The 94710-nt window shown below is 64.3% G+C and carries 94 protein-coding genes and 2 pseudogenes (1 of these 96 running past the window's edge); 45 read left to right on the top strand and 51 right to left on the bottom strand.

Annotation, left to right across the window (positions count from 1 at the left end):
- Positions 1 to 428: 428 nt before the first annotated feature.
- Positions 429 to 686, bottom strand: a complete 258-nt coding sequence (locus GGD61_RS06480) for a hypothetical protein (protein ID WP_018321542.1) — start codon at positions 684 to 686, stop codon at positions 429 to 431.
- A 148-nt stretch (positions 687 to 834) separates the two neighbouring features.
- Between GGD61_RS06480 and GGD61_RS06475 the strand changes: the two genes are divergently transcribed.
- Positions 835 to 1821 carry a tripartite tricarboxylate transporter substrate binding protein gene (locus GGD61_RS06475; RefSeq protein WP_183230439.1) on the top strand — a complete coding sequence of 329 codons (987 nt, stop codon included), beginning with the start codon at positions 835 to 837 and terminating at the stop codon, positions 1819 to 1821.
- A gap of 95 nt (positions 1822 to 1916) precedes the next feature.
- Entirely contained in the window at positions 1917 to 2258 is a 342-nt protein-coding gene (locus tag GGD61_RS06470; protein ID WP_049815046.1) for a hypothetical protein, read from the top strand.
- A gap of 171 nt (positions 2259 to 2429) precedes the next feature.
- Here GGD61_RS06470 and GGD61_RS06465 read toward each other — a convergent pair whose 3' ends face one another.
- Genes GGD61_RS06465 through GGD61_RS06455 form a run of 3 tightly spaced genes read right to left on the bottom strand, consistent with a single transcriptional unit; the run spans position 2430 to position 4557 of the window.
- Positions 2430 to 3260 (bottom strand): adenylate/guanylate cyclase domain-containing protein, encoded by an 831-nt coding sequence (locus tag GGD61_RS06465; RefSeq protein WP_092255922.1) that lies wholly within the window; start codon positions 3258 to 3260, stop codon positions 2430 to 2432.
- Between the two features lie 59 nt (positions 3261 to 3319).
- Positions 3320 to 3787: a YbaK/EbsC family protein gene (locus tag GGD61_RS06460; protein ID WP_018321547.1), complete on the bottom strand. Its 468-nt coding sequence runs from the start codon at positions 3785 to 3787 to the stop codon at positions 3320 to 3322.
- 38 nt (positions 3788 to 3825) lie between these two features.
- Positions 3826 to 4557, bottom strand: coding sequence for a haloacid dehalogenase type II (locus tag GGD61_RS06455; protein ID WP_183230438.1), 732 nt, complete (start codon positions 4555 to 4557; stop codon positions 3826 to 3828).
- Between the two features lie 193 nt (positions 4558 to 4750).
- On the opposite strand from GGD61_RS06455, the gene GGD61_RS06450 reads away from it, so the two are divergent.
- The gene (locus GGD61_RS06450; RefSeq protein WP_183230437.1) at positions 4751 to 6514 is read left to right on the top strand and encodes a caspase family protein; all 1764 of its coding nucleotides are present in this window, start codon (positions 4751 to 4753) and stop codon (positions 6512 to 6514) included.
- A gap of 460 nt (positions 6515 to 6974) precedes the next feature.
- Here the strand turns inward: GGD61_RS06450 and GGD61_RS06445 are convergent, their stop codons facing one another.
- Positions 6975 to 7304: a helix-turn-helix domain-containing protein gene (locus GGD61_RS06445; protein ID WP_244550649.1), complete on the bottom strand. Its 330-nt coding sequence runs from the start codon at positions 7302 to 7304 to the stop codon at positions 6975 to 6977.
- Between the two features lie 24 nt (positions 7305 to 7328).
- Between GGD61_RS06445 and GGD61_RS40205 the strand changes: the two are divergent.
- Positions 7329 to 7415: pseudogene (locus GGD61_RS40205) on the top strand (oxidoreductase); the annotation flags it as partial.
- A gap of 302 nt (positions 7416 to 7717) precedes the next feature.
- Here the strand turns inward: GGD61_RS40205 and GGD61_RS06440 are convergent.
- Positions 7718 to 8602 (bottom strand): 4-hydroxyphenyl-beta-ketoacyl-CoA hydrolase, encoded by an 885-nt coding sequence (locus GGD61_RS06440; RefSeq protein ID WP_018321552.1) that lies wholly within the window; start codon positions 8600 to 8602, stop codon positions 7718 to 7720.
- Positions 8603 to 8911: 309 nt separating this feature from the next.
- Here GGD61_RS06440 and ykgO point away from each other — a divergent pair, with 309 nt between their 5' ends.
- The 3 genes from ykgO (at position 8912) to GGD61_RS06425 (ending at position 10176) form a co-directional block, all read left to right on the top strand.
- Positions 8912 to 9037 (top strand): type B 50S ribosomal protein L36, encoded by a 126-nt coding sequence (gene ykgO / locus GGD61_RS06435; RefSeq protein WP_006611362.1) that lies wholly within the window; start codon positions 8912 to 8914, stop codon positions 9035 to 9037.
- Positions 9038 to 9142: 105 nt separating this feature from the next.
- Positions 9143 to 9775 carry a tetratricopeptide repeat protein gene (locus tag GGD61_RS06430; RefSeq protein WP_026202572.1) on the top strand — a complete coding sequence of 211 codons (633 nt, stop codon included), beginning with the start codon at positions 9143 to 9145 and terminating at the stop codon, positions 9773 to 9775.
- A gap of 140 nt (positions 9776 to 9915) precedes the next feature.
- Positions 9916 to 10176 carry a hypothetical protein gene (locus GGD61_RS06425; protein ID WP_026202573.1) on the top strand — a complete coding sequence of 87 codons (261 nt, stop codon included), beginning with the start codon at positions 9916 to 9918 and terminating at the stop codon, positions 10174 to 10176.
- A gap of 7 nt (positions 10177 to 10183) precedes the next feature.
- On the opposite strand, the gene GGD61_RS06420 is transcribed toward GGD61_RS06425, so the two are convergent.
- Complete coding sequence (locus tag GGD61_RS06420; protein WP_038972834.1) at positions 10184 to 10366, bottom strand: hypothetical protein; 183 nt, start codon at positions 10364 to 10366, stop codon at positions 10184 to 10186.
- 343 nt (positions 10367 to 10709) lie between these two features.
- On the opposite strand from GGD61_RS06420, the gene GGD61_RS06415 reads away from it, so the two are divergent.
- Positions 10710 to 11666, top strand: coding sequence for an alpha/beta fold hydrolase (locus GGD61_RS06415; RefSeq protein WP_183230436.1), 957 nt, complete (start codon positions 10710 to 10712; stop codon positions 11664 to 11666).
- Positions 11667 to 12832: 1166 nt separating this feature from the next.
- Here the strand turns inward: GGD61_RS06415 and cycA are convergent.
- A complete protein-coding gene (cycA, locus tag GGD61_RS06410; protein WP_018321894.1) occupies positions 12833 to 13228 on the bottom strand; it encodes a cytochrome c-550 CycA in 396 nt (131 codons plus the stop codon).
- A 229-nt stretch (positions 13229 to 13457) separates the two neighbouring features.
- Between cycA and GGD61_RS06405 the strand changes: the two genes are divergently transcribed.
- The 5 genes from GGD61_RS06405 (at position 13458) to GGD61_RS06385 (ending at position 19459) form a co-directional block, all read left to right on the top strand.
- Positions 13458 to 14951: an FAD-linked oxidase C-terminal domain-containing protein gene (locus tag GGD61_RS06405; protein WP_092255315.1), complete on the top strand. Its 1494-nt coding sequence runs from the start codon at positions 13458 to 13460 to the stop codon at positions 14949 to 14951.
- A gap of 71 nt (positions 14952 to 15022) precedes the next feature.
- On the top strand, positions 15023 to 16261 hold the full coding sequence (locus tag GGD61_RS06400) for an FAD-binding protein (RefSeq protein WP_183230435.1): 1239 nt from the start codon (positions 15023 to 15025) through the stop codon (positions 16259 to 16261).
- Complete coding sequence (glcF, locus tag GGD61_RS06395) at positions 16258 to 17580, top strand: glycolate oxidase subunit GlcF (RefSeq protein ID WP_092255312.1); 1323 nt, start codon at positions 16258 to 16260, stop codon at positions 17578 to 17580. The genes GGD61_RS06400 and glcF overlap by 4 nt, the downstream gene beginning before the upstream one ends.
- Positions 17581 to 17664: 84 nt before the next feature.
- Complete coding sequence (locus GGD61_RS06390; RefSeq protein ID WP_092255309.1) at positions 17665 to 18051, top strand: histone; 387 nt, start codon at positions 17665 to 17667, stop codon at positions 18049 to 18051.
- 391 nt (positions 18052 to 18442) lie between these two features.
- Complete coding sequence (locus GGD61_RS06385) at positions 18443 to 19459, top strand: TorF family putative porin (RefSeq protein WP_026202635.1); 1017 nt, start codon at positions 18443 to 18445, stop codon at positions 19457 to 19459.
- Positions 19460 to 19561: 102 nt separating this feature from the next.
- Here the strand turns inward: GGD61_RS06385 and GGD61_RS06380 are convergent, their stop codons facing one another.
- Complete coding sequence (locus tag GGD61_RS06380; protein ID WP_092255306.1) at positions 19562 to 21322, bottom strand: ABC transporter ATP-binding protein/permease; 1761 nt, start codon at positions 21320 to 21322, stop codon at positions 19562 to 19564.
- A gap of 315 nt (positions 21323 to 21637) precedes the next feature.
- On the opposite strand from GGD61_RS06380, the gene GGD61_RS06375 reads away from it, so the two are divergent.
- Both GGD61_RS06375 and GGD61_RS06370 read left to right on the top strand, forming a co-directional pair.
- Positions 21638 to 23302, top strand: a complete 1665-nt coding sequence (locus tag GGD61_RS06375; protein ID WP_018321901.1) for an L-lactate permease — start codon at positions 21638 to 21640, stop codon at positions 23300 to 23302.
- A gap of 159 nt (positions 23303 to 23461) precedes the next feature.
- Positions 23462 to 23860: an META domain-containing protein gene (locus GGD61_RS06370; protein ID WP_177237062.1), complete on the top strand. Its 399-nt coding sequence runs from the start codon at positions 23462 to 23464 to the stop codon at positions 23858 to 23860.
- Positions 23861 to 24009: 149 nt separating this feature from the next.
- Here the strand turns inward: GGD61_RS06370 and GGD61_RS06365 are convergent, their stop codons facing one another.
- The 3 genes from GGD61_RS06365 to groES all read right to left on the bottom strand — a co-directional run bounded on the left by GGD61_RS06365 (position 24010) and on the right by groES (position 27496).
- Positions 24010 to 25221 carry a hypothetical protein gene (locus GGD61_RS06365; RefSeq protein ID WP_092255297.1) on the bottom strand — a complete coding sequence of 404 codons (1212 nt, stop codon included), beginning with the start codon at positions 25219 to 25221 and terminating at the stop codon, positions 24010 to 24012.
- Positions 25222 to 25421: 200 nt separating this feature from the next.
- Positions 25422 to 27053 (bottom strand): chaperonin GroEL, encoded by a 1632-nt coding sequence (gene groL / locus GGD61_RS06360; protein ID WP_018321904.1) that lies wholly within the window; start codon positions 27051 to 27053, stop codon positions 25422 to 25424.
- 146 nt (positions 27054 to 27199) lie between these two features.
- A complete protein-coding gene (gene groES / locus GGD61_RS06355) occupies positions 27200 to 27496 on the bottom strand; it encodes a co-chaperone GroES (RefSeq protein ID WP_018321905.1) in 297 nt (98 codons plus the stop codon).
- 315 nt (positions 27497 to 27811) lie between these two features.
- Between groES and GGD61_RS06350 the strand changes: the two genes are divergently transcribed.
- Positions 27812 to 28333, top strand: coding sequence for a hypothetical protein (locus GGD61_RS06350; RefSeq protein ID WP_026202636.1), 522 nt, complete (start codon positions 27812 to 27814; stop codon positions 28331 to 28333).
- Between the two features lie 190 nt (positions 28334 to 28523).
- Here GGD61_RS06350 and GGD61_RS06345 read toward each other — a convergent pair whose 3' ends face one another.
- Complete coding sequence (locus tag GGD61_RS06345) at positions 28524 to 29309, bottom strand: protein phosphatase CheZ (protein WP_026202637.1); 786 nt, start codon at positions 29307 to 29309, stop codon at positions 28524 to 28526.
- 317 nt (positions 29310 to 29626) lie between these two features.
- On the opposite strand from GGD61_RS06345, the gene GGD61_RS06340 reads away from it, so the two are divergent.
- On the top strand, positions 29627 to 30436 hold the full coding sequence (locus tag GGD61_RS06340; RefSeq protein WP_092255294.1) for a L,D-transpeptidase: 810 nt from the start codon (positions 29627 to 29629) through the stop codon (positions 30434 to 30436).
- Positions 30437 to 31079: 643 nt separating this feature from the next.
- Here the strand turns inward: GGD61_RS06340 and GGD61_RS06335 are convergent.
- The 6 genes from GGD61_RS06335 to GGD61_RS06310 form a co-directional block, all read right to left on the bottom strand.
- Complete coding sequence (locus GGD61_RS06335; protein WP_018321907.1) at positions 31080 to 31904, bottom strand: DUF2076 domain-containing protein; 825 nt, start codon at positions 31902 to 31904, stop codon at positions 31080 to 31082.
- Positions 31905 to 32019: 115 nt separating this feature from the next.
- Positions 32020 to 32865, bottom strand: a complete 846-nt coding sequence (locus tag GGD61_RS06330; protein WP_092255291.1) for a ChbG/HpnK family deacetylase — start codon at positions 32863 to 32865, stop codon at positions 32020 to 32022.
- Positions 32862 to 33899 (bottom strand): glycosyltransferase family 2 protein, encoded by a 1038-nt coding sequence (locus GGD61_RS06325; protein ID WP_018321909.1) that lies wholly within the window; start codon positions 33897 to 33899, stop codon positions 32862 to 32864. Before GGD61_RS06325 ends, GGD61_RS06330 begins: the two co-directional genes overlap by 4 nt.
- A gap of 98 nt (positions 33900 to 33997) precedes the next feature.
- The gene (gene hisG, locus GGD61_RS06320) at positions 33998 to 34975 is read right to left on the bottom strand and encodes an ATP phosphoribosyltransferase (protein ID WP_018321910.1); all 978 of its coding nucleotides are present in this window, start codon (positions 34973 to 34975) and stop codon (positions 33998 to 34000) included.
- A gap of 3 nt (positions 34976 to 34978) precedes the next feature.
- Positions 34979 to 36130 carry an ATP phosphoribosyltransferase regulatory subunit gene (locus tag GGD61_RS06315; RefSeq protein WP_183230434.1) on the bottom strand — a complete coding sequence of 384 codons (1152 nt, stop codon included), beginning with the start codon at positions 36128 to 36130 and terminating at the stop codon, positions 34979 to 34981.
- Positions 36131 to 36489: 359 nt separating this feature from the next.
- The gene (locus GGD61_RS06310; protein WP_092255285.1) at positions 36490 to 37248 is read right to left on the bottom strand and encodes a 16S rRNA (uracil(1498)-N(3))-methyltransferase; all 759 of its coding nucleotides are present in this window, start codon (positions 37246 to 37248) and stop codon (positions 36490 to 36492) included.
- Positions 37249 to 37458: 210 nt separating this feature from the next.
- On the opposite strand from GGD61_RS06310, the gene GGD61_RS06305 reads away from it, so the two are divergent.
- Together GGD61_RS06305 and ubiA are read left to right on the top strand one after the other, a co-directional pair.
- The gene (locus GGD61_RS06305; RefSeq protein WP_018321914.1) at positions 37459 to 38121 is read left to right on the top strand and encodes a hypothetical protein; all 663 of its coding nucleotides are present in this window, start codon (positions 37459 to 37461) and stop codon (positions 38119 to 38121) included.
- A 141-nt stretch (positions 38122 to 38262) separates the two neighbouring features.
- The gene (gene ubiA, locus GGD61_RS06300; RefSeq protein WP_092255282.1) at positions 38263 to 39216 is read left to right on the top strand and encodes a 4-hydroxybenzoate octaprenyltransferase; all 954 of its coding nucleotides are present in this window, start codon (positions 38263 to 38265) and stop codon (positions 39214 to 39216) included.
- Between the two features lie 103 nt (positions 39217 to 39319).
- Here ubiA and GGD61_RS06295 read toward each other — a convergent pair whose 3' ends face one another.
- Entirely contained in the window at positions 39320 to 39838 is a 519-nt protein-coding gene (locus GGD61_RS06295) for a DUF6101 family protein (protein ID WP_092255279.1), read from the bottom strand.
- Positions 39839 to 40103: 265 nt separating this feature from the next.
- Between GGD61_RS06295 and GGD61_RS06290 the strand changes: the two genes are divergently transcribed.
- From GGD61_RS06290 to GGD61_RS40375, 7 genes are all read left to right on the top strand, one after another.
- Entirely contained in the window at positions 40104 to 41522 is a 1419-nt protein-coding gene (locus GGD61_RS06290; protein WP_177237061.1) for a TldD/PmbA family protein, read from the top strand.
- On the top strand, positions 41509 to 42327 hold the full coding sequence (locus GGD61_RS06285) for a 3'(2'),5'-bisphosphate nucleotidase CysQ (protein WP_092255273.1): 819 nt from the start codon (positions 41509 to 41511) through the stop codon (positions 42325 to 42327). The genes GGD61_RS06290 and GGD61_RS06285 overlap by 14 nt, the downstream gene beginning before the upstream one ends.
- A gap of 63 nt (positions 42328 to 42390) precedes the next feature.
- Positions 42391 to 42633, top strand: a complete 243-nt coding sequence (locus GGD61_RS06280) for a DUF4170 domain-containing protein (RefSeq protein WP_018648410.1) — start codon at positions 42391 to 42393, stop codon at positions 42631 to 42633.
- Positions 42630 to 43349, top strand: a complete 720-nt coding sequence (locus GGD61_RS06275; RefSeq protein ID WP_183230433.1) for a lysophospholipid acyltransferase family protein — start codon at positions 42630 to 42632, stop codon at positions 43347 to 43349. The genes GGD61_RS06280 and GGD61_RS06275 overlap by 4 nt, the downstream gene beginning before the upstream one ends.
- The gene (locus GGD61_RS06270; protein WP_092255270.1) at positions 43312 to 44646 is read left to right on the top strand and encodes a 3-deoxy-D-manno-octulosonic acid transferase; all 1335 of its coding nucleotides are present in this window, start codon (positions 43312 to 43314) and stop codon (positions 44644 to 44646) included. Before GGD61_RS06275 ends, GGD61_RS06270 begins: the two co-directional genes overlap by 38 nt.
- The gene (gene lpxK, locus GGD61_RS06265; RefSeq protein ID WP_092255267.1) at positions 44639 to 45655 is read left to right on the top strand and encodes a tetraacyldisaccharide 4'-kinase; all 1017 of its coding nucleotides are present in this window, start codon (positions 44639 to 44641) and stop codon (positions 45653 to 45655) included. Before GGD61_RS06270 ends, lpxK begins: the two co-directional genes overlap by 8 nt.
- Positions 45652 to 46254 (top strand): GYD domain-containing protein, encoded by a 603-nt coding sequence (locus tag GGD61_RS40375; protein WP_244550644.1) that lies wholly within the window; start codon positions 45652 to 45654, stop codon positions 46252 to 46254. Before lpxK ends, GGD61_RS40375 begins: the two co-directional genes overlap by 4 nt.
- A gap of 372 nt (positions 46255 to 46626) precedes the next feature.
- Here GGD61_RS40375 and GGD61_RS06255 read toward each other — a convergent pair whose 3' ends face one another.
- On the bottom strand, positions 46627 to 46824 hold the full coding sequence (locus GGD61_RS06255) for a hypothetical protein (protein ID WP_084674967.1): 198 nt from the start codon (positions 46822 to 46824) through the stop codon (positions 46627 to 46629).
- A gap of 507 nt (positions 46825 to 47331) precedes the next feature.
- Between GGD61_RS06255 and GGD61_RS06250 the strand changes: the two genes are divergently transcribed.
- Positions 47332 to 47640, top strand: a complete 309-nt coding sequence (locus GGD61_RS06250; protein WP_026202638.1) for a hypothetical protein — start codon at positions 47332 to 47334, stop codon at positions 47638 to 47640.
- A gap of 130 nt (positions 47641 to 47770) precedes the next feature.
- Here GGD61_RS06250 and GGD61_RS06245 read toward each other — a convergent pair whose 3' ends face one another.
- Complete coding sequence (locus tag GGD61_RS06245; RefSeq protein ID WP_018321926.1) at positions 47771 to 47998, bottom strand: DUF2093 domain-containing protein; 228 nt, start codon at positions 47996 to 47998, stop codon at positions 47771 to 47773.
- Positions 47999 to 48188: 190 nt separating this feature from the next.
- Between GGD61_RS06245 and GGD61_RS06240 the strand changes: the two are divergent.
- Positions 48189 to 49012: pseudogene (locus tag GGD61_RS06240) on the top strand (dienelactone hydrolase family protein).
- A 270-nt stretch (positions 49013 to 49282) separates the two neighbouring features.
- Entirely contained in the window at positions 49283 to 49426 is a 144-nt protein-coding gene (locus GGD61_RS06235) for a hypothetical protein (RefSeq protein WP_018321928.1), read from the top strand.
- A gap of 191 nt (positions 49427 to 49617) precedes the next feature.
- Here GGD61_RS06235 and xseA read toward each other — a convergent pair whose 3' ends face one another.
- Positions 49618 to 51240, bottom strand: a complete 1623-nt coding sequence (xseA, locus tag GGD61_RS06230) for an exodeoxyribonuclease VII large subunit (protein WP_092255264.1) — start codon at positions 51238 to 51240, stop codon at positions 49618 to 49620.
- 139 nt (positions 51241 to 51379) lie between these two features.
- Here xseA and GGD61_RS06225 point away from each other — a divergent pair, with 139 nt between their 5' ends.
- The 6 genes from GGD61_RS06225 to GGD61_RS06200 all read left to right on the top strand — a co-directional run bounded on the left by GGD61_RS06225 (position 51380) and on the right by GGD61_RS06200 (position 57212).
- Positions 51380 to 52486: an alpha/beta hydrolase gene (locus tag GGD61_RS06225; protein WP_092255260.1), complete on the top strand. Its 1107-nt coding sequence runs from the start codon at positions 51380 to 51382 to the stop codon at positions 52484 to 52486.
- Entirely contained in the window at positions 52483 to 53037 is a 555-nt protein-coding gene (locus GGD61_RS06220; RefSeq protein WP_092255257.1) for a hypothetical protein, read from the top strand. Before GGD61_RS06225 ends, GGD61_RS06220 begins: the two co-directional genes overlap by 4 nt.
- A 65-nt stretch (positions 53038 to 53102) precedes the next feature.
- Positions 53103 to 53693 carry a hypothetical protein gene (locus GGD61_RS06215; protein WP_092255254.1) on the top strand — a complete coding sequence of 197 codons (591 nt, stop codon included), beginning with the start codon at positions 53103 to 53105 and terminating at the stop codon, positions 53691 to 53693.
- 2 nt (positions 53694 to 53695) lie between these two features.
- Positions 53696 to 53995 (top strand): transcriptional regulator, encoded by a 300-nt coding sequence (locus tag GGD61_RS06210; RefSeq protein ID WP_092255251.1) that lies wholly within the window; start codon positions 53696 to 53698, stop codon positions 53993 to 53995.
- Positions 53996 to 54467: 472 nt separating this feature from the next.
- Positions 54468 to 56528: an ATP-binding protein gene (locus tag GGD61_RS06205; RefSeq protein WP_183230432.1), complete on the top strand. Its 2061-nt coding sequence runs from the start codon at positions 54468 to 54470 to the stop codon at positions 56526 to 56528.
- A gap of 192 nt (positions 56529 to 56720) precedes the next feature.
- Complete coding sequence (locus GGD61_RS06200; protein WP_092255245.1) at positions 56721 to 57212, top strand: hypothetical protein; 492 nt, start codon at positions 56721 to 56723, stop codon at positions 57210 to 57212.
- Between the two features lie 338 nt (positions 57213 to 57550).
- Here GGD61_RS06200 and GGD61_RS06195 read toward each other — a convergent pair whose 3' ends face one another.
- Positions 57551 to 57868, bottom strand: coding sequence for a helix-turn-helix transcriptional regulator (locus GGD61_RS06195; RefSeq protein ID WP_143109039.1), 318 nt, complete (start codon positions 57866 to 57868; stop codon positions 57551 to 57553).
- Between the two features lie 544 nt (positions 57869 to 58412).
- On the opposite strand from GGD61_RS06195, the gene purD reads away from it, so the two are divergent.
- Positions 58413 to 59696 (top strand): phosphoribosylamine--glycine ligase, encoded by a 1284-nt coding sequence (gene purD / locus GGD61_RS06190; protein ID WP_092255239.1) that lies wholly within the window; start codon positions 58413 to 58415, stop codon positions 59694 to 59696.
- Between the two features lie 230 nt (positions 59697 to 59926).
- Complete coding sequence (locus GGD61_RS06185) at positions 59927 to 60829, top strand: alpha/beta fold hydrolase (RefSeq protein WP_092255236.1); 903 nt, start codon at positions 59927 to 59929, stop codon at positions 60827 to 60829.
- A gap of 98 nt (positions 60830 to 60927) precedes the next feature.
- Here the strand turns inward: GGD61_RS06185 and GGD61_RS06180 are convergent, their stop codons facing one another.
- Positions 60928 to 61386, bottom strand: a complete 459-nt coding sequence (locus tag GGD61_RS06180; protein WP_092255233.1) for a nucleoside deaminase — start codon at positions 61384 to 61386, stop codon at positions 60928 to 60930.
- 120 nt (positions 61387 to 61506) lie between these two features.
- On the opposite strand from GGD61_RS06180, the gene GGD61_RS06175 reads away from it, so the two are divergent.
- Positions 61507 to 63570 (top strand): pseudouridine synthase, encoded by a 2064-nt coding sequence (locus tag GGD61_RS06175; RefSeq protein WP_183230431.1) that lies wholly within the window; start codon positions 61507 to 61509, stop codon positions 63568 to 63570.
- A gap of 174 nt (positions 63571 to 63744) precedes the next feature.
- Complete coding sequence (gene rsmD, locus GGD61_RS06170) at positions 63745 to 64299, top strand: 16S rRNA (guanine(966)-N(2))-methyltransferase RsmD (RefSeq protein ID WP_092255227.1); 555 nt, start codon at positions 63745 to 63747, stop codon at positions 64297 to 64299.
- Between the two features lie 116 nt (positions 64300 to 64415).
- On the opposite strand, the gene mutL is transcribed toward rsmD, so the two are convergent.
- Positions 64416 to 66230 carry a DNA mismatch repair endonuclease MutL gene (mutL, locus tag GGD61_RS06165; protein ID WP_092255225.1) on the bottom strand — a complete coding sequence of 605 codons (1815 nt, stop codon included), beginning with the start codon at positions 66228 to 66230 and terminating at the stop codon, positions 64416 to 64418.
- A gap of 240 nt (positions 66231 to 66470) precedes the next feature.
- On the opposite strand from mutL, the gene GGD61_RS06160 reads away from it, so the two are divergent.
- On the top strand, positions 66471 to 66788 hold the full coding sequence (locus tag GGD61_RS06160) for a ribbon-helix-helix domain-containing protein (protein WP_018321943.1): 318 nt from the start codon (positions 66471 to 66473) through the stop codon (positions 66786 to 66788).
- Positions 66789 to 66912: 124 nt separating this feature from the next.
- Here GGD61_RS06160 and GGD61_RS06155 read toward each other — a convergent pair whose 3' ends face one another.
- Genes GGD61_RS06155 through GGD61_RS06140 form a run of 4 tightly spaced genes read right to left on the bottom strand, consistent with a single transcriptional unit; the run spans position 66913 to position 69882 of the window.
- A complete protein-coding gene (locus GGD61_RS06155) occupies positions 66913 to 68481 on the bottom strand; it encodes a GMC family oxidoreductase (protein WP_092255222.1) in 1569 nt (522 codons plus the stop codon).
- A 30-nt stretch (positions 68482 to 68511) separates the two neighbouring features.
- Positions 68512 to 69060, bottom strand: coding sequence for a Twin-arginine translocation pathway signal (locus GGD61_RS06150; protein WP_092255219.1), 549 nt, complete (start codon positions 69058 to 69060; stop codon positions 68512 to 68514).
- A 39-nt stretch (positions 69061 to 69099) separates the two neighbouring features.
- Positions 69100 to 69495, bottom strand: a complete 396-nt coding sequence (locus GGD61_RS06145; protein ID WP_092255216.1) for a VOC family protein — start codon at positions 69493 to 69495, stop codon at positions 69100 to 69102.
- Entirely contained in the window at positions 69496 to 69882 is a 387-nt protein-coding gene (locus tag GGD61_RS06140; protein ID WP_092255213.1) for a c-type cytochrome, read from the bottom strand.
- 300 nt (positions 69883 to 70182) lie between these two features.
- On the opposite strand from GGD61_RS06140, the gene GGD61_RS06135 reads away from it, so the two are divergent.
- Positions 70183 to 70491 (top strand): hypothetical protein, encoded by a 309-nt coding sequence (locus GGD61_RS06135; protein ID WP_026202641.1) that lies wholly within the window; start codon positions 70183 to 70185, stop codon positions 70489 to 70491.
- Between the two features lie 61 nt (positions 70492 to 70552).
- Here GGD61_RS06135 and arfB read toward each other — a convergent pair whose 3' ends face one another.
- The 7 genes from arfB to GGD61_RS06100 form a co-directional block, all read right to left on the bottom strand.
- Positions 70553 to 70969, bottom strand: a complete 417-nt coding sequence (gene arfB, locus GGD61_RS06130; protein ID WP_018321949.1) for an alternative ribosome rescue aminoacyl-tRNA hydrolase ArfB — start codon at positions 70967 to 70969, stop codon at positions 70553 to 70555.
- Between the two features lie 117 nt (positions 70970 to 71086).
- Complete coding sequence (locus GGD61_RS06125) at positions 71087 to 72454, bottom strand: pitrilysin family protein (RefSeq protein ID WP_183230430.1); 1368 nt, start codon at positions 72452 to 72454, stop codon at positions 71087 to 71089.
- The gene (locus GGD61_RS06120) at positions 72451 to 73842 is read right to left on the bottom strand and encodes a pitrilysin family protein (RefSeq protein WP_183230514.1); all 1392 of its coding nucleotides are present in this window, start codon (positions 73840 to 73842) and stop codon (positions 72451 to 72453) included. Before GGD61_RS06120 ends, GGD61_RS06125 begins: the two co-directional genes overlap by 4 nt.
- A 194-nt stretch (positions 73843 to 74036) precedes the next feature.
- Complete coding sequence (locus GGD61_RS06115; RefSeq protein WP_092255207.1) at positions 74037 to 74762, bottom strand: hypothetical protein; 726 nt, start codon at positions 74760 to 74762, stop codon at positions 74037 to 74039.
- A gap of 95 nt (positions 74763 to 74857) precedes the next feature.
- The gene (lspA, locus tag GGD61_RS06110) at positions 74858 to 75352 is read right to left on the bottom strand and encodes a signal peptidase II (RefSeq protein WP_183230429.1); all 495 of its coding nucleotides are present in this window, start codon (positions 75350 to 75352) and stop codon (positions 74858 to 74860) included.
- A 10-nt stretch (positions 75353 to 75362) separates the two neighbouring features.
- Positions 75363 to 78371: an isoleucine--tRNA ligase gene (gene ileS, locus GGD61_RS06105; protein ID WP_183230428.1), complete on the bottom strand. Its 3009-nt coding sequence runs from the start codon at positions 78369 to 78371 to the stop codon at positions 75363 to 75365.
- Positions 78372 to 78573: 202 nt separating this feature from the next.
- Positions 78574 to 79545 (bottom strand): bifunctional riboflavin kinase/FAD synthetase, encoded by a 972-nt coding sequence (locus tag GGD61_RS06100; RefSeq protein ID WP_183230427.1) that lies wholly within the window; start codon positions 79543 to 79545, stop codon positions 78574 to 78576.
- A gap of 231 nt (positions 79546 to 79776) precedes the next feature.
- On the opposite strand from GGD61_RS06100, the gene GGD61_RS06095 reads away from it, so the two are divergent.
- Entirely contained in the window at positions 79777 to 80172 is a 396-nt protein-coding gene (locus GGD61_RS06095; RefSeq protein WP_008567674.1) for a response regulator, read from the top strand.
- 212 nt (positions 80173 to 80384) lie between these two features.
- On the opposite strand, the gene GGD61_RS06090 is transcribed toward GGD61_RS06095, so the two are convergent.
- From GGD61_RS06090 to uvrC, 9 genes are all read right to left on the bottom strand, one after another.
- Positions 80385 to 81239: a TIGR01459 family HAD-type hydrolase gene (locus GGD61_RS06090; protein ID WP_183230426.1), complete on the bottom strand. Its 855-nt coding sequence runs from the start codon at positions 81237 to 81239 to the stop codon at positions 80385 to 80387.
- Positions 81240 to 81254: 15 nt separating this feature from the next.
- Positions 81255 to 82736 carry an EAL domain-containing protein gene (locus tag GGD61_RS06085; RefSeq protein WP_183230425.1) on the bottom strand — a complete coding sequence of 494 codons (1482 nt, stop codon included), beginning with the start codon at positions 82734 to 82736 and terminating at the stop codon, positions 81255 to 81257.
- Positions 82737 to 82884: 148 nt separating this feature from the next.
- Entirely contained in the window at positions 82885 to 84015 is a 1131-nt protein-coding gene (locus tag GGD61_RS06080) for a YihY/virulence factor BrkB family protein (RefSeq protein WP_018318359.1), read from the bottom strand.
- The gene (locus GGD61_RS06075; protein ID WP_183230424.1) at positions 84016 to 84603 is read right to left on the bottom strand and encodes a phage holin family protein; all 588 of its coding nucleotides are present in this window, start codon (positions 84601 to 84603) and stop codon (positions 84016 to 84018) included.
- 92 nt (positions 84604 to 84695) lie between these two features.
- On the bottom strand, positions 84696 to 85655 hold the full coding sequence (prmB, locus tag GGD61_RS06070) for a 50S ribosomal protein L3 N(5)-glutamine methyltransferase (RefSeq protein WP_183230423.1): 960 nt from the start codon (positions 85653 to 85655) through the stop codon (positions 84696 to 84698).
- Complete coding sequence (locus GGD61_RS06065) at positions 85655 to 86137, bottom strand: molybdenum cofactor biosynthesis protein MoaE (protein ID WP_092255112.1); 483 nt, start codon at positions 86135 to 86137, stop codon at positions 85655 to 85657. The genes prmB and GGD61_RS06065 overlap by 1 nt, the downstream gene beginning before the upstream one ends.
- 3 nt (positions 86138 to 86140) lie before the next feature.
- Positions 86141 to 86392, bottom strand: coding sequence for a molybdopterin converting factor subunit 1 (moaD, locus tag GGD61_RS06060; protein ID WP_018318355.1), 252 nt, complete (start codon positions 86390 to 86392; stop codon positions 86141 to 86143).
- Positions 86389 to 87006, bottom strand: a complete 618-nt coding sequence (pgsA, locus tag GGD61_RS06055) for a CDP-diacylglycerol--glycerol-3-phosphate 3-phosphatidyltransferase (RefSeq protein ID WP_018318354.1) — start codon at positions 87004 to 87006, stop codon at positions 86389 to 86391. Before pgsA ends, moaD begins: the two co-directional genes overlap by 4 nt.
- Positions 87007 to 87103: 97 nt before the next feature.
- Positions 87104 to 89158, bottom strand: a complete 2055-nt coding sequence (gene uvrC, locus GGD61_RS06050) for an excinuclease ABC subunit UvrC (RefSeq protein WP_092255109.1) — start codon at positions 89156 to 89158, stop codon at positions 87104 to 87106.
- A gap of 250 nt (positions 89159 to 89408) precedes the next feature.
- Here uvrC and GGD61_RS06045 point away from each other — a divergent pair, with 250 nt between their 5' ends.
- Positions 89409 to 90032, top strand: a complete 624-nt coding sequence (locus tag GGD61_RS06045) for an outer membrane protein (RefSeq protein WP_020508683.1) — start codon at positions 89409 to 89411, stop codon at positions 90030 to 90032.
- Positions 90033 to 90143: 111 nt separating this feature from the next.
- Here the strand turns inward: GGD61_RS06045 and GGD61_RS06040 are convergent, their stop codons facing one another.
- The 4 genes from GGD61_RS06040 to GGD61_RS06025 all read right to left on the bottom strand — a co-directional run bounded on the left by GGD61_RS06040 (position 90144) and on the right by GGD61_RS06025 (position 92934).
- Complete coding sequence (locus GGD61_RS06040) at positions 90144 to 90359, bottom strand: cold-shock protein (RefSeq protein ID WP_008544396.1); 216 nt, start codon at positions 90357 to 90359, stop codon at positions 90144 to 90146.
- A gap of 264 nt (positions 90360 to 90623) precedes the next feature.
- The gene (locus GGD61_RS06035; protein ID WP_092255106.1) at positions 90624 to 91484 is read right to left on the bottom strand and encodes a 23S rRNA (adenine(2030)-N(6))-methyltransferase RlmJ; all 861 of its coding nucleotides are present in this window, start codon (positions 91482 to 91484) and stop codon (positions 90624 to 90626) included.
- Positions 91485 to 91661: 177 nt separating this feature from the next.
- Complete coding sequence (locus GGD61_RS06030) at positions 91662 to 92354, bottom strand: ribonuclease T2 family protein (protein WP_092255103.1); 693 nt, start codon at positions 92352 to 92354, stop codon at positions 91662 to 91664.
- A 118-nt stretch (positions 92355 to 92472) separates the two neighbouring features.
- A complete protein-coding gene (locus GGD61_RS06025) occupies positions 92473 to 92934 on the bottom strand; it encodes a hypothetical protein (protein ID WP_092255100.1) in 462 nt (153 codons plus the stop codon).
- Between the two features lie 184 nt (positions 92935 to 93118).
- Between GGD61_RS06025 and GGD61_RS06020 the strand changes: the two genes are divergently transcribed.
- Both GGD61_RS06020 and GGD61_RS06015 read left to right on the top strand, forming a co-directional pair.
- Entirely contained in the window at positions 93119 to 93418 is a 300-nt protein-coding gene (locus GGD61_RS06020; protein ID WP_038947472.1) for a hypothetical protein, read from the top strand.
- Between the two features lie 45 nt (positions 93419 to 93463).
- Complete coding sequence (locus GGD61_RS06015; protein ID WP_092255097.1) at positions 93464 to 93994, top strand: DUF3617 family protein; 531 nt, start codon at positions 93464 to 93466, stop codon at positions 93992 to 93994.
- Between the two features lie 11 nt (positions 93995 to 94005).
- On the opposite strand, the gene GGD61_RS06010 is transcribed toward GGD61_RS06015, so the two are convergent.
- Positions 94006 to 94710, bottom strand: partial view of an ATP-binding protein gene (locus GGD61_RS06010; protein WP_018318346.1) — the 3' portion only. 684 nt of this gene lie beyond the right edge of the window; only the last 705 of its 1389 coding nucleotides appear in the window; its start codon lies off the right edge, out of view; the stop codon is at positions 94006 to 94008.

Raw genomic sequence — 94710 nt, 5'->3', positions numbered from 1 at the left:
CGTTTGTGCAAACTATCGTAGGGTGGGCAAAGCGAAGCGTGCCCACGTCTTTGCCTGAAGAGATCACAGGTGTCTCGATATCGGCGCCCGCAGGGAGGCCTTTGGATTGGGGCGGGGACATGCGCGACATCGCCGGTCATTTCGGAGAGTGATCGTGGGCACGGCGCGCGAAGAGCGCGCCTTTACCCACCCTACGGGATCTCGCCAATCTATCGTTTGTGCAAACTATCGTAGGGTGGGCAAAGCGAAGCGTGCCCACGTCTTTGCCTGAAGAGATCACAGGTGTCTCGATATCGGCGCCCGCAGGGGCCTTTGGATTGGGGCGGGGACATTCGCGACATCGCGGGTCATTTCGGAGAGTGATCGTGGGCACGGCGCGCGAAGAGCGCGCCTTTGCCCACCCTACGGCAGCCGTCTTTCGGGCCGGACTACGCCACCTTCACGCCGTCGATTGCGACGATGCGCAGGCTTGGCTTCAGCGTTTCTTCCAGCTGCGACTTCAGTTCGTGAACGCGAGGGTCGCTCGAACGCTTCGCACAAACCGCATATTGATGGACCGATTGCGCCAGCGCGCGGCGCGCTTCCGGCGTACGCGTCACTTCGGGCCTTGCAAGCCTCAGAACGATCGCGGCGAGATTCACCAGCATCTCGTCCAGCGCGACATCGATGGTTCCAATGTTAGGCATCACGCACTCCCTCAAGAGGGCAACAGCGGCTCCAGGCATGCGTTCCGGGCTCGGCCGAACATGGCTAACGCTTCGTAAACGTCTTGTTCTTGCCGATCGCGGCGCTAGGCTGGGTGCGAAACAAGAAAATTCGGGGGAGGGACCTGCCATGGATCGACGCGACGTCCTGCGCGCCGCTGCTGCACTGCCGTTGCTGCGCGCTGCGTTACCCGGACCGGCCTCTGCGCAAACCTATCCCGCCCGCAATATCACCATGATCGTGCCGTTTCCGGCCGGCGGACAGGCCGATCTCGCAGCGCGGCCGGTGGCGATGGCGCTGGAGCGGATCCTCGGCAAGGCCGTCATCGTCGACAACCGTGCCGGAGGCGGCGGCGGCTCGGTCGGCAATGCCGCGGCGGCACGCGCCGAGCCCGACGGCTACACGCTGCTGATGACGTTGTCCTCGCTCGCGGTGCTGCCCGAGGCCGACCGGCTGTTCGACCGTCCCGCCGCCTACGAGGTCTCGCAGTTCATGCCGATCGCGCGCGTGCTCGCCGATCCGACGCTGCTGGCGGTGCCGGCGTCCGCGCCGTGGAAGACGGCGCAGGATTTCGTCGAGGATGCGAAGAAGCGGCCGGGTCAGATCACCTACGGCTCGTCAGGGCCTTACGGCACGCTGCATGTGGCGATGGAGATGTTCGCGAGCAGCGCCGGCATCAAGCTGCTGCACGTGCCGTTCCGCGGCGCCGGTCCCGCGCTCACCGCGATCCTCGGTGGGACCGTGCAGGCGATCGCGGCCGCACCGGGGACGCTGAAGCCGCAGGTCGACGACGGCAAGCTGCGCGTGCTCGGCAATTGCGGCGCCCAGCGCATCGCGAGCTTTCCCGATGTGCCGACCTTCCAGGAGCTCGGCTACAAGGACGTCGAGATGTACATCTGGGCCGGGCTGTTCGCGCAGAGCTCTCTTCCCGCGCCGATCGCGACCCGCCTGCGCGAGGCGATGGCACAGGTGATGACGAGTCCCGACGTGCTCAAGGCCTTCGAAACCTCGGGCAGCCTCGTCGCCTATCAGGACGCACCGGCCTTCGCCGAATTCGTCGCGACCGACAGCAAGCGGCTGATCGCGGCGGTGAAGAAGATCGGCAAGGTGGAGTAGGTTCCGAAGCCATTTTCACATTTTGTTGTTGGTCCAGAACCGGGTCCTGCCTCATTGATTGATGAAAATCGATGGGAATCGAGAAGGATCGGGACATGCGAACAGAGCGGATTGCGCTGGGTGTGGCGCTCGCGGTCGGCGGCATCGTCGCGCAGGGCGCTGCATTCGCCCAGGAATATCGCGGCACCATGGAACAGCAGATGGCGTGTACGCCGGACGTCTGGCGTCTCTGCAGCGACCAGATTCCGGACGTGAGCCGGATCACCGCCTGCCTGCAGCAGAACACGCCGCAGCTGTCGAGCGGCTGCCGCGCCGTGTTCCAGTCGAACAACCAAATGCCGCCGCAGCAGGTCCCACGCAATCGGGCCGCACCGCCGCGCTATAACAATGCGCCGCTGCCACCTCCGCAGCGTCCCTATGACGATTACGACGATTAGGCTTTGAAGAGCGCATGATCGGGAAAATTGCGCAGCGCTAAAGCATGATCCGGAAAAGTGCGAAGCGGTTTTCCGGAAAAGATCATGCGCAAACAACAACCTAAAGCGCGATGACGATTCATCCAGATCTCATCGCGCTTTAGGCGCGACGATGCGGTCGTGCCGCCTCGTTCAGCGCTCGGTCTTGCTGTCCGATTCAGGTCGTTGTCCAAGCACCATCCGCAGGACGACACCGAAGAGAATGGCCGCGACCGGCCAATGGAACCAGATCTTGTTGCCCGTGAAAAGATTGATCAGAATCAGGAAGGCCGACACCGTGAGGGCCGCTGCCAGCGGGCGGGGCAGCCTTGCGAGCCAATCCGAGACGATATTCGTCGCCGAAGACAGCTCGCGCCTGTCTCCGATCCGCGGAGCACGCGCTCTTTCTGAGGGAGCTGCGCTTTCCTCGATCGGGAAGCTCCCTTGTGCAGCAGCTCGGCCGCCCAGGGTCAGCCGATAGCTGGTCAAGGGAGCAATGTTCTTCAGGGGACGCTGGCCGAGGCAGTCGAAGCCGACGGATAATTTGTTGTGCACCTGGTCGTAGACCGAGCTCGAGATCACGACGCCGCCGGGCTCGGCGAGCTCTTGCAGCCGTGATGCGATATTGACCCCGTCGCCATAGATGTCAGAGCCGTCCACCATGACGTCGCCGAGGTTGATGCCGATGCGAAACTGCATCGGGCTCGCCTGCGGCGCGTCCGCAGCCTGACTGGAGATCTCCTGCTGAATCTCGACCGCGCATTGCACGGCCTCGACGACGCTGGCGAACTCGGCGATCACGGCATCGCCCCAGGTATTCACGATGCGGCCGTCACGGCGCTCGACCAATCGCGCGATGGCGGTGCGGTAGCGGCGGAGCGTTTCCAACGTTCCGGTCTCGTCTGCTTCCATGAGACGAGAATAGCCGTACACGTCAGCGCACAGCACGGTGGTCAGTCGTCGTTTCACCTTGTCGTCGGTCATCGGCGCCATGCTAGCCTCCCTGATCGGCAAAAGCATCAGGGATCGTACCCGGTGCCGCCTTAAGGCCTGACCTCGCAGACATCGACCCATTCGGCGGCGGTCAGCTCGGCCATGCGGTCGGGCGTGATGCGCACCGCGCTGTGGGTCGAGCCCGCGGCCGGGACCACGACGTCGAATGCCTTCAGCGACACATCGCAATAGATCGGGAGCGGCGACTTCAGGCCGAACGGGCAGACGCCGCCGACCTCGTGTCCGGTGATGTCGGCGACCTCCTCCAGCCCCAGCATCTTCGGCTTGCCGCCGAACTGCGCCTTGACCTTCTTGTTGTCCATGCGCGAGGTGCCGGCGGCGACGATCAGGATCACGCGTTCGCCGACGCGCAAGCTCAGCGTCTTGGCGATCATTCCGGGCTCGACGCCATAGGCTTCGGCGGCCAGCGGCACCGTGGCCGAGCTGATCGGGGATTCGATGACGGAGATGTCGGGGGCTTTCTCGGCGAAAAAGGCGCGAACGGACTCCAGGCTCATTCCGGGCAGCTCATTTCAGACTTACGGGGCGGCGATACCTAGGCAATCCCTGGCAGCTCGGAGAGCGCGCGGACGCGGTGGTCCGGCGCAAAGCCAAGCTCGTCCATCTGGGTGCGGATCGCCTTGAACATGGTCAGCGGTGCCACGAGTTCGTTCTCGACGCAAGCCAGCGCCATCGCCTCCGGCGTCACCCGCTCGATCCAGGCGACGTTCAGCCCGAACGCCTTCGCGCCCGCGACGTCCCAGGGGTTGGAGGACACGAACAGAGTCTCGCTCGGTGCGGTGCCGAGCACTTCCCCGATCAGCATGTAGGCCTCCGGGCTCGGCTTGAAGATCTTCTTGGCATCGACGCTGATGGTGGCATCGAGCAGACGGTCGAGCTTGGTGTTGCGCACCAGCGTATTCAGCATGTCCGGGCTGCCATTGGAGAGGATGGCGAGCTTTCGCGGCTTCAGCGCGGTGAGCGCGCTTGTCGCGTCCGGATAGAGGTCGAGATGCAGATATTTCTCGATCACCCGCTCGAAGGTCTCGCTCTCATAGGCCAGCCCGAGCACGCGCAGCGGATAGGCCAGCGAGTCGCGGGTGATCGCGGCAAAGTCCTGGTAGCGCCGCATCAGCGAGCGCAGCCAGGTGTATTCGAGCTGCTTGATGCGCCAGACCTGCGTGATGATCTCGCCATAGCCGGGAAACGCATCCTCGGTGATGTCAGCGACCGACTGGATGTCATAGAGCGTCCCGTAGGCGTCGAAGACGACGGCTTTGATGGGCATCGGGGTGTCTTTCCGGGCCGTTGTGGGCACACGAACTCCGCTTGGGGGAGTACGCGTTGTCGCTAGCTTACCAAGGCACAGCGGAAGTTTGCCACTGCAGGCATGGCATCGAAGTGTGATCAACATCACAGAGCCAATGCTTGCCTTTCATCAGGCTCGACGTAGGCTGCGCACACTTTGATCGGGGCCTACAATGGGCGCTCTTCGTTGGTTTTCATTATTCATTTTCATCTGGCTGACCTGCGGTTCGGCGCAGGCCGAGCGTCGCGTGGCGCTGGTGATCGGTAACTCGGCTTATGAAAAGGTCGCGCGGCTCGGCAATCCATCCAGCGACGCAGCACTCGTGGCGGAAACCTTGAAGGCTGCCGGCTTCGATCTTGTCGACCTGCGTCGTGACCTAAAAGTAGCTGATATGAGGCGGGCGCTGCGGGACTTTATCGAACAGTCCCGCGATGCCGAGGTTGCGGTCGTTTACTATGCAGGTCATGGCATCGAAGTTGATGGGGTCAATTATCTCGTCCCGATCGATGCTGTCCTCGAACGTGACACTGACATTTATGACGAGGCAATGTCGCTGGATCGGGTGTTAGTAGCGATCGAGCCTGCGAAAAAGTTGCGGTTGGTGGTTCTTGACGCATGCCGTGACAGCCCGTTCTCGAAGGTGATGAAGCGGACCCTCGCGTCCAGGGCGATTGGGCGCGGCCTCGCAAAGGTAGAACTGTCAAGCCCCAACACCCTGATTGCCTTCGCATCAAAGGCAGGTTCAACGGCGCTGGATGGCGATGGCAAGAACAGTCCGTTCACGGCGGCGATGGTTCACCACGTTACCAAGCCGGGCCTGGATCTGCGAAAGGCTTTTGGTTACGTCCGCGACGAAGTCTTGAAGTCTACCGCCAATAGGCAAGAGCCATATCTCTACGGCTCACTTGGAGGCGATGATCTATCGCTTGTCCCGGCAGTGGCGGCGCCGTCACCAACAGGACCGCAGGCTGATCCTCAGACGGCGATCCGAAGGGACTACGAGTTGGCGCTGCAACTCGGCACCCACGATGGCTGGGAAGCTTTTCTGTCTCAATATCCAGATGGCTTCTATGCCAACCTTGCGAGAGCGCACGCGAAAAAAATCGCCGCAGAAGAGGCGCGGGCAGCTGCCGCTGAAAAGGCGAGGCTAGCAGAGCAGGAGAGGGTTCGACTTGCCGCAGAAGGTGCAAGACAGTTCGAGATAGAAAAAGCAGCTGCGGCTGCCAAGGCTGCTGAAGAGGCCCGCATCGCTGCCGAGAAGGTCAAGCAGATCGAGCAGGACAAGGCTGCTGCCGCTGAAAGAGCTCGTCTGACAGCCCAGGAGAACGCGGCACGGGAACTCGCAATTCGTGAGAAGGCCTCGCGAGAAAAGAACCAGCAAGTCGCTGCTCTACCACCTCCCGTCGAGACGGAGCAGATCAGCGCCGATACAGCTCGCGCGCTGCAAGCCGAGCTACGTCGCGTGGGATGCAATGTGGGCGTTGTAGACGGCGTTTGGGGTGAGCCCTCGCAGAAAGCCCTCGACCTCTTCAACAAGCACGCCGGCATGAAACTGAATGTGAGCGTCGCCACTACCGACGCGCTCGACGCTGTCAAAAACAAGGGCGGGCGAATATGTCCGCTGATTTGCGAGAACGGCTACCGCGCAGAGGGGGACCGCTGCACGAAAATCAGCTGCCGCAAGGGCTACGTCCTGAACGACGAGAATGAGTGCGAGAAGAAGGGAGCGTCGCCTGAAGCAAAGAAAAAGCCAGAGCTGCAGCACCGCGAAGTAAGACCCTCTTCGTCCTCCGCCGTCACGCGCGCTGATGCGGCTCTATCTAACGGTACCTACCAGAAATGCATGGGCCCCATCACGGGATGTTACGCAAGGGCTATTCAGCAGATGGACCCGCAGAGAGCCAAAATCTGGTGCAGTCGGCAGCCGACGTGCTGAATCACCAAGGCGGAGAAAAATGAAAGTTGCTTGTGGTCGGGCTGTTGTCGGCTTAGTCGCGTTTTGAACTTGCATCAGCTCAAATGGATGGAGACGTTCCGCGGTCGAGGCGCAAGGCGTATGCTCTCAACGAGCGATTTGCTTTCTTTCCGAGTCAATTCTTAGGTAAAGTCTGACTTGATACTGAATCGAGGGGGCGGTTGATGTCGAGGATTTTTGCAGTTCTTTTGGTTGTGATGTGTTCGCTGGTGCTTGCGGTCGAAGCGAGGGCTCAGGTGCACAGTCCAGCAGCCAAGATGAGCTCTGACAGCGGACAATGTCCCACCGGAAGTTGCGCCATGGACGGTTCGGCTTTTGCAAAACACCGCAAATATTGTTCGCCAGCCAACTGTCTAAACAACCGTTTTAAGAGGAAGCAGACGCAGTAGAGTTTGCATGGTGTTCGATGCAACCATTCAAGCTAGCCTGTCGGCTGACGTCCCCGCCGCGTCCAGGTCGCCCTCTCGGCGAACACCTGGCTGACCTCCGCCATGTGCTCCGTGCCCCACGTGCAGAGCGGCACGAGGGCCTGGGCGAGGCTGTGACCCAACGGAGTGAGGCTGTAGTCGACCCGCGGAGGCACCTCCTTGTAGTCGGTCCGCTTCACGAGACCGTCGGCCTCCAGCTCCTTCAACTGCTGGATCAGCACCTTGTCGCTGACGTCGCGGATCGCGCGCCGGAGCTCGCCATAGCGGGTCGGGCCACCCTGGGCGACGAAGTAGAGGATCAGCGGCTTCCACTTGCCGGCCACGACCCGCAGGGTTGCATCTAAGCCGCGGTGGCCGCGTTCCTGGCGTCCTCGGACAGCAGCTTCATGACGGGCGGCGAGGTCTTCGTCGATGGAGGCCTCGCGCAAGTATGAGGTCTTGAGCATGAGGGCTTCGGTCGCTCGATCGAAGCCCTCATGCGCTTTCGAAGGCGTGATGAGATAAGATCCGCCGAGCGCCCCGGCGGAGGTGTGTTCCCTCCCCCCTTGTGGGGGAGGGCTAGGGAGAGGGGTAGCCCAGAAAAAGGCGCCGGCTGTTGACGATGCACAGCGCTAGGGTGCGCGACGGAAAGAATCTCCGAGTGGCACCCCCCTCCCCGCCCCTCCCCCACAAGGGGGGAGGGAACGGAGAGAGCGCTGCTATTGTCCGAGTTCGATCCGACGTCAGCCCACCCGCTTCAGATCCCCAGCAGCTTGCGCGCGTTCGCCTTCAGCACCTTCGGCCGGATCTCGTCGCGGATCTCGATCTTGGCGAAGTCCGACAGCCAGCGGTCCGGTGTGATCACCGGCCAGTCCGAGCCGAACAGCATCTTGTCCTGCAGAATCGAGTTGATGTAGCGCACCAGGATCGGCGGGAAGTACTTCGGCGACCAGCCCGAGAGATCGATATAGACGTTCGGCTTGTGGGTCGCGACGGAGAGCGCCTCTTCCTGCCAGGGGAAGGAGGGGTGGGCGAGGATGATCTTGAGGTCGGGGAAATCGGCCGCGACGTCGTCCATGTACATCGGGTTGGAATATTTTAGCCGCATGCCCATGCCGCCGGGCATGCCCGAACCGACGCCGGTCTGGCCGGTGTGGAAAAGCGCGACCGCGCCGCCATTGTTGATCTCTTCATAGAGCGGATAGGCCATGCGGTCGTTGGCGTAGAAGCCCTGCATGGTCGGGTGGAATTTGAAGCCGCGCACCCCGTATTCCTCGATCAGCTTGCGCGCCTCGCGCGCGCCGAGCTTGCCCTTATGCGGGTCGATCGAGACGAAGGGGATGAGGACGTCGAGATGGTCAGAGGCGGCCTCGATCATCTCGTAATTGTTGTAGCGGCGGAAGCCGGTCTCGCGCTCGGCGTCGACCGGGAAGATCACCGCGGCGATGTTCTTGGAGCGGTAGTAGGCCGCGGTCTCCGGCACCGTCGGCGGATGCTTGTTCGGCGACTTGAAATACTCCGCCATCTGCGCCTGGAAATCGTCATAGCCGTCGTCGGGATGGCAGCCGCAGGGCTCCTCGGCGTGGGTGTGGATGTCGATGGCCACGACATCGTCGATATTGGGCAGCTTCAGCTTCGGCATGGGTTTCCTCCCGACGGGTTGCCGAATTGATTATATCATATAACGAATTTGGCAAGGCGTCGTCGAAAGGACTGATTCCCTTGCGATAAATCGGGCCGATCCGGCCGGTTCTACGGTGCATGGGGTTGTTTTCACGAATTTGCCGGTTCGGAACGGGGCAGTTAACATTGACATCACCTCCCGCCATGCCTTAAGAACCGCCCCGTCCCGGGCGGTCGTCCGCCGGCGGGAAAAATCTCATTTTGCCACATTCGCGCGTGCCGAAACGGTAGTGCCGAACACGGCCTTTCGAACGTTCAGGATTCCGCCATGAAGGTCCGTAACTCGCTGAAATCGCTGCGCGGTCGCCATCGCGCCAACCGCCTGGTCCGCCGCAAGGGCCGGGTCTATGTGATCAACAAGGTGCAGCGCCGCTTCAAGGCTCGTCAGGGCTGATCCCTGCCGAGGGCTCCTGAGCGCGCCCCGCAAGACCACGGTCTCACACGAGTTTAACGCCGCCTTTGCTTTGCAAGGGCGGCTTTGCGCGTTTAGACTTCGACCATGGCAGTGAGATTCCTCTTCGCGCGCACCCTGTGTCTGGCCCTTGTGCTGGGAACCTCCGGCCTTGCCCCGGCCCTGGCACAGCAGATTGAGCCGCCCGGCAAGCAGAAGAAGCTCCCCGAGGCGCCGGCCAAGCTGCCCAAGGTCGATCGCAACAAGAATCTCGAATTCCTGTTCGGCGCGCTGAAGGCGGCGCCCGACGAGGCCAGCGCCAAGCATGTCGAGGCGCGGATCTGGGCGATCTGGCTGCAGACCCCGAGCGACACCGCTGCGCTGTTGATGGCCCGCGCCAAGACCGCGGTCGACGCCAAGAAGATCGAGGTCGCGATCAAGCTCTTGGATTCGGTCATCAAGCTCAGGCCCGACTACATCGAGGCCTGGAACCGGCGCGCCACGCTCTATTACATGCAGAACGACTATGGCCGTTCGCTCGCGGACATCCAGCAGGTGCTGATCCGGGAGCCGCGCCATTTCGGCGCGCTCGCTGGCCTCGGCATGATCATGCAGGAGGTCGGCGACGAGAAGCGCGCGCTCGAGGCCTATCGCAAGGCGCTCGCCGTCAATCCGCATCTCGAAAAGATTCCCGACCAGGTCAAGGCGTTGACCGAGAAGGTCGAGGGACGGGATATCTAGCGCACGATCCGGACGAGGATAGTTTGATCATCTTCCGAGTGATGGCCGCCTGCGCCGATTAACCACGATCGGAAGCGCGGCATCGTGAGCACTATTGCCGGCGCCGCCGCAGGCCTACCTGCATGGCAGGAGCAAAAGCCATGAAGCGTTTGATCTTTGCGGGTAGCTTGCTGCTCGCGTCGGGGACGGTGAGCTTCGCCGACGGACTTTTCTGGGTGGTCGGCAACCGCGCCACCGGAAAATGCAACATCGTGACCAGCAACCCGGTCATCATCGGCGATATCTGGTTCGGCGACGGTCCCTACAAATCGAGGGCCGATGCCAAGCTTGCCCGTTCGACGATCCGTGCCTGTCCCGTGCCTACGCCGGACGAGGAAAAAGCCGAGGACGGCACGAACTAGCCTGCATCTAGTGCAGGGCGTTGCCGCCGCGCTCGACCAGGCCGCGATCGGCGGCTGCGGCGTAAGCCTTTGCAAGCTCCGATTCCAGGTGCTCGTTGATCAGCAGCAGCGCCCTCACGGCACCGCGCAGATCGCCGTTGCAGCTCGCCACGATCTCGTCGATCGCAGTGTCGTTCGATCTGAAGCTCATCGAAAATCCTCCGGTTCAAATCAGGACAAATCCTGCCGGTCTTTCCCGCATCCCCTGAGGTTGCCCCGGGGCCTGCGAGGAGGATCGGCGCCCACCCGCGCCTAGATGGCGGAACCGACCATGGCGATTATATGGAGGCCGCGATGACGGCCCCATGAAGCTGTTCCGAGGCTTGCGTGTCCTCCTGGAATATTGTTGATTCTATTGAGTTTTCACGTTCTTCAATTATGCACATATCCACAGCCCCGGCAGTTTCGGCGCAAGCGCGGAAGGCTGGCGGAGCGAAACTGCCGCCCATAACGCCCGTAACTGCCCTGTGCCCAGGATCACCCGGATTCTCTCCATGATCGTGATGTCAGTCGTGACGGCGCTGGTTCAGCTGGCGCTGGTCACGCAGGCTGGAATCGTCGCCGTGCAGCGCGCCTTTCCGCCGCAGGGCGGGATGGTCGAGGTTGATGGCGCGACGCTTCACGTCGTCGATATCGGTCCGCGCGAAGCAGGCCTGCCGATCGTGATGCTGCACGGCGCGAGCTCCAATCTCGAAGCGATGCGGCGCCCGCTCGGCGACCTGCTCGCCAAAGATCATCGCGTCATCCTGGTCGACCGTCCCGGCCATGGCTGGAGCACGCGCGCGCGGCGCGAGGATTCGACGCCGCAGGTCCAGGCGCGGATGATCGATGAGGCGCTTGGCAAGCTCGGGATCGAGCGCGCGGTCTTCGTCGTGCATTCCTGGAGCGGCGCGCTCGGCGCGCGGATCGCGCTCGATCATCCCGGCCGCGTCGCCGGCCTCGTCATGCTCGCTCCCGTCACCCATCCCTGGCGCGGCGGTGTCGGCCGTTACAATGAGTTCATCGCAACGCCGGTGATCGGTCCGCTGCTCGCCTACACGATCACCCTGCCGCTCGGGTACTTTCTGGCCGAGCCCGGCGCGCGCAACGTGTTTCTGCCGCAGATGATGCCGGATGGATTCGTGCAGGACTCCGCGACGCCGCTGCTGCTGCGCCCGCGCGAGTTCATCGCCAATGCCTATGATCTGGTGACGCTGAAGGAGGCGGTGACTGCGCAAGCCGCGCGCTATGGCGAGATCTCGGTGCCGGTCACGATCATTGCCGGCGAGCCCGACAAGACGGTGAAGACCAACATCCACGCGCGCCCGTTCGCGGCCATGGTGCCGCATGCGAAGCTGATCGTGCTGCCCGATCTCGGCCACATGGTGCAGAACGCCGTGCCGGAGCTCGTGAAGACGGAAATCGAGACGATGATCGGTAGCATCGCCCCGGCACAGGCGGCGGCTGATTAAGCTTTTTCGCGCGAAGTGGCTGCACCCGTAGAGCTCTCGTAGGGTGGGCTAAGGCGCATTTGCGCCGTGCCCACGAGCTCTCTCGGTCGCGAAAGATACGTGGGCACGCTTCGCTTTGCCCACCCTACGGCACCGTGCCTGTGTCGCCCTCTGTCAATCCGCTTCGCTAAAAATGTTCCACTTTACCGAAATTCGGTTTCGGCGTATGTGTCGCCCATCCCGGCTCACCCAAGAGGGGCGACTATGTGGTCGTCACTGTCGCGAGCCGGGCTTGCGGTGGACGCGGCAGCGTCGGCACGAGAGGCGCGGGCAGGGCGGGTAGTCCCTGTGAGCCCGAGGCTTCGTGCGGACGACGGCGCTGCAAGGCTTCGTCTCGTCTGTAAGTTTCCGGCTTCGTCGACAGGGCTCGGGAAAACTGCGGCGAAATGGCGGGCCGTGCGTACGGCAAAACCGTGTGGTCCTGGCCGTCGTTGCTACGGTCAAGTCCTTGCGAAGGTGCGAGCGAGCCCAACCGGGCAGACTGCATCATCCAAATTCGCGGGGCGAGGGAGGCCAGAAGGAATGGTCGGCTCCCGGGAGATCACGGCATAAGCCGTCCAACCACCGCGCAGGGAAGGCCGAGTGATCGGCGACACCTGTATGCTGCTGTGCGGTTCTTCTGCGTGTGCCTATTGCGCAGCGGACCGCGGGTGCGAGCCGGCACCCGGCCTTCCCTGCGCCCTCTTGGATGAGAGGGTGGAGCGACCAAGCAAAGCTCGGGCGAACGCGCCGCGAGGCCGCAAAGCTGCGTGTGCGATTGAGCTGCGTGCCACAAACCAGATCTCGTAGGGTGGGCAAAGCGCAGCGTGCCCACGCCTTGTTGCTCATGGAGAGAGATCGTGGGCACGGCGCTACGCGCCTTTGCCCACCCTACGGCACTGCAGCTGGGATGTGCATTGGAGCATCGCGATGCCGCCCTTGCTCCGTCATTGCGAGGAGCTCTTGCGACGAAGCAATCCAGAGTCTTTCGGAGGAATGATTCTGGATTGCTTCCGCCTTCGCCAAGGCTTCGGCGGACAAGTCGCTGCGCTCGCAATGACGGCGCAAAAAAACGCGCCAAACAAAAAGCCGCAGCTTCGGTTCTGACTCGGTCAGAACCGAAGCCGAAGCTGTCGACCGATCCGTGCTTACTGCTTGATCTTCCCGTCCTTGTCGAACTGCGAGACATAGGCCCAGAGATTGTTGATCTCGGTCTCGTTCTTGATGCCGGCGAACGCCATCTTGGTGCCGGGGATCTTGGCCTTGGGGTCCTTGATGTATTCCTTGAACACGGCCTCGTCCCAGGTGATGCCGGAATTCTTGTTCGCGTCCGAGTAGCTGTAGCCCTCAGCCGTGCCCGACTTGCGGCCGTTGAGACCGTTGAGCTCGGGGCCGACCTTGTTCTTGGCGCCTTCGCCGATCGCGTGGCAGGCCAGGCATTTGTTGAACGATGTCTTGCCGGCCGCGACATCCTGCGCCATCGCGGCGGGTGCGGTGGCAATGACGGTGAGGATCGTCAGCGCGCCGAAAGTCAGTTTTGTCATAAGTGTGCTCTTCGTCTCTTCCCGGGTCAGATGGAGGGTCGTGGTTTTGGCAGGTTCGATGCAAGTGGACAAGCCGCGAAACTTTGACAGGTTTCCTGATAGCAGACTTGCCCCAGAGAGAACTTGCGCTGCAACAAAGCAATGAGACCTTCGGAGGACCTACCCAAAGACGGCAAGACATGATTGATTTGCCGAAACAATTCCATCCGTCGGACGAAGGCTCCACAAAATGGCCATCATGATGCCCGCAAGCGACCAGGCCGTGCTCGCGCGGCGTGCCGAGATCGTTGCTGCATTGCGCGCGTTCGTGCCCGGCGAGGGCGTGATCGATACGCCTGCGGAGATGCGGGCCTATGAATCCGACGGGCTGACGGCCTATCGGCAGCCGCCGATGGTCGTGGTGCTGCCCGATACGACCGAGCAGGTCTCCCTCATCCTGAAATATTGTGCAGGGCAAGGTATCAAAGTGGTGCCGCGCGGCTCCGGCACATCGCTCTCAGGCGGGGCGCTGCCGCTCGAAGACGGCGTGCTGCTGGGGCTCGGCAAGTTCAAGCGCATCCGCGAGATCGATTTCGACAATCGCGTCGTCGTCACCGAGCCCGGCGTCACCAACCTCGCCATCAGCCAGGCGGTCGCTCATGCCGGCTTCTATTACGCGCCCGACCCGTCCTCGCAGATCGCCTGCTCGATCGGCGGCAATGTCGCGGAGAATTCCGGCGGCGTGCACTGCCTCAAATACGGCATGACCACCAACAACGTGCTCGGTTGCGAGATCGTGCTGATGAGCGGCGAGATCCTGCGCATCGGCGGCAAGGGGTGCGAGAACCCGGGCTACGATTTGATGGGCGTCATCACCGGCTCGGAAGGGCTGCTCGGCGTCATCACCGAGATCACGGTGCGCATCCTGCAGAAGCCGGAGACGGCGCGTGCGTTGATGGTCGGCTTCGCCGAGGTCGAGGCCGCCGGCGAATGCGTGGCGCGGATCATCGGCGCCGGCATCATTCCTGGCGGCATGGAGATGATGGACAAGCCCGCGATCCACGCCGCCGAGGCCTTCGTCCATGCCGGCTATCCGCTCGATGTCGAAGCGCTGCTCATCATCGAGCTCGACGGGCCCAAGATCGAGGTCGACGAGCTGATCACGCGCGTCGAGACCATCGCACGCGGCTGCGGCTCGGTAACGCTGCAGATCTCCAATTCGGAAGCCGAGCGCAATCTGTTCTGGGCCGGCCGCAAGGCTGCGTTCCCCGCCGTCGGCCGGATCTCGCCGGACTATCTCTGCATGGACGGCACAATTCCCCGCGGCGCGCTGCCGAAGGCGCTGGCGCGCATCCGCGAGCTCGGCGAAAAATACCAGCTCGGCTGCGCCAACGTGTTCCACGCCGGTGACGGCAATCTGCACCCGCTGATCCTCTACGATGCCAACAAGCCCGGCGAGATCGAGCGCGCCGAGGCCTTCGGCGCCGATATCCTGCGCGCCTGCGTCGAGTTCGGCGGCGTGCTCACCGGCGAGCACGGCGTCGGCATCGAGAAGCGCGACCTGATGCCCGACATGTTCAGCGAGATCGACCTCAACCAGCAGCAGCGGCTGAAATGCGCCTTCGATTCGCAAGGCCTGCTCAATCCCGGAAAAGTGTTTCCGACCCTGCACCGCTGCGCCGAGCTCGGCCGCATGCATGTGCATGCCGGCAAGCTGGCGTTTCCGGATCTCCCGCGGTTCTAGCGTCGGTCGCTGCGCCTTCGCTGCAACCGCCAAATTTGCTTTCCGTTCTAAACTTGGATACCGGCTCAGTCGTGGATACGCTTAAGGTCAGAGACGCCAAAGACGTCGAAGAGGTGGTGCGCGCGGCGATTGCCAATGAGCAGCCGCTCGAGATTATCGGTCACGGCTCCAAGCGCGGCATCGGCCATGCCATGGCGACCAACGCCGTGCTCGACCTCTCCGCGCTGAACGCCGTCACCTCCTACGAGCCGAACGAGCTGATCATCACGCTCCAGGCCGGCGCGCCGCTGGCCGATGTGCTGGCGCTGATCGATACCAAGAACCAGCAATTCGCGTTCGAGCCTGTCAACACCGCGCCGCTGCTCGGCACGCCCGCGCTCGGAACCATCGGCGGCATGATCGCGGCCGGGCTGGCCGGGCCGCGGCGGATCAGGGCGGGCGGGGCGCGCGACCATTTGCTCGGGGCGCACGCCGTCTCGGGCTTCGGCGACAGCTTCAAGACCGGCGGCAAGGTGGTGAAGAACGTCACCGGCTACGACCTCTGCAAGCTGCTCGCGGGGTCCTGGGGCACGCTGTCCGTCATGACCGAGGTCACGCTGAAGGTGATGCCCAAGCCCGAGGCCGAGCGGACGCTGCTGCTGCGCGGGTTAGATGATGCCGCCGCCAACAAGGCGATGACCGCGGCGCTCGGCTCGCCCTTCGACGTTTCCGGTGCCGCGCATCTGCCGAAATCGGCGTTCCGGGCCAAGACCGACGGGCTTGGTGATCTCGCAGGCCAGGACGAGGCGCTGACTGTGCTGCGGCTCGAGGGCATCACGGCCTCAGCCGCCCACCGCGCCAACTCGCTGCGGGAATTGCTGGCGCCGTTCGGAACCGCGACGCTGATCGAGGACGCGGCGTCTGCCGCGCTGTGGGCCACGATCCGCGACGTGCTGCCGTTCGCGGCCAGCGGCGCGCTTGGCGCCTGGCCGGTTTGGCGGATCGTCTGCCCGCCGGCCTCAGGCGCTGCGCTCGGCTCGCAATTGGCGCGCGAGACCGGCGGCGACGTGATCTATGATTGGGGCGGCGGTCTGATCTGGGCGGCATTGCCGCCAAAGGGCGACGCGCATGCTCCGGCTGTTCGGATGCGTGCCAACGCCGTCGGCGGTCACGCCACGCTGATCCAGGCGGCCGAGGACGTCAGGCGCGAGGTCGACGTCTTTCATCCGCAGGCGCCGGGCATTGCCGCCCTGAGCGAGCGGGTGCGCGCCAGTTTCGATCCAAAGGCCGTTCTCAACCGGGGCCGCTTGAGCCGAGGCGCTGTGGCATGAAGACCGAATTCTCACTCGCCCAGCTTGCCGATCCCGACATCGCGGAAGCCGACAAGATCCTGCGCGCCTGCGTCCATTGCGGCTTCTGCACCGCAACCTGTCCGACCTATGTGCTGCTCGGTGACGAGCTCGATAGTCCGCGCGGCCGCATCTACCTGATCAAGGAGATGCTGGAGAAGGACCAGGCGCCGACGGCGGAGGTGGTCAAGCACGTCGACCGCTGCCTGTCGTGCCTGGCCTGCATGACGACCTGCCCCTCAGGGGTGAACTACATGCATCTCGTCGACCAGGCCCGAGTCAGGATCGAGCAGCGCTATCAGCGGCCGCTGGCCGAGCGGCTGCTGCGCCAGGTGCTGGCCTTCGTCCTGCCGGATCCGCAGCGTTTCCGCATCAGCATGGTGCTGGCGCGGCTGGCCCGTCCGCTTGCCGTTTTCCTGCCGACGCCGCGGCCCTCGGCGACGCCCGGCCTGATCCAGCGCATCAAGGCGATGCTGGCGCTGGCCCCGCACCGGCTGCCGCCGCCGGGCCCCGCCGCGGGCAGCGTGTTCGCGGCGCTCGGCAAGAAGCGCGGCCGGGTCGCGCTGCTCCAGGGCTGCGCCCAGCAGGTCCTGGCGCCGCGCATTAACCAGGCGGCCATCAGTCTTCTCACCCGCCACGGCGTTGAGGTTGTCCTGGTCCGGGACGAGCAGTGCTGCGGCGCGCTGACCCATCACCTCGGCAACGATCAGGATGCATTGGCGCGGGCGCGAGCCAACGTTGCGGCGTGGCGGAAGGAAGCGGCCGGCGAGGGGCTCGACGCCATCCTGGTGACGGCGTCCGGCTGCGGCACAGTGATCAAGGACTACGGCTATCTGCTGCGCGAGGATGCTGCGTTCGCCGCCGATGCGGCGAGGGTGTCCGCGCTCGCCAAGGACATCACCGAATACATCGCCGGCCTCGCACTCGAGCCGACTGCGCGACATGACAACATCGTCGTCGCCTATCACTCGGCGTGTTCGTTGCAACATGGGCAGAAAATCACGGGCCTTCCGAAAGAATTGCTTTCCAAGAATGGATTCGTGGTGAAAGATGTACCCGAGAGCCATTTGTGTTGCGGCTCGGCGGGGACCTACAACATTCTCCAGCCCGAGCTTGCGGGCCGGTTGCGCGATCGCAAGGTCGCCAACATCGCAAGCGTCAAGCCGGACATGATTGCCGCGGGCAATATCGGCTGCATGGTGCAGATTGCCAGTGGCACGTCAGTTCCGGTCGTACACACGATTGAGCTTCTCGATTGGGCTACGGGCGGGTCGCGGCCGGCATTGAACGCGCAAGTTTGAGCTTTCAAGCCTGAGCTTTCCTCCGGAGGCGACGGTAGAACGACGCCCGATCGACCATTGTTCGTCGGCAACAGGAGGACCACGATGGCGAAAGCGAAGAAGAAAAAAAGCAAGAAGGCCAAAAAGGCGAAGAAGGCTGTAGCGGCGAAGAAGTCCGCGAAGAAGTCTGCCAAGAAATCCACGAAGAAAGCTGCCAGGAAAACTGCCAAGAAAGCTGGCAAGAAAGCTTCGAAGAAGGCCGCCCCAAAGAAGGCCGCCAAGAAGGCTGTGAAGAAGACAGCCAAGAAAGCAGCCAAGCCGGCTGCACCGAAGAAGGCCGCGAAGAAAGCGGCACCGAAGAAGGCGAAGGCAGCGCCCGCGCCGAAGCCGTCAGCGCCGGCGCCAGCTCCGGCTCCCGAGCCGGCCGCCGAGACGAGCTGGGCGATGCCTTCGTCTTCTGCGGAAGCGGCACCGGCCGAGGGGCAAAGCTAGCTCCCGTCCTGCGACCGCGATCGCCAACAGGGAAGGCCGCTGCGGTGACGCTGCGGCCTTTTTGCATCGCCGCAAGTACCTCCCGAAGCCGTCTCTTCCCCCCGCCAGCCTGATTCGTAGCCCGGTTGCCACGCTAGCTGCCTTCCCCGTACTTGCACGGTCCCTTCGTGCACTTTGGAATGCAAATAATGTGATCGAGAAGACACACAGGGCGACAACCTTTCGTGGAATCGTCAAAACGCCCAAAAAGTCGGCAGATGCCCGTGATTTTTGCTTCACGGTCCCCATCCCTCAATCCAGATTGTCGCAGTAACGCAATTTTGCAGACAAGTCGTTTGCCCCGGGGGGCTTCCGGGATCCGACTGGGTAAGAACTGACGATGGGGATCGAAATGAAGAAAGTGGCTTTGTTGGCAACGGCGCTGGCAATGGTGACGACGGGTTCGGCTTTCGCGGCAGACTTGCGCGTGAAGGCGTTGAAAGCCCCGCCGCCACCCGCCTTCGACCCCTGGGATATCGCCTTCGGCGGCGCGATCATGAGCAACTACGTCTTCCGCGGTATCACCCAGTCGAACAACAAGCCGTCGGTCGCGGCTTATTTCGAGCCGCGCTACAACGTCACCAAGGACCTGCAGCTCTATGTCGGCGTCGCCGGTGAGAGCATTTCCTTCCCGAACCGCGCCGCGGCTGAGATCGACATCTACGGCGGTATCCGCCCGACCTTCGGTGCCTTCGCCTTCGACATCGGCGTCTGGGGTTACCTGTATCCGGGTGGGACCTGCTATTACGGCGCCGGCTTCGACACCGCCGGCAATCCGCTCAGCGCAGAATGCGCCGCCAACGCGTTGGCGAACGGAAACGTCATGAAGAAGGACGTCAGCTTCTTCGAAGTCTACGGCAAGATGACCTACACGGTGAACGACAACTGGGCGTTCGGCATCAACGAGTTCTATTCGCCGAACTTCCTCAACACCGGCGCCTGGGGCAACTACACCTCGGTCACGGCCAAGTGGACGGCGCCGAGCACGACGTTCGGTTCGAGCGGCGTCGGCATGTATGTGTCGGGCGAATTCGGCCGTCAGTGGTTCGGCACCTCCGACTCATTCTACGGCACCGGCATCGCCAGCCCGCTCGGCGGCGGCCCGTTCCCGAACGGCATCAAATACGCTGACTACAACACCTGGAACGTCGGCGTCGGCTTCACCTACAAGGTGATGACCCTGGATCTCCGTTACTCCGACACTGACCTCTCGAAGGCTAACTGCAACGCCTTCACCAGCGACAACACCGCCACCTTCAGCAGCAGCTACAGCAGCATCAATCCGTCGGGCGTCGGCTCCAAGTGGTGCGGCGCGACCGGCATCGCCAAGCTCTCGTTCGACCTGACGGCGATGACCAACCTGAAGTAAGTTTGTTCCCGAGACCATCTACGAGGGCGGCAGAGCAATCTGCCGCCCTTTTGCTTTTGGGCCGCGGGCCCGCCCTGGTAGTTCGAGATGCCGGCCGGCCCCTCAGCGCGCTGCGGTCGGCTCCGCCCGGGCCGGCTCGCCGGCTTTACCGAGGACGTAGATCTCGCCGTCCTCCACCAACGCCACCTTCCGGGTGTGGAAGGCGTCGAGCGTCGAGCGGTGGCCGATCGAGACGATGGTGGCCTGCGGCAGCTTCTCCGTCAGCAGCCGATAGAGCCGGTCCTCGGACGGCTCGTCCAGCGAGGCGGTCGCCTCGTCGAGGAAGAGATAGTCCGGCATGTGCAGCAGCGCACGAGCAAGCCCAAGGCGTTGCTGTTCGCCGAGCGACAATGTCCGGTTCCAGTGGCCGTGCTCGTCGAGCCGGTCCGCCAGCCGCGGCAGGCCGACGGCAATCAAGGCGTCGCGGATCTTCTCGGGCGGGACCGAGCCGTGCTCAGTCGGGTAGATGATGGCGTCGCCAAGCGCGCCGATCGGGAAATACGGCCGCTGCGGCAGCATCATCAGCTTCGACGTCTCGGGAATGGCGATCGTGCCGGTGCCGAACGGCCAGACGCCGGCGATGGCCCGGAACAGTGTCGACTTGCCGGAGCCCGACGGGCCGGTCACCAGCACCCGCTCCGACGGCTGGATCGTGAAGGCATCGGCTGCGACCAGAGGCGCGCCGTTCGGCAGTTTGACGAGCAATTGCTCGAGCGCGATGGCCTTGCCGTTCGCTGGTGCGATGTCGATGGTCGGTTCGAGCGCTGCGCCGTAGGCGGCGGAGCTGACCGACATCTCGAAGCCATCGAGGCGGGCGATCACCGCGCGCCACTCTGCGAGCGAGCGATAGGCGGTGACGAAGAAGGACAGCGCATCCTGCACGCTGCCGAACGCCGAGCCGGTCTGCATCATGTCGCCGAGCTGGATGCGCTTGGCGAAGTAGGCAGGCGCCACCACCACATAGGGAAAGAGCGTCGCGGCCTGACCGTAGCTTGCCGTGAAGGCGGTCAGGCGCTTGGTCCGGCCCATGATCTCGTACCAATTGCCGATGACGAAGCCGAAGCGCCGCAGCAGATGCCCTCGCTCCGCGTTCTCGCCTTTCAAAAGGGCGATCTGCTCGGAATTTTCGCGCACGCGGATCAGGTTGAAGCGGAAGTCGGCCTCAAAGCGCTGCTGCTCGAAATTGAGATTGATGAGCGGGGCGCCGATCCAGTGCGTCAGCGCGGTACCCAGAATAGCGTAGGCCAGGGCGCACCAGACCAGAAAACCGGGCACGAGGATATCGGTGCCGTAAATGTACAAGGGGGCCTTGTAGGACAGGCCCCAGAGGATGACCACGAACGAGGCCAGCGTCACGATCGACGACAACAGGCCGAGGCCGATGGTCAGCGTTTGCTCGACGAAATTCTTGAGGTCCTCGGTGATGCGCTGGTCCGGATTGTCGGCGGCATCGCCCTTGAGCTGCATGCGGTAATGCGTGGCGCCCTCGAGCCATTCGCCGAGATAGTGTTGCGTCAGCCATTGCCGCCAGCGGATCTGGAGCCACTGGTTCAGGTAGAGTTTGTAGACGGCCAGCGCGACGAAGGTGAAGGCAAGCCCAAGGAAGATCCAGACCTCCTTGACGAATTCGGGCAGATCGTAGGCCTGCAATGCGCTGTAGAACCGGTTCTGCCACTGATTGAGCAGCACGTTGATCGCGACCAGCACCAGCTCCATCGCGACGACGACGGCGAGCAGGCCGCGGCCGGCCCATTTGTCTTCCGACCGGAAATAGGGGACGGCGATTCGCCAGACGATCGCGAGCGTGGCGCTGATGTTCTTCACAGAGCGGGGTCTCCTGGGGGGATGTGCACAAATGCCCTGAGCCAACCACTTGAGGCAATGGCGAAAAGCGGCGCGCTTAGACTAAAGTCGCAAGGTCTGCAATTTGCGTTGTCTTGTCGCACCCCGCAACCCTAGCATGGGGTTCGACGGCGCGGGGTAGGGGTGCTCGGGGATTTCGCGAGCTTGTGAGCGGGACGGGAACCGCCGCATTCGCGAGGAATTCGCGTCCAGCTCGAGGGTTATCGCTTCCAGCGTCAAGCAGGATCGGCTCTCCACGCGGGCCGTCTGCCGCAAACATGCGTGGGGAGGAAGACCATGTGGAATCAAGTCTATGATCCGCTGAACAGCCCGGTGCTGTCGACGATTGCGGCGGCGGTGCCCGTCGTCACGCTGCTGGTTCTGATCGCGAGCGGCCGCGTCCAGGCGCATATCGCGGCGGTCATCGCCGTGATCGTGGCCAATCTGATCACGATCTTCGTCTTCACCATGCCGGCGAACATGTCGATCCGCGCCTCGGTGCTGGGCATCGTCACCGGCTTTTTCCCGATCGGCTGGATCGTGCTCAACGTCATCTTCCTCTATCAGGTGACGGTGAGCACGGGACGCTTCGAATTGCTCAAGCGCGCCATCGGCGGCGTCACCGAGGACCGGCGGCTGCAATTGCTGCTGATCGCGTTCTCCTTCGGCGCGTTCTTCGAGGGCGCCTCGGGCTTCGGCACGCCGGTCGCCATCACCGGTGCCGTGCTGATCGGCCTCGGCTTCTCGCCGCTCGCGGCGTCCGGCCTGTCGCTGATCGCCAACACCGCGCCGGTCGCCTATGGCGCGCTGGGCACGCCGATCCAGGGCCTTGCCTCGGTCACCGGGCTCGATCCCTACATCCTCGGCGCCATGGTCGGCCGGCAATTGCCGGTCTTCTCGCTGATCGTGCCGTTCTGGGTGGTGTGGGCGTTCGCGGGCTGGAGGGGCATGAAGGATGTCTGGCCGGCGATCCTGGTCACCGGCGTGTCGTTCGCGATTCCGCAATTCGTGATCTCGAACTTCATCAACCCCTGGATCGTCGACATCGGTGCGTCGCTGATCTCGATGGGCGCGCTGATTCTGTTCCTCAAGGTCTGGCAGCCCAGGCAGCTCTGGCTGTCGCCGGCGCTGCGCGGCCGCGATGAATCGGCAGCCACCATGGCGGCGGCCAAACCGCTCGACAAGACGCCGCTGACGCAGAGCGAACTGTTCGGCGCGCTGCTGCCGTGGATCATCGTCTGCATCGTGATGCTGATCTGGGGTAACGGGGCGTTCAAGGCCTGGGCGAATTCGATCTTCGTCTGGAACTATCCCGTGCCCGAGCTGCACCAGATGATCAACAAGATGCCGCCTGTCGCGCCAGCGCCGACGAAAGAGAGCGCGGTGTTCGGCTTCACCTACCTGTCCTTCACCGGCACCGGCATGCTGATCGCGGCGATCATCTCCGGTGTCCTGATGGGCGTCGGTCCCGGCAAGCTCGTAACCGAGTACGGCCGCACCATCCGGCTCTGCGCGATCTCGCTGATCACGATCTCGGCGATGCTGGCGATCGGCACCTTGACGCGGCTCTCCGGCGTCGACGCGACGCTCGGCCTCGCCTTCGCCGCAACCGGCGTGCTCTATCCCTTCTTCGGCACGCTGCTCGGCTGGCTGGGCGTGGCGCTGACGGGATCGGACACCGCCTCCAACGTGCTGTTCGGAAACCTGCAGAAGATCACCTCCGAGCAGCTCGGCCTGTCGCCGGTCCTGATGGCCGCGGCGAACTCGTCCGGCGGCGTGATGGGCAAGATGATCGACGCGCAGTCGATCGTGGTCGCCTCCACTGCCACCAACTGGTACGGCCACGAGGGCACGATCCTGCGCTTCGTGTTCTGGCACTCGATCGTGCTGGCCTGTCTCGTCGGCGTGCTCGTGACGTTGCAGGCCTATGTCTGGCCGTTCACGGCAATGGTCCTGAAGTAGCAGGCCAACTCCGGCTCGAAGGCAAATCCCCGCGAGGTTCCGCCCCGCGGGGATTTTTGCGTCCAATCAAATCTCATCGCGCTCCAGGTGGCGCGAACCTTCTCAATGGCGCCGCCGTCTTATAGAAGGTGCGGCAAATCAGGTCGGACGAGAGGTCTCATGGTTTCGCTCAAGCGATTGGTGTGTGCTGCGGTTGCAATGCTCGCGATGACCATTGTCGCGCGTGCCGAGGACGGCTTCCCGTTCGGCACCGAGATGACGCTGGAAGCGCTGCCGCAAGCAGGCTCGAAGCGGATCCCGAACATCGAGATCGGCGACCATGGCGAGGTCGTGCTGGAGCTCTGGTGCAAGGGCGGCAAGGGCCAGTTCTCGGTCGCCGGCAACACCGTGATCTTCGTCCCCGGTCAGATCCAGGATCGCTCCTGCCCGCCGGCAAGGGCGCAGGCCGACGACGATCTGGTCGCGGCACTCAGCAGCGTCGAGACCTGGAAGCGTCAGGGCGACGTGCTGACGTTGATCGGCCCCAAGCCGCTGCGTTTTCGCACGACGGGGAATTAGCTCCGCTCTTGTGTCCCGGACGCGCTGCAGCGTGCAACGCTGCTGCGCAGAGCCGGGACCCAAACTCGATCGGCGACTGCGCGGGGCCTCTGGGCCCCGGCTCTGCAGCGCATCACTGACGTGCTGCGCAGCGTCCGGGGCACGAAAGCCTACTTCCACACCGATTTGTCGGCATCCCAGCGCTGGCCCTTAAGCTCCTTGGTGAGCGCCTCGATTGAACCGTTGTCGTCGGGCTGCTCGCCTTCCTCGTCGACCGAGGTGTCGTCGGAGAGATTGAGCTTAGCGCCGCTGCTCTCGTCGGCGGTCGTCGTCGCGGGGCTGCCGATCCAGAGCATGAGCTTGTCGGTCGTGCCCGGCTTGTCGGGCGAGACGAGCCCTGCGACCTCGATCGTGTCGGTGAGATCGAGCGCGGGGAAGTCAGGGTTCGGCCGCTTGAAGACCAGCTTGAGCTTGCCCGTGGCGGGGTTGAAGCTCTGCGAGATCGGCTTTGCCGCGAGCGTCCGGCTCAAAACGTTCGAAACGGCCGCCGCGAGCTTGTCCTTGCTGATCTTGTCGCCGTCGCGCCAGTCGGCCGCGGCGAAGCGGATGGTGCGGTCCATCTCGGTCATGCCCGCAGTCCACCCCGCGGCGGTGACGCCCGGCGTCGCCTTGAATTTCGCCAGCAGCGCGCCGGCGCGCTCGGGATCGACCGACATGTTGATGGTCTGCTCGCCTGCGCGCAGGGCATCGCAGCCAACCGTGAGGCTCGCCAGCGTCACCTCGACCGCCTGGCCCTTCAGGCTCTTCAGGAAGTCGGTTGCAGCGTCGAGCTTGACCTTGACCGCGATCGCTTCCGGCGAGACGTCGGTGAAATCCTTCGGCTGCGGCGTGATGCCGTCGTCGGAGGTCTGGTTGTCCTGAAATTCCTTTTCGCTGAGATCGGAATTGTCGGGCGAGGTCACCTCGGTCACCACCTGGCCAATGCTGATCTGGCCGCGGAATTCGAAGGTGTCCCCGGCTTGCTTGCGCAGCAGCTTGACGCTGACGGGCGACTTCTCGCTGATGCTCTGCGTGGTGCCGGTCAGGGTCTGGCCCGCGACCTGCAGATTGACGACGAAGCGGTCCTTGCGGTCGGAATTCTTTGCGACGGGATAGCAGACGTCGAGCACGGCCGCCGTCACCGTCTTGCCCTGGCGCGTCTCCTTCAGGATCACGTCCGCATTGCCGTCCATCAGCCCGTCGATCGAGGTGAAATAGCGCGTCTCCGGACCGCCGGGCATCGTGGCCTTCGGCGACAGCTTCATCTGGGCGGAGGCGGGATGCGGAGAAGCTGCAAGCAGAGCCGCCAAAACGGCTGTCGAACAAACCAGAAGCGCACGCATCGATGAAATCCTCGCGCAACGGGCATGATCCGGAAAGGTGTGAAGCGGTTTTCCGAGAGGATCATGCCCAAACAATTCGAATCGGCGCGTCACCGTAGTGGGTTTTGGCCGACGGTTGAATCGGAAAGCGGAGGGGCAGGGTCGGCAAAAAAGAAGGCCGCCCGGAGGCGGCCTTCGCAACACTGTAACGGAACGGAGGCTTAGAAGCCTCCCATGCCGCCGCCGGCGGGCATCGCGGGCGGGGCTTCCTTCTTCGGCGTTTCGGCGACCATGGCCTCGGTGGTGACCAGCAGGCCGGCCACGGAGGAGGCGTCCTGGAGCGCGGTGCGCACCACCTTGGCGGGATCGATGATGCCCTTCTCGACCATGTCGACATAGTCCTCGTTCTGGGCGTCGAAGCCGAAGGTCTCGGACTTGTTCTCCAGGATCTTGCCGACGACGATCGAGCCTTCCACGCCCGCGTTCTCGGAGATCTGGCGGATCGGGGCCTCCAGCGCCTTCAGCACGATGTTGATGCCGGCCTGGACGTCGGCATTGGCGTTGGTGAGACGACCCACCGCCTTCTTGGCGCGGAGCAGCGCGACGCCGCCGCCGGGGACGATGCCTTCCTGCACCGCGGCGCGGGTGGCGTTGAGGGCGTCCTCGACGCGGTCCTTCTTCTCCTTGACCTCGATCTCGGTGGCGCCGCCGACGCGGATCACCGCGACGCCGCCGGCCAGCTTGGCGAGGCGCTCCTGGAGCTTCTCACGGTCGTAGTCCGAGGTGGTCTCCTCGATCTGCGCCTTGATCTGGCCGACACGGGCCTCGATGTCCGGCTTCTTGCCGGCGCCCTTGACGATCGTGGTGTTCTCCTTGTCGATCACGACCTTGCCGGCGCGGCCCAGCATCTTCACCGTGACGTTTTCAAGCTTCATGCCGAGGTCTTCGGAAATGAGCTGGCCGCCGGTGAGGATGGCGAGGTCCTCGAGCATGGCCTTGCGGCGATCGCCGAAGCCCGGCGCCTTGACGGCGGCGACCTTGAGGCCGCCACGGAGGCGGTTGACGACCAGGGTGGCCAGCGCCTCGCCCTCGACGTCCTCGGCGATGATGACGAGCGGCTTGCCCGACTGCACCACGGCTTCCAGCACCGGAAGCATGGCCTGCAGGCCCGAGAGCTTCTTCTCGTGCAGGAGGATGTAGGCATCCTCGAGCTCGGCGGTCATCTTCTCGGGGTTGGTGACGAAGTAGGGGCTGAGATAGCCGCGGTCGAACTTCATGCCCTCGACGATGTCGACTTCGGTGTCGAGCGACTTGTTCTCTTCGACGGTGATGACGCCTTCGTTGCCGACCTTCTGCATCGCCTGGGCGATCATCTTGCCGATGGCGGCATCGCCGTTGGCCGAGATGGTGCCGACCTGGGCGACCTCGGAGGAGGCGGCGACCGGCTTGGCGCGCTTCTCGATGTCCTTGATGACCGCAGCAACCGCGCTGTCGATGCCGCGCTTGAGGTCCATCGGGTTCATGCCGGCGGCAACGGCCTTGGCGCCTTCGCGCACGATGGCCTGGGCCAGCACGGTGGCAGTGGTGGTGCCGTCACCGGCGAGGTCGTTGGTCTTGGAGGCGACCTCACGCACCATCTGGGCGCCCATGTTCTCGAACTTGTCCTCGAGCTCGATCTCCTTGGCGACGGTGACGCCGTCCTTGGTGATGCGGGGTGCGCCGAAGCTCTTCTCGATGACGACGTTGCGGCCCTTCGGGCCGAGCGTCACCTTGACGGCGTTGGCAAGAACGTCGACGCCGCGCAGCATGCGATCGCGCGCGTCTCCGGAAAACTTGACGTCTTTGGCAGCCATTTTAGCAATCCCTCGTGTGTGGTGATGTGTCTGCCGCTCGCCCGTCGCATCAATCCCGGATTCGTGGACCGAACCCGGCGGAATGATGGATGCCCGGATCGCCTGGATCCGGGCATGACATTCAGCGGCTGTTCAGGCGGATGGCCTTAGGCCAGTACGCCCATGATGTCCGACTCCTTCATGATCAGGAGCTCTTCGTTGTCGATCTTGACCTCGGTGCCCGACCATTTGCCGAACAGCACGCGGTCGCCGACCTTGAGGTCGATCGGGGTCAGCTTGCCGGTCTCGTCACGGCCGCCGGGGCCGACGGCGACGACCTCGCCCTGGGACGGCTTTTCCTTGGCGCTGTCCGGAATGATGATGCCGCCCTTGGTCTTTTCCTCGGCGTCGATACGTTTGACCACGACACGGTCATGCAGCGGACGAAATTTGGATTTAGCCATGACGTTTCCCTTTGGAGGCTCGCTTCGGAAGTAGTGAAGTGGGTGGGGCGGCGCTTCCGTCCGCCCCCTATCCCGAGGATCGAACGGCGTGCTTAGCAATCGGGCTTTCCGAGTGCTAATAGTGGGCCCGGAAATATGGCTTGGCCGCGATCCTGTCAAGCAAAGGTGGTTAAGCGATTGGTGAGGCGGATATAGGATGGTGGCACTGGAAACTTGTTCGGGGCGCCGACGTATTAAAGGACGTCATTGCTCCGGCAGCGGTTTTGCGCTTGGCTGCAGGAGGGGTGCGGCCATGGTCTTGTTCGGGGGAATGCCATGATCAGTTCAGCTCACGCGCGCACGGTTGCCAATCTGGCCGCCGCCTCTTGTCTGGCGCTGCTGCTGGGCGCCTGCGGCGGCGGCATGAGCCTGCCGTCCTTCTCGTCGTCCTCGCCGCCGCCCGAAGCCGAGCCGGGCGTCGCGCCCGAAATGCCTGCGACCATTCGCGCCGACGAGATCGTCGGACGCTGGGGCCTCGCCTCGTTCCAGAACCCGGCCGACCGCGCCCGCACCGAGGCTGCCGCCCGGGCCCAGTGCAAAAATCCCTACGTGATCACCGCCGGCTCCTCCGGCGGCGTGATCATGCATCTGGCCGACCAGGCGACGCCGCAGGAGCTGCGGCTGAAGGGCTCGCCGAGCGGCAAGAACTACATCGGACCGGCCGGTCCGACCCCCGGCGAGCAGGACCGCGAAATCATCTCCTTCGACGGCCGCGTTCTGATCACCCGCTTCATCGACAAGGACGCCGCCACCCGCTACGGCAACATGGTCTACGTCCGCTGCGCGCCGCGGGCGTAGCTTCTCGCCTACGTCATGCTCCGCGACAGCGGGGCATCCAGTACGCCGCGGCTTCTCGGTTCAATCACTGCTGCCTCTGGAATACTGGATCGTCCGGTCAAGCCGGACGATGACAGCGGAGAGGATGGTCCCAAAAAGCAAAAACGCCGGCCAAAGGCCGGCGTTTTGTTTTTCTCTATCTGGCGTCCGCTCAGTCGAACAGCGCGTCGATGTCGTCCTGCGAGGCGTGGCCGACGTCGCCGGCGAGCTTGGGGCCGTTGAGAAGCTTGTCGTCCTCGCTGCGATTGTCGACCGGCGGCACGACGTGCGACTTGATCGCGTCGACGCCGCCCCAGATCTCCATCATCGCATTGATGTGCTGCTCGATGAACTTCATCGTGGTCATGACCTTGCTGATGCGCTGGCCGGTCAGGTCCTGGAAGTTGCAGGCCTCGAAGATCGAGATGACGCGTTCCTGGATGTCGTCGGCGAGCCGCTTCTGCTGGTCGATCGAGTCCACCTTGGACATTGCGCTGGCGGCCTGGTCGATCGATTCCGCGGCTTCGAGGATCTGCTGGGTCGCCTGCTCGGTGCCGCCGACCACCGCGCCGAGCTCGCCATTGACCTTGGCCATTTCGCCGCCGTCAAAGCTCTTGCCGTGCAGCGTCGCGATTTCGCGCTTGGTGCGGTCGATGGCGTCATGGATGAGGTCGAGCTCGACCTTCAGCTTTTCGCACTGCTCGATCTGGGCCCGATAGGTTTCGAGCATGGTACGAGCCTCGGAGAGCTCGTGGGCGGTGGAGGCGTCGATCGCCGCCATGGCTGCGCTGCCGGACAAGGGCAAGGGCGCAGCGCCTTTCGCCATCTGTGCACGGATCGCACGTAGCTCGGCCATGATCTCGCTATGCATCGGGATTGCCTCTTCGGTTACGTCCAAAATCGGCATCTCGCCACCAGCGATATCCTCGACGCGAAAACGTTTGCGGTGAACAGCCATCAGGATACTCCCCCCCACCTCACTCACGCGTCTTTGTAGGCAGAAGCGATTTAACACGAAGTTCACGGCAGGAACTGTTGTGCGGCTGCGCGCGACGGCGCGCAAAGAAGCGATTAACCATGCGCGCGCGGCGTTCATCGAAAATAAACGCTGATCGCCAAATTGCGCCGCTGCTGACGACGTGGTGAATCCAAATGCCGTTTCTGTTTACCAAACAAAACGGCTTTTGCCTTTTATTGACCACGTCGAGGGGCGCGGACCAGCCATCAGCTCTCCACGGCGCATGTGATCTAGACGAAACAGTACAGAGTACGTCGATGTTCAAGAAAATGTCTGTCGCGCTGCTCGGCAGCGCTTGCACCTTCATTGCCGGCGCAAACAGTGCCAGCGCCTTCGACAATTCGGTGCCGAACGATCCGCCCGCGGTGCTCTACCAGCCGCAGGTGCCGCCGGCGCCGGTGCGCGTCGCCTCCAATGCGAACATGGGCGGCGGCTTCATCGAGTTCCTGTTCGGCGACGGTCCCGGCCGCGGTCCGGCCTACGCGCCCGAGCGGCCGGTCTATCAACAGCAGCCCGGCTATTACGACCAGCGCCGCCTGCCGCCGATGGGCGAGCCGCAGCAGGGTGGATATCAGCAAGGCGCGGTTCAGCAGGAGACGGTCGACCCGCGGCAGCGTCCGTTCGATCCGAGGTTCGAGAAGCAATCTGTTGACTATAGCGGCAAGGAAAGTCCCGGCACCATCGTGGTCGATACCCCGAACAAGTTCCTCTATCTCGTTGAGGGCAATGGCAGGGCGATGCGCTACGGTATTGGCGTCGGGCGTCCCGGCTTCACCTGGTCCGGCGTGAAGGCGATCACGGCCAAGCGCGAATGGCCGGACTGGACGCCGCCGGCCGAAATGCTCGCCCGCCGCCCCGATCTGCCCCGGCACATGGAAGGCGGCCCGGAGAACCCGCTCGGCGCCCGCGCGATGTATCTGGGCTCGACGCTGTACCGCATCCACGGCTCCAACGAGCCCTGGACCATCGGCACCAACGTCTCCTCCGGCTGCATCCGCATGCGCAACGAAGATGTCATCGACCTCTACGGCCGCGTCAATGTCGGCACCAAGGTCGTGGTGATGTAGCCCGGCGCTCGCTGCGAGCCGTCAACTCCGCGTGTCGCGCCGGCTCGCGACGCGCGGCATCGAAGGCGTTGCGTGCCGCCGGCGTACGTCCTCCGGCTAAGGTCTAGGCTGGCCGACGATGCCCCGTCGAAGCGAGACGAGGGGCAACAGAGCAGCGACGACGCGTTGATGAATGGGAAAGCGATGCGCGAGCGGAGCGCTTCAATCGCCGCGCCGACAGCTCGGCCTTCTTGACGAGCTCGTGCAGTCCCTCCAACTCCGACAACTCGGTGATGAGATGAGTTGTCACGTTGGTCAGGGTGGCGATGCGCTGCTGAAGTGGACTCATTTTTAAAACCCCGACTATAACCAAGAGAGGCAACCACATCGGTGTGTGGCATGAGCAACGTGTTCTTCCAGTTGAACACCCATGTCCGCATTTGGAAATCCGGGAGTCTACGGCTGCGCGTGTCAGATGCCGATTTGATTTGTCATGGTGAATTCAGGCGCCTCGGGTAACGTTCAGCCAGTCCAATGACGCTGCACATTAGTCATACTATATCGAACGTCCCGGCTGCTTGCCGTCGCACAAAAGGCGCTCGGGGCACGCTCTAAAGAAAACGGCCGCCGAGAGGCGGCCGTTGGCATCTTTCGGGCGAATTGCTCACGCGTAATCGCTGCCGCCATCGTCGTCGCCGCCGAAATCGCTGTCGTCGGCCACGTCCATATTGCCGTCGTCGTTGTTGTCGCCGTAGTTCTGGTCGTTGTCGTTACGATCGTTGTTCGCCTGGTCGGAGAAGCTCTGGCGAGACTCGCGGTTCGAGCCGATGTCGTTGAGGCCGGCATCGCGCGCGAGCGAGCCGCCGGACTGATCGCTGCCGCCCCAAGGACTTCCACCAGCGCCGCGGTCGCCGAGGGCATTGGTGTCGCCAAAGGCCTGCTGATGCGATCCGCCCATCATGCCGCGGATGCTCGAGAGCAGCAGCGAGCCACCGACGACGCCGGCGGCAGCTGCCGCCGCGGTGCCGAGGAACGAGCCGCCGCCACCGCCCATCGGCGGTGCGCCATAACCCTGGCCCGGGCCCTGACCTGGACCTTGGCCGTAAGGGGGCTGACCGTAGCCCGGTTGCGTCTGCTGCATCGCTCCGCCGCTGTTCCAGACCGGCCGCGCGTCACGCGGCGGCACGTTCGGAACCGAGCCGCGCGAGGGGCCTCCGCCGAACAAGGTGTCGCGCATGGTGTCGAGGAAGCCGCCGGACTGCGCCTGCTCGGGCCCATGGGCCGCTTCCAGCTCCTGGATGCGGTTATGGGCGCGCTTCAGCGCCTCGTCCTGCAGCAGCGTGGTCTGCACCAGCGCATAGATCGCGCCGGGTGCCTTGCGCAGCCCGTCCGAGATCGCGGCGATCGCGTCGGGATCGCGCGGTGCGTTTTCCAGTTTCGAAAGCCGGTCGAAAAGGTCGTCGACGAGCTGGCGTTCCTGCGGCGTCATGATCAGTCTCCCTCGCGCAAAACAAGCGCGAAGCAGATGTAGGGTTCCATTATGGCCCCAACAGTGCCGGCCGGATTAAATTTCGGTATGCGACAAGCTGCCCCGCGGCTTGCTGTCATCCCAGCGTGGTGCGGCTGTCCGCCAGCAGACGCGCAAAGGCGTCGCCGACCAGATAGGCGTGCTCGCGTTCGCGGACATCGGTCATCGGATCGAGGCCGGCGAGGACATCGTCGACGAAGCCGGGATGGCACATCACGAGGCCGCCATCCGGCAAGCCTTCCAGGAATTGCCGCATCAGCTCGCCAAAATCGGCCGCCCGCGTGAAGTCATAGGCGCCGGCAAAGCCCGGGTTGAAGCTGAGGCCGGCGCTGCCGGCACGGCGGCGGAATTGGGCGCTGAGGATGTCGAGCACGATGGCCTTGGGTGCGGCCAGCCGCTGCCTGAGCGGCAGGTCGCGGCCGCCCTGGCGCACCCAGGCGTTCGGCGCGCCTTCGCTGACCGCATCGACGAAGCCGTCGCGCACCTGCGGATAGAGCTGCACATGCTGATGGCCGTCGACGAAGTCAGGCGCGCGCCCGAACGCTTCGGCAAAGGCGGCGAGCTGCGCCTTCACCTCGTTGCGGAAGAATTCGCGGTCGAGCCGCCGCAAAATGCCCGCGCGCAGCAGCTTCGGAAACGGCATGAACATGTCGCCGTCGAGCGGACGAAAATGCATGGTGAGGGGGCGGAACGGCGCCGACAGCGTCACGTGCAATCCGATCGCGCAGCGCGGGCTCGTCTTCGCCGAGGCCTGGAGCGCCTCGACCTCGCTGCGCGCGATCGCAGGCCCCACCATCATCACCGAGGTGGCGTTGAGACGGCCGCGTTCGATCAGGTCGCGGATGGCGCGGTTGACGCCCGGGCTGATGCCGTAATCGTCGGCACAGAGCCAGATCCGCCGCAGGCCCGCGGCCGCGCTCATTCGGCGGCCGTCCTCTTCGCGGCATCGTCGGCTTCGAAGTGCTTTTCACTATGCTCGGCGACGAAGTAGATCGGGCGCGCCTTCAGCTCGGACAGGATCTTGCCGATATATTCGCCGACGATGCCGATCATGATGAGCTGCACGCCGCCGATCGTCATCAGGCCGATCACGAGCGAGGGATAGCCGGGCACCTGCTTGCCGGTCGTGAACACCTCCCAGAGGATCGAAAGGCCGAACAGGAAGGCGCCACCGGCGAGAATGACGCCGAGCAGGCTGGCAAAGCGCAGGGGGGCGACCGAAAACGAGGTCAGGCCCTCGATCGACAGGCCGAGCAGGCTTGCGGCGTTGAAGGTGGTGACGCCGTGGGCGCGTGCGGCAGGCTCGTAGTCGACGCGGATCTGGCGGAAGCCGATCCAGCTGGCGAGGCCCTTGAAGAACCGGTTGCGCTCGGGCAGCTGCCTGAGCGCTGTGACCGCGCGCGGTGACAGCAGGCGGAAGTCGCCGGCGTCCTCGGGAATCTTCTGCCGGGCCCCCCAATTGATCAGCGCATAGAAGCCGTGCACGGCGACCCGGCGCAGGAAGGTCTCGTTGTCGCGATGCGCCTTGGCGGTGTAGACGACGTCATAGCCGTCATCGATCCAGTGCCGCACCAGCTGTTCGATCAGCGCCGGCGGATGCTGGCCGTCGCCGTCCATGAACATGACGGCGCCGAGCCGGGCATGGTCGAGGCCGGCCATCAGCGCCGCCTCCTTGCCGAAATTGCGCGACAGCGACACCACCTGGACATCGATCGCGTCGGCCGGCAGCGAGCGGGCGATCGCCAGCGTCGCATCCTTGCTGCCGTCGTCGACATAGACGACTTCGCAAGCCAGCCGATAGCGCTCCCGCAAAGTCTTTGCGAGATCGCAGATGCGCTGGTGCAGGGCGGCGAGGCCCGCCGCCTCGTTGTAGACGGGGACGACGATCGACAGTCCCTTCGCGGCTGCGGTGCCTGCGGTCGTCGTCATGCCGGAAACGTCAGAGCCCAGCGTCATCGATCAAGGTTCCAGAAGCGTTCAAAGTCATCTCAACAGCATATGGTAGCCGCCATTTGCTGTCGCAAAGCTGAACGAAAGGCCGAACGTCCCAGGGCTCACCGCCGCAGGAACGCCTCGAGCTTGGCGAACAGCGGGTTCTCCCGGTCGAACACGTAGTCGAGCGAAACCACCGAGACGGTTTCGGCGCCATGCTCGCGCAGGAAGCTTGCCAGCGCATAGAGCTGCCCCGGTGGGCAGTGCAGCGTCAGCATGCCTGACGAGGTCGGCCCGCCGAACGGGGCCTCGACGCCGTACCGGCTGTGGGCTTCGCCGAGCAGGGCGGCGTCGCATTGCCGGAAGCGGGTGCGGACCTCGCGATACTTGTTGGCCCGCGCCCTTGCTGCGATGTGATCGAGGATGACGCGCGCGGTCTCCCGCGCCTGCGGCGTCCAGTCGGCCTCTTTCGAGGCGACCAGATTGGCCTGGCTGCGCAGGATCACGCCGTCGTCGAGCACCCGCAAGCCGTTGGCGGCAAGCGTCGCGCCCGTGGTGGTGATGTCGACGATCAGCTCGGCGCTGCCGGCCGCCGGCGCGCCTTCGGTCGCGCCGCTACTTTCGACGATGCGGTAATCGGTGATCCCGTGGCTCTGGAAGAAGGTGCGGGTGAGGTTGATGAACTTGGTCGCGACCCGCATCCGCATGTGATGCTGCTCGCGGAAGCCGGTGGTGACGTCGTCGAGGTCGGCCATGGTGCGAACGTCGATCCACGCCTGCGGCACCGCGACGACGACGTCGGCATAGCCGAAGCCGAGCCCATCGATCAGCGACACGCGCTTGTCGGCGTCCGCGATGTTCTCGCGCACCAGGTCTTCGCCGGTGACGCCGAGATGCGCAAGACCGCGCGACAGTTGCGAGGCGATCTCGCTCGCCGAGAGATAGGCGACCTCGACATGGTCGAGGCCTGCAAGCGTGCCGCGATAGTCGCGGGCGCCGCCGGCCTTCGACAGCTTGAGGCCGGCACGGGCGAAGAAGGCTTCGGTGTTTTCCTGAAGGCGACCCTTGGAGGGAACGGCCAGAACGAATGGCGCGCTCATGACTTAAGCTCCCACCTTGCGGCCGATCTTCGTCAGCGCGTCCACCCAGACCGAGAAGCCGACCGCGGGAATCGGTTCAGTCGATCCAAGCTGGGTCATCAGCCCGTCATAGCGGCCGCCGGCAACCAGCGGCTCGGCGCCGTTGCCCCGGTGATGCAGCTCGAATTCGAAGCCGGTGTAATAGTCGAGCCCGCGCCCGAACGCGGTCGAGAAGCGCGTCTGCTTCACGTCGATGCCGCGCGCCGCCATGAAGCCGACCCGGCTCTCGAACTGGTCGATCGCTGCCGTGAGGTCGAGCTTGGCGTCGGCAGTGAGCGCGCGCAGCTCGGCGATGGCGTCGTCGGGATTGCCTGCAATCGTCAGGAAGCGCTTGAGCACGGTGATCGCCTCGCGCGGCAATGCGCCGCCCTTCAGCGTCGATTGCTCGAGGAAGCGATCGGCGATCTCGGCCGTGGTGCGTCCCCCGACATTGGTGGTGCCGGCGATCGACATCAGATCGGTGACGAAGGCGAGCGCCGCCTTGCGGTCGGAGCCGGCGAGGGCGGCGAGCACGCCCTCATATTCGCTGCGGGTCGCGGTGGTCGCGGCCGCGAGCCGTTCCAGATCCTTTTCCAGGCTGATCTTGCGATTGAAGTCCTTGACCAGGCGGCGGCGCCAGACCGGATAGAGGTCGAGCGCATCGAGCAGCGCGTTGAACAGCGCCACGTCGCCGGTGCGGATCTCGACGTCGCGGACACCGAAGGCCGCGGTCGCTTCGAGCCCGAGCGCCAACGTCTCGGAGTCGGCGGCGGCGCGGTCCTGGCGGCCGAATGATTCGATGCCGGCCTGCAGGAATTCGCTGGCCTGGCCGCTGCGGTAGCGGAACACCGGGCCGAGATAGCTGAACCCGGCCGGCTGGCCGGCACGACCGGAGCTCAGGTAGTCGCGCGCCACCGGAATGGTCAGGTCCGGGCGCAGGCACAGCTCCTCGCCCGTGAGGTCCGTCGTCAGATATAGGCTCTTGCGGATGTCCTCGCCGGAGAGGTCCAGGAACGGCTCGGCCGGCTGCAGGATGGCGGGCTCGGCCCTGACGTAACCGGCCTGCGCGAACGACAACAGCAGCGTATCCGCCCAGGCGGCGGAGCCGGCAGCATTTGAGGTGGCAGTCGCGGTCATAACTGGGGTCCATCGTCCCGGTGGAACCGGGCAGGCAAGGGCAAGGGGAGGCAAGCGAATTGCGCAGCCCTTAGCATGGTCGATGCGCGGTTTCGACCTCCAAAGGATCAATCGCTTAATGGACGGGCAATGGACGTTCTCGACGCGCGCTAGGGGAGCCACCTGGGCCGCCGCGGGCTCGCTCAACCTCTCCCGCTTGCGGGGGAGGTCGGCGCGAAGCGCCGGGTGGGGGCTCTTTCCGCTAGGGGAATTTCTCCCTAAGCCTCAGACAATCCCGACGCGGAGGCACCCCCACCCCAACCCTCCCCCGCAAGCGGGAGAGGGGGCGCGTCTCCCCTGCGGCTGCCAATCGAGCCTTGTCAGGTGCCGGTCTTGCCACCCCAGTCGCCCAGCACCGCCTGCACCAGCGCCAGCGCGGCGACGGCGGCGGTGTCGGCCCGCATGATCCGCGGGCCGAGCGCCAGCCGGAGGATCCTGGGTTGCCGCAGCAGCAGGGCGCGCTCCTCTTCGGCAAAGCCGCCTTCGGGGCCGATCAGCACGTCGATCCCCTGTCCGGCCTCGCGGGCGTTTTGCAGGCTTTGAACCGGGTTTTGCAGCTCCGCCGCCTCGTCGCAGAAGATCAGCAGGCGGCCCGCGGGGCGCTGACTGAGATACCGCTCCAGCGGCACCGGCTCGGCGACCGTGGCGATGCTCAGGATGCCGCATTGCTCGGCCGCCTCGACGACATTGGCGCGCATCCGCTCGGTGTTGACCCGGGAGGCCTGGGTGAACCGGGTCAGGACCGGCTGCAGGCCGGCGGCGCCCATCTCGATGGCCTTCTGGACCATGTAATCCAGCCTGGCATGCTTGAGCGGGGCGAAAACGTAGGCGACGTCCGGCAGCCTGTCCTGGGGCCGGGTCTGCTGCAGGATCACGAGGCCGTCCGGCCGCTTGCGACCTTCGATGGCGGCCTGCCACTCGCCGTCGCGGCCGTTGAAGGCCAAAACCTCGGCCCCGGCGGCAAGCCGCAGCACATTGCCGAGATAATTGCTCTGGTCGCGGTCGAGCGGGATCCTGGCGTCCTGGGCAAGGGGAGCGTCGACGAACAGGCGGGGAGCGCGAAAATCGTGGGAGGGCATCGTTCAAGGGTCCGATTTGGGGCCGTTCTTAACCGAAAGCAGCCATTCCGGGGGTAAATATTGCCGAAATAGTGCGTCCCCGCGCCGCGCTATTGCCCTATTCAACGGGTTGTTAAGCGCCGGCGGGAATCGTAAAAACGCGAACACGCTGGTTGCGCTTCAATTGGGAAGACGCTGAACCCCGTAGCTCCTGCCGGAGAGACTATCCTGATGATCCGTCATTTGATGGTTCCGATCACTGCCGCCATGGTCACCCTGAGCACCGCGGGCGCCTATGCGCAAAGCGCCTTCCCGGCGCCGCTGCCGAACCAGGCCGCCACCAGTTCCGCGTTTCCCCCGGTGAACGGCTCGGCGCCGACCGCTTCGGTCGGCACGGCACCGCAATCGTCCTTTCCCGTGAACGGCGCCGCGCCCGTCGGCGGCGCTGGCGCGTTCAGCGCGGCCCCGCCGACCCAGGGCGGCCCCGGCGAGGACTGCATGAAGGCTTTCATTCCTCTGCGCGAGGAAGCCGAGAAGCGCGGCAAGCTGATCAAGGCCGCGAGCGACCGTCATGCGCCGCCGGACGAAGCCTGCAAGCTGATCCGCAATTTCAGCCAGGCTGAGACCAAGATGATCAAGTACATCGAGTCCCACGCCGCCAAATGCGGAATCCCGCCGCAGATCGGCGCGCAGATGAAGGACGGTCACAAGAATACCGAGGCCATGGCGACGAAGGTCTGCAACGTCGCGCAGCAGATGCAGAACCAGCCGCGCGGTCCGGCCGGCCCGTCGTTGAGCGAGGTGCTAGGTTCAGGCTCGGCGCCTGAGGCCAATGCCGGCAAGAAGGGCGGCAGCACCTTCGACACGCTCAACGGCAACGTCCTGACCCGATGATACACGTGCCGCCGATTTGAAGTTCCTACGGTGTTTGCCGCGAGATCCTCATGAGAACTTCAAATCGATAAGCGGCACGTGAATTATAGTTTCTTGCTAGTGCCCTTGTAGTTTTCGAAGTTCGTACCGGGATACGCCGCGATGGAATACGAACTTCGAAAACTGGACACTAGCACATCCGCCCGCGTTGCCGATTCCACCGGCAACTGGGTTGATACGCTCGCGCCGCCATGGGCGCGGCCCTATTTGCGATTGTCCCGCTTCGATCGTCCGATCGGCTCCTGGCTGCTGTTGATGCCGTGCTGGTGGTCGGCGGCGCTCGCGAGCGGCATGGCGCATGACGTCCGCGGACTGCCGCTCACCATCGTGCTGTTCTTCATCGGCGCCTTCGTGATGCGCGGAGCGGGCTGCACCTGGAATGACATCACCGACCGCGACCTCGACGACAAGGTCGAGCGCACCCGCTCGCGGCCGCTGCCGTCGGGGCAGGTGAGCACGAAGCAGGCGCTGGCTTGGATGGTCGTGCAGGCGCTGATCGGCCTTATCGTGTTGCTGCAGTTCAACCGCTTCGCGATTGCGACAGGCATCGCCTCGCTCCTGATCGTCGCGATCTACCCCTTCATGAAGCGCATCACCTGGTGGCCGCAGATCGTGCTCGGTCTTGCCTTCTCCTGGGGCGCCCTGATGGGATTTGCCGTCACCTTCGGCCGCATCGACGTCACCGCGCTGGTGCTCTATGCCGGCGCGATTTCATGGGTGATTGGCTATGACACGATCTACGCGCATCAGGACGCCGACGACGACGCGCTGATCGGCATCAAGTCCACCGCGCGCCTGTTCGGCGCGCATACGCACCAGGCGCTGATCCTGTTCTACGGGCTCGCTGTGATGCTGATCGGTGTCGCGCTGGCCTCAGGCGATGCGCGCTGGCCGGCCTGGCTCGGGCTTGCCGCCTTCGCCGCGCACCTGGCCTCGCAGATCGTGCGCTTGCGGATTGATGATCCCGAGCTGTGTCTGCGTTTGTTCAAGTCGAACAGGGATGCGGGTCTGTTGCTGTTTGCAGGATTGCTCGCCGACGCGGTGATGCGGGCGTAGCTCCCGTAGGGTGGGCAAAGGCGCCCTTGCGCCGTGCCCACGAGCTCTCAATGATCGACAAAGAACGTGGGCACGCTTGCGCTTTGCCCACCCTACGGCACCTTCAATTCCTCGCGATGATCTCGCGTTCTTCGCGATGAACCGACAGCTTCCGCGCGATGCCGGTGCGGCGGCGCATCAGGAATTTCGGACGGCGGGCGCGGATCGCATTGGCGCGGCGGCGGCGGGCCGCGGGCTTGCGCGCGCCTTCGTCGAGCTGCGGAAGCGCGAACAGCTCGCTCCAGATCGCCAAGGCCTCGACGAGCTCCTCGCCGTCGGCGCCGACGAGCAGCGGAACGGAGAGCGAGGGATCGCGATGCACCAGGACGATGGCCTGCGCTTCGTCATTGCCGCGCAGTGCGACGCCTGTGAAGTCGCTGACGCGGACGTTGATCGCCATCTGCATGCCGCGAACGGCACGGCGAAGCACGACGCGTTCGCGATGAAGCTCGATCTGCCTGACATGTCCGTCGGCGCGCGGATCGTGCGCATCGAAGCGGACCGGAAGGGAAAGGGGGTCGAGCCGCAGAGAGCGGCTCGACCCGGCGGGAGCGACCCCGCATGTTGCTGTTTGACGCCTCACGGCTTTAGTTCTCCCCGCCGGGATTATGTTCCCGGTCGATGCGAGGACCTTAGCGCGCCGCCTTCCGAAACCGCTTAAAAAGGCTGGTTAACCCACCGTCACTGCTGCTCATGATTGACAAGACCTTGGCGCGCATGATTGACGAGACGTTGCGCCAAAGGTGCGAATCTGAGCTTTTGGCGGGCTGAAAATGCTTGAAGTCCGCGCGATCAGGGCACATCTGTGGGTTCCGGTCCCGAACCCCCGCCCCAACAGGATTTCGTTCGTGAACTCTTCACCATCCGCAAGCTCGACGCTTTCGTCCAAGGATTCCTCCAAGGGGTCAAAGGCCAGCCGCGACCTGTTCGACCAGTCCGCTTTGTCGGATCTGGCGCAGCGGCTGGTGGAGGCGGCCAAGCGCGCCGGCGCGGATGCGGCCGACGCGGTCGCGGTGCGCGGCGTCTCGCAAGGCGTCGAGGTGCGCGACGGACGCGTCGAGGAATCCGAGCGCTCCGAGGGTGACGACGTCGGCCTGCGGGTACTGGTCGGCCAGCGCCAGGCGGTGGTCTCGACCAACGACGTCAGCGGCGATGCCGTGACCAAGCTCGCCGAACGCGCGGTCGCGATGGCGCGCGTTGCGCCCGACGACAAATATGTCGGGCTCGCCGATCCCGCGCTGCTCGCGCGCGACTTCCCCGATCTCGATCTGCTTGATCCCGATGTGCCTGCCACCAGCGAGCTCGAGCGCCGCGCACTCGCGGCCGAAGCTGCCGCGCTCGCCGTGAAGGGCGTCACCAAATCCGGCGGTGCCTCGGCCTCCGCGGGCATGGGCGGCATGGTGCTGGTCACCTCGACCGGCTTCCACGGCTCCTATTTGCGCTCCAGCCAGGGCATCTCGGCCACCGCCATCTCGGGCGAAGGCACCGGCATGGAGCGCGATTACGACTTCACCTCGGCGCCGCATGGTGCGGACCTGTTGTCGCCGGAAATCGTCGGCCGTTCCGCCGGCGAGCGCACCGTGGCGCGCTCCAATCCGCGCAAGGTCGAGACCTGCAAGGTGCCTGTCGTGTTCGATCCGCGCGTCGCCGGCTCCCTGGTCGGCCATGTCGTCGGCGCCATCAACGGCGCCTCGATCGCGCGCAAGACCAGCTTCCTCAAGGACAAGCTCGGCCAGCAGCTGTTTGCGAAGAACATCCGCATCATCGACGATCCCCTGCGCAAGCGCGGCCTGCGCTCGCAGACCTTCGACGCCGAAGGCGTTGCCGTGAAGAAGATCGCGCTGATCGACGAAGGCGTGCTGACGACCTGGCTGCTCGACTGCGCCACCGCGCGCGAGCTCGGCCTTGCCACCACCGGCCATGCCCATCGCGGCGTCTCCTCCTCGCCCTCGCCCGGGCCGTACAATTTGCATCTCGAGCCTGGCACACCGAGCCCGGCCGAGCTGATCGCCGACATCAAGCAGGGCTTCTACGTCACCGATCTGATCGGCTCCGGCGTGAACGGCGTCACCGGCGATTACAGCCGCGGCGCCTCCGGCTTCTGGATCGAGAACGGCGAGATCACCTATCCCGTCAGCGAGGTGACGATCGCGGGGCATCTGTTCGAGATCTTCAAGTCGATGCAGCCCGCGAACAATCTCGAGTTCCGCTACGGCATCAATGCGCCGACGGTGCGCATCGAGGGATTGACGCTTGGCGGACGTTGAGGCGAACGCCCCGGGCGAAACCATCCTGACGCGCGACGCGGCACTGCTGCGGGACACGGTGCGCGAGGCGGGTGCGCTGGCGCAGTCGATGTTTCGTACCGAACTGAAGAAGTGGACCAAGGGCGCATCCTCGCCGGTCTCCGAAGCCGACATCGCCGTCAACGACCTGCTCGAAGCGCGCCTGCGCAGTGCGACGCCGGATTATGGCTGGCTCTCGGAGGAGAGCGCCGACGATGCGGCGCGGCTGTCGCGGCGGCTGACCTGGATCGTCGATCCCATCGACGGCACGCGCAACTATCTCAACGGCCACGACGATTGGTGCGTCAGCGTCGCGCTGGTCGAGGATGCCGCGCCGGTGCTGGCCGCGGTGTTCGCGCCGACGAGTGGCGAGTTCTTCTTCGCCGCACGCGGCCAGGGCACCACGCTCAACGGCGCAGCCGTGCAGGCTTCGCCCGGATCGGCGCTCGACTTCTCCCGCATCGCCGGCCCGAAACCGATGGTCGAGCGGCTCAACATCTCAGACGGCGAGATCAAGCTGCATCCGCGAATCGGCTCGCTCGCGCTGCGCCTGTGCCGGGTCGCCCATGGCGCGCTGGATGCGGCTTTTGCGGGGGGCAACAGCCATGATTGGGACCTTGCGGCGGCCGATTTGATCGTGCAGGAAGCCGATGGTAGGATGAGCGACCTCTCCGGAGAACCCATCCTCTATAACCGCCGGGAAGTGGCGCACGGGGTGCTGGTGGCAGCGGGGCGCGATCGTCATGCGGGCATTGTCGCGCATTTTCGAAACCGCCCCTTGGCCTAAAGCGCTTTTCGTCGTGCTCGTCGAACACTGCTTTTGCCGGGCAGCCCGTTAGGAACAGAACTCATGCCAGATAGTGCCCCGCAACAACTGCTTCACCTCGTCATCGGCGGTGAGCTCGTCGATCTCGAGCACAACACCTTCAAGAACCTCGACGACGTCGAGATCGTCGGCCTCTATCCGAATTATGCGACCGCCCATGCCGCCTGGCGGGCCAAGGCGCAGAGCACGGTCGACAACGCGCAGATGCGCTATTTCATCGTCCACCTCCACCGGTTGCTCGACCCGAATCAAGAACCGGCGCGTTGAAAAAACTGCTTCGCAATACGCTGCGAAGCAGCTTCGTTCAGCGTGCCGTCGGGGTCCTGGCGGCCGAATATCTGCGTCTGGTCTGGCGGACCAACAAATTCACGTTGGATCCGCCCGACGTCTATGCGCAGGTTGAGCCGCAGCTCCCTGCGATCTTCGCGTTCTGGCACGGCCAGCATTTCCTCACGCCCTTCATCAAGAACCAGAACAAGGCGTCCTATCGCGCCAAGGTCCTGATCTCCCGCCACCGCGACGGCGAGTTCAATGCGATCGCCGCCAAGCGGCTCGGCATCGGCACCATCCGCGGTTCCGGCGATCATGGCGGCGCCTTCCACCGCAAGGGCGGGGTCGGCGCCTTCAAGGAAATGGTGCGCACGCTCCAGACCGGTTGTAATGTCGCGCTGACCGCCGATGTCCCCAAGCGCTCGCGCGTGGCCGGGCTAGGCATTATCATGCTGGCACGGGAATCGGGGCGGCCGATCATGCCTTTCGCGATGGCGACCAGCCGCTTCGTCCGGCTCAAGAACTGGGACCGCACCACCATCAATTTGCCATTCGGGCGGGGCGCATTGGTCGGCATCAAGGAAATCCACGTTCCCGCAGATGCCGACGCCGCCATGATGGAAGCGTTGCGGCAGGAGCTGGAAGACACGTTGAACGAGGCGACCCGCCGCGCCTATGCGCAACTCGGCCGCCCGGGACCGGAAGATGCCTAATTCGTTGCCGATGACGCTGCGGATGTATCAGCGGCTGGCCTCCGGCCTGGTGCCGTTTGCGCCGGCGCTGATCAAGCGGCGGCTGAAGCAGGGCAAGGAGGATCCCGCGCGCGTCGGCGAGCGGCGCGGCCTGTCCAGGGACGTGCGGCCGCATGGTCCGCTGGTCTGGATCCACGGCGCCAGTGTCGGCGAGGTGCTGGCCGCTGCGGCGCTGGTCGAGCGGTTGCGCGATCTCAATCTGCGCATCCTGCTCACCTCGGGCACCGTCACCTCGGCCGCCGTGGTCGCAAAGCGGTTTCCGCCCGACGTCATCCATCAATACGTGCCGTATGATTCCCCGCGCTATGTCGCGCGCTTCCTCGATCATTGGAAGCCGTCGCTGGCGCTGTTCATCGAATCCGATCTGTGGCCGAACCTGATCCTGGCGGGCGCTAGCCGCCGGGTGCCGATGGTGCTGATCAACGGGCGGATGTCGCCGCGCTCCTTCCCGCGCTGGCGCCGCATGCAGGGCACCATCTCGGCACTGCTGTCGCGTTTCGACATTTGCCTGGCGCAGTCGAAGACCGATGCCGAGCGTTTCGCCGCGCTCGGCGGCCGCGACGTCGTCACGACAGGCAATCTCAAGCTCGACGTGCCGGCACCGCCGGCCGATCCCGCCAAGCTCGAACGGCTGATGGCGATGACGCGCGGGCGCCCCATCATCGTCGCGGCCTCGACACACCCGGGCGAGGACGAGATGCTGGTCGCGGCGCATCGCAGCCTCGCCGGCTTCTTCCCGCAGCTCCTCACCGTGATCGTGCCGCGCCATCCCGATCGCGGCTCCTCGATCGCTGGCTTGATCACCGCCTCGGGCCTGAAGCCGGCATTGCGCTCACGCGAGGAGCTGCCGACCGCGACCACCGACATCTATGTCGCCGACACCATGGGCGAGCTCGGCCTGTTCTACCGGCTGTCGCCGATCGTGTTCATGGGCGGATCGCTGATCCGCCATGGCGGGCAGAACCCGATCGAGGCGATCAAGCTCGGTGCCGCGATCGTCCATGGCCCGCACGTCTTCAACTTCGCCGATGTCTATGAGGCGCTCGACGGCAGCGGCGGTGCGCGCCAGGCCGACACGCAGGAAGCGCTGGTCAAGCAGCTCGGCCAGCTGCTGGCCGATCCCGCCTTGCGCGACAAGATGCAGCGCGCGGGCAGCGGCGTGGTCGAGGAGCTCGGCGGCGCACTCGATCGCACCATGATCGCGCTCGAGCCGTATCTGCTGCAGCTACGGATCGAGATGGGAGCCGCCAATGCGTGAGCCGGCCTTCTGGTACCGGCCACGTTCTCTCCAGTCGTGCGTGTTATGGCCGCTCGGAGCGCTCTACGGCGCAATCACCGAACGGCGCATGCTGCGCAAAGGCGTGGATGCCGGCATCCCCGTGATCTGCGTCGGCAATTATCATGTCGGCGGCGCCGGCAAGACACCGACCGTGTTGGCGCTGACGAAGCTTTTGCGCGAGCTCGGCGAGACCCCGGTGGTGCTCAGTCGCGGCTATGGCGGACGCCTGCAGGGCCCGGTCATGGTCGACCGCGCGCGCCACACCGCGTCCGACATCGGCGATGAGCCCTTGATGATGTCGCGCGACGTCCCGGTCGCGGTCGCGCGGGATCGCCTCGAGGGTGTCGCGCTGGCGAAGTCGCAAGGCGCCACCGTCATCCTGATGGACGACGGTTTCCAGAACCCGCGCCTGGTCAAGGACACTTCGCTGATCGTGATCGATAGCGAACGTGGCCTCGGCAATGGCAAGGTGTTTCCGGCCGGCCCGCTGCGCGCGCCGCTGAACGCGCAGCTCGCGCGCACCGATGCGCTGGTGCTGATCGGCGACGGCCGTGCCGCCAACGATGTCGCGGCCGAGCTTGCCAAGCGCGACAAGCCGGAGCTGCGCGCGCGTCTGAGGCCGGACGCCGGGGCGGTCGCAAGACTGTTGGGCAAGCCGGTGTTTGCGTTCGCGGGCATTGGCGATCCCGAACGATTCTTCCGCAGCTTGCGCGCCTGTGGCATCGAGGTCGCGCGCACGCGCGCCTTCGCCGATCATCACATGTTTTCAAACGACGAGATCGCAGCGCTCGCAGCGGAGGCGCAGCGCGAGCAGTACACACTGGTGACGACGGAAAAGGATCTCGCGCGCCTCCGCGGCCGCGAGGGCCTGCCTGCTAGCATCGTGCCGTTCGCTGTGCAGCTCGAATTCGATGATCCGACAGCGCTCCGGCAATTGATCAGCGATCATCTCTACAAGGCGCGCGAGCGGCGGTTCAGCAGGCGATGATCTCGTTTGGTCATCCAGCGCCATGCGGTATTCGACAACTGATCGGGCGACATGTCGCGGCTGATGAATTCTCTTCCGCACGTTCGGGAGTTGATGTAGCCTTTGATGAGAGCCGTCACCGGGACGTGCCGACCTCCCGGAAATCATCGACGGCGTTTATGCCCACGGCGGGCAGTACCTTCATCACTTCAGATGCAGCGGCCGTAACGATCAGTTCGGAACGGCAGGGAAAATCATTGCCAAAAACCAGAGGAGAACATGCCATGCATTTTTGCCTCACCGGACAATACACCCCACGCGCTCTCAATGCCATTTTGGAGAATCCCACCACCGATCGCCAGGAGGCGGCACGAAAGCTCATCGAAGCGGCCGGCGGAAAGCTGCTTTCGATGTACAGCGTTGCGGCCGACGGCCCGGGCGTTTTGGTGATTTTCGATGTGCCTGATCCGGGTGCGGCGCCGGCCATTTCCGGCCTGACCGTCACCGCAGGCACCCTGCAGAATGTGAAACTGACCAGGTTGTTCACGCAGGACGAGATCAAGCAGGTCCGCCAGAACGCGGCGAAGCTGCGTTCTTCGTATACCCCGCCCGGAAGCTGACATCAGGATCTGAAGCGCGATGTGATGAGGATGAATCGTCATCGCGCTTTAGGTTGTTGTTTAAGCATGATCTTTTCGGAAAACCGCTGCGCACTTTTCCGGATCATGCTTTAGAGCTTCGGTTCTGATTGAAGCAGAACCGGAGCTCTGGATTCCCGTTCTTGGCGCGTCGTCTTCACGCGTACCGGTATCGCAGTTCAGCAATCAGTCGTGCTCACCACGCCCCGACGGCCATTAATCCAATAATGGTCAGGCACGAGACGCAGGCTACCGCGACGGTATAGCATTCGGGTGTATTCATTGCTCACTCCCAAACTGTTGCCAATTGCTTGGTCACTGCTACGCGGGAGAGATCGCCGGTCGCGGGCCACTTCAATGCGGCAGGCCGTGAACGGTCTTGCGATGTGCGTCCGTCCTCTCATCGTCAACCTGATCCGCAGGATGACGAAGCGCTTCGAGAGCTTCGGAGCGTTCAGCTGCGATCAGAAGCTGTTTGCGCATTTCAGCGAGACGGGCGCGACAATATTCACGATAGAGCAAGTCCAATATGGTGGGCATGATCACCCCCATCGTTTGACTCTCGATTTACAGATATTCCACCGCAAATTTTCGAGGTGATCGTAGCCCGTCGGATGGCTCTTTCGATATGAGCCCGTTCACAGACTGCGCCAATTCCAAAGCTCGATGGCTGTTTGGTTGACTTGATTGTCTGTGCGATAAAAGGAACAGGGCCAATTACCTAACGAACACTGTAGCAGCTCTCTGTTTCAACAAGACTTCGTCAAACAACTTAAGGGCGCCGGATTGCAACAAAGAATCCAACCACAACGCGAAATGACTAACTACGGAGTGCAAGTATTCTTCGATGCAACGCGGATCGGCACGACGGAGATCTTTTCCTCGGTGAGACTCGCGGTTCAGGTGCACGCGAACATCGTCTCCATCCCATGACGCGCCAAAAGTTGCACCGCTCGTGCCACGCCACACGGCTGCGCTTTGCCTAACCCGCAGCAGCCCGCCATTCAGGCGACATTCATCGCAAAACGCCTATCGGTTCCCGACGATCAGGAGAATTCGATGAAACTGCCGTCTGCGACCGTTGCCGCCAGCCTTGTGTGTCTGATCGTTGCGCCCGTCTTCGCGCAAACTCCCGCGCCGACAGCAAGCCCGACCGTCACCGTGCCGGTTCCCGCGACCAAGCGCGTGACGTGCCTTGCCACGACCGCGAGCCTGAAAGGACAGGACAAGCGCGACCAGCTGCAGCTCTGCATGGCGCAGGCGCGGCTCGATTGCCTGAAGCAGGCGATCGATCAGAAGGTCGTCGGCGAAGCCAGGAAGAGCGCGATCAAGACTTGTGTGGGGGCGGATGGTCCCGAGCAGCAATAGCAGAACGACGCCACGAACCCGCTCTCGTAGGGTGGGCAAAGCAACGCGTGGCCACCTTGTCCATCGCGGTCATGGAGAGATGGTGGGTACGGCGCTTAGCGCCTTTGCCCACCCTACGAGAGCCGAAGGCTCATTGCTGCGGTTTCGGCGCGCCGGGGAAATGCCGCTGCAGCACGGCGGCGGGTGTGGCGTAGGCCTCCTGCAAATCCACGCTCCAGTACTTCAGCTCGTCGAGCGGAATCCGCGTGTCGGTGATGGCACAGCGCACGAAGGTCCCCGGCGAGATCACGCGGAAGTCGCCGTCGAGATATTGCACTTGCGCTTCGCCATGGCCCGAGGGGCCGAACTTGTTCAGCACGGTCGAAAGTCTCCGTGGAAGGCCGCTCCGTCGAAACTGGAGGGCACGATGTGTTGGACGGGATGTAGCACAGATAGGGCGGCTTGTCCGCCCGGTAAACCCACTGGTTTGTGATGTTTTGCCGCCGTTTCCGCGTGATAGTGCTTGGGTGAAGGATCGCTGGTTCCGGCATCTCCTGTGGCAGAGTCCGATGCGCCTTCGACTGACCGCCCTGTTTCTGACGCTGCTGATGTCCGCCGCGCATGCCGCGCCGGCGCCGCAGCAGGTCGACATTCCGCTGGCGTCCGGCGTGCTGCATGCGCAGCTCTACAAGCCTGAAGGGGCGGGGCCATTTCCGGCCGTGATCGCGCTGCACGGTTGCGACGGCCTCAGCAGCCATTCCGATTCCGTGCTGCCGCGCTACCGCGATTGGGCCGAGCGCCTGCTCAGGGCAGGCAATGCCGTGCTGCTGCCCGACAGCTACGGCTCGCGTGAGCTCGGGCCGCAATGCCGCGTCAAGGAGATGCACGTCAAGGCGCGGCGTGAGCGCGTCACCGACGTCGCGGCATCGCGCGCCTGGCTGATGAAGCAGTCCTGGGTGGCGCGCGATCGCGTCAGCCTGATGGGCTGGGCCAACGGCGCGAGCGCGCTGCTGTGGGCCGTGCGGCCGCAGAGCGCGGCGCGCGACCTGGCGCCCGATTTCCGCGCCGCGATCGCGTTCTATCCGGACTGCCGGATCTCCGCCGGTCTCGGCTGGAGCACGCGGGTGCCGACCCTGGTGCTGATCGGCGCCAATGACGACGTCTCCTCCCGCCGGCCTGCCGCCAGATGGTCGAGGGCGCGCATGGCCGCAGCGCGCTCGCACGCATCGTGGTCTATCCCGACGCCTATCACGATTTCGACCGCGCCAACACACCGCTGCACGCCGCCGGCGGCAGCAACGATGCCGCCGTGCCCGAGCGCGGCCATCTCGGCACGGATGCCGAGGCGCGCGCGGAGTCGCAAAAGGACGTCGCGCAGTGGCTGGCGCGGTAATGGAAGTGCCGAAGCCCGGATGGAGCGCAGCGCAATCCGGGGCAGCGCAGCGCGTGGCACGAACCCGGATTACGCTTTCGCTCCATCCGGGCTACGGGTCTTCCAAAGCGGGGCCGTCCGAGGAACAAATTCAGGCGGACAGCCCCGCATCGACCACCGCCCTGCACGGACTGTGATGGCCGACCGGGAATCTACGGATCGCGCGCGGCGCCGGTTTCAGCAGGTGAGGGCGCCTTAGTTCGACCACGATGTCGATTAAACGCAGTCCTCATGCGCATCGTCCTCTTCGCCTCCGCACTGGCCGTCTTCACCGTCGCGATCTTCCTCTACGAAGCCCACGCCGGCGCCCCACAGCGCGCACCGGAGCATTGCGGCTTCTGGACCACGATCGACGCGGGATTGTCGTGCCGGTGAAGTACATCAGTCCAACACCGTCACCCTGAGGCGGCCGCTTCTTCAGCGGCCCTCGAAGGGCGACGGCCCGGCTGCATCGCGGCCGTACATCCTTCGAGGCTCACCTTGCGATGCGTCTGCATCGCAAGCCTCGCACCTCAGGATGACGGGTTAGCATTGGGAGCGCTGCGATCGCAGAGGCGCCTCACACCTCAGAACAAGCTGCCCTGATCCACCGGCTTGGCCACACGCTTCGGCGCGGGCTTTGTATCCGCCGCAGCCGACTTTGGCTGCGCGGGCGTGCGCTTGGCCGTTGGCGCCGGGCGATCCGCATCCGCGGTCGCGCCCACGCGTCCATCCGCAAACTCGATCTCGAGCCGCGCATTCGGCCCGATGCTGTCGGCCGCATGCACGGGATGCCCCGCCTCGTCCCGCACCAGCGCGAAGCCGCGCGCGAGCACGCTGCGGTAGGACAGTGCGGACAGCAGCTTGCCGCTGTTCTCGACGCGGGCCTCCAGCCGCTGCAGCAACGTGACGAGCGCGCGGCCGGCGCGCTCGCTGAGGCGATGCGTGCGCTCGCGCTGGCGGGCAATCGTGTTGCGCTGCGCCTGCGCATTGGAGAGCTTTGACGCGCGCAAGCGAACCTCAAGTCCGGCAAAGCGGTCGCGCCGACGCCGCAGCAACGAGCGCGCGGACAGGCCAAGCCGTTCGCCGCACACGGTGAGGCGGTGGTCGGCCTGAGAGATCTGGCCGTGCAGCACCCGCAGCGTCAGCTTTGAGCTTGCGGCGGTAAACCTGCGGAAATGCGCGTGCGTGTTGGCCTTGAGGCAGCGGGGCAGGGACGCGCCCGCCGAATCCAGCCGCTGCCTGGGAATGGCGAGCAGATCGCCGGCCGCGGGCAGCGCGCGTGCGGCGGCGCGCAACTCGCTGCGACGGCTTTCCTGGGCGCGCTGCCAATAGGCGCGGGTGCGGCGTCCGAGGTCGGCGACCTCGACGAACAATTCGCTGCGCACCGGCACCGCCATCTCCGCCGCCGCCGTCGGCGTCGGCGCGCGCTTGTCGGCGACGAAGTCGATCAGCGTGATGTCGGTCTCGTGCCCCACCGCCGAGATCAGCGGGATCATGCTCTCGGCTGCTGCCCGCACTACGATCTCCTCGTTGAACGACCAGAGGTCTTCCAGCGAGCCGCCGCCGCGCGCGACGATCAGCACATCGGGGCGCGGAATCCTGCCGCCCGGGGCAATCGCGTTGAAGCCGCGGATGGCGGCCGCGACCTGCTCGGCCGAGCCGTCGCCCTGAACTTTCACCGGCCACACCAGCACGCGGCGGGGGAAGCGGTCCTCCAGCCGGTGCAGGATGTCGCGAATGACGGCGCCGGTCGGCGAGGTCACGACGCCGATCACCTCCGGCAGCCACGGCAGCAGCTGCTTGCGCGCTTCATCGAACAACCCTTCCGCGGCGAGCTTCTTCTTGCGCTCCTCCATCAGCGCCATCAGCGCGCCGATGCCGGCCGGCTCCAGCGCCTCGATCACGATCTGGTACTTCGAGGAGCCCGGATAGGTCGTGAGCTTGCCGGTGGCGATGACCTCGAGCCCTTCCTGGGGCTTGAAGCGCATCCGGCCGTGCACGCCCTTCCAGATCACCGCCTCGATCTTGGCGCTTTCGTCCTTGAGCGCGAAATAGCAATGGCCGGAGGAGTGGGCGCCGCGGAAGCCCGAGATCTCACCGCGGACCCGGACATGGCCGTAGGTGTCCTCCACCGTCCGCTTCAGGGATTGGGAGAGCTCGGAGACGGTGAATTCAAACGCGTTGTTCAGTTGTTCCGCAGGCGGCATCTAGCAAACGATTCGGCATTTTGGGGTCAGACCCGACGTTAAGGATTTTCGCCGCGCGGCGCCAATCGAGGGATTGATTGGGAGAGTACTCTGTATTATAGAGTTCTCTATTGATTGATGTGTTTGAGGGAGAACGGTCATGGCGGTCCGGTTGCTGCGCGGCGTCTTGAGCGGTCTGAAATGGGCCCTGTGTGCGGTCGGCGGCGTGGCGCTGATCCTGACTGCGATGATCGCAACGCCGCTGGAGCGGCCACCCGAGATGCGGTCGGTCTCCGACTCCGCCAAGGGGATCGACTGGACCACGCTGCCGCCGCTGGAGCGCTTCCAGGCCCGCGACGGCACCTGGATCGGCTATCGCCACTATGCGGCCAAAGCGTTTTCAAGCGAAGTGGAAGCCGGTTCGCGTGAAGAAAACGCGTCAAAACAAGAATCCGGAGCCCGATCCCATCGGAACGGAAATGGCTCCGGGGGCCCGGCGGCGGGCCGCGGCGCGATCTTCATCCATGGCTCCTCCGGCTCCAGCGGCACCGTTAACCACGCGCTGACCCACGCGATCGCCGCGCGCGGGGTGGAGACCTGGGCGCTCGACATCCGCGGGCATGGCGGCTCCGGCACCCGCGGCGATATCGGCTATGTCGGCCAGCTCGAGGACGATCTCGTCGATTTCGTTGCCGAAGTTCGCAAGACCGCGGCGGATCTGCCGCTCACTCTGATCGGCCATTCCGCCGGCGCCGGCTTCTCGCTGCGAGTCGCCGCGACGCCGATCATGCAGGACATGTTCGTGCGCACCGTGCTGCTCGCGCCCTATCTCGGCCATGACGCACCGACCAACCGGCCGAACGCGGGCGGCTGGGCCAATTTCAATGTCCCGCGCTTCTTCGGTCTGACGGCGCTGCGCAAGCTCGGCATCGACTGCTGCTCGCAGCTTCCGGTGCTGGCCCTGGCGGTGCCGCCGAGCTCGGCGAAGTACCTCGTCTCGACCTATTCCGATCGCCTGACGCGCAATTTCGCGACGCGCGGCTATCGCCTCGATCTGCCGGCAACCACACGTCCGGTCACCATCTTCGGCGGCACTGATGACGAGATGATGATCTCGGACAAATATGCGCAGACCGTGCAGGCGGTGAAGCCGTCGGTCGACGTCAAGGTCATTGACGGCATCAATCATATGGGCATCGTCACCCATCCGAAGGCGATTTCGGTGATCGCCGAGGACGTGGCAACGCGCGGGGCAGGGCAGTCATGATCGACAGCAGGGAGGCGTCCGCAGCGCTGGCCGATATCGACGATATCGTCCAGCGCGTGAAGCAATCGCAGCTCTATGAGCTGGCGAGCCTCGCCGCGGTCTGGTGGGGCGTGCTGGTGTTCGCAGCCAATCTCGTGACCTGGCTTTGGCCGATCTACGCGGCCTACGCCTGGGTTGCCGCGGATGTTTTCGGCGTCGGTGGTCTGATTGCACTTCGCGTGCTCGATCCGAAAAGCCACCCCTTTGGCGCCGGCGTTGGCATCAGGCTGTTCCTGGTATTCGCGCTGTTCTTCGCCTTCGGTTATTTCGTCACCAACGTCGTCGGTCATTTTGGTCCGCGCCAGCTGGGAACGTTCTGGCCGATCTATTTCATGCTGTTCTACACACTCGCCGGGCTGTGGTTCGGCTACGCCTTCGTTGCGATCGGCCTCGGCATCACGGCGCTGACGCTGATCGGCTTTTTCTACATCGGCGAGGCGTTCCCGCTCTGGATGGCCTTCGTCAATGGCGGTGGCCTGATCCTCGGCGGCCTCTGGATGCGGCGGATCTAGCGCATGCCCGGGCTCGACGACATCATCCACCAGCCTGCAGCCAATACCCAGGAAGGAGCGCGCCCGTGATCGACAGCCATCAGGCTCCTGAAGCACTGAACGCCAATGAGCATGCCGTTCGTCGTGGGCAGCGGTCGCAGGTCTACCTGGTCGCGGGTCTCGTCCTGCTGATATGGGCCGTGATGCCGTTTGCCGACGATATGCTGATGTGGTTCTGGCCGCGCTACGGGGCCTATTATTGGAACAGCTGGTTCGTGGTGAATGACGGGCTGTATTTCTGGTTTGCACTCTACGTCGTCTCGGCTCTCGGCCTCGTTGTTCTCGGCGCCTATCATCTTTCGAGAAACGGCATCCGCCTGTTCGACAGGCGCACTCTGCTGGCGCTCCTGCTGATCGCCGCCTTTGGCCTCGTCTGCTGCTACTTCGGCAGGTTCTCGCCGCGCCAGCAAACGGTGTTTTGGCAGGTCTACATCACACTGGTCTACCTGACGGCGGGCCTTCGGTTCGGCTACGCCTTTGCACCGCTCGGCGCGACCATCATCGCACTGACGCTGATCGGATATTTTTATATCCCGGGTGTGCCGCTGTTGCCGTGGATGGCGGCCGTCAATGGCGGTGCTCTGATCGCAGGTACCCTCTGGATGCGGCGGGGCTAGGCGTGGCGGATCTCGACGACATCATCCACCAGCCGCTGCGGCTGAAGATCATGGCAGCGCTGAACGCGCTGCCTGCGACCGCGGGACTGGAGTTCTCGCGGCTGAAGAAGCTGACCGGCGCCACCGACGGCAATCTCGGCGCGCATATCGAGACGCTGGCGAAGGCGGGTTACGTCCAGGTGGACAAGGCGTTCGTCGGCAAGAAGCCGCAGACGACGGTCACCGCCACCGCCGCCGGCCGCGGCGCCTTCGCCCGGCACGTCGCGACGTTGCAGGAGATCATTGCGGGGAAGCAGGGGTAGGGGCACTGCCACGCAGTTACGTTTGATCGCGGTGCGAATTGCGGCGCCCTCCCCATTTTGAGGGAGTTTAGAGTATTATAACTATCTGATTTTACTGTAATAACCAGCCATCAGATAGACTGTGCGGAAAACAGTGTAGGCACTTTTCGACATTTCGGCCGGAGTCGAGGTTTTTCGAGTTTAGGTCTGCTCGCGACTCGGCAAAGCAAGCAAATCGTGAATAAGCGCGCGGCGATCGGAGGCGGCCGCTTCATCAGCCACGTTGCCTCAGGTGAACACGTTCGAGGATTACACTGACTGACTATTGGATTGGAGGCTTAGCCGATTCGGCTGCTTCCCAAGCGCCAAGCTCGGTTAGCTCGACTGACTGACGCCAGTCCGCCGCGCAGACTTGAGGTTGTAAATAGCGTACTCATCTGGCTAGACTAGCTTCGCCATATTCCCTCGTTTTCATCCGCAATGCGTTTAAGAGATGGTCGTACTCACTCTCAAGGCTAAACATGACCACCTGCAAAAGGTGGCAAGCACGCATGACCACGTGAAGGCGATTTCAGAGTTCGTATGGAACGCCCTCGACGCCGACGCCAAGCGCACATCCGTCGAATTCGAACGGAATGCCTTGGGAGGCCTGGAGAGCATTATCATTCGAGATAACGGAACCGGCATCAGCAAAGAGAGAGCCGAACATGATTTCGAAAGTCTAGGCGAGTCATGGAAGAGGACCAACGCTCGAACGCTCGTTCTCGCTCGCGCGATTCATGGAAAGGAAGGCCAAGGCCGATTGCGCTTCTTCTCGCTAGCGCGACGAGCGCACTGGGATTCTGTCTATGAGCAAAACAACTCGCTGTTGAAATTGACGATCGATATAGACGCGGATCGGCTGGAGATCAGCAACGTATCTGATCCCACTCCAGCCGATGCGAACGCCGAAAAAGGGACAGTCGTCCAACTCTCCCCTCTAAAAGAAACGTTCGATTGGCTGACCGGCGATCAAGCACGCTCAGAGTTCGACGCGATCTTCGCGCCATATATACTTCAATATCCTGATGTCGAGATCATATATGACGGTAAAGCAGTTGATCCGAAGCGAAATATTGAACGTTCTCATGAGTTTCCGAAGCAGGCAATTATCTGTCCGGGTCGCGTCGTCAAGGACCTGACTCTCCGCGTGATCGAGTGGAGACCGCGCGTCACAGCACGAAAGATATATTTTGGAGGGGAAAGCGGAGTTGTCCTTGGCTCGCTGCCAGCCAATGTGACTGCTCCAGAATTCGAGTTCTCGGCGTACGCCTACACTCCATTTTTTGGTGAGATCGCCCAAGCCAATCTCCTTGAGTTTGATGGCCTGACTGATCCTGACTTCGCTCGGGTACTTGAATACGTTCGAGATACGTTGACGGACTATTTCCGTTTTCGCCAAGCCGAAAAGTCTGGCGAACTGATTGAAGAGCTAAGGGCGGCTGGAGTGTACCCGTACGAGGGGGAACCAAAAGACGAAGTCGAGCGTCGTGAGCGGCAAGTATTCGATATCACCACCCATGCGGTCGCCTCGTACTCGCGCGACTTCAAGAAGGCCGACAATCCACTTAAGAAGATCACTTTAGGGCTACTTAGGGAGGCCGTGAGGAACAATCCCGAGTCGGTGTCGCGCATTCTTAAGGCCGTATTCAATCTCCCAAAGCTTCGGCAAGATGAATTCTCACAGCTCCTTGAAAAGACGGAGCTGGGCAACATCATCGCGGCATCAAACCTTGTCGCCAACCGAATAGTTGCGCTCAAGGTACTGAAGGAAATCGTGTTTGAACCGAAGCACCGCCGAACTATTAAGGAGCGGGGCGAGCTTGATGTGCTCGTGCGAGACAATACCTGGCTGTTCGGTGAAGGCTTTCATTTTACGATGGCCGAGGCTGGCCTCACCAAGATTATGCAGCGCGTCTCTGAGGAATTGGCGCTTAAACGCTCCAAAGGTGCAAAGGGTAGGAAGCCCGATGGCAAGATCGGTAGGATAGACTCATTCATGGGGCGTCTTGTCCCGCACGGAGATGAGAACCACCGTGAGTTTTTGTTGATAGAGCTGAAGCGTCCATCGCTTACGATTGGGCGCAAGGAGCTCGATCAGTTGGAAGATTATGTGAATTCGATTTTGGCGCAGCCGGATTTCATAAACACTTCAACGAGCTGGAACTTCTATTTGGTGACGAGTGAATACGATGATGTTGTAAAGGCACGCATCACTCAGGAAAATAGAGCGGTCGGTCTTTTCATCGACAAGCCGAACCACAAGGTGTGGGTGAAGTCTTGGTCCGAGTTGCTCCGCGACGCCGAGGGCAGGCTAAAGTTTGTTCAAGACCAGCTTCGTATCGAAGTCTCCGACGAGGAGATCGAGACACGCATAGCTGAATTGAAGGCTTCCGTTCTCAAGAGCGAGGCTCTAGAGCTTGGGGAGCGCTTAGGGGAGACATCTGAAGAAGCAGGGAAAGCCGGCCGCAAGCCAGCCGGCAAGTCAGACGACTCGTCTCCACCGGCTCCGTGACGCCCGTTCGATTCTCTTAGAGTATCATTGCGATTAAGGCGACGGTGCACTCAATCGTGTCAACCGATGTTTTGACTTAAGAACTTAGTGGACTGTCACTCCCAATTTGCTGATTCACTCGGAGGATTACGGTGACAATGCACTAAACCATCTCCACTGATGCTTTGGCTTCGGAGTTCACGGAGGGAAACAATGAATATTGACGACTCGGAAGTCCAGGCGCGGATTGCGGAAATACGTGAACGCAATGAGAATATGAACACGCTCACGCTCTCTATTCTCCGCAATCATTTGGAAGCCGAGCAAATAATGAACTCCTACGTTTCTGCGAATGGTGTGTCGAAGCGCAGACTGCGCCGGATGAAGTTCTCGGACAAAATGGAGAAGTGCAAGGTATTCGCTAAGGGCGAACAGAATGAGCCGTGGTGGGGCGTTCTCAACGCAGCCAACAGCTTGCGCAACACGATTGCCCACAACCTCGACCTGGACGAAATCGATCGCCGAATGGCTGATCTGAAAGAGAAGTATCTGGCTACGATGACGCCAGAAAATGCCGCCGCAATGGAGGATCAATCCGATGACTACATTGCTATGATGGCGTGCTCGACTTGCGGCGGCTTCATTGCGACCCTCGAAAGTCGAGTTAAGGGCGCCCAAGGCGACGCTTCTTCGCCAATTGCGTGACGGCAAGTTCGCCGACGATAAGCGCGACAAGCGCGCCGAACGTGTAGGCATCATGAACGGAGTAAACGATAGCGGCCCAACCAATGGTCTTCATAATAGCGATCCCTCAGCCCATGGGGCTGTTTGCAGTTTCAGGGATCGCTTTGCGTGGCCTTTGGCCCACCACGCGGTGCTTGTCAGGGCACGAGAGATCGAATGTCGCCACTTTAACGTCTGGCAGGACGGGGCATCACCCCGTAGTTTCCATAGATCAAAGACACAGACCCCAATATCCACCGACAGGGCGTAGGTGGGGGGCCTACCCAATGAAATATGGCTCGCAGCCGTCATAGCAAGTCTCAAAACGTTGCTTTTTTCCGAGCCGCCCGCGCCTCAGCAGCAGTAAACCGATACCCGGTCATGAAGCCGTGACCGTGGTCCAAGTGCTCAAGTCCAATCAAGGCAAGGTAGATGTAGCGAGGCAGTCGCTGTTCGGACTTTTCCCAAGAGATAATGGTTTGCCGCGATCCGACCTGAAGGGCGAGCCGCAGCATTTCCTGGGTAAACCCATGCTTCTTGCGCCAAGCCTTGAGATCAGTTCCGTTGATCCCCGGACTGGCCAAGTATGTCGGATCTTGGATGTCTAAATCCGCCACATCTTCAAAAGATTTAGTCATGGATGCCTCAAAAATTCGCCTGTTTACGGATATCGGCACTGTGACCATACCCATGCAAAGTTGAAGAAAGCGTTACCCATCGGGCAAAGTGTTCCGGGTGGCTCACGTGACCGTAACGGCATGAGTGGATAGGTTCGTCCATACCGTACGCCGCCGTTTGGTCCGCAAACCGGGCGGTTCGCCACTGCGATCGTGTCCCCAATCTTGGTATAGCCGGCGGTGCACCAATGCGTTCGCCGCCAAGAGCCGAGCAGGAAAGCTGGCGATTGCCGGAAGGCCGACGGTCGGATCGTCTCAATGGCGCGATGGTTTCGAGTTTCATGCAGCGGGCGCGCCGGACCGTCTAATCATAGTTCTGTTTGAGCAGGATCCCTTCCGTGAGGCGCACGACGCCATCCTCGTTGGGAAAATGCCGATCACCTCGGTGCGCCGCTTGCAGGCGCCGCGCCCACAGAATGACGGGAAGTTCGGGCCGCCCCCTTGAGACCCGCCGCGATTCGTGCGACCTCCGCCCCCAAGCAAAACCCCTCATTTCGAGCCCTCGATGCACATTCTCCTGCTCGGTTCCGGCGGCCGCGAACATGCCCTGGCGTGGAAGATCGCGGCCTCCCCCCTGGTGACCAAGTTCTGGTGCGCGCCCGGCAATGCCGGCATCGCGCGGGAGGCGGAATGCGTGGCGCTCGACGTCGCCGACCATGCGGCGGTGATCGAGTTCTGCAAGACGAACAAGGTCGAGCTCGTGGTGGTCGGGCCGGAGACGCCGCTGGCGGCCGGCATCGTCGACGATCTCGCCGCTGCCGGCATCAAGGCGTTCGGCCCGAGCAGGATTCCCGCCCAGCTCGAAAGCTCCAAGGGTTTTACCAAGGCGCTGTGCACCGAATTCGGCATTCCCACCGGCGCCTACAAGCGCTTCACCAACGCCAAGGACGCGCGCGACTACGTCCAGAGCCAGGGCGCGCCGATCGTGGTGAAGGCCGACGGGCTCGCCGCCGGCAAGGGTGTCGTCGTCGCCAAGACCGTGCGCGAGGCCGAGGACGCCATCGCCATGATGTTCGAGGGCGCGTTCGGCGAGGCCGGCACTGAAGTCGTGATCGAGGAGTTCTTGCCGGGCCGCGAGATCAGCTTCTTTGCGCTGTGCGACGGCGAGACGGCGATTCCGCTGGCCTCCGCCCAGGACCACAAGCGCGTGTTCGACCACGACGTCGGCCCGAACACCGGCGGCATGGGCGCCTATTCGCCGACGCCTTTGGTGACGCCCGCGATCCACGACGCGATCATGGCGAAGATCATCTTGCCGACGGTATCAGGCATGAAGCAGCGCGGCACGCCGTTCCGCGGCATTCTCTATGCCGGCATCATGCTGACGACGCAGGGGCCAAAACTGTTCGAGTTCAACGTCCGCTTCGGCGATCCCGAGTGCCAGGTCCTGATGCTGCGCATGATGTCGGACATCGTGCCGGCCTTCCTCGCCGCCTGCGACGGCCAGCTGAAGAATTTCGATCTGCGCTGGCATCCGGACTCCGCGCTCACGGTGGTGATGGCGGCCAAGGGTTATCCCGGCGACTACCAGAAGGGCACGCGGATCGACGGGCTCGATGACGCGGCGAAGGTGGACACCGTCGAGATCTTCCACGCCGGCACGGTCGAGAAGGACGGCGCGATCCTCGCCAATGGCGGCCGTGTGCTCAATGTCTGCGCGCTCGGCAAGACCGTGACGGAGGCGCAGAGCCGTGCCTACCAGGCCGTCGACCGCATCAGCTGGCCCGAGGGCTTCTGCCGCCGCGACATCGGCTGGCAGGCGGTGGAGGCGGAGAAGGCCAAGGGCTAACAAGCAGCTGACAAGAACCGGCTCGCGATCCCGGACGGCGCGTAAAGCGCGCCAATCCGAGAATCTCGAGGGCTTGTGTCACCGCGCCGCCATATCGACATTCCAGAATGTGCAATCAGCTGTTGGGGTTAGTAGCCCCGCTGATGATACCGCTACTGTGCATGGGGTTGTTTTCGCAATTTTAGGTGTCGGGGCGGCCTCACGATTGACCCTTTAAAGGATGCAGAAAGATGTCCGATCTCGCCGACCTCTATCCGGATTTTGCCGCCGAATGGATCAATACCTCCTTCGGCCGCATCTTCGCCCGCGTCGGCGGCAGCGGGCCGCCGCTGCTGCTCCTGCACGGCTTCTCCGAGACCCATGTGATGTGGCACCAGGTCGCGCCCGAGCTGGCCAGGCACTTCACGCTGATCATCGCCGATTTGCCGGGCTACGGCTGGTCCGACATGCCCGAGAGCGATGCGCTGCACATCCCCTACAGCAAGCGCGCCATGGCCAAGGCGATGGTGGAAGTGATGGAGCGGCTCGGTCACGTGCACTTCGCGCTCGCCGGCCACGACCGCGGCGGCCGCGTCTCCTACCGCCTCGCGCTCGACCATCCCGGCCGGCTGTCGAAGCTCGCGGTGCTCGATATCCTGCCGACCTATAATTACTGGGAGCGGATGAACCGCGCCTACGCGCTGAAGATCTACCACTGGACCTTCCTGGCGCAGCCCTATCCACTGCCGGAGACCCTGATCTCTGGCAATGGCGAGTTCTTCCTGCGCTTCAAGATGGCGAGCCAGACCAAGTCGAGGACGTTGGACGCCATCGACCCGCGCGCGCTCGAGCATTACCTCGCCCCGTTCCGCGATCCCGCCCGCGTGCATGCGATGTGCGAGGACTACCGCGCCGGCGCCTATTTCGACTACGACCTCGACAAGGCCGATTTCGAAGCCGGCAAGAAGATCACCATTCCGATGCTGGCGCTGTGGGGCAATGCCGGCGTCGCCCAGGCCGCGGCGACGCCGCTCGACACCTGGCAGCAATGGGCGACGAACGTCGTGGGCATGCCGGTGGATTCCGGCCACTTCCTCACCGAGGAGAATCCCGACGTGACGGCAAAGGCGCTGCGCGAGTTCTTTTCGGGCTGACGATCTTGTAGCCCGGATGGAGCGAAGCGAAATCCGGGTCTGTCAACGCCGCGACACTGGCCCGGATTGCGCTTCGCTCCATCCGGGCTACGACTGCCCTACCTTCGCTCCCGAAAGAACTCCTTGAGCAGCCGCGCCGCCTCGCTCTCGCCGACCCCGGAATAGACGTCCGGGGCGTGATGACAGGTTGGCGAGGCGAAGAACCGCACGCCGGATTCCACCGCGCCGCCCTTGGGATCGGCGGCGCCGTAATAGAGGCGCCTCACCCTTGCAAACGAGATCGCGCCCGCACACATGGTGCAGGGCTCCAGCGTCACGTAGAGGTCGCAGTCCACGAGGCGCTCGCTGCCGATCTTTTTCGCCGCCTCGCGCAGCGCGACAAGTTCGGCATGGGCCGTGGGGTCATGGTCGGTCAGCGTCCGGTTCGCCGCGGTGGCGATGACCTCGTAATTGCGGACCACCACGCAGCCGATCGGAACTTCGCCCGCTTTTCCGGCATTTTCGGCCGTTTTGAGCGCCAAATCCATGAAGGAGGGGGCTTTCAAGCCTCGTATCATCCGAAGAAACCTGCTAGTAGCTGCGCCTTCAGCAGAAGTGCTTACCGGTTTTGCCTGGGCATGCGGCTCGGAACGAGCGCGCACAATGCCTAATGGCCACCCCCTTGAGTGAGATCATTCATGCCTCGCGACAGCGACAAAGACAACGATTCCCGCGGCCGGCGAGGCCCGGCCAAAGGCGGCCGTTCCGGCAAGGCACGCGGCCCCGAGAAGAAGTTCGCCAAGCGCGGTTTTGAGGGCAAGAGCGAGCGCAGGGGCGATCGCGACAGCCGCCCGCCCCGTGGCGACCGTGACAGCCGCGCGCCGCGCGAGGGGAAACCGTTCCGCCGCCGCGAGGAGGGCGATGCCCCGCGCCGCGATTTTTCCGACCGTCCCCGCTTCAAGCGCGATGACCGCGGCAGCGAGGGTCGTGGCGAGCGCAGCTTCAAGCCGCGCGGCGACCGTCCGTTTTCCGATCGCTCTTCGCGCGATGGCGAGAAGCGGCCGTTCAAGCCGCGTGGTGATCGTCCGTCCTATGGCCGTGACGACCGTCCGCCGCGCAGCCGGGATCGTGACGATTCCCGTCCCGCTGGCCGGTTCGGCGACAAGAAATTCGGTGACAAGCGTCCCTACGCGCCGCGTGGCGATCGTCCGGAACGCAAGTTCGACAGCGAGCGGAAGTTTTCGCGGGGCGGTCCTGATCGCGACCGCGGCGAGCGCGGTGATTCCAAGCCGTGGCAGAAGCGCGACGACCGTCCGCGTGGCGATCGTCCGCCGCGCAAGGATTTTGGCAAAGGCCCGCGCAAGGATTTCGGTGGCCGTGATCGCGGCGAGGACAAGCCCTGGCAAAAGCGCGAAGGCGGCGAGGACCGTCCGCGCTTCTCGCGCTCCCGCGACGATCGCGCGTCGGGCGACCGTCCGTTCCGCGAGCGGCCCAAATTCGATCGCCCGCGCGAGGATCGTCCGAAGTTCGATCGGCCCCGTCGCGACGGCGATGGCGACCGCGGCGGGCGTGGCGGCGACCGGCCGAAATTCAACCGTCCGCGCGAGCGCTCGGAAGGCCATTCCGATTGGCACGAGCATCCGCGCAGCGAAGGTCGTTTCGGCGATCGCCCGCGCCGTGACAACGAGGACGACAGCAGGATTTTCGAGAAGCGTCCCGCTTTCGGCGGCCGCGGCGCCTATCGCGAGCGGGACCGCGATTTCGACCGCCGTCCGCGCCGCGAAGAAGCGCCGAAGCCGAAGAAGGCCGGCGAGCGCATCGCGAAAGCGCTGGCCCGCGCGGGGCTTGCCTCGCGCCGCGATGCCGAGGAGATGGTCACGCAGGGCCGCGTCACCGTCAACGGCCGGGTGATCAACTCGCCGGCGCTCGACATCACAAAGAACGACGTCGTCCTGGTCGACGGCAAGCCGTTGCCGGAGCGCGAGCGCACGCGGCTGTTCCTCTACCACAAGCCGCGCGGACTGATGACCACGCATGACGACCCCGAGGGTCGTCCGACCGTGTTCGACAACCTGCCCGAAGGCCTGCCGCGCCTGATCTCGATCGGCCGGCTCGATTTCAACACCGAAGGCCTGCTGCTGCTGACCAACGACGGCGGGCTCGCGCGCACGCTCGAGCTGCCCGACACCGGCTGGCTGCGCCGCTATCGCGTTCGTGCCCATGGCGACGTCACCCAGGCGCAGCTCGACGAGCTCAAGAACGGCATCGAGGTCGAGGGCGTCAAATACGGTCCGATCGAAGCGACGCTGGAGCGCGATCAGGGCGCCAATGTCTGGCTGGTGTTCGCGATCCGCGAAGGCAAGAACCGCGAGGTGCGCAATGTCTGCGCTCATCTCGGGCTCGAGGTGAATCGCCTGATCCGGGTTTCCTACGGTCCGTTCCAGCTCGGCGAGGTGCCCGAAGGTCAGGTCGAGGAGATCCGCTCGCGCGTGCTGCGCGACCAGCTCGGCGACAAGGTGATCGAGAAGTCGGGTGCGCAGTTCGACGTGCCGCAGAAATCTTCTGCAGGTGATGACGAGAAGAAGCCCACCAGCAAGCGTGCCGTGATCAACGACCGCAAGGGCCGCCGCGTGCTGGTGCAGCGCACCGGCAGCGAGGAGGCGCGCGAGCGCAACGAGGAAGAGGCCAACGGCTACGGCCCGCCGCGCCGTCCCAAGCGCGGCTATCACGGCAAGCGCGACCTGACGCCGCGGGAGGACTGAGGTGGAGCGCGGTCATTCGCTCCGCACTCTCTCGTTCCCTCCCCCCTTGTGGGGGAGGGTTAGGGAGGGGGGTACCCCACGAGAGGTCGCTGCTTGTGGCACCCCCTTCCCCAACCCTTCCCCACAAGGGGGAAGGGAGCTCACCTTCCGTTCCTCTACTATTCGAGTCTCATAATGCGCGTCGTCGGCGGTCGTTTGAAGGGGCGCAATCTCGCCTCACCGTCCTCGCGCGACATCCGCCCGACGGCGGACCGCTTGCGCGAGTCCGTCTTCAACATCCTCGTGCACGCCTATGATGATCCGATTGCGGACGCGCGCGTGCTCGATCTCTTCGCCGGTACCGGGGCGCTCGGCATCGAGGCGTCGTCGCGCGGCGCGAAGTTCACGCTGTTCGTCGACAATGGCGCCGAGGCGCGGGCGCTGCTGCGCAACAATGTCGAGTCGCTCGGCCTCGGCGGCGTGAGCAAGGTCTACCGCCGCGATGCCACCGATCTCGGGCCCGCGCATCCCGTCGAGCCGTTCTCGCTGGTGTTCCTCGATCCACCCTATGGCAAGGGTTTTGCGGAGAAGGCGCTGGCGAGCTTGCGCGACGGAGGCTGGCTCACGCCCGGCGCGCTGCTGGTGGTCGAGGAGGCCAAGGCCGCGCAGTTCGTGACGCCGGAAGGGTACGAGGAATTGGAGCGGCGGGCGTATGACGATACGGAGTTCGTGTTTTTGAAGCGGCCGTAGCTGCACTGCCGTAGGGTGGGCAAAGGTGCGTCGCGCCGTGCCCACGCACTCTGCACAATCGCGATAGGTGGTGGGCACGCTTCGCTTTGCCCACCCTACGGCACCTTCACCACGGCTCACCGCCGCCCGAACAGCTTCTCCACATCGCTGAGCTTCAGCTCGACATAGGTCGGCCGGCCGTGATTGCACTGGCCGGAGTTCGGGGTGTCCTCCATCTCGCGGAGCAGGGCGTTCATCTCTTCCGGCCGCAGCCTTCGGCCGGCGCGCACCGAGCCGTGGCAGGCCATGGTCGCCGCGACATGCATCAAGCGGCGCTCGAGCGGCAGCGCCTCGTCCCACTCGGCCATGTGCTCCGAGAGATCGCGCAAGAGGCCGCCGGCATTGGTCTTGCCGAGCAGCGAGGGCGTCTCGCGCACCGCGACCGCGCCGGGGCCGAAGGATTCGATGGCGAGGCCGAACGATGCGAGCTCCTCGCTGCGCTCCAGGAGGCGCTCCACCGTCGCCTCGTCCATCTCGACGATCTCGGGGATCAAGAGGATCTGCCGCTGCACGCCGTTCGCCGCCAGCGAGGCCTTCAGCCGCTCATAGACGATGCGCTCATGCGCGGCATGCTGGTCGACGATGATCAATCCGTCGCGGGTCTGCGAGACGATATAGGTCTCGTGGATCTGCGTGCGCGCGGCGCCAAGCGGACGATCGACCAGATCGCTGACGGGCTGGGACTCGATCCGCACGTCCGCGCTGGGCGCACCGACGTCGAAGGTGGCCTGCGCACGCTCGGCGAAAGCGGGTGCGGCCGATCCTTCGAAGGACGGCATCGGCGCGACTGGGGCGGACGGCGAAGCCCGCCAGTCCCAGCTTGCGGGACGCGGCGGCGTGAAGGCCGGCCGGAACGCGGACAACGCGCTCTCGCCGCTGTTGGCAGCGGTGCGACGCCCCTCACGCGCGAGACCTTCCTTCAGCCCGTGCACGATCAGCGCGCGGACCAGGCCGGCGTTGCGGAAGCGCACTTCGGTCTTGGCCGGATGGACGTTGGCATCGACCTCGCGTGGGTCGAGCGTAACGAACAGCGCCAGCACGGGATGCCGGTCGCGTGGCAAATAGTCGGCATAGGCTCCGCGCACCGCGCCGAGGATCAGCTTGTCGCGGACCGGGCGGCCGTTGACGAAGAGATACTGCCCGAGCGCGTTGGCCTTGGTCAGCGCAGGTGCAGCGGCATAGCCGGCGACGACGACGCCCTCGCGCTCGGCGTGGATCTCGAAGGCATGGCTGCGAAACTCAGCGCCCAGGATGTCGCCGAGCCGCGTCAGGCGGCCGGCGGCGCCGGGCAGCGCGGCAGCCCAGGTCACCGGTGCGCGCTCTTCGCCCGCGAGCGTGAAGGCGATATCAGGCCGCGCCATCGCGAGGCGCCTGACCACCTCGCGGATCGCTTCCGCCTCGGTGCGGTCAGTCTTGAGGAATTTCAGCCGGGCTGGCGTCGCATAGAAGAGGTCGCCAACCTCGACGCGGGTGCCATGCGCCAGCGCCGCCGGCATGATCTCGGACTTCTCGCCGCCCTCGACCGTGAGCGCCCAGGCGTGCGGCTCACCCGCATGCCGGGTGGTGATGGACAGTCGTGCCACCGAGCCGATCGAGGGCAGCGCCTCGCCGCGGAACCCGAGCGTGCGGATTTGGAGCAGATCCTCGTCGTCGAGCTTGGAGGTGGCGTGGCGCTCGACCGCGAGCGCGAGGTCTTTCGCGGTCATGCCGCCGCCGTCGTCGGTGATGCCGATCCGGCGCCGCCCGCCGCCATCGGTGAAGACGTCGATCCGGCTGGCGCCGGCATCGATGGCGTTCTCGACCAGCTCCTTGACCACGCTCGCCGGACGCTCGACCACCTCGCCGGCGGCGATGCGGTTGACGACCTGTTCTGGAAGCTGGCGGACGGGCATGAGGTTCTGATCTGGATTCGCGGACAGCGCTATTCTAGGCCGTGTTGCGTCAAAAGCATGTGTTGGGCAACAGCCGTGTGGCCGCCTGGGGAAGAGGGCTACCTATCGCATTGAAGACATTGAGCGTTCGAGAAAATTGCGCAGGCCGGCACCTGCCGACATCCGACGACGGTCCGGATTGTGAGGCGCCGGGCAGCGGTGTAGCATCGTGAAAAAATGGCAACAGGACGGGAGGACGCCATGTGCCATCTCTTCGCGCATCAGCCCCAACGCGATTACGAATCCCAGACCCGCTCCCTGCGGATCGATGGCCATTGCACCTCGATCCGGCTGGAAATGGCGTTCTGGGATACGCTGGAGGAGATCGCGGCCAGGGAGGCCATGAGCCTCGGCAAGTTCCTGACGACGCTCTACAACGAGGTGCTCGACCATCATGGCGAGGTCAACAATTTCGCCTCGCTGCTGCGCTGCTCGTGTCTGATCTATCGCTCGAAGAGCATGGCGACGGTGCCGGAGTTCAAGGCCACGGTGGCGCCGATTCTCGATGCGGCGGAATAGCTTCCGCACCTTCGGGGTCGTCCCGGCCTAGTGCGCAATTGCGCACGGGCGCCGGGACGACACCTTGAGTGTGGATACGCAATCCCTCCTCAACGTCGTCCTGGCGAGCGACGCCAACGTACGATCAAATCTCCTTCTTCTGCATCGCGCCCGCGATGTAGTCCGCCTGCCGGATCGCCAGCGCGACGATGGTCAGGGTCGGGTTGCAGGCCGCACCGCTGGTGAACTGGCTGCCGTCCGAGACGAACAGGTTCTTGACGTCGTGGCTCTGTCCGAACTTGTTGACGACGCCATCCCTGGGCTTCTCGCTCATCCGGTTGGTGCCGAGATTGTGGGTGCTCGGATAGGGCGGCGTCGGATAGGTCACGGTGGCGCCGACGGCGTCGTAGACCGCAGCGCCCTGTTTGTAGGCGTGCGCGCGCATCGCGAGATCGTTGGGATGATCGTCGAAATGCACACTCGCGACCGGCTGCCCGAACTTGTCCTTCACGCGAGGGTCGAGCGTGATGCGGTTGGTCTCCTGCGGCATGTCCTCGCCGACCAGCCACATGCCGGCCATCCTGGGATAACCGTCGAGCGCCGCGGTGAATGGACGGCCCCAGGCGCCGGGATTGAGGAACGCCGCCATGAACGGCAGCCCGATCGATAGCGTCTCCATCTCGTAGCCGCCGACGAAGCCGCGCTTCGGGTTGTTGGCGGCTTCATCGCGGATGATGCCGGCCATGGTTGTGCCGCGATACATGTGCACCGACTTCTCGAACACGGCATAGACGCTGCCGGTCATGTGCCGCATGTAGTTGCGGCCGACCTGGCCCGATGAATTGCCAAGGCCGTCGGGGAACATGGTCGAGGCGCTGTTGAGCAGCAGCCGCGGGCTCTCGATCGAGTTGCCGGCGACCGCGACGATGCGCGCCTTCTGGCGCTGCATCGCGCCGCTCTCGTCGGCGTAGACCACGCCGGTCACCTTGCCGCCGGCATCATGCTCGATCTTGATCGCCATGCTGCTCGGTCGCACTTCGAGATTGCCGGTCGCCTCGCCCTTCGGGATCTCGGTGTAGAGTGTCGACCATTTCGCGCCGGATTTGCAGCCCTGGAAGCAGAAGCCGATCTGCTGGCAGGCGCCGCGGCCGTCGCGCGGCTGGCTGTTGATCGCCATATTGCCGGTGTGCACCGTCTTGTAACCGAGCTTCTTGGCGCCGGCTTCCAGCACCTTGAAATTATTGTTGCCGGGAAGGCCGGGAATGCCGTTGGTGCGGGTCACGCCCATCTTGTTCTCGGCCTTGGCGTACCACGGCTCCATCTCGGCGAGCGTGACCGGCCAGTCCAGGAGATTGGCGCCGGGAAGGTTGCCGTAGGTGCTCTTCACCCTGAACTCGTGCTCATCGAAGCGCAGCGAGGCGCCGGCCCAATGGGTCGTCGAGCCGCCGACCGCCTTGACGATCCAGGCGGGAAGGCCGGAAAAATCCTTGGCGACGCGCCACGTCCCCGAGGTGGTGCGCGCATCGGTCCAGGCAAGCTGGGAAAAACTCTCCCACTCGTCGTTGACGAAGTCGTGGTTCTCGATGCGGGGACCCGCTTCGAGAATGACCACCTTGACGCCCTTCTGCGCGAGCTCGTTGCCCAGCGTGCCGCCGCCGGCACCGGAGCCGACGATCACCACAACGCTGGAGTCGTTCAGATCGAATTTTGCCATATGCGTTCTCCTGAACCGTTGGGGTGGGTCTCAAGCCTTCGGCAGCCAGTCGATGTCGGCGAAGCCACGGTTGATGTAGCCGCCGTGCTCGGCGGAGGAGCCCTCGTAGCCGAACCGCGGCCAGACCTCTTTCTGGTTGTAGAGCGAGACGATGAGGTCGCCGCGCACCTTCTGGAAGAAGTCGCTTCCCTCGATCTCCTTCAAGAGCACCACACGGTCGGCTTCCCATGGCACTTCGACATAGGGCACCTTGTGGCGATCCCGCGCATTCTGATCGAGCCGCGTGATGCCGTCGCTGATCAGCGACTTGACGGCGGGATCCTTCGCCGCCTTGCCGTCCCACGGCTTGACCGCGGTGATGTAATAGCTGTCGCCGAGCACGTCGTGCGGATAGATGTCGCGCGCGACTTTCAGCAGTGTCTTCATCGTCGCGGGCGAGAGTGCGCTGGCATCATCGGCCCACGCATCTTCGATGCTCACGGTGACGCTGGTCGCGACGGCTACGACCGGCACGGCGGTCGCCGCACCCTTGAGAAAGACGCGACGGCTGTGCTTGCTTCGACGATCGACTTCTCTCATGGCATTCCTCCGTGGATTTTTATGATTTGGACCTTTGTGTCAGCCGAACCGTCCGCCCCGCTGGATCACCTCGATCTTGTAGCCATCGGGATCGCTGACGAAGAAGAAGCGCGCCAGCGTCCTGCCGTCGTGCTTGAAATCGCGTAAGGGCCCCGGCGCGAGCTTCTCGCGCTCGAAGCGGGCATGCTCGGCCTCGAGATCCTCGACCACGACGGCGAGATGGCCGTAGCCGTCGCCGAGTTGGTACGGCGTCTTGCGATCGAAATTCACCGTCAGTTCGACCTCGAAAGGTGAGGAGGGGTGACGCAGATAGATCAGGGCAAAGTCCGCGAATTTCAGATGGTCTGCGACTTCGAGGCCGAAGGCACGCCGGTAGAAGTCGAGCGAGCGCGCCTCGTCGAGCACGCGGATCATGGAATGGACCGGCTTTGCCATTCAGTTCTGCCCCTTCAGGTAAGCGATGATGGCGGCGCGCGTCTCCGGCTTACCTTGCCGATAGGCCATGACGACACCGGGAATGACGGCTTGCGGATTGGTCAGCCAGGCGTCGAGCCGGGCTTCGTCCCAGGTGAAATCTGCGTTGGCGAGGCCTTGCGAATACCGAAAGCCTTCGACCTTGCCGGCGAGACGGCCCACGACCTTGAGCAGCGGCGGTCCCTGGCGCACCGGCTCCGACAGGTTCGTGGTGTGGCACGCCGCGCATTGTTGCTTGAAGAGTGTCGCACCGTCCGGCGGCTTTGCGGCCGGCAAAGGCATCTGTGCGTCGGCAACCCGCACCACCAGCACCATCGCGGTGCACAATCCCAGCACGAACGCGCGCATCGTCTAGAGCCGCCCATCGAATCAACCTGCGCAAACTCTAGGCGGCGTCAGATGGGCGGTGGTAGTAGCGGGCTGTTTCGCTGCGTGCGGAGATGCTCGTGATGCGCGGTGTTCCGCGCTGCCTTATATGCGGAGCACAATTCCGCGAAACCGCCGTCAAATCCCTAAACGATCACCACACCATGCGCATTGCATGACGATTGCGCCGCTTGAACTCTCGACGCGATGCAATGGCCCGGTGCAGATCAGCGGCGTGTGCGCCGCCGAGCCATTCGTCGCGAAAAAATCCAGGAGAAATGGATGAAGTTGGTGAAGACCTCGATGATCGCATGCGCTCTGTCGGCTCTCATTGCGACGCCCGTTCTCGCGCAAAGCGCGCCCCCCACCGCCAAACCGGGCGGCACCGTGCAGAGCAAACCCATGCAAGGCAGCACGATGGGCAGCGGCGACGAGGAGATGAATGCTCAGCCGGGCGCGGCGGGCGAGAAGACCGGCATGAAATCGACCAAAGGCACCAGGGGCACGGTCGGCACCACGGGTAGCGCTGCGCACAAGGGAACGGCCGACGATGCCACGACGGGCGGCGCAGCCCCTTCCAAGCGTTACTAGTCTCGCCGGTGAAACGGCAAAACTCCGGTCGCCCTGCGGCCGGAGTTTTTTGCCGCGCTAATTAGTCGTCGAAGCGCCCGCCGCGTCCGGCCTTGACGTCGCTGCGGCGCTTCTTGCCCTCGAGCCGGCGTTGCTTTGAGCCAAAAGTCGGCTTTGTCGCCCGCCGCGGCTTTGGCCGCACCATGGCTTCGCGCAGCATCTCCGTGAGGCGATCAATGGCATCCTGGCGGTTGCGCTCCTGGGTGCGGAAGCGCTGCGCCTGGATCACGATCACGCCGTCCTTGGTCATGCGCTGACCGGCGAGGCGGGCGAGCCGAATCGCTGCATCCTCCGGCAGGGTCAGCTTGCGCGCGTCAAAGCGCAACTGCGCCGAGGTCGCGACCTTGTTGACGTTCTGCCCGCCCGGGCCGGAGGCGCGGACAAAGCCGATCTCGATGTCGTCCTCGTCGATGACGAGATCGCGGGATATCCGCAGCATGATGGCACCATTCGTGATGTCCGGACATATCGCGGACGTCTGCGTTGGGCAATGGTGCTTGGTGGAAACGCAAATGGCCGGGCGAGCCCGGCCATTTCAGGACATCTGAGAGGGACGTCAGTTCGACTTCGTCGCCGGAGCCGCGGAGGGCTGCGCCGCGGCCTGCGGGGCGCGGCCGACGACGACGGTCAGGAGGCCCTGGCCCCAGAGGCGCTTGGCGGCGGCTTTGGCGTCGTCCAGCGTCACGGCGTCGACGATGGCGTTGCGCTTCTCGATATAGTCGATCGGCAGCTTGTCCTGCTGGTATTGCAGCAGCGCCTGGGCCAGCTTGGACGAGGTATCGAGCGCCAGCATCTGCGAGCCCTTGAGGTAGGACTTGGCCTCGTCGAGCTCCTTCTGCGTCGGGCCTTCCTCGGCGATCCGGCGCACTTCCTTTTCAATGGCATCGATGGTGTCGCCGGCGCGGTCGGCGCGCGTGCCGGTATTGCCGATGAACACCGCCGAATGCTCCATCCAGAGCAGCGCTTCATAGACCGAATAGGCCAGGCCGCGCTTCTCGCGCACCTCGCGATAGAGCCTGGAAGACAATCCGCCGCCGCCGAGGATGTGGTTGACGACATAGGCCGCCATGAAGTTGGGATCGCTACGCTTCACGCCCGGGCCGCCGAAGGTGATCACGGTCTGCGGCACGTCGAGCGTCACGAAGGCGCGCTGCGGCGGTTTTGCGGCCTCGACGTCGGGGACCGGCGTGAGGTTGGCCTTGGCGGGCAGGCTGCCGAAGGTGTGATCGAGCAGCTTGCCGAGGGTCGCCGGATCGACGTCGCCGACGACAGCGACCTTCAGCCCATCCTTGGCGAGGACCCGTCCGACATAGTCCTTCATGTCGGCGATCGTGATGGTCGGCACGCTGTCGAGGTTGCCGTTGCTCTGCCGGCTGTAGGGATGATCGCCGAAGGCGACCTCCAGGAACTTGCGGCTCGCCAGCGAGGTCGGATTGGTGGTCTCGCGGCGCAGGCCCGAGACGACCTGCGAGCGGATGCGCTCGACATCGGCGGGGTCGAAATGCGGCGAGGTCAGCGCGCTCCGCAAGTGGTCGAAGGCCTCGTCCTTGTTGTCGCGCAGCATGCGCAGGCTGCCGCGGAAAGTGTCGCGGGTGGCGCTGAAGGAGAGCTCGATGGCGCGGCGGTCGAGCCGCTCGTGGAAGGTCTTGGAGTCGAGATCGCCGGAGCCTTCGTCGAGGAGATCGCCGACCAGGTTGGCGACGCCCGGCTTGTCCTTGGGATCCTGCGCCGAGCCGCCGGCAAAGGAATATTCCATGGCGATCAGCGGCACGGTTGCGTCCTGCACGAACCAGGCCTCGATACCACCCGGCGAGACCAGGTGCTGGATCTTTGCGGCCGCCTGCGACGGCGAGATGGCGGCGAGGGAAAGCGCAGCGCCCGTGACAAACGAGAAGGCAACGCGTCGAAGGAAGGGATAGGTCACGAACGCTTCTCCTCGCGCTTGGTGGCGGCAGTGTCCTTGATCAGATAGCCCGTCACCGAGCGCTTCTTCTCGAGCCATTTCTGCGCGACGGCGCGGACCTGCTCGGCGGTGACCGCGCGGATGCGATCGGGCCAGCTCCTGATGTCCTCGATCGACAGGCCCGTGGTCAGCGCGCCGCCATACCAGCGTGCCAGCACCGCCTGGTTGTCCTGGGCGTAGATCGCTTCCGCGATGAGCTGGGTCTTGACCCGCTCCAGATCCTCGGCACGGATAGGGTTCTGCGCGACATTGGCGATGACGCCGTCGACCGCCTGCTCGACCTCGGCAAAGCTGACGCCGGGTTTCGGTGAGGCAGAGATCGCGAACTGGGTCGGGTCGAGCGAGATGCTCGAATAGCTGGCATTGGCGGAGACCGCGAGCGGCTTGTCGACGACGAGGGCGCGGTAGAGATAGGAATTGCTGCCGCTGCCCATCAGCTGCGCCAGCACGTCGAGGGCGGCGCTCTCGCCGGCCGCGGCCGTGGTTGCCGAGGGCACGAGATAATAGCGCCGCATGCTCGGCTGCTCGACGCGCGGGTCGGCCAGCGTGACGGTGCGCGGGGCGGCGGGCTCCGGCTCCTGCGGACGGACTCGCCGCGCCGGGATCGCTGCTTGCGCCGGGATGGAGCCGAAATTGCGCTCGACCAACGGGCGGATGTCGGCGGCCTCGACGTCGCCGGCGATCACCAGGATCGCGTTGTTCGGCGCATAGAAGCGGCGGTAGAAGGCGAGCGCGTCCTCGCGGTCGAGCTTCTCGATCTCCTGGTGCCAGCCGATCACCGGACGGCCGTAGGGATGATTGAGATAGAGCGCGGCCATGATCTGCTCGTTCAGCCGCGCGTCCGGATTGTTGGCGACGCGCATGTTGTACTCTTCGAGCACGACGTCACGTTCGGGCAGCACGTTCTCGTCCTTGAGGATGAGGCCGGTCATGCGGTCGGCCTCGAACTCCATCATGGTCGGCAGCTGCTCTTTCGGCACGCGCTGGTAATAGTTGGTGTAGTCGACCGAGGTCGAGGCGTTCTCGTTGCCGCCGACGCGAAGCACGGTCTGGGAGAATTCGCCGACGGGGTGCTTCGAGGTGCCCTTGAACATCAGGTGCTCGAGGAAGTGAGCGAGGCCGGACTTGCCCGGCGTCTCGTCGGCCGAGCCGACCTTGTACCAGATCATCTCGGTGACGACGGGCGTGCGGTGATCGGGGATCACCACGACCTGCATGCCGTTGCTGAGCGTGAAGCTGGCGGGCGGGGCCGATGTGACCGTGGTCTGGGCAAGGGCCGCGCCTGATGTCAGGACACTGGTCGAAAGCAGCGCGGCAAGGAGGCAGGCAGCCGATCGGTTTGCGGACATCATGATCCCTAGTGAAAGGCCGAGGTCCGGATGTCCGGCTCGGACGGCACGGCATGCTACACCGTGCGGCTGAGGCTTCGCGTCACGAAGCAGAGAACTCAACGCGATGGCAAGTTACTGATCAGCAATTTATGCGCCTCGGCCGGCGTGCATGAATGGCCGGCGCGAGGTTTCGGGTCTGTGGAACAGGAACGCTATTGTTCCTTGTCCTTGCCGGACATGATGTCGAAATAGGTCCGTCGCGACTTGTCCGGCCCGGCGCCATAGGCGTAGTTCGGAGACGGCGTCTGATAGCCCGGCGGCGGCTCGACCAGCGACTGGCGCGGCGGCTCCTCGGTGAATTTCTTTTCTTCGGTGGCGTTGCCGCCCTTCATCATATTCCACAGGCCGCCGGAGAAGCCGAGTTCGGCGGGGCTGAGTGACGGATTGCCGTTGGTGCCCGGCTGGATCGGGTCATTGCTTGTCCGGGGGGCTGCGGCGACCTGGCCGGCCTTCATCTCGGCGGGCGTCAGCTGTCGGGCGGCCTGCCAGTTTTCCGTTTCCTTGGTTGCCTTCTTGCGCGCGGCGATGGCTTCCTTGCGGCGCTTCTCCTCGGGGTCCTTGGGCCAGTTCGGCGCGGCCTTGGCCTGGGTCGCGGGAGGCGGCAGGTCGAGCTTGGGCGGCACCACCAGCGGCGAGCGCTCGCGGTATTCGATGCCGGGCTTTTCCATGCTCTTGGCGCCGATGCCGGACATCAGATTGTCGATGATCTTCTCTTCGAAGGTCATCCCGTCATCTTCATCGTCGTCGTCACCGGCGCGTGCTGCGCCGGCCGACATGACGAGGCCGATGCCGAGCGCGACGGCGGACAATCTCAACGCCCGCCAAAGCCCCAATCGGGGGTCTCGAACCATCGAAATGCTGGTCTTCGAGCTGCGCATTACTGTACCTGTTCCATATTGTGTCAGATCGCCGCTCGCACGCGGCAAACCCTCGCAAAGGCCGGGTTCCACCTGCCGGTCCGTATCGGCCGGGATCAGGGCGCTTTTGCGGCGGGTACCCCCAGGAAGGAATCATACAATAGCCCCGCCACCCCAGCAACGATCGCCACGTCGGCGAGGTTAAACACATACCAATTATAGGTATTTCCGCCGATCTCGATGTGGAGCAGGGCGAAATCGACCACCGCGCCATAGGCGAGGCGGTCGATGCCGTTGCCGATGGCGCCGCCGATGATCAGGCCCAACGCGATCGTGGCAAGCCGGGTGTGCGAGCGGGCCATCCAGATCGCCAGCGCGACCACGGCGATGGCCTTGACGGCCATCAGCGCGAGCTGCGCCGCCTGGCCGTCGTTCTGCAGCCAGCCGAAGCTGATGCCGATGTTCCAGGCCAGCACCAGGTCGAAGAACGGCGTCACCTTGACCACACCCTGACGGGCGAGGTCGAACACGTTCAGCAGCCAGAGCTTTGAGGCCTGGTCGGCCACGAGCGTGACCAGGGCCGCGAGGATGCCGGCGCGGAGCGGGGTCATGGCCGCGGGATCAGACGCTCACGCCCAACGCCTTCCACTCGCGCAGCGCCTTGGCATCGCGTGGGGTGACGTCGGGATATTCAGCGTCTTCGCCGACCATCGGGGAGATCTTCCAGGAGCGGGCGCATTTGGTGCCGACCGCCTTCTCCACCACGACCGCGACACCGGGCACGGCATCGAGCCGGAACGCCTCGGCGGGCGCCTCGCCCTCACGCACCTCGTAGTTCGAGGTGATGCAGATTTCGGCGAGGTCGACGTCGAACAGCGTCATCAGCATCTCCCGGTCGGCGACATAGATCACCGGCGAGGCCTCCAGCGAGGAGCCGATGTTCTTGGCGGCACGTTCGAGCTCGAGCGCGCCGGTGACGACACGGCGGACGTTGCGGATCGCTTCCCATTTCGCGGCGAGCTTGTCGTCGCGCAAGCCTTCGAGATCGGTCGGGAACAGCGTCAGATGCACCGATGGCTCCGCATCGGGCCGGTACATGCGCCAACCTTCCTCCGCGGTGAAGCTGAGGATCGGCGCCAGCCATTTCAGGACCGAGGCGCACAACAGATCGATCGTCGTCAGCGCCGCCTTGCGCGTTGGAGACGACGGCGGATCGCAATAAAGCGTGTCCTTGCGGATGTCGAAATAGAACGCCGAGAGCTCGCTGTTCAGGAAAGCCGACAGGATCGCGACCACCGATTTGAAGTCGAACTCTCGATAGGCCTTGTCGACCGCAGCCGCGCGCACCGCGAGCTCGTGCAGCATCAGCCGTTCGAGCTCGGGCATCTCGGCAGGCGCCACTGCGTCGGCCGGCTTGTAATGATGCAGCGTGCCGAGCATCCAGCGCACGGTGTTGCGCAGCTTGCGGTAGGTCTCGACGGTGTTCTTCAGGATCTCGGGACCGATGCGCTGGTCGTCGGTGTAGTCGCAGGACGCGACCCAGAGCCTCAAGATGTCGGCGCCGGATTCCTTGATGACGGCCTGCGGCTCGATGGTGTTGCCGAGCGACTTCGACATCTTGCGGCCGTCCTCGGCCTGGGTGAAGCCGTGGGTCAGCACGACGTCGTAGGGCGCGCGGCCGCGGGTGCCGCAGCTCTCCAGCAGCGAGGAGTGGAACCAGCCGCGATGCTGGTCCGAGCCTTCCAGATACATCACCGTGTCGGTGCCGCCGTCGACCTTGCGCTTGATGCCAGCGAGCCCGGGAAACTGCACGGGGTCCTCGAGCACGAAGGCGTGCGTCGAGCCGGAATCGAACCAGACGTCGAGAATATCGTCGACCTTTTGCCAGTCTTCATTGGCCCGTGCGCCCAGGAAGCGCTCGCGCGCGCCCTTCGCGTACCAGGCATCGGCGCCTTCCTGCTCGAAGGCGTCGCCGATACGGGTGTTGACGGCCTCGTCCTGGAGGATCTCGGCGGAGCCGTCGCCCTTCTCGCGCACGAACACGGCGATCGGCACGCCCCAGGCGCGCTGACGCGAGATCACCCAGTCGGGCCGCGCCTCGATCATGCCGTTGATGCGGTTCTCGCCTGACGGCGGCACCCATTGCGTCACCGAGATCGCGTGCAGCGCGCGGGCGCGCAGCGTGTCGCCGCTCTTGGTCTTGCCGCCCTGCGCCACGTCCTTGTCCATCGCGATGAACCATTGCGGCGTATTGCGGAAGATCACCGGCTTCTTGGAGCGCCAGGAGTGCGGATATTGGTGCTTGAGCCGGCCGCGCGCGAGCAGCATGCCCTTTTCGACGAGCGCCTTGATCACGGCCTCGTTGGCGTCGCCCTTCTCGCCCTTGTCGTTGATGACGCGCTTGCCGGCAAAGCCCGGCGCATGATCGGTGTAGGCGCCGTTCTCGTCGACGGTGTAGGGGATTGCCGTGGTGATGCCGCGCGCATCGAGCTCGCGCGCCTGCGCCATCCAGGCATCGAAGTCCTCACGGCCATGGCCGGGCGCGGTGTGCACGAAGCCGGTGCCGGTGTCGTCGGTGACGTGGTCGCCGGGGAGCAGCGGCACGATGAAGTCGTAGCCGCCGGCAAGACCCTTCAGCGGATGGGCGCATTCGATCGCGTCCATGGTGTCGCCGGGCACGTCGCGCACCTTCTCGAAGGCCGTCACGCGCGCCTGCTTGAAGACCTCTTCAGCGAGCGCGTCGGCGAGGATCAGGAGATCTCCGGTCCTGGCCCAATTGTCGGCGGGCGCGTCCGTCACCTTGTACAGGCCGTAGGCGATCTTCGGCGAGAACGAGATGGCGCGGTTGCCCGGCAACGTCCACGGCGTGGTGGTCCAGATCACGACGCTTGCGGTAGCGAGCGCACCGTGCGCGGGGGAGGTGACCGGGAATTTCACCCACACCGTATCGGAGGTGTAGTCCTCGTACTCGACCTCGGCTTCGGCCAATGCGGTCTTCTCGACCACGCTCCACATCACCGGCTTGGAGCCGCGATAGAGCGTGCCGTTGGCTGCGAACTTCATCAGTTCGCGCGCGATCTGGGCTTCGGCCGGGAAGCTCATGGTGGCGTAGGGATGGTCCCAGTCGCCGATCACACCCAAGCGCTTGAACTCCTCGCGTTGCACGCCGAGCCAATGCGTGGCGTAGGCGCGGCACTCCCGGCGGAAGTCGATCATCGCGGTGGAGTCGCGGAAGTCGGGCTTCTGCTTGCCCTTCTTGCGATAGTGCTCTTCCTCGACCTTCCATTCGATCGGCAGGCCGTGGCAGTCCCAGCCCGGCACGTAGTTGGAATCGAAGCCGAGCATCTGCTGGCTCTTGGTGACGAGATCCTTGAGGATCTTGTTCAGTGCGGTGCCGATATGGATGTTGCCGTTGGCATAGGGCGGGCCGTCATGCAGCACGAACTTGGCGCGGCCTTGGGCAGCCTCGCGCAGTCTCTCGTAGAGGCCGATCTCGTACCAGCGCTTGAGGATCTCCGGCTCGCGCTGCGGCAGGCCGGCGCGCATCGGGAATTCGGTCTGCGGCAGGAACAGGGTCTTCGAATAGTCTTTGGCTTCAGACTTGGGGGACTTTTGCGGCTTTTCGGACATGAGGCTGACTGGCTCGGAAGGGCGCGGGAACGGATGGCGATGCGGAATCGCGGGGTGAAACGACAAAATCCCGGTCTTGCGCCGAGCCGAAGGCTCAGGCGGAAGCCGGGCCGCTAATCCCTATGATGCGCCGCGCAAACATGGGCCCTCCATAGCAGGGGGCCAAGGGAAGCGCAAAGGTTCGGGGAAGCCGGGTTCGGGCTCAATCGATGGTGCCGAGCCGCGGAAATGCGTCCGGGGCGGCGGCCAGGATGGCGCGGGCACGGGCGGAATCGTCGTCCATCTGGCGGATCAGGGCCTGCAGACTGTCGAATTTCAGCTCCTCGCGGATGAAGCCGACGAAGGCGCAGTCCAGAGCCTGCCCGTAGAGGTCGCCCTTGAAGTCGAACAGGAAGATCTCGAGCAGCGGGGCACCGTTATCGAAGGTCGGGCGGCGGCCGAAGCTTGCAACCCCGTCCAGCCGCTCAGGCCCGCGGCCGACCCGCACCGCATAGATGCCGTGCTTCAGTCCGCAATTGGCGTCCAGGCGGATGTTGGCGGTGGGATAGCCGAGATCGCGGCCGCGCTTTTCGCCGTGGATGACCTCGCCGGTGACGAACCAGGGCGCGCCCAGCATGGTGGTGGCTTCGCCAAGGAGGCCTTCGGCGAGTGCGATCCGGATGGCGCTGGAGGACACCGGCCGCTCGTCGATATCGACATGGGGCTGCACGTCGACCTCGATGCCGAGGCGGGGCGCTTCGTTGACCAGAAGGCTCGGCGAGCCGACCCGTCCTTTGCCGAAATGGAAGTCATAGCCGACCGCGATCCCGCTGACGCCGAGCCGCCCGATCAGGTCATGGTGAATGAAGTCTTGCGCGCTGGTCCCGGCACGGGCCTTGTCGAAGGTCATGACCACGGCGCCGGCTAGCCCGGTGCCGGCCAGGAGCCGCAGCTTGGCCCGCTCGTCCGTCAGGCGGAATTGGGGGGTGTTGGGGCTGAAAAACCGCCGCGGATGCGGCTCGAAGGTCAATGCCAGCGCGGGGCGGCCCTGCGCCCGGCCCATTTCCAGGGCTGCGGCGATCACCGCGCGGTGGCCGAGATGAACCCCGTCGAAATTGCCCATGGCGACCACGGCACCCCTTGGAATCGCGGAGACCGGCGTGGTGTCGCGGATAATGGTAAAATGCGGAGCCATCAGGGGAATTCTCAAACCGGCAGGATCGGGCGGGACCGTGGCGCGACCGGCCGGATGAAGTCAAGCGGGAGGGAGGCGGCCACATCGAACGCGATTTCAGTTCTTGGCGGGCGTCCCCAATTAACGCGCTGTTTAACGCCTTGGTGCTAGTCCTTGAGCGTGGAACTGCCGGGCTCCGGCTTGGGCAGGTCCGATCGTAATATTCCTTGGGTTTGCGTTGGGGGAGTCGAGATGGCGGTTGATTTGTCGATGCCGGTTCTGGTGGTGGACGACTACAGCACCATGATCCGTATCATCAGGAATCTGCTGAAGCAGCTTGGCTTCGAGAACATCGATGATGCCAGCGACGGTTCGGCAGCACTGAACAAGATGCGCGGCAAGAAGTACGGGCTCGTGATCTCCGACTGGAACATGGAGCCGATGACGGGTTACGACCTGCTGCGCGAAGTGCGCGCGGATCCGAACCTCGCCACCACGCCCTTCATCATGATCACCGCGGAATCCAAGACCGAGAACGTGATCGCGGCCAAGAAGGCCGGTGTGAACAACTACATCGTCAAGCCGTTCAACGCGGCGACGCTGAAGACCAAGATCGAGGCGGTCTTCCCGGACATGGCGAGCGCGTAAAGCGCCGCCTGATCCAAACACAGCTTTCAAAAGAGATCGTCATGCCCGGGCTTGTCCCGGGCATCCACGTTCTTGGGCGTTGGAAGCAAGTCGTGGATGGCCGGGTCATAGGCGAGCGGAAGCGACGCCGTCCTTCGGACGGCTGTGCCCGGCCATGACGGTGTTGAGAGCTAAGCAATTGGTCTAAGCCGGCGTCAGTTCACGCCCAGCCGTCACCACTTCAATTCGCGCATCAGCGCCTTCGGCGGGTGGCCGAACAATTCCATCACCGATATCGGGTCGAGCTGATCGAGGCCCTCGAACTCCTCGGCATGGATGCCGCGGGTGACGAACAGGCAGTCGATGCCGAATTCGCGCGCGCCGGTTAAGTCGGTGCGGACGGAATCGCCGATCGCCAGTACTTTCTTCCGGTCGATCGGGTGGCCCTGGCGTTCACCGGCAAGTGCCATTGCGCGCTCATAGATCGGCCGGTGCGGCTTGCCGTAGAAGATCACTTCGCCGCCGAGCTCGCGATAGAGCTCCGCGATGGCGCCGGCGCAATAGATCAGCCGGTCGCCGCGTTCCACCACGATGTCGGGATTGGCGCAGACCAGCGTCAGCTTGCGCTCGCGCGCCTTCAGCATCATGCCGCGATAGTCTTCCGCCGTTTCGGTCTCGTCGTCATAGAGGCCGGTGCAGACGATGTAGTCGGCTTCCTCCAGCGGCGCGGTTTTCGCGTCGAGCCCGCGATAGATCGAGTTGTCGCGCTCGGGACCGAGCCAGAACATCTTGCGGCCGGGATGCTCGGCGACATAGAGCCGGGTCAGGTCGCCGGACGACACGATCGCGTCATAGGTCTCGTCGGCGACGCCGAGCTTGCGCAACTGCCGCTGCACGCTATCGGCCGGGCGCGGGGCGTTGGTGATCAGGATCACCGTACCGCCGCGGCTGCGATAAGTGTGCAACGCCTCGCAGGCTTCGGGGAAGGATTCGAGGCCGTTATGGACCACGCCCCAGATGTCGCTGAGCACGACATCGACACCGCCCACGAGCTCGCGCAGGCTTTCGGCGAAATGCAGTGTGGTCATGATGCGCAGCGTCGATCAGATGCGGCGCGCGAGCGCCGCGTTGCCGGTGATGCGTTGTGCCGGAGCGGCTGACGTCGCGCCAGATGTCGCGCCTTGGCTGGGGGGAGCGGAGCCATTGGATCCCTGAATGTCCTGCGCCTGGTTCGGCGAGGCCCCGCCGGTAGCAGATGCCCCCTCAGGCCGCAATGGCCGGGGCGGCGCGAACAGGAAGCCCTGGCCGAACCGCACGTCATAGTCGAGCAGGTCCACGACCGCGCGCTCGCCTTCGATCCTTTCGGCGATCAGGTCGATGCCGAAGCGGCCGAGCAGGTCGGAGAGGTCGGAAGGATGGATGTCCGAGGCTGAGGCCTGCCGGGGGTCGAGCAGCAGGGTGGCCGGCACCTTGATGAAGCGCACCCCGCGGTCGGCCAGCTCGCGCGGCTCGATGCGCAAATCGGTGACATGGTCGATCGAGAAACGGAAGCCGCGCTGAGCGAGCGCCGCGAGATTCTCGGTCTCGGCCGGGCCGAGACTGCGGAACGTCGATTGCTTGAACTCCAGCACCAGCGAGGGCGCCAGCGCCCGGTTGGCTTCGAGGAAGTCGAGGCATTGCGCGAAGGTGGTGGAATTGCCGAGCGTGGAGGCTGCGACGTTGCAGAACACGCCGACGTCCTTGTTGCGCACCATCAGGCGCCGCAACACCTGCACACAGCGCAGCATTACCATGTTGTCGATGCGTCCGATCAGGCCGGACGCTTCTGCGATGCTGATGAACTCCTCGGCGGCGATCAGCTGGTCGCGCTCGTCACGCAGGCGCGTCACGGCTTCGTAGAACCGCACCTTGCGTTGCGGCAGCGTCACCATCGGCTGCAGGAAGATGTCGATGCGGTTTTCGTCGATCGCGTTGCGCAGCGTCGCCAGCAGCTGGGTCTGGTTGCGCCCGTTGACTACCGGAACCGGATTGGCGGCCTGGGTCTGGATCGCCGGTGCCGGTCGTGACGGCGGTGCGGGCAGCGGAGGCGGGGCAGGCCGCTCCTCGAACGGCGCAATCAGGTCGATTGGCGCCTCCGGCTCCAGCCTGGCGATCGGAGCGGGAACGGGAGCTGGCGCATTGCCGGCCAACAAATCCTCATGGGTCGAGACGGTGGTGGCGAGCTGCCTGACCAATCCGCCGAGCTCGTTGATCTCGCCGACCACCGACTGGATGCGGTCGGAGTTGGTCGAATTGGACGAGGCGATACGTCCCTCGATCGCGGCCAGGCGGCGACCGAACTCCGCCACCTGGCGGGCGAGGTCGGCGGTGCCGCGCGACAAATCGGCGATCTGGCCGCCGACGTCGCTGCGGTCGCGCAGCCGCATCGACACCGCGTTGTAGAGGATCAGGAAGGTCAGCGCGGTCAGCGCCACGATCGCGGATTCGGTTCCGCTGATGCCGGCGACGGCGTAGAGCACAAGCCCGAGCGAGGCCGCGACCAGTACCATGCAGATGGCGATGAAGATCGTCGAAATGCGAATCATGCTGCGCGTTACGCCTCAAAGAGCTGACTGCCTCACCCGGGAAAACACGGGTCACTGTGCGAACCCGTCACGCCTCATGCTCCCCCAAGCTGCAGGAGCTTATCATCATTGTTGATTCGAGGGGATAGCGGCCCGTTCCCGGGCGCGGTCAGGCTGGCGCGGCGGCCCCGACCGTGTCGGCCGAGACGGCGTCGCGGGTGCCGAGCGGCTTGGGCGGCCCCGCGGTCGTGTCCTTCAGCGTCTGCCGTTCGATCTCTGAATTCAGCTCGGCGCCGAACATGATGACGATCGCCGACATCCACATCCAGGTCATCAGGCCGATCGCCGCGCCGAGCGAGCCGTAGGTCGCATTGTAGTTGGCAAACTCCGAGAGATACCAAGACAGCAGCGCCGAGCCGGCGATCCAGAGGATGGCGGCGATCACCGCGCCGAGGCTCAGCCATTGCCAGCGCGGCGCATCGCGGCTGGGCGCGAAGCGGTAGAGGATCGCAAGCGCTACCAGCAGGATGAGGAACATGAGCGGCCATCGTGCCAGCGCCACGATCAGCTTGCTTTCAGGTGCCATGCCGAGATGATTGAGCGCCAGCGGAAAGGCTACGACAACCCCCACCATCACCAGCAGTGCCACGATGCCGCCGACCGTGAAGGCCAGCGAGACCATGTTGAGCCGGATAAAGCTGCGCTTCTCGCGTTCCTCATAGGCCACATTGAGGGCATCGAAGATCGCCTTGACCCCCGCATTGGCGCTCCAGATCGCCAGCAGAAGGCCGAGCAGGAACGTGGCACCGAGCGTGGTATTGCCATGCGAGACCACGCGCGCCACTTGGTCCTCGACGATCTGAAACGAGCCCTCGGGCAGCATCGTTGCAAGCGTCTGCAGATTGGCGCTGATTGTCGCGGGATCGGCGAACAGGCCGTAAGACGAGACCACCGCCGTGACCGCCGGGAAGACCGCGAGCAGCCCGAAGAACACGACGCCGCCCGCGGTCGCCAGCAGGCGATCCTCATCGATGCGCTGATAGGTCCGCCAGAAGATATCCTTCCAGCCCTTCCAGGGGATCTCAAACGGGCTCTTGGCGCGGCGGCCATGGCCGGGCTGCACGGCCGCGCGCGCGGGATGCGTTTCCGGTGAATTCGCCTCGCCTTTGCGATGGTCTTGCGGTGGCCCCGATGGGACCAGGTCCCTGTCCTGAAAGTAGCGCTCCGCCGTCAGCACGAAGACGGCCGTCGCCGCCACCAGCAGCCAGGAGTCGATCTGTTCGGAGCGCCGCACCAGCATTTAAGCGTCCAATCTCCGGCCGTGACGCCGGCGGCGCGCTGCCGTGAACCCTGCCAACCCAATCGCGGCGAGCATCAAGCCAAGCTGCACGGGTCGGTTGGTGCGAACGGGCCGGGCTCTTGCGCCATGGCGGCGCTCGCCTGGTGCGAGCGGCGCAAGGGGAATCGTGGTCGCAACCTCCTTCACGGCCTCCTTGACCGTTCCGCGCGGGATCCGCGGGGTCGCGATCGCAACGCGCAACCGGCTGGCCAGCGGCACGATCGGCTTGGCTTTGCGCTTCATCTGCGCCATTGCCACGCCCGCGCAGACCGCCGCCAGCACCAGCAGCACGCCGCCGACGGCACCGAAATCCCAGAACTGCCCGTAGTTGATGGCGACCCAGCGGTACAGGGCGATCAGCCCGACGAAGAATGCCGCGATCACGAACAGGCCCGCGACCGCAAACAGCCCGCCGGCCACGGCGTAAGACGTCACCTTGCCGGTCGCCTGGCTGGTCTGGTCACGCAGATAGGATTGAGCGGCGCGTTTGACGTGGTTGAGCTTCAGCGCCATGCCGGCGCGCAGCAATTCGCCCGATGGCGCGAGCATACGGACATCCTCCGAGAGCGAGAAAATTCGTTCGGGGGATGAACGTGGCGGAATTTGACTTGTTCCGACGGAGCTCCGTCCGTCGTGGTGAATCAGGCGAGATCGGCGGCCGCGATCCAGAACACCTCGCCCTCGGAGTCTTCGGTGTCGAGCCAGAGCAGCGGCAGTTCCGGAAAGGCCTCGTCGACCAATTCGCGGCCGCGGCCGATCTCGCAGATCAGTCCGCCGTCCGGGGTGAGATGATCGGGCGCCTCAGCCAGGATGCGGCGGACCACGTCGAGGCCGTCGGCGCCACCGTCGAAGGCGAGCTTGGGTTCGGCCCGGCACTCAGGCGGCAGTGCGGCCATGCCTTCTGCGTCGACATAGGGCGGGTTGGTGATGATCAGGTCGTAACGCGCATCGCCGAGCGGGGCGAACAGATCGCCGCGATACAGGCTGATCCGGTCCTCGAGCCCGTATTCGCCGACATTTCGCGTGGCGACCTCGAACGCTCCCTTCGAGATATCGACGGCATCGATGGCGGCGTTCGGGAAATGCTGCGCGGCGAGGATGGCGAGGCATCCCGATCCCGTGCAGAGATCGAGCACGCGCTCTACGCCCGTAGGGTCGTCGATCAGCGATCCGGCCTCGCCGTCGCCGCCAAAATGCGAATCCAGCAGTTCGCCGATGAAGGAGCGCGGAACGATGACGCGCTCGTCGACATAGAAGGGCAGGCCACGCATGTAGATCTTGTTGACGAGATAGGCGGCCGGTTTGCGCGTGGTCACGCGCTGGTGGATCAGATCGAGCACGGTCTTGCCCTCGGCGGCCGTGACGCGCGCGTTGGCAAAGCTTTCGAGCTGTTCGGGATGCAGATGCAGCGCCTCGCAGACCAGGAAGGCGGCTTCGGCGACCGGATCGGTCGTGCCATGAGCAAAGGCGAGTTTTGCTTCAACGAAGCGGCTCACCGCGTAGCGGACATAGTCGAGCAGCGTGAGAAGCTCGCCGCGTCCGACTGTCGCGAGCTTCGGCGCGGCGCGGCTGCGCGCGGTCTTTTTGGATGCTCTTGCCATCAGGATTTGGTCCAGCGTGCGGCGGCCTCGTCGTCACGGGCGTGGGCCTCGACCCAGCCGGTGCCGGTGGCGCTCTCTTCCTTCTTCCAGAACGGGGCGCTGGTCTTGAGGTAGTCCATCAGGAACTCGGCGGCATGGAATGCGGCCTGGCGGTGCTGCGAGGCGGTCAGCACCAGCACGATGTTCTGGCCCGGCATGAAGCGGCCGACGCGATGGATCACGGTGACGCCGTTCAGCGGCCAGCGCGAGGTCGCCTCGTCGGCATGGCGCATGATCTCTTCCTCGGCCATGCCAGGATAGTGCTCGAGCGTGAGCGCGGCGACCTTGGCGCTGTCATCGTCCGCGCGGCAGATGCCGGAGAAGCTCACGACCGCGCCGATGTCGGTCCGGCTCTTGGTCAGGACCGCGATCTCGCGCGCGATGTCGAAATCGTCTTCCTGAATACGGATGGTGACAGGGCAGCTGGCGGCTGGGGAAGACATGGCCTAACCGCCGGTCATCGGCGGGAAAAACGCGATCTCGCGGGCGCCCGCGATCGCGGCATCCGATTTGACATGAGCGTGGTCGATCGCGGTGCGGATCACCTTCGGCTTCTCGAACGCGTAGGCATAGGCCTCGCTCTGGCCGGACAGCCAGGCGATCAACTCCTCGACGGTGCGCACGGTCGCCGGCGGCTCGATGGTCTCCTCCGCCTTGCCGACGCGCTCGCGCACCCAGGCGAAATACTTCACCTTCATCCCTCGTCCTCCTTGATGAGGTGATGGATGCCGGCGCGGAAATAATCGTAGCCGGTATAGATGGTCACGATCGCCGAGGCCCACAGCAGCGCGAGGCCAATCATCGAGACGACGGGCACCACCTCGTCGCCGGCCGGTCCTGCGAGCAGGAAGCCGATCGCGACGAGCTGGACCGTGGTCTTCCACTTCGCAAGCTTGGTCACGGGCACGCTGACCCGGAGCGCGGCGAGGTATTCGCGCAGGCCCGAGACCAGGATCTCGCGGCACAGGATCACGATGGCGGCCCACAGCGACCAGCCATGGATGATGCCGTCGGCGGCCAGCATCAGCAGGCACGAGGCGACCAATAGCTTGTCGGCGATCGGGTCGAGCATCCGGCCGAACGCCGATTGCTGATTCCAGATCCGCGCGTAATAGCCGTCGAGGTAATCGGTGACCGCGGCCGCGATGAAGAGGGCGACCGCCACCCAGCGCAGCCAGAGCGGCTGATCCAGAATCGACTGCGCATAGATGCATCCGACGACGACCGGGATCGCGGCGATCCGGCCATAGGTCAGGATGTTGGGGAGGGACATCGCGCGGCTGGTCGTCCCTCGTGTGGTGGCGATGTTCATCCGTCCTACCAATACCGCTGCTGCCTGAACGTCAACCGTCCCGCACCCCAAATGAGGTGCGGACACGACGATCATATGACTGCGGTCCCCCTTTAATTCATCCCGGCTGGGGATGGAAATACTCGAAAATCCTGCGCGCACTCTCGGCACTGACCCCCGGAACCTTGCCGAGATCGGCGATCGAGGCCCGTTCGATCTCCTTCAGGGTTCCGAAATGATGCAGCAAGGCACGTTTGCGTGACGGGCCGATGCCCGGAATCTCCTGCAAACCGGCCTCGCGGATGTCCTTCTTGCGCAGCTTGCGGTGGGAGCCGATGACGAAGCGGTGGGCCTCGTCGCGCAGCCGCTGGATGAAATAGAGCACGGGATCGCGCGGCTCCAGCTTGATCGCCTCGCGCTCGGGCATGAACAGGGTCTCGCGTCCGGCATCCCGGTCCGGCCCCTTGGCGACCGACATCAGCGACACCTGGGTCAGGCCGAGATTGGCGAAGATCTCGCGAACGGCGTTGAGCTGGCCGCGGCCGCCGTCGATGATGACGAGATCAGGCCATTGCGGGAAGTCGTCGTCCTTGGCTTTGGTCGCACCCTCCTCGGGCGGGTTGATCAGGCGCTTGAAGCGCCGCTCCAGCACCTCGCGCATCATGGCGAAGTCGTCGCCCGGCGTGATCCCTTCCGACTTGATGTTGAACTTGCGGTACTGGTTCTTCACGAAACCGTCGGGGCCGGCGACGATCATGGCGCCGACCGCATTGGTGCCCTGGATGTGGCTGTTGTCGTAGACCTCGATGCGCTTGGGCGAATGGGGCAGGCTCAGCGTCGTGGCGATGGCATCGAGCAGGCGGCTTTGCGTGGCGGTGTCCGCGAGCTTGCGGCCGAGGGCTTCGCGCGCATTGGTCAACGCGTGGGCGACGAGTTCCTTTTTCTCGCCGCGCTTGGGCGCGGTGACCTCGACCTTGTGGCCGGCCTTGATCGACAGCGCATTGGCGAGCAGCTCGCTTTCCTCGATCTCGTGCGAGAGCAGGATGTTCCTCGGCGGCGGCTTGTCGTCGTAGAACTGGGCGAGGAAGGAGCCGAGCACCTCTTCCGGGGTGTACGTCTTCTCCGCGCGCGGAAAATAGGCCCGGTTGCCCCAGTTCTGGCCGGTGCGGAAGAAGAACACCTCGACGCAGGAGAAGCCGCCCTCCTGATGGATGGCGAACACGTCGGCCTCCTCCACCGTGCGCGGATTGATGCCCTGCTGCGACTGGATCGCCGACAGCGCGGCGAGGCGGTCGCGGTAGAGCGCGGCGCGCTCGAACTCGAGCTCACCGGACGCCTTCTCCATCTCGCCTGCAAGCTCCTGCTTCACCGCATGGCTCTTGCCGGACAGGAAGTCACTCGCCTCGCGCACCAGGGTGGTATAGCCGCCGAAGTCGATCTCTCGGGTGCAGGGGCCGGCGCAGCGGCGGATCTGGTAGAGCAGGCAGGGCCGGCTGCGGCTCTCGAAGAAGGAATCGGTGCAGGAGCGGATCAGGAAGGCGCGCTGCAGCGCCGTGATGGTGCGGTTGACTGCGCCGGCGGAGGCGAAGGGCCCGAAATAGCGCCCCGGCCGGCTCTGCGCGCCGCGATGTTTCAGGATCTGCGGCGCCCAATGGTCGCCGGTGATCAGGATGTAGGGAAACGATTTGTCGTCGCGCAGCTGCACGTTGAAGCGCGGCCGCAGCTGCTTGATGAGGTTGGCTTCCAGCAGCAGCGCCTCGGTCTCGGTGTTGGTCGAGACGATCTCCACGGTCACCGTGGCCGCGATCATGCGCAGGATGCGGGCCGGCTGCGGTGCATTCTGGCGCGCATAGTTGGAAAGGCGCTTTTTGACGTTCTTGGCCTTGCCGACATAGAGCACGTCGGCATTCGCATTGAGCATGCGATAGACGCCGGGCGAGGTCGGGGCGAGCCGGACCGCGCGTTCGATCGCCTCATGGCCAGTCGCCAGCGGTCCTTCGCCGACGGCGCCGCTCTCTTCCAGGATATCGGGCAGCCGCGCATCGTCCTCGTCATCGCCGCCGCTGGTGGCGGGATCGAGGTCCGGAGGCGTTTCGGCTGGGACGTCCGGCACGGCGCCACGCACGGGTTTGCGCGCGCGGTCTTCCGGATTGTCGGTGGAATCGTGAACCATGGAGCGAATTTAGGCGCTGGGGGTGCCGATTTGAAGTTCCGGCCGTGCGGCACGCACAGGATGGCGGCGCAGTTCCCGGTAACGCTTGCTTAAGCCTGTTAACAGCGCGGTAACCCAGCTTAACAGCCCTTTAACTTAAAACTCTCGATAAATCTTACGCGAAAAAGTGGTGGTTCCGTAACCATGCGTTTTGCCTCGCGCGGCGGCGCGGGGGCCGCACCGGTGACGGCAGTTGCGTTGGAGTTAAGTGATGAAGAGGCTCGTTGTGGGCGCAGCCGCGTTGGTTGCCGCCGGCTGGACAGCTTCGGCGGAGGCCGCCGACATGACTTACGGTCAGCGCGCACCCTATACCGTCAACCAGCCGCTCAACGCATATAGCTGGGCAGGCCCGTATCTCGGCGGCAACATCGGCTATGAATGGGGCTCGGTGGACAACAACCCCTCGAAGCCGTCGGGCTTCGTCGGCGGCGTGCAGGCCGGCTACAACTTCCAGAATGGCCCCTTTGTGTTCGGCGTCGAGGGCGACATCCAGGCCGCGGGTGCCGACGACACCTTCGCGCCGTGGAAATTCTCCAATCCGTGGTTCGGCACCCTGCGCGGCCGCGCCGGCTATGCCTTCAGCAACGTGCTGTTCTATGGCACCGCCGGCCTCGCCTTCGGCGAGCTGCGTGCGCAGACCTTCGGCTGGACGGAATCGCACACCACCGCCGGCTGGACCATCGGCGCCGGTGCGGAAGTCGGTCTGGCCCCGAACTGGAGCGCCAAGCTGGAATATCTCTACATCGATCTGTCAACGACACAGTTCGCAATTACAGGGGTGTCAAACGGCTATAGCGCCAGCGTTGTGCGCGCAGGCGTGAACTATCGCTTCTGATAGCTGAAGAAAAAAATACCGGACCACAACCTCCCGGCCGCTCGCGGCCGGGATTTTTTTGCCAAGTATTTTTGCGCCAAGTATTGCGCCGAATGTTGTGCGTCAGGCCCGCTAGGAGAGGATGACCAGATTGACCGCCTTCGGTCCCTTCCCCTTCTTGTCGGGTTCGACTTCGAAAGTAATACGCTGTCCTTCCGCAAGGTCCTTCAGTCCGGCCCGCTCCACAGCAGTAATATGTACGAAGACGTCGCGGCCGCCGTCGTCAGGCTTGATGAAACCGTAGCCGCGTTCGCCGTTGAAAAACTTGACCGTTCCCGTCATGGCCATCGGGAAACTCCCCCTCATTGCTCCTCCGCCGCGACGCAGACTCACGTCACGACATGACGGGGCACTACGGAGCCCGGGAGCTGGCCATCCTTGGGCGGACTTCAACGGTCCGGCCGGATCTTTCTTAGGCCTTCACTCCGCCGCAACCATTCGCGGAAGCGGAACGTAAAGCCAGTCACGGAAACAGCATAATACGGTTCTCTGCAGATTGACTACCGCTCCTGCATATTTTTCCCAAGAATGCCGGAGTGTTACGGGCTGGCTTTAAGGCTTGGGCACCTCCAATCGGAATCTGGCAGCACCACCTTGGCCGAGCGGCATTTCCAGCTCGGGCAGGATCGTCTTGAGCTCGCCCTGCAGCGTGTAGGGCGGATTGACGATCAGGAGCCCGGTGGAGGCGAGAGCTCCGCCATCGAGCTGAGGCGCGACGCTGAATTCGAGGCGCAGACAATTTCCCGGCGGTTTTGCTGCAGATGCGAGCCGCGCCACCGTTTGAACCAGTGTGTCGGTGGCGCGCCGAATCTTGGCCGGATACCAAATGACATAGATGCCGGTTGGCCATTTCGCGAAGGCGGTGGAGAAGGCTTCGCCCAGCCGCTCGAACTCGTCCTTGGCCTCGAAGGGCGGATCGATCAGCACGAGGCCGCGCCGCTCCTTCGGCGGCACGAAAGCCGGCAGCGCCATCCAGCCGTCGAGGTCGACCACGCGGGCCTGTTCGTCGCGGCGCAGCACGTCGATCAGCGCTTTTCGCGCCTTCGGCTCGAGCTCGCATGCGATGAGCCGATCTTGCGGCCGGAGCAGGCCGCGCGCAATCAAGGGCGAGCCTGGATAGGCCTTGAGCTCACCCTTGGGATTGAAGGCGCGGACGATATCGAGATAGGGTTGTACCAGCGCGAGGGTCTCGTTCGAGAGGCGCGCCTGCATCAGCCGCGCGATGCCGGTCAGCCATTCGCCGCCCCGGCGCGCCTCGTCGCTGTCGAGATCGTAGAGGCCGGCGCCGGCATGGGTGTCGATGACGCGGAACGCCCCCGGCTTGTCCTGCAGATAGGTGATGATGCGCGCCAGCACGATGTGCTTGATGACATCGGCGAAGTTGCCGGCGTGGAAGGCGTGGCGGTAATTCATGGCGAAGAGTTACGACATCACGCGCCGAAAGTAACTGCTGTCATTTCGGGCGGTGCATGGCACCGAGCGCGGAATCCATTTCGCCACGGCGCATGCTGCTGGATGGATTCTCAGATGCGCAAATGCGCATCATCGTTCGCGCTCCGCGCGCGCCCCCGGAATGACGGCGAACAAATCCTATCCGCCCCTGATCGGCGGCATCGTCACCTGATCGCGGCGGCAGGTGCGGCGTTCGATCTCGTCGCAAGCGCGGAATTGCAGGTCCTTGCTGAGGCAGATACGGACCTCGGACAGCCGCGTCCGGTTGCAGGTGACCGAGACGGCGGCATTGCTCAGCCCCGGATTGGCCTTGATGAAGGCTTCCTCGACTTCCGCCGGTGCCACGGTCTTGGCCTGCGACAAATCGAGATATTCGGCCGGGATCTTGATCGCAGCGCGCGCCTTGCGGATCGTCTCGAAATAGCTGCGGCCCTCGAGGCCCGAGCAGGTGCCGTGCTTGTCCCATTCGTTGAAGATCAGGCCCGGCGCCGGCATCAGATCAAGCATCGAGGAGACGATGCTGCGGTTCAGCCGCGGTGCGGGCCGCTGGCAATATTCCGGGAAGCCGTTCTCATATTGTGGCCACAGCCCATGCACCACGAAAGCGTAGGGCCGACCGCTGCACTGGATCTGCGAGCGGCCGCCACGCTCGGCGGCCTCCTCGCAGAACGAGGGCGACCACGACAGCGACAGCACATAGAAGTCGAATTCGCCGGGCGCGTTCTGCCGCTTGTCCTGGGCGTTCGCGCCACCGGCCAACAAGGCCAGTCCGGCGGCAAGGGTCAGGGAGATCACGAGACGGGAGAACGGATGCAATCTGGAATGAAACATGGCGACGCCCCTCAACTAGACTGTGCAAGGAAGCCTAGCAGGCGATAGGAACATTTCAAGAACAAAATTCGGGGCGGCCGCCGTTCGGCGCCTCGAGCGACCAATCAGGGCTTCCCAATCAGGGCTTGGCGGCGCGGCAGGCCGGATTGTAGGCCCAGTTGCGGTCGAGCCCGACCACGCACCACTCGACGCCGTTGCCATAGCCTGCGAAGCCGCCATCCTCGATGATCGAGAAGTGCACCTTGCGCACCTTGCCGTCATTGAGCATGGCCTCGCCGGTGCAATAGCGGCGGGGAATATTGTCGGACTGCCAGGGCCGGAATGCGGTCTCGCGAACGGCGGCGAAGCTGGTGATCCTCAACGAGGAATTCCAGAACGTGCTTTCCTTTTCCCAGAACTGGGTGGCGATGGTCGGCAGCGCCCGGTCGCAATCGGCGACGGCGCCGTCATAGCGCGGGCCGCTCAGCCAGAAGTTCAGCTCCAGCGGATTGGCGGCCCTGGCCTCACCGAGCGACATCGCTCCGAACATGAGGCCGAGCACGGCGGCATAGCGGAGCAATTTCAGGAAGGAAACGCGCATGGTCAATCCGGACAGCTAAGGTCTTGCGAAGGTTGGACGGTGCCGCGAAGGCCGGGGGAGGTCAAGTGCAGCGCGGCAACACTTCGCCAGGAGTTGACCACAACTTCGTGGTTGGCAGGCTTGGGTTCTTTCCACTTCCCTCCCGGCACCGTAAACTGCCCGCCAGCCAATTGGAGTGACGGGAATGCGAATCATTGCGGCCGCGGGTCTTCTCGCCAGCCTGGTTGTCTCGGGTATGATGGCGAGCCAGTCGGCGCGCGCTGACTATGTGCCGCCGTTCAAGGGCAATGACACCGGCGGCATCATCGCCTATTCAATGGCCACCCAGGTCGATGCGCGCCAGGCGGCGGTAGATCACTGCGCGCGCTACGGCAAGGTCGTGAAATTCCTGGCGGTGCAGGCCTATGAGGGCGGTTACATCTCGTTCTCCTGCCGCTGGGTGCCTTATGGCGCCGCCGACCAGCCGATCCGCACGCTCTATTGAGGCGTTGTCGTAACGCCGCACTCTCTCAGCCGGGAGCCTTTTCACATGACGCGCAAACTCGCTTTGCTCGGCTCGGCCCTTTGCCTCGTGGTTTCGGCAGGCGGTGCCTTTGCCGACGACCTGCCGGTGCGCAAGGCCGGTCTTTGGGAGATGAAGCTGGTCACATCAGGCTCGCCCGTGCCCGAGATGACCATGCAGCACTGCACCGACGAGACCGTCGACAAGGAGATGAGCAACAACGTCTCCCCGATGGCCAAGCAGATCTGCGCCAAGCAGGAGATCAAGAAGACCGCGACCGGCTATGTCAGCGATTCCGAATGCAGCGTCGCCGGCGTCAGCACGACCTCGCATGCCGAGATCACCGGCGATTTCAACTCGGCCTATACGGTGAAGACCTCCTCGCACGCACAAGGCGGTGTCGCCGGCGCTGCGGGGCGCGATACCACCATGACGCTGCAAGCCAAATGGCTCGGGTCCTGCAAGCCGGACCAGAAGCCCGGCGACATCGTGATGCCCGGCGGCTTCAAGATGAACGTGCGCGACATGGACAAGCTGAAGGCGCTGCTGCCGAAGTAGGGCTACGGCGGCTACACCGGTATCCTGACGCTCGCCCTTAGTCCCCCCATCGGGCTGTCGCCAAGCGTAATGTCGCCGCCATGCGAGCGGGCGATGTCGCGGGCGATGGCAAGGCCGAGGCCGGTGCCGCCTTCATCCTGGTTGCGGGCGTTGTCCAGCCGCAGGAACGGCTTGAACACCTCTTCGCGCAAATGCGCGGGTATGCCAGGTCCGTCGTCGTCGATCGTCACGGTCAAATAACGGTGATCGCGCTGGCCGGTGATGGCGATGGCCTTGCCGTAGCGCGCCGCGTTGGTGACGAGATTGGCGAGGCAGCGCTTGAACGAGGCCGGCTTCACCGTCACCACGGGCAGGCCATGGAAGGCGACGGTCGCGGTATGGCCGTGGCGCTCGGCATCGCTGCGCAGCTCCTCGAGCGCCTGCGCCATGTCGGTCGGCTGCGACTGCTCACCGGAATCGCCGCGGGCGAAGGCGAGGTAATCTTCCAGCATCATCGACATTTCGTCGACGTCCTTGCGCATGCCCTCGAGCTCGGGGCTGTCGCCGATCAGCGCCAGCTCCAGCTTGAAGCGGGTCAGGATGGTGCGCAGATCGTGACTGACGCCGGCGAGCATCGCGGTGCGCTGCTCCATGGTGCGCTCGATGCGCGATTTCATCTCGAGGAAGGCGACCGCTGCGCGCCGCACCTCGCGCGCGCCCCTTGGGCGGAAGTTCGG

The sequence above is a fragment of the Bradyrhizobium sp. SBR1B genome, assembly GCF_014198205.1.
Classification (GTDB): Bacteria; Pseudomonadota; Alphaproteobacteria; order Rhizobiales; family Xanthobacteraceae; genus Bradyrhizobium.
The sequence above is the reverse complement of the archived record's forward strand: the minus strand, read 5'-3'. Positions and strand labels throughout refer to the sequence as shown.

Excerpts from the sequence above, each read along its gene's own strand:
- moaD (WP_018318355.1), bottom strand. The coding sequence starts at position 86,392 with ATGAAGGTGAAGTATTTCGCCTGGGTGCGCGAGCGCGTCGGCAAGGCG.
- rsmD (WP_092255227.1), top strand. The coding sequence starts at position 63,745 with ATGCGCGTCGTCGGCGGTCGTTTGAAGGGGCGCAATCTCGCCTCACCG.
- xseA (WP_092255264.1), bottom strand. The coding sequence starts at position 51,240 with ATGCCGCCTGCGGAACAACTGAACAACGCGTTTGAATTCACCGTCTCC.
- GGD61_RS06270 (WP_092255270.1), top strand. The coding sequence starts at position 43,312 with ATGCGCAACTCGGCCGCCCGGGACCGGAAGATGCCTAATTCGTTGCCG.
- ileS (WP_183230428.1), bottom strand. The coding sequence starts at position 78,371 with ATGTCCGAAAAGCCGCAAAAGTCCCCCAAGTCTGAAGCCAAAGACTAT.
- lpxK (WP_092255267.1), top strand. The coding sequence starts at position 44,639 with ATGCGTGAGCCGGCCTTCTGGTACCGGCCACGTTCTCTCCAGTCGTGC.
- GGD61_RS06430 (WP_026202572.1), top strand. The coding sequence starts at position 9,143 with ATGGCAGTGAGATTCCTCTTCGCGCGCACCCTGTGTCTGGCCCTTGTG.
- GGD61_RS06100 (WP_183230427.1), bottom strand. The coding sequence starts at position 79,545 with ATGGCTCCGCATTTTACCATTATCCGCGACACCACGCCGGTCTCCGCG.
- GGD61_RS06095 (WP_008567674.1), top strand. The coding sequence starts at position 79,777 with ATGGCGGTTGATTTGTCGATGCCGGTTCTGGTGGTGGACGACTACAGC.
- GGD61_RS40375 (WP_244550644.1), top strand. The coding sequence starts at position 45,652 with ATGATCTCGTTTGGTCATCCAGCGCCATGCGGTATTCGACAACTGATC.
- GGD61_RS06370 (WP_177237062.1), top strand. The coding sequence starts at position 23,462 with ATGGTTTCGCTCAAGCGATTGGTGTGTGCTGCGGTTGCAATGCTCGCG.
- GGD61_RS06465 (WP_092255922.1), bottom strand. The coding sequence starts at position 3,260 with ATGACCGACGACAAGGTGAAACGACGACTGACCACCGTGCTGTGCGCT.
- GGD61_RS06340 (WP_092255294.1), top strand. The coding sequence starts at position 29,627 with ATGTTCAAGAAAATGTCTGTCGCGCTGCTCGGCAGCGCTTGCACCTTC.
- GGD61_RS06345 (WP_026202637.1), bottom strand. The coding sequence starts at position 29,309 with ATGGCTGTTCACCGCAAACGTTTTCGCGTCGAGGATATCGCTGGTGGC.
- GGD61_RS06085 (WP_183230425.1), bottom strand. The coding sequence starts at position 82,736 with ATGATTCGCATTTCGACGATCTTCATCGCCATCTGCATGGTACTGGTC.
- GGD61_RS06175 (WP_183230431.1), top strand. The coding sequence starts at position 61,507 with ATGCCTCGCGACAGCGACAAAGACAACGATTCCCGCGGCCGGCGAGGC.
- GGD61_RS06250 (WP_026202638.1), top strand. The coding sequence starts at position 47,332 with ATGAAACTGCCGTCTGCGACCGTTGCCGCCAGCCTTGTGTGTCTGATC.
- GGD61_RS06090 (WP_183230426.1), bottom strand. The coding sequence starts at position 81,239 with ATGACCACACTGCATTTCGCCGAAAGCCTGCGCGAGCTCGTGGGCGGT.
- ykgO (WP_006611362.1), top strand. The coding sequence starts at position 8,912 with ATGAAGGTCCGTAACTCGCTGAAATCGCTGCGCGGTCGCCATCGCGCC.
- groES (WP_018321905.1), bottom strand. The coding sequence starts at position 27,496 with ATGGCTAAATCCAAATTTCGTCCGCTGCATGACCGTGTCGTGGTCAAA.
- GGD61_RS06015 (WP_092255097.1), top strand. The coding sequence starts at position 93,464 with ATGACGCGCAAACTCGCTTTGCTCGGCTCGGCCCTTTGCCTCGTGGTT.
- GGD61_RS06385 (WP_026202635.1), top strand. The coding sequence starts at position 18,443 with ATGAAGAAAGTGGCTTTGTTGGCAACGGCGCTGGCAATGGTGACGACG.
- GGD61_RS06080 (WP_018318359.1), bottom strand. The coding sequence starts at position 84,015 with ATGCTGGTGCGGCGCTCCGAACAGATCGACTCCTGGCTGCTGGTGGCG.
- GGD61_RS06280 (WP_018648410.1), top strand. The coding sequence starts at position 42,391 with ATGCCAGATAGTGCCCCGCAACAACTGCTTCACCTCGTCATCGGCGGT.
- GGD61_RS06305 (WP_018321914.1), top strand. The coding sequence starts at position 37,459 with ATGATCCGTCATTTGATGGTTCCGATCACTGCCGCCATGGTCACCCTG.
- GGD61_RS06180 (WP_092255233.1), bottom strand. The coding sequence starts at position 61,386 with ATGATACGAGGCTTGAAAGCCCCCTCCTTCATGGATTTGGCGCTCAAA.
- GGD61_RS06450 (WP_183230437.1), top strand. The coding sequence starts at position 4,751 with ATGGGCGCTCTTCGTTGGTTTTCATTATTCATTTTCATCTGGCTGACC.
- ubiA (WP_092255282.1), top strand. The coding sequence starts at position 38,263 with ATGGAATACGAACTTCGAAAACTGGACACTAGCACATCCGCCCGCGTT.
- GGD61_RS06030 (WP_092255103.1), bottom strand. The coding sequence starts at position 92,354 with ATGTTTCATTCCAGATTGCATCCGTTCTCCCGTCTCGTGATCTCCCTG.
- GGD61_RS06480 (WP_018321542.1), bottom strand. The coding sequence starts at position 686 with ATGCCTAACATTGGAACCATCGATGTCGCGCTGGACGAGATGCTGGTG.
- GGD61_RS06195 (WP_143109039.1), bottom strand. The coding sequence starts at position 57,868 with ATGACTAAATCTTTTGAAGATGTGGCGGATTTAGACATCCAAGATCCG.
- GGD61_RS06020 (WP_038947472.1), top strand. The coding sequence starts at position 93,119 with ATGCGAATCATTGCGGCCGCGGGTCTTCTCGCCAGCCTGGTTGTCTCG.
- GGD61_RS06205 (WP_183230432.1), top strand. The coding sequence starts at position 54,468 with ATGGTCGTACTCACTCTCAAGGCTAAACATGACCACCTGCAAAAGGTG.
- GGD61_RS06235 (WP_018321928.1), top strand. The coding sequence starts at position 49,283 with ATGCGCATCGTCCTCTTCGCCTCCGCACTGGCCGTCTTCACCGTCGCG.
- GGD61_RS06155 (WP_092255222.1), bottom strand. The coding sequence starts at position 68,481 with ATGGCAAAATTCGATCTGAACGACTCCAGCGTTGTGGTGATCGTCGGC.
- GGD61_RS06185 (WP_092255236.1), top strand. The coding sequence starts at position 59,927 with ATGTCCGATCTCGCCGACCTCTATCCGGATTTTGCCGCCGAATGGATC.
- GGD61_RS06475 (WP_183230439.1), top strand. The coding sequence starts at position 835 with ATGGATCGACGCGACGTCCTGCGCGCCGCTGCTGCACTGCCGTTGCTG.
- hisG (WP_018321910.1), bottom strand. The coding sequence starts at position 34,975 with ATGAGCGCGCCATTCGTTCTGGCCGTTCCCTCCAAGGGTCGCCTTCAG.
- lspA (WP_183230429.1), bottom strand. The coding sequence starts at position 75,352 with ATGACCCCGCTCCGCGCCGGCATCCTCGCGGCCCTGGTCACGCTCGTG.
- GGD61_RS06045 (WP_020508683.1), top strand. The coding sequence starts at position 89,409 with ATGAAGAGGCTCGTTGTGGGCGCAGCCGCGTTGGTTGCCGCCGGCTGG.
- GGD61_RS06140 (WP_092255213.1), bottom strand. The coding sequence starts at position 69,882 with ATGCGCGCGTTCGTGCTGGGATTGTGCACCGCGATGGTGCTGGTGGTG.
- GGD61_RS06065 (WP_092255112.1), bottom strand. The coding sequence starts at position 86,137 with ATGTCTTCCCCAGCCGCCAGCTGCCCTGTCACCATCCGTATTCAGGAA.
- GGD61_RS06150 (WP_092255219.1), bottom strand. The coding sequence starts at position 69,060 with ATGAGAGAAGTCGATCGTCGAAGCAAGCACAGCCGTCGCGTCTTTCTC.
- mutL (WP_092255225.1), bottom strand. The coding sequence starts at position 66,230 with ATGCCCGTCCGCCAGCTTCCAGAACAGGTCGTCAACCGCATCGCCGCC.
- GGD61_RS06390 (WP_092255309.1), top strand. The coding sequence starts at position 17,665 with ATGGCGAAAGCGAAGAAGAAAAAAAGCAAGAAGGCCAAAAAGGCGAAG.
- GGD61_RS06455 (WP_183230438.1), bottom strand. The coding sequence starts at position 4,557 with ATGCCCATCAAAGCCGTCGTCTTCGACGCCTACGGGACGCTCTATGAC.
- GGD61_RS06420 (WP_038972834.1), bottom strand. The coding sequence starts at position 10,366 with ATGAGCTTCAGATCGAACGACACTGCGATCGACGAGATCGTGGCGAGC.
- GGD61_RS06365 (WP_092255297.1), bottom strand. The coding sequence starts at position 25,221 with ATGCGTGCGCTTCTGGTTTGTTCGACAGCCGTTTTGGCGGCTCTGCTT.
- GGD61_RS06255 (WP_084674967.1), bottom strand. The coding sequence starts at position 46,824 with ATGGGGGTGATCATGCCCACCATATTGGACTTGCTCTATCGTGAATAT.
- GGD61_RS06440 (WP_018321552.1), bottom strand. The coding sequence starts at position 8,602 with ATGCCGAAGCTGAAGCTGCCCAATATCGACGATGTCGTGGCCATCGAC.
- GGD61_RS06325 (WP_018321909.1), bottom strand. The coding sequence starts at position 33,899 with ATGACGCTGGGCTCTGACGTTTCCGGCATGACGACGACCGCAGGCACC.
- GGD61_RS06035 (WP_092255106.1), bottom strand. The coding sequence starts at position 91,484 with ATGAATTACCGCCACGCCTTCCACGCCGGCAACTTCGCCGATGTCATC.
- GGD61_RS06460 (WP_018321547.1), bottom strand. The coding sequence starts at position 3,787 with ATGAGCCTGGAGTCCGTTCGCGCCTTTTTCGCCGAGAAAGCCCCCGAC.
- GGD61_RS06470 (WP_049815046.1), top strand. The coding sequence starts at position 1,917 with ATGCGAACAGAGCGGATTGCGCTGGGTGTGGCGCTCGCGGTCGGCGGC.
- GGD61_RS06025 (WP_092255100.1), bottom strand. The coding sequence starts at position 92,934 with ATGCGCGTTTCCTTCCTGAAATTGCTCCGCTATGCCGCCGTGCTCGGC.
- uvrC (WP_092255109.1), bottom strand. The coding sequence starts at position 89,158 with ATGGTTCACGATTCCACCGACAATCCGGAAGACCGCGCGCGCAAACCC.
- GGD61_RS06425 (WP_026202573.1), top strand. The coding sequence starts at position 9,916 with ATGAAGCGTTTGATCTTTGCGGGTAGCTTGCTGCTCGCGTCGGGGACG.
- arfB (WP_018321949.1), bottom strand. The coding sequence starts at position 70,969 with ATGCTGCGGATATCCCGCGATCTCGTCATCGACGAGGACGACATCGAG.
- GGD61_RS06310 (WP_092255285.1), bottom strand. The coding sequence starts at position 37,248 with ATGCCCTCCCACGATTTTCGCGCTCCCCGCCTGTTCGTCGACGCTCCC.
- glcF (WP_092255312.1), top strand. The coding sequence starts at position 16,258 with ATGAAGACCGAATTCTCACTCGCCCAGCTTGCCGATCCCGACATCGCG.
- prmB (WP_183230423.1), bottom strand. The coding sequence starts at position 85,655 with ATGGCAAGAGCATCCAAAAAGACCGCGCGCAGCCGCGCCGCGCCGAAG.
- pgsA (WP_018318354.1), bottom strand. The coding sequence starts at position 87,006 with ATGAACATCGCCACCACACGAGGGACGACCAGCCGCGCGATGTCCCTC.
- GGD61_RS06200 (WP_092255245.1), top strand. The coding sequence starts at position 56,721 with ATGAATATTGACGACTCGGAAGTCCAGGCGCGGATTGCGGAAATACGT.
- GGD61_RS06075 (WP_183230424.1), bottom strand. The coding sequence starts at position 84,603 with ATGCTCGCGCCATCGGGCGAATTGCTGCGCGCCGGCATGGCGCTGAAG.
- GGD61_RS06220 (WP_092255257.1), top strand. The coding sequence starts at position 52,483 with ATGATCGACAGCAGGGAGGCGTCCGCAGCGCTGGCCGATATCGACGAT.
- GGD61_RS06405 (WP_092255315.1), top strand. The coding sequence starts at position 13,458 with ATGGCCATCATGATGCCCGCAAGCGACCAGGCCGTGCTCGCGCGGCGT.
- GGD61_RS06160 (WP_018321943.1), top strand. The coding sequence starts at position 66,471 with ATGTGCCATCTCTTCGCGCATCAGCCCCAACGCGATTACGAATCCCAG.
- GGD61_RS06375 (WP_018321901.1), top strand. The coding sequence starts at position 21,638 with ATGTGGAATCAAGTCTATGATCCGCTGAACAGCCCGGTGCTGTCGACG.
- GGD61_RS06330 (WP_092255291.1), bottom strand. The coding sequence starts at position 32,865 with ATGAGCGCGGCCGCGGGCCTGCGGCGGATCTGGCTCTGTGCCGACGAT.
- GGD61_RS06415 (WP_183230436.1), top strand. The coding sequence starts at position 10,710 with ATGATCGTGATGTCAGTCGTGACGGCGCTGGTTCAGCTGGCGCTGGTC.
- GGD61_RS06135 (WP_026202641.1), top strand. The coding sequence starts at position 70,183 with ATGAAGTTGGTGAAGACCTCGATGATCGCATGCGCTCTGTCGGCTCTC.
- purD (WP_092255239.1), top strand. The coding sequence starts at position 58,413 with ATGCACATTCTCCTGCTCGGTTCCGGCGGCCGCGAACATGCCCTGGCG.
- GGD61_RS06350 (WP_026202636.1), top strand. The coding sequence starts at position 27,812 with ATGATCAGTTCAGCTCACGCGCGCACGGTTGCCAATCTGGCCGCCGCC.
- GGD61_RS06040 (WP_008544396.1), bottom strand. The coding sequence starts at position 90,359 with ATGGCCATGACGGGAACGGTCAAGTTTTTCAACGGCGAACGCGGCTAC.
- GGD61_RS06145 (WP_092255216.1), bottom strand. The coding sequence starts at position 69,495 with ATGGCAAAGCCGGTCCATTCCATGATCCGCGTGCTCGACGAGGCGCGC.
- GGD61_RS06335 (WP_018321907.1), bottom strand. The coding sequence starts at position 31,904 with ATGACGCCGCAGGAACGCCAGCTCGTCGACGACCTTTTCGACCGGCTT.
- GGD61_RS06120 (WP_183230514.1), bottom strand. The coding sequence starts at position 73,842 with ATGTCCGCAAACCGATCGGCTGCCTGCCTCCTTGCCGCGCTGCTTTCG.
- groL (WP_018321904.1), bottom strand. The coding sequence starts at position 27,053 with ATGGCTGCCAAAGACGTCAAGTTTTCCGGAGACGCGCGCGATCGCATG.
- cycA (WP_018321894.1), bottom strand. The coding sequence starts at position 13,228 with ATGACAAAACTGACTTTCGGCGCGCTGACGATCCTCACCGTCATTGCC.
- GGD61_RS06225 (WP_092255260.1), top strand. The coding sequence starts at position 51,380 with ATGGCGGTCCGGTTGCTGCGCGGCGTCTTGAGCGGTCTGAAATGGGCC.
- GGD61_RS06115 (WP_092255207.1), bottom strand. The coding sequence starts at position 74,762 with ATGCGCAGCTCGAAGACCAGCATTTCGATGGTTCGAGACCCCCGATTG.
- GGD61_RS06315 (WP_183230434.1), bottom strand. The coding sequence starts at position 36,130 with ATGACCGCGACTGCCACCTCAAATGCTGCCGGCTCCGCCGCCTGGGCG.